99 protein-coding genes and 1 pseudogene (2 of these 100 running past the window's edge) are annotated in these 115343 nt (G+C 72.9%); 49 read left to right on the forward strand and 51 right to left on the reverse strand.

The features are described from left to right. A protein-coding gene (locus AC24FB_RS04255; protein ID WP_425714634.1) for a SufE family protein crosses the window boundary here: on the forward strand, positions 1 to 384 show its 3' portion. Its footprint begins 93 nt before the window's first position; the window shows 384 of its 477 coding nt (coding positions 94-477); its start codon lies off the left edge, out of view; the stop codon is at positions 382 to 384. A gap of 29 nt (positions 385 to 413) precedes the next feature. On the opposite strand, the gene AC24FB_RS04260 is transcribed toward AC24FB_RS04255, so the two are convergent. Continuing rightward, positions 414 to 2042 (reverse strand): nucleobase:cation symporter-2 family protein, encoded by a 1629-nt coding sequence (locus tag AC24FB_RS04260; RefSeq protein WP_425714635.1) that lies wholly within the window; start codon positions 2040 to 2042, stop codon positions 414 to 416. Between the two features lie 46 nt (positions 2043 to 2088). After that, a complete protein-coding gene (pucL, locus tag AC24FB_RS04265; protein WP_425714636.1) occupies positions 2089 to 3027 on the reverse strand; it encodes a factor-independent urate hydroxylase in 939 nt (312 codons plus the stop codon). A gap of 400 nt (positions 3028 to 3427) precedes the next feature. On the opposite strand from pucL, the gene AC24FB_RS04270 reads away from it, so the two are divergent. The 4 genes from AC24FB_RS04270 to AC24FB_RS04285 all read left to right on the forward strand — a co-directional run bounded on the left by AC24FB_RS04270 (position 3428) and on the right by AC24FB_RS04285 (position 8614). After that, positions 3428 to 3928, forward strand: coding sequence for a nucleoside deaminase (locus AC24FB_RS04270; RefSeq protein WP_425714637.1), 501 nt, complete (start codon positions 3428 to 3430; stop codon positions 3926 to 3928). 264 nt (positions 3929 to 4192) lie between these two features. Beyond that, a complete protein-coding gene (guaD, locus tag AC24FB_RS04275; protein ID WP_425714638.1) occupies positions 4193 to 5488 on the forward strand; it encodes a guanine deaminase in 1296 nt (431 codons plus the stop codon). Positions 5489 to 5563: 75 nt separating this feature from the next. After that, positions 5564 to 7147 (forward strand): NCS2 family permease, encoded by a 1584-nt coding sequence (locus AC24FB_RS04280; RefSeq protein WP_425714639.1) that lies wholly within the window; start codon positions 5564 to 5566, stop codon positions 7145 to 7147. Positions 7148 to 7261: 114 nt separating this feature from the next. Continuing rightward, positions 7262 to 8614 (forward strand): 8-oxoguanine deaminase, encoded by a 1353-nt coding sequence (locus AC24FB_RS04285; RefSeq protein ID WP_425714640.1) that lies wholly within the window; start codon positions 7262 to 7264, stop codon positions 8612 to 8614. Between the two features lie 268 nt (positions 8615 to 8882). On the opposite strand, the gene AC24FB_RS04290 is transcribed toward AC24FB_RS04285, so the two are convergent. The 6 genes from AC24FB_RS04290 to uraD form a co-directional block, all read right to left on the reverse strand. Further along, on the reverse strand, positions 8883 to 10574 hold the full coding sequence (locus tag AC24FB_RS04290) for an HNH endonuclease (protein ID WP_425714641.1): 1692 nt from the start codon (positions 10572 to 10574) through the stop codon (positions 8883 to 8885). Positions 10575 to 11700: 1126 nt separating this feature from the next. After that, positions 11701 to 12663, reverse strand: a complete 963-nt coding sequence (xdhC, locus tag AC24FB_RS04295; RefSeq protein WP_425714667.1) for a xanthine dehydrogenase accessory protein XdhC — start codon at positions 12661 to 12663, stop codon at positions 11701 to 11703. 13 nt (positions 12664 to 12676) lie between these two features. Then, positions 12677 to 15226 carry a xanthine dehydrogenase molybdopterin binding subunit gene (xdhB, locus tag AC24FB_RS04300; protein WP_425714642.1) on the reverse strand — a complete coding sequence of 850 codons (2550 nt, stop codon included), beginning with the start codon at positions 15224 to 15226 and terminating at the stop codon, positions 12677 to 12679. Then, entirely contained in the window at positions 15223 to 16842 is a 1620-nt protein-coding gene (locus AC24FB_RS04305) for a xanthine dehydrogenase small subunit (RefSeq protein ID WP_425714643.1), read from the reverse strand. The genes xdhB and AC24FB_RS04305 overlap by 4 nt, the downstream gene beginning before the upstream one ends. Before the next feature lie 201 nt (positions 16843 to 17043). Continuing rightward, positions 17044 to 17409 (reverse strand): hydroxyisourate hydrolase, encoded by a 366-nt coding sequence (gene uraH / locus AC24FB_RS04310; RefSeq protein ID WP_425714644.1) that lies wholly within the window; start codon positions 17407 to 17409, stop codon positions 17044 to 17046. Further along, on the reverse strand, positions 17406 to 17903 hold the full coding sequence (uraD, locus tag AC24FB_RS04315) for a 2-oxo-4-hydroxy-4-carboxy-5-ureidoimidazoline decarboxylase (protein ID WP_425714645.1): 498 nt from the start codon (positions 17901 to 17903) through the stop codon (positions 17406 to 17408). The genes uraH and uraD overlap by 4 nt, the downstream gene beginning before the upstream one ends. A gap of 222 nt (positions 17904 to 18125) precedes the next feature. On the opposite strand from uraD, the gene AC24FB_RS04320 reads away from it, so the two are divergent. Then, entirely contained in the window at positions 18126 to 18989 is an 864-nt protein-coding gene (locus AC24FB_RS04320) for a bifunctional allantoicase/(S)-ureidoglycine aminohydrolase (RefSeq protein ID WP_425714646.1), read from the forward strand. A gap of 66 nt (positions 18990 to 19055) precedes the next feature. Here the strand turns inward: AC24FB_RS04320 and allB are convergent, their stop codons facing one another. Then, positions 19056 to 20582 (reverse strand): allantoinase AllB, encoded by a 1527-nt coding sequence (gene allB / locus AC24FB_RS04325; RefSeq protein WP_425714647.1) that lies wholly within the window; start codon positions 20580 to 20582, stop codon positions 19056 to 19058. Positions 20583 to 20854: 272 nt separating this feature from the next. Between allB and AC24FB_RS04330 the strand changes: the two genes are divergently transcribed. Beyond that, a complete protein-coding gene (locus AC24FB_RS04330; protein ID WP_425714648.1) occupies positions 20855 to 21496 on the forward strand; it encodes a hypothetical protein in 642 nt (213 codons plus the stop codon). Positions 21497 to 21525: 29 nt separating this feature from the next. Here the strand turns inward: AC24FB_RS04330 and AC24FB_RS04335 are convergent, their stop codons facing one another. Further along, positions 21526 to 21924 carry a type II toxin-antitoxin system VapC family toxin gene (locus AC24FB_RS04335; protein WP_425714649.1) on the reverse strand — a complete coding sequence of 133 codons (399 nt, stop codon included), beginning with the start codon at positions 21922 to 21924 and terminating at the stop codon, positions 21526 to 21528. Then, on the reverse strand, positions 21915 to 22139 hold the full coding sequence (locus tag AC24FB_RS04340) for a type II toxin-antitoxin system Phd/YefM family antitoxin (protein WP_425714650.1): 225 nt from the start codon (positions 22137 to 22139) through the stop codon (positions 21915 to 21917). Before AC24FB_RS04340 ends, AC24FB_RS04335 begins: the two co-directional genes overlap by 10 nt. Positions 22140 to 22257: 118 nt before the next feature. Here AC24FB_RS04340 and AC24FB_RS04345 point away from each other — a divergent pair, with 118 nt between their 5' ends. Then, the gene (locus AC24FB_RS04345; RefSeq protein ID WP_487561053.1) at positions 22258 to 23475 is read left to right on the forward strand and encodes a hypothetical protein; all 1218 of its coding nucleotides are present in this window, start codon (positions 22258 to 22260) and stop codon (positions 23473 to 23475) included. A gap of 10 nt (positions 23476 to 23485) precedes the next feature. Here the strand turns inward: AC24FB_RS04345 and AC24FB_RS04350 are convergent, their stop codons facing one another. After that, positions 23486 to 24646 carry a glycosyltransferase family protein gene (locus AC24FB_RS04350; RefSeq protein WP_425714652.1) on the reverse strand — a complete coding sequence of 387 codons (1161 nt, stop codon included), beginning with the start codon at positions 24644 to 24646 and terminating at the stop codon, positions 23486 to 23488. A 49-nt stretch (positions 24647 to 24695) separates the two neighbouring features. On the opposite strand from AC24FB_RS04350, the gene AC24FB_RS04355 reads away from it, so the two are divergent. Beyond that, a complete protein-coding gene (locus AC24FB_RS04355; protein WP_425714653.1) occupies positions 24696 to 25880 on the forward strand; it encodes a glycosyltransferase in 1185 nt (394 codons plus the stop codon). Here the strand turns inward: AC24FB_RS04355 and AC24FB_RS04360 are convergent. From AC24FB_RS04360 to AC24FB_RS04370, 3 genes are read right to left on the reverse strand one after another with little or no spacing between them, the layout of a single operon-like run. Continuing rightward, positions 25877 to 27001 carry a glycosyltransferase family protein gene (locus tag AC24FB_RS04360; protein WP_425714654.1) on the reverse strand — a complete coding sequence of 375 codons (1125 nt, stop codon included), beginning with the start codon at positions 26999 to 27001 and terminating at the stop codon, positions 25877 to 25879. The two genes, AC24FB_RS04355 and AC24FB_RS04360, sit on opposite strands and share 4 nt — an antisense overlap. Continuing rightward, positions 26998 to 28122 carry a glycosyltransferase family protein gene (locus AC24FB_RS04365; protein WP_425714655.1) on the reverse strand — a complete coding sequence of 375 codons (1125 nt, stop codon included), beginning with the start codon at positions 28120 to 28122 and terminating at the stop codon, positions 26998 to 27000. Before AC24FB_RS04365 ends, AC24FB_RS04360 begins: the two co-directional genes overlap by 4 nt. 32 nt (positions 28123 to 28154) lie before the next feature. Continuing rightward, positions 28155 to 29930 carry an ABC transporter ATP-binding protein gene (locus AC24FB_RS04370; RefSeq protein WP_425714656.1) on the reverse strand — a complete coding sequence of 592 codons (1776 nt, stop codon included), beginning with the start codon at positions 29928 to 29930 and terminating at the stop codon, positions 28155 to 28157. A gap of 157 nt (positions 29931 to 30087) precedes the next feature. Here AC24FB_RS04370 and AC24FB_RS04375 point away from each other — a divergent pair, with 157 nt between their 5' ends. The 3 genes from AC24FB_RS04375 (at position 30088) to AC24FB_RS04385 (ending at position 34479) form a co-directional block, all read left to right on the forward strand. After that, positions 30088 to 32073, forward strand: a complete 1986-nt coding sequence (locus AC24FB_RS04375; RefSeq protein ID WP_425714657.1) for a glycosyltransferase — start codon at positions 30088 to 30090, stop codon at positions 32071 to 32073. Further along, positions 32070 to 33290, forward strand: coding sequence for an acyltransferase family protein (locus AC24FB_RS04380; protein WP_425714658.1), 1221 nt, complete (start codon positions 32070 to 32072; stop codon positions 33288 to 33290). The genes AC24FB_RS04375 and AC24FB_RS04380 overlap by 4 nt, the downstream gene beginning before the upstream one ends. 154 nt (positions 33291 to 33444) lie before the next feature. Next, positions 33445 to 34479, forward strand: coding sequence for a hypothetical protein (locus AC24FB_RS04385; RefSeq protein WP_425714659.1), 1035 nt, complete (start codon positions 33445 to 33447; stop codon positions 34477 to 34479). Between the two features lie 68 nt (positions 34480 to 34547). Here the strand turns inward: AC24FB_RS04385 and AC24FB_RS04390 are convergent, their stop codons facing one another. Continuing rightward, positions 34548 to 35516 carry a D-glucuronyl C5-epimerase family protein gene (locus tag AC24FB_RS04390; RefSeq protein ID WP_425714660.1) on the reverse strand — a complete coding sequence of 323 codons (969 nt, stop codon included), beginning with the start codon at positions 35514 to 35516 and terminating at the stop codon, positions 34548 to 34550. A gap of 218 nt (positions 35517 to 35734) precedes the next feature. Between AC24FB_RS04390 and AC24FB_RS04395 the strand changes: the two genes are divergently transcribed. Beyond that, a complete protein-coding gene (locus AC24FB_RS04395) occupies positions 35735 to 36100 on the forward strand; it encodes a hypothetical protein (RefSeq protein ID WP_425714661.1) in 366 nt (121 codons plus the stop codon). Here the strand turns inward: AC24FB_RS04395 and AC24FB_RS04400 are convergent. Next, positions 36079 to 37263: a glycosyltransferase gene (locus AC24FB_RS04400; protein WP_425714662.1), complete on the reverse strand. Its 1185-nt coding sequence runs from the start codon at positions 37261 to 37263 to the stop codon at positions 36079 to 36081. The genes AC24FB_RS04395 and AC24FB_RS04400 overlap by 22 nt on opposite strands. A 156-nt stretch (positions 37264 to 37419) precedes the next feature. On the opposite strand from AC24FB_RS04400, the gene AC24FB_RS04405 reads away from it, so the two are divergent. Together AC24FB_RS04405 and AC24FB_RS04410 are read left to right on the forward strand one after the other, a co-directional pair. Beyond that, positions 37420 to 37806, forward strand: a complete 387-nt coding sequence (locus AC24FB_RS04405; protein WP_425713778.1) for a hypothetical protein — start codon at positions 37420 to 37422, stop codon at positions 37804 to 37806. Positions 37807 to 37913: 107 nt separating this feature from the next. Continuing rightward, positions 37914 to 38873 carry an IS3 family transposase gene (locus AC24FB_RS04410; RefSeq protein ID WP_487560168.1) on the forward strand — a complete coding sequence of 320 codons (960 nt, stop codon included), beginning with the start codon at positions 37914 to 37916 and terminating at the stop codon, positions 38871 to 38873. A 178-nt stretch (positions 38874 to 39051) separates the two neighbouring features. Here AC24FB_RS04410 and AC24FB_RS04415 read toward each other — a convergent pair whose 3' ends face one another. The 3 genes from AC24FB_RS04415 to AC24FB_RS04425 are packed head-to-tail and all read right to left on the reverse strand — an operon-like array spanning position 39052 to position 41797. Continuing rightward, positions 39052 to 40071 (reverse strand): Gfo/Idh/MocA family protein, encoded by a 1020-nt coding sequence (locus AC24FB_RS04415; protein ID WP_487561060.1) that lies wholly within the window; start codon positions 40069 to 40071, stop codon positions 39052 to 39054. Positions 40072 to 40076: 5 nt separating this feature from the next. After that, positions 40077 to 41183 carry a DegT/DnrJ/EryC1/StrS family aminotransferase gene (locus tag AC24FB_RS04420; RefSeq protein ID WP_425715666.1) on the reverse strand — a complete coding sequence of 369 codons (1107 nt, stop codon included), beginning with the start codon at positions 41181 to 41183 and terminating at the stop codon, positions 40077 to 40079. Positions 41184 to 41197: 14 nt separating this feature from the next. Continuing rightward, complete coding sequence (locus tag AC24FB_RS04425) at positions 41198 to 41797, reverse strand: acyltransferase (protein ID WP_425715600.1); 600 nt, start codon at positions 41795 to 41797, stop codon at positions 41198 to 41200. 105 nt (positions 41798 to 41902) lie between these two features. On the opposite strand from AC24FB_RS04425, the gene AC24FB_RS04430 reads away from it, so the two are divergent. The 5 genes from AC24FB_RS04430 (at position 41903) to AC24FB_RS04450 (ending at position 47734) form a co-directional block, all read left to right on the forward strand. Next, positions 41903 to 42595 (forward strand): glycosyltransferase family 2 protein, encoded by a 693-nt coding sequence (locus tag AC24FB_RS04430; RefSeq protein WP_425715601.1) that lies wholly within the window; start codon positions 41903 to 41905, stop codon positions 42593 to 42595. Further along, positions 42595 to 43062, forward strand: coding sequence for a DUF2304 domain-containing protein (locus AC24FB_RS04435; RefSeq protein ID WP_425715602.1), 468 nt, complete (start codon positions 42595 to 42597; stop codon positions 43060 to 43062). Before AC24FB_RS04430 ends, AC24FB_RS04435 begins: the two co-directional genes overlap by 1 nt. A gap of 146 nt (positions 43063 to 43208) precedes the next feature. After that, complete coding sequence (locus AC24FB_RS04440) at positions 43209 to 44624, forward strand: LCP family protein (RefSeq protein ID WP_425715603.1); 1416 nt, start codon at positions 43209 to 43211, stop codon at positions 44622 to 44624. An 82-nt stretch (positions 44625 to 44706) separates the two neighbouring features. Continuing rightward, positions 44707 to 46266 carry an LCP family protein gene (locus tag AC24FB_RS04445; protein WP_425715604.1) on the forward strand — a complete coding sequence of 520 codons (1560 nt, stop codon included), beginning with the start codon at positions 44707 to 44709 and terminating at the stop codon, positions 46264 to 46266. A 46-nt stretch (positions 46267 to 46312) separates the two neighbouring features. Then, on the forward strand, positions 46313 to 47734 hold the full coding sequence (locus tag AC24FB_RS04450) for a hypothetical protein (RefSeq protein WP_425715605.1): 1422 nt from the start codon (positions 46313 to 46315) through the stop codon (positions 47732 to 47734). Positions 47735 to 47787: 53 nt separating this feature from the next. Here the strand turns inward: AC24FB_RS04450 and AC24FB_RS04455 are convergent, their stop codons facing one another. The 3 genes from AC24FB_RS04455 to AC24FB_RS04465 all read right to left on the reverse strand — a co-directional run bounded on the left by AC24FB_RS04455 (position 47788) and on the right by AC24FB_RS04465 (position 50814). Beyond that, positions 47788 to 49035: an amidohydrolase gene (locus AC24FB_RS04455; protein WP_425715606.1), complete on the reverse strand. Its 1248-nt coding sequence runs from the start codon at positions 49033 to 49035 to the stop codon at positions 47788 to 47790. 7 nt (positions 49036 to 49042) lie between these two features. Next, complete coding sequence (gene purE / locus AC24FB_RS04460; protein ID WP_425715667.1) at positions 49043 to 49543, reverse strand: 5-(carboxyamino)imidazole ribonucleotide mutase; 501 nt, start codon at positions 49541 to 49543, stop codon at positions 49043 to 49045. An 86-nt stretch (positions 49544 to 49629) separates the two neighbouring features. Continuing rightward, positions 49630 to 50814, reverse strand: a complete 1185-nt coding sequence (locus AC24FB_RS04465) for a 5-(carboxyamino)imidazole ribonucleotide synthase (RefSeq protein ID WP_425715607.1) — start codon at positions 50812 to 50814, stop codon at positions 49630 to 49632. A gap of 76 nt (positions 50815 to 50890) precedes the next feature. Between AC24FB_RS04465 and AC24FB_RS04470 the strand changes: the two genes are divergently transcribed. Further along, positions 50891 to 51514, forward strand: a complete 624-nt coding sequence (locus AC24FB_RS04470) for a GtrA family protein (protein ID WP_425715608.1) — start codon at positions 50891 to 50893, stop codon at positions 51512 to 51514. Positions 51515 to 51555: 41 nt separating this feature from the next. Here AC24FB_RS04470 and AC24FB_RS04475 read toward each other — a convergent pair whose 3' ends face one another. From AC24FB_RS04475 to AC24FB_RS04495, 5 genes are all read right to left on the reverse strand, one after another. Next, the gene (locus AC24FB_RS04475) at positions 51556 to 52200 is read right to left on the reverse strand and encodes a lysoplasmalogenase (RefSeq protein ID WP_425715609.1); all 645 of its coding nucleotides are present in this window, start codon (positions 52198 to 52200) and stop codon (positions 51556 to 51558) included. A gap of 89 nt (positions 52201 to 52289) precedes the next feature. After that, positions 52290 to 53612 (reverse strand): ATP-binding protein, encoded by a 1323-nt coding sequence (locus AC24FB_RS04480; protein WP_425715610.1) that lies wholly within the window; start codon positions 53610 to 53612, stop codon positions 52290 to 52292. Between the two features lies 1 nt (position 53613). Continuing rightward, positions 53614 to 54300: a response regulator transcription factor gene (locus tag AC24FB_RS04485; RefSeq protein WP_425715611.1), complete on the reverse strand. Its 687-nt coding sequence runs from the start codon at positions 54298 to 54300 to the stop codon at positions 53614 to 53616. Between the two features lie 140 nt (positions 54301 to 54440). After that, entirely contained in the window at positions 54441 to 55622 is a 1182-nt protein-coding gene (locus tag AC24FB_RS04490; protein WP_425715668.1) for an adenylate/guanylate cyclase domain-containing protein, read from the reverse strand. Positions 55623 to 55703: 81 nt separating this feature from the next. Further along, positions 55704 to 56564 carry a biotin--[acetyl-CoA-carboxylase] ligase gene (locus tag AC24FB_RS04495; RefSeq protein ID WP_425715612.1) on the reverse strand — a complete coding sequence of 287 codons (861 nt, stop codon included), beginning with the start codon at positions 56562 to 56564 and terminating at the stop codon, positions 55704 to 55706. A gap of 166 nt (positions 56565 to 56730) precedes the next feature. On the opposite strand from AC24FB_RS04495, the gene AC24FB_RS04500 reads away from it, so the two are divergent. Further along, the gene (locus AC24FB_RS04500; RefSeq protein ID WP_487561068.1) at positions 56731 to 58395 is read left to right on the forward strand and encodes an acyl-CoA carboxylase subunit beta; all 1665 of its coding nucleotides are present in this window, start codon (positions 56731 to 56733) and stop codon (positions 58393 to 58395) included. After that, the gene (locus AC24FB_RS04505; RefSeq protein ID WP_425715613.1) at positions 58392 to 58775 is read left to right on the forward strand and encodes an acyl-CoA carboxylase epsilon subunit; all 384 of its coding nucleotides are present in this window, start codon (positions 58392 to 58394) and stop codon (positions 58773 to 58775) included. Before AC24FB_RS04500 ends, AC24FB_RS04505 begins: the two co-directional genes overlap by 4 nt. On the opposite strand, the gene AC24FB_RS04510 is transcribed toward AC24FB_RS04505, so the two are convergent. The 3 genes from AC24FB_RS04510 to AC24FB_RS04520 all read right to left on the reverse strand — a co-directional run bounded on the left by AC24FB_RS04510 (position 58766) and on the right by AC24FB_RS04520 (position 61794). Continuing rightward, the gene (locus AC24FB_RS04510; protein ID WP_425715615.1) at positions 58766 to 59341 is read right to left on the reverse strand and encodes a hypothetical protein; all 576 of its coding nucleotides are present in this window, start codon (positions 59339 to 59341) and stop codon (positions 58766 to 58768) included. The two genes, AC24FB_RS04505 and AC24FB_RS04510, sit on opposite strands and share 10 nt — an antisense overlap. A gap of 244 nt (positions 59342 to 59585) precedes the next feature. Continuing rightward, positions 59586 to 60710 carry a hypothetical protein gene (locus tag AC24FB_RS04515; protein WP_425715616.1) on the reverse strand — a complete coding sequence of 375 codons (1125 nt, stop codon included), beginning with the start codon at positions 60708 to 60710 and terminating at the stop codon, positions 59586 to 59588. A 16-nt stretch (positions 60711 to 60726) separates the two neighbouring features. Next, on the reverse strand, positions 60727 to 61794 hold the full coding sequence (locus AC24FB_RS04520; protein WP_425715617.1) for a hypothetical protein: 1068 nt from the start codon (positions 61792 to 61794) through the stop codon (positions 60727 to 60729). A gap of 187 nt (positions 61795 to 61981) precedes the next feature. Between AC24FB_RS04520 and AC24FB_RS04525 the strand changes: the two genes are divergently transcribed. Further along, positions 61982 to 63445 (forward strand): CAP domain-containing protein, encoded by a 1464-nt coding sequence (locus tag AC24FB_RS04525; RefSeq protein ID WP_425715618.1) that lies wholly within the window; start codon positions 61982 to 61984, stop codon positions 63443 to 63445. 143 nt (positions 63446 to 63588) lie between these two features. Here AC24FB_RS04525 and AC24FB_RS04530 read toward each other — a convergent pair whose 3' ends face one another. Then, the gene (locus tag AC24FB_RS04530) at positions 63589 to 64188 is read right to left on the reverse strand and encodes a hypothetical protein (protein WP_425715620.1); all 600 of its coding nucleotides are present in this window, start codon (positions 64186 to 64188) and stop codon (positions 63589 to 63591) included. A 48-nt stretch (positions 64189 to 64236) separates the two neighbouring features. Here AC24FB_RS04530 and AC24FB_RS04535 point away from each other — a divergent pair, with 48 nt between their 5' ends. Then, complete coding sequence (locus tag AC24FB_RS04535) at positions 64237 to 64833, forward strand: helix-turn-helix domain-containing protein (RefSeq protein WP_425715622.1); 597 nt, start codon at positions 64237 to 64239, stop codon at positions 64831 to 64833. A gap of 20 nt (positions 64834 to 64853) precedes the next feature. Here AC24FB_RS04535 and AC24FB_RS04540 read toward each other — a convergent pair whose 3' ends face one another. Further along, the gene (locus AC24FB_RS04540) at positions 64854 to 65660 is read right to left on the reverse strand and encodes a DUF1028 domain-containing protein (protein WP_425715624.1); all 807 of its coding nucleotides are present in this window, start codon (positions 65658 to 65660) and stop codon (positions 64854 to 64856) included. A gap of 153 nt (positions 65661 to 65813) precedes the next feature. Here AC24FB_RS04540 and AC24FB_RS04545 point away from each other — a divergent pair, with 153 nt between their 5' ends. The 13 genes from AC24FB_RS04545 (at position 65814) to AC24FB_RS04605 (ending at position 81875) form a co-directional block, all read left to right on the forward strand. Continuing rightward, positions 65814 to 67382 carry an ABC transporter substrate-binding protein gene (locus AC24FB_RS04545; RefSeq protein WP_425715626.1) on the forward strand — a complete coding sequence of 523 codons (1569 nt, stop codon included), beginning with the start codon at positions 65814 to 65816 and terminating at the stop codon, positions 67380 to 67382. A 13-nt stretch (positions 67383 to 67395) separates the two neighbouring features. Beyond that, on the forward strand, positions 67396 to 68340 hold the full coding sequence (locus AC24FB_RS04550) for an ABC transporter permease (RefSeq protein WP_425715628.1): 945 nt from the start codon (positions 67396 to 67398) through the stop codon (positions 68338 to 68340). Further along, positions 68337 to 69305 (forward strand): ABC transporter permease, encoded by a 969-nt coding sequence (locus tag AC24FB_RS04555; protein ID WP_425715629.1) that lies wholly within the window; start codon positions 68337 to 68339, stop codon positions 69303 to 69305. The genes AC24FB_RS04550 and AC24FB_RS04555 overlap by 4 nt, the downstream gene beginning before the upstream one ends. Then, positions 69302 to 70354: an ABC transporter ATP-binding protein gene (locus AC24FB_RS04560; protein WP_425715630.1), complete on the forward strand. Its 1053-nt coding sequence runs from the start codon at positions 69302 to 69304 to the stop codon at positions 70352 to 70354. Before AC24FB_RS04555 ends, AC24FB_RS04560 begins: the two co-directional genes overlap by 4 nt. Continuing rightward, on the forward strand, positions 70351 to 71346 hold the full coding sequence (locus AC24FB_RS04565) for an ABC transporter ATP-binding protein (RefSeq protein ID WP_425715631.1): 996 nt from the start codon (positions 70351 to 70353) through the stop codon (positions 71344 to 71346). The genes AC24FB_RS04560 and AC24FB_RS04565 overlap by 4 nt, the downstream gene beginning before the upstream one ends. A 25-nt stretch (positions 71347 to 71371) precedes the next feature. Further along, positions 71372 to 73066, forward strand: coding sequence for a DUF885 domain-containing protein (locus tag AC24FB_RS04570; protein WP_425715632.1), 1695 nt, complete (start codon positions 71372 to 71374; stop codon positions 73064 to 73066). A gap of 140 nt (positions 73067 to 73206) precedes the next feature. Further along, positions 73207 to 73872, forward strand: coding sequence for a Maf family protein (locus AC24FB_RS04575; protein WP_425715633.1), 666 nt, complete (start codon positions 73207 to 73209; stop codon positions 73870 to 73872). Between the two features lie 284 nt (positions 73873 to 74156). Continuing rightward, complete coding sequence (locus AC24FB_RS04580) at positions 74157 to 76109, forward strand: acetyl/propionyl/methylcrotonyl-CoA carboxylase subunit alpha (protein WP_425715634.1); 1953 nt, start codon at positions 74157 to 74159, stop codon at positions 76107 to 76109. Between the two features lie 35 nt (positions 76110 to 76144). Further along, positions 76145 to 77128 (forward strand): NUDIX domain-containing protein, encoded by a 984-nt coding sequence (locus AC24FB_RS04585; RefSeq protein ID WP_425715635.1) that lies wholly within the window; start codon positions 76145 to 76147, stop codon positions 77126 to 77128. 16 nt (positions 77129 to 77144) lie between these two features. Next, entirely contained in the window at positions 77145 to 78413 is a 1269-nt protein-coding gene (locus AC24FB_RS04590) for an MFS transporter (RefSeq protein ID WP_425715637.1), read from the forward strand. 138 nt (positions 78414 to 78551) lie between these two features. Continuing rightward, complete coding sequence (gene dapD / locus AC24FB_RS04595; RefSeq protein WP_425715638.1) at positions 78552 to 79487, forward strand: 2,3,4,5-tetrahydropyridine-2,6-dicarboxylate N-succinyltransferase; 936 nt, start codon at positions 78552 to 78554, stop codon at positions 79485 to 79487. Positions 79488 to 79500: 13 nt separating this feature from the next. Next, the gene (locus AC24FB_RS04600; RefSeq protein ID WP_425715640.1) at positions 79501 to 80460 is read left to right on the forward strand and encodes a hypothetical protein; all 960 of its coding nucleotides are present in this window, start codon (positions 79501 to 79503) and stop codon (positions 80458 to 80460) included. A gap of 308 nt (positions 80461 to 80768) precedes the next feature. Beyond that, positions 80769 to 81875, forward strand: coding sequence for a fatty acid desaturase family protein (locus tag AC24FB_RS04605; protein WP_425715641.1), 1107 nt, complete (start codon positions 80769 to 80771; stop codon positions 81873 to 81875). 37 nt (positions 81876 to 81912) lie between these two features. Here the strand turns inward: AC24FB_RS04605 and AC24FB_RS04610 are convergent, their stop codons facing one another. From AC24FB_RS04610 to fdxA, 4 genes are all read right to left on the reverse strand, one after another. Continuing rightward, positions 81913 to 83091, reverse strand: coding sequence for an acyl-CoA dehydrogenase family protein (locus AC24FB_RS04610; protein WP_425715642.1), 1179 nt, complete (start codon positions 83089 to 83091; stop codon positions 81913 to 81915). 127 nt (positions 83092 to 83218) lie between these two features. Next, positions 83219 to 84505 carry a citrate synthase gene (locus AC24FB_RS04615; RefSeq protein ID WP_425715643.1) on the reverse strand — a complete coding sequence of 429 codons (1287 nt, stop codon included), beginning with the start codon at positions 84503 to 84505 and terminating at the stop codon, positions 83219 to 83221. A 188-nt stretch (positions 84506 to 84693) separates the two neighbouring features. After that, complete coding sequence (gene dapC, locus AC24FB_RS04620) at positions 84694 to 85821, reverse strand: succinyldiaminopimelate transaminase (protein ID WP_425715644.1); 1128 nt, start codon at positions 85819 to 85821, stop codon at positions 84694 to 84696. A gap of 1 nt (position 85822) precedes the next feature. Then, positions 85823 to 86164, reverse strand: coding sequence for a ferredoxin (gene fdxA, locus AC24FB_RS04625; protein ID WP_425715645.1), 342 nt, complete (start codon positions 86162 to 86164; stop codon positions 85823 to 85825). 124 nt (positions 86165 to 86288) lie between these two features. Between fdxA and AC24FB_RS04630 the strand changes: the two genes are divergently transcribed. Continuing rightward, entirely contained in the window at positions 86289 to 86618 is a 330-nt protein-coding gene (locus AC24FB_RS04630) for a hypothetical protein (protein WP_425715646.1), read from the forward strand. On the opposite strand, the gene AC24FB_RS04635 is transcribed toward AC24FB_RS04630, so the two are convergent. The 5 genes from AC24FB_RS04635 to AC24FB_RS04655 form a co-directional block, all read right to left on the reverse strand. Further along, entirely contained in the window at positions 86585 to 88312 is a 1728-nt protein-coding gene (locus AC24FB_RS04635; RefSeq protein ID WP_425715647.1) for a VanW family protein, read from the reverse strand. The two genes, AC24FB_RS04630 and AC24FB_RS04635, sit on opposite strands and share 34 nt — an antisense overlap. A gap of 105 nt (positions 88313 to 88417) precedes the next feature. Further along, positions 88418 to 88927, reverse strand: a complete 510-nt coding sequence (locus AC24FB_RS04640; RefSeq protein WP_425715648.1) for a flavin reductase family protein — start codon at positions 88925 to 88927, stop codon at positions 88418 to 88420. Continuing rightward, positions 88924 to 89571, reverse strand: a complete 648-nt coding sequence (locus AC24FB_RS04645) for a hypothetical protein (protein ID WP_425715649.1) — start codon at positions 89569 to 89571, stop codon at positions 88924 to 88926. The genes AC24FB_RS04640 and AC24FB_RS04645 overlap by 4 nt, the downstream gene beginning before the upstream one ends. Beyond that, on the reverse strand, positions 89571 to 91484 hold the full coding sequence (gene typA, locus AC24FB_RS04650; protein ID WP_425715650.1) for a translational GTPase TypA: 1914 nt from the start codon (positions 91482 to 91484) through the stop codon (positions 89571 to 89573). Before typA ends, AC24FB_RS04645 begins: the two co-directional genes overlap by 1 nt. Before the next feature lie 204 nt (positions 91485 to 91688). Then, positions 91689 to 93647, reverse strand: a complete 1959-nt coding sequence (locus AC24FB_RS04655; RefSeq protein ID WP_487561082.1) for an ABC transporter ATP-binding protein — start codon at positions 93645 to 93647, stop codon at positions 91689 to 91691. A gap of 71 nt (positions 93648 to 93718) precedes the next feature. Here AC24FB_RS04655 and AC24FB_RS04660 point away from each other — a divergent pair, with 71 nt between their 5' ends. Continuing rightward, on the forward strand, positions 93719 to 94330 hold the full coding sequence (locus AC24FB_RS04660) for a hypothetical protein (protein ID WP_425715652.1): 612 nt from the start codon (positions 93719 to 93721) through the stop codon (positions 94328 to 94330). Positions 94331 to 94347: 17 nt separating this feature from the next. Here AC24FB_RS04660 and AC24FB_RS04665 read toward each other — a convergent pair whose 3' ends face one another. From AC24FB_RS04665 to AC24FB_RS04680, 4 genes are all read right to left on the reverse strand, one after another. Further along, positions 94348 to 95538 carry an ABC transporter permease gene (locus AC24FB_RS04665; protein WP_425715653.1) on the reverse strand — a complete coding sequence of 397 codons (1191 nt, stop codon included), beginning with the start codon at positions 95536 to 95538 and terminating at the stop codon, positions 94348 to 94350. Then, positions 95538 to 97070 (reverse strand): ABC transporter permease, encoded by a 1533-nt coding sequence (locus AC24FB_RS04670; RefSeq protein ID WP_425715654.1) that lies wholly within the window; start codon positions 97068 to 97070, stop codon positions 95538 to 95540. The genes AC24FB_RS04665 and AC24FB_RS04670 overlap by 1 nt, the downstream gene beginning before the upstream one ends. A gap of 181 nt (positions 97071 to 97251) precedes the next feature. After that, on the reverse strand, positions 97252 to 99180 hold the full coding sequence (locus tag AC24FB_RS04675) for an ABC transporter substrate-binding protein (RefSeq protein WP_425715655.1): 1929 nt from the start codon (positions 99178 to 99180) through the stop codon (positions 97252 to 97254). 247 nt (positions 99181 to 99427) lie between these two features. Then, a complete protein-coding gene (locus tag AC24FB_RS04680) occupies positions 99428 to 99847 on the reverse strand; it encodes a DUF4870 domain-containing protein (RefSeq protein ID WP_425715656.1) in 420 nt (139 codons plus the stop codon). A 196-nt stretch (positions 99848 to 100043) separates the two neighbouring features. On the opposite strand from AC24FB_RS04680, the gene zupT reads away from it, so the two are divergent. After that, positions 100044 to 100844, forward strand: a complete 801-nt coding sequence (gene zupT / locus AC24FB_RS04685) for a zinc transporter ZupT (protein ID WP_425715657.1) — start codon at positions 100044 to 100046, stop codon at positions 100842 to 100844. 96 nt (positions 100845 to 100940) lie between these two features. Here the strand turns inward: zupT and AC24FB_RS04690 are convergent, their stop codons facing one another. Together AC24FB_RS04690 and AC24FB_RS04695 are read right to left on the reverse strand one after the other, a co-directional pair. Next, the gene (locus AC24FB_RS04690) at positions 100941 to 101588 is read right to left on the reverse strand and encodes a TetR/AcrR family transcriptional regulator (RefSeq protein WP_425715658.1); all 648 of its coding nucleotides are present in this window, start codon (positions 101586 to 101588) and stop codon (positions 100941 to 100943) included. A gap of 240 nt (positions 101589 to 101828) precedes the next feature. Continuing rightward, positions 101829 to 102272, reverse strand: a complete 444-nt coding sequence (locus AC24FB_RS04695) for a hypothetical protein (protein WP_425715659.1) — start codon at positions 102270 to 102272, stop codon at positions 101829 to 101831. Between the two features lie 235 nt (positions 102273 to 102507). Between AC24FB_RS04695 and AC24FB_RS04700 the strand changes: the two genes are divergently transcribed. Together AC24FB_RS04700 and AC24FB_RS04705 are read left to right on the forward strand one after the other, a co-directional pair. Then, a complete protein-coding gene (locus tag AC24FB_RS04700) occupies positions 102508 to 103044 on the forward strand; it encodes a CarD family transcriptional regulator (protein ID WP_425715660.1) in 537 nt (178 codons plus the stop codon). 186 nt (positions 103045 to 103230) lie between these two features. Further along, positions 103231 to 104142, forward strand: a complete 912-nt coding sequence (locus AC24FB_RS04705) for an SDR family oxidoreductase (protein ID WP_425715661.1) — start codon at positions 103231 to 103233, stop codon at positions 104140 to 104142. A gap of 31 nt (positions 104143 to 104173) precedes the next feature. Here AC24FB_RS04705 and AC24FB_RS04710 read toward each other — a convergent pair whose 3' ends face one another. Then, complete coding sequence (locus AC24FB_RS04710; RefSeq protein WP_425715662.1) at positions 104174 to 104629, reverse strand: SRPBCC family protein; 456 nt, start codon at positions 104627 to 104629, stop codon at positions 104174 to 104176. 221 nt (positions 104630 to 104850) lie between these two features. Here AC24FB_RS04710 and AC24FB_RS04715 point away from each other — a divergent pair, with 221 nt between their 5' ends. Continuing rightward, entirely contained in the window at positions 104851 to 105474 is a 624-nt protein-coding gene (locus AC24FB_RS04715; protein ID WP_425715663.1) for an HAD family hydrolase, read from the forward strand. Positions 105475 to 105562: 88 nt separating this feature from the next. Here the strand turns inward: AC24FB_RS04715 and AC24FB_RS04720 are convergent, their stop codons facing one another. Next, positions 105563 to 106816: a multidrug effflux MFS transporter gene (locus AC24FB_RS04720; RefSeq protein WP_425715664.1), complete on the reverse strand. Its 1254-nt coding sequence runs from the start codon at positions 106814 to 106816 to the stop codon at positions 105563 to 105565. A gap of 168 nt (positions 106817 to 106984) precedes the next feature. Further along, positions 106985 to 110599, reverse strand: a complete 3615-nt coding sequence (locus AC24FB_RS04725) for a metallophosphoesterase (RefSeq protein ID WP_487561089.1) — start codon at positions 110597 to 110599, stop codon at positions 106985 to 106987. Positions 110600 to 110793: 194 nt separating this feature from the next. On the opposite strand from AC24FB_RS04725, the gene AC24FB_RS04730 reads away from it, so the two are divergent. The 5 genes and pseudogenes from AC24FB_RS04730 to AC24FB_RS04750 all read left to right on the forward strand — a co-directional run. Next, positions 110794 to 111900 carry a serine hydrolase domain-containing protein gene (locus AC24FB_RS04730; RefSeq protein WP_425714846.1) on the forward strand — a complete coding sequence of 369 codons (1107 nt, stop codon included), beginning with the start codon at positions 110794 to 110796 and terminating at the stop codon, positions 111898 to 111900. Between the two features lie 166 nt (positions 111901 to 112066). After that, complete coding sequence (locus AC24FB_RS04735; RefSeq protein WP_425714845.1) at positions 112067 to 112828, forward strand: MerR family transcriptional regulator; 762 nt, start codon at positions 112067 to 112069, stop codon at positions 112826 to 112828. Between the two features lie 85 nt (positions 112829 to 112913). Further along, positions 112914 to 113231 carry an acylphosphatase gene (locus AC24FB_RS04740; RefSeq protein WP_425714844.1) on the forward strand — a complete coding sequence of 106 codons (318 nt, stop codon included), beginning with the start codon at positions 112914 to 112916 and terminating at the stop codon, positions 113229 to 113231. A gap of 145 nt (positions 113232 to 113376) precedes the next feature. Then, on the forward strand, positions 113377 to 114009 hold the full coding sequence (locus AC24FB_RS04745; protein ID WP_425714843.1) for an acyl-CoA-like ligand-binding transcription factor: 633 nt from the start codon (positions 113377 to 113379) through the stop codon (positions 114007 to 114009). Between the two features lie 205 nt (positions 114010 to 114214). Further along, positions 114215 to 115343, forward strand: a pseudogene (locus AC24FB_RS04750) (DHA2 family efflux MFS transporter permease subunit); its annotated part runs 218 nt beyond the window's last position; the annotation flags it as partial.

A 115343-nucleotide genomic window follows, 5' to 3' on the forward strand; every position in this document is an offset into this window, starting at 1 on the left:
CTCGTCGAGCTCGGTGACGAGCTGCCCGGGCTGCCGCAGCGGCTGGTCGACCACCCCGAGCTGCTCGAGGCGGTGCGGGAGTGCCAGGCCCCCGTGCACGTGCGGGCCGAGGTCGACGGGACGGGCGAGGACGCGCCGGTGACGGTCCACGTCTCGGCGGCCCCACAGGCGCCGGTCACGCGTGGCTTCGCGGGGATCGTCGTCGTCGGGCTGGCCGGGGCCACGGCGGGCGAGGTGCTCGCCGTCCCCGCGGACCTGCCCACCCGGCTCGGCCTCGAGGATGTCGTCAGCCCGCTCCGGCTGACCGGGATGGCCGGCCTCCTCGCCCGCGTGCAGCGGCAGGTCGCGGAGGCCGCCGAGCTGCACCGGTCGGCCGACGGCTGATCCCGCCCGCCCGACCGACCGGTGCCCGCTCATCGGTTGACGTCGTCCGCGCGCCTGGCCGGTCGCGCGGAGTCCTCGGCCCGGGTGAGGTGCGGCCAGGCGAGGTCGGCGTCGCTCGCGCGGTCGGCCGCACGGTCGAGCGAGGACGCGGAGCCGGACCGGCGCCCGTGCCCCAGCCTGCGCCGCGCGGAGCGCTCGGCCTGCTCGCGGGCCGCGTGCTCGGCGCGCCGACGACCGTCGAGCTGGGCGAAGTAGGCCGAGCGGCGCTCCTGCTCGTCCTCCGCGATGTTCGCGCGGGCCGTGGACCCGGCCGTGAAGACCGACGGGTCCTTCGACCGGCCCCAGCGGATCTCGTTGAACAGCAGGTTGAGGATGACGGAGACGATCGCCGCGGCGCTGATGCCCGAGTGGAAGATCATGCCGACCCACTCCGGGAACCCGGCGTAGAAGTCCGGCACCGCGATCGGGATGATGCCGAACGCCAGGGACACCGCGACGAGGGTGAGGTTGAGGTTCCCGTCGTACTTGACCTTCGACAGCGTCCGGATGCCCGAGACGGCGACGGAACCGAAGAGGACGATGCCGGCGCCGCCGAGGACCGGGTTGGGGATGGCGGCGACGACCCGGCCGAGCAGCGGCACGAGGCCGACGAGCACGAGCACGCCACCGCCCGCAGCCACCGCGAACCGGCTCTTGATGCCGGTGATCGCCACGAGCCCGACGTTCTGCGCGAAGGCCGTGATCGGGAACGTGTTGAACACGGGAGCGATGAGCGACGCACCCATGTCCGCACGCAGGCCGTCGCCGACCCGTCGGGCGTCGACCTTGGTCTCGACGATCTCACCGACGGCGAGGATGTCCGCCGTCGTCTCGGTCATCGCGATGAAGATGACGACCGTCATCGAGATGATCGCGCCGATCTCGAAGGTCGGTGCGCCGAAGTGGAACGGCGACGGGACGGCGACGACGTCGCCCTCCGGGATGCCCGAGAAGTCGGCCATCCCGACGGCGGCCGCGAAGGCCGTTCCGACGACGAGGCCGATGAGGATCGACAGCCGCGAGAACGTGCCGGTGGTGAACCGGCTGAGCACGAGGATGACGAGCAGCGTGAACATCGCGAGCCCGATGTTCTCCGGGGCACCCCAGCTCGGGCTCCCGTTGCCGCCCATCATCCAGCCGGCGGCCACCGGCAGCAGCGAGATCCCGATCGTCGCGATGATCGTGCCCGTGACGACGGGCGGGAAGAACCGCACCACCTGGGAGAAGAACGACGACACGACCAGACCGATCGCCGCCGCCACGAGGACGGCGCCGAAGATCGTCGTCACGCTGCCCCCGCCGACGACGATGGTGGTCATCGTCGAGACGGAGACGAACGAGACGCCCTGGACGAGCGGGAGCTGGGAGCCGAAGAACGGCAGGCCGATCGTCTGCACCACGGTGCCGAGCCCGCTGACGAACAGGGCGGCCGAGATGAGGATGCCCTGGTCGGTGGCGCTCATGCCGGCCGCCTGGCCGACGATGATCGGCGGCGCGATGACGCCACCGAGCATCGTCAGGACGTGCTGCAACCCGAAGAGGGTCGTCTTGCCGGCTCCGTACGTCTCGTCCTCGGGCCTCTTGCCCTTCTCGACGGCGTCGGCTGTGGTCGTACTCATGTCTCCCGGGCTCCTTCGCTCAGGTGGTGGCGGACGGAGGGGCGGGTCAGCAGAAGCCGGCGGAGGTCGCCCAGGCGCGCGGCTCGGGGGCGACGCCCTCGCGGCGCACCTCGCCCTCGATGAGCCCGTAGGGACGGTCGGCCGCGTAGAAGACCTCGCCCGGGTTGTCGAGCCCGAACGGCTCGAGGTCCACGAGGAAGTGGTGGAGGTTCGGCATGGAGAACTTGATCTCGCCGATCTCGGGGTGCGCCTCGAGCACGCGGCGGCCCATCTCGTACAGGGTCTGCTGCAGCGCGAGGCTGTGCACGTCGGCGAACGTCTCGAGCAGGATCCGGCGGACGTCGTCGTAGACGGCGTTGAAGTCGATCGACGTGTCGAGGTAGCGCCACTTGGCGGTCACCGACGTGGCGAGCACGCGGTCCGTGGTCTCGACCAGCGAGGTGAAGCGGTCGCGCGGGAACCCGTGGAACTCCGAGCCCGTCGACTTGAGGACGGCGAGGTCCTCGATGCCCGCCACCACGAAGGTGTCGGCGCCGTCGCGCTGGACGAGCGCGGTGCGGGTCTCGACGTCGGTGCGGACGAAGGAGTGGTTGTGCTCGCCGTCGGCCGAGTTGTTCGCGAGCGACGTGGGGATGTGCTCCCACGTGTGCTCCTTGACCTGCCAGCGACCGCCGGTGACCCAGTCGAACGAGCTGGTGAAGTGCTCCGCGAGGCGCAGGCCGAAGTCCTCCGGCGAGCCGATGCCGTCGCGCGCGAGGCCGAAGACCGTGTTCTTCTGCGTGTCGGTGGCCACGACCGGGCTGTTGTCGCCCTCGGTGTGCGCCACGGTGAAGTCGCCGCGGAGCTGCGAGGTCACCGAGAGGTCGGTGATGCAGTGCCGCGCCTCCTGGCGGTCGACCTTGACGAGGCGGACCTCCGCCTTGCCGTACTGGTTCTCGCCGAGGACGATGCCGCCGGTCCCGTTCGTGGTGGTGCTCTCGCTCATGCCCAGCTCCCTCGTTGGTCCTGTGCCGTCCGGATGCCGTGTCCTCGCTGCCGGTCCGCGCCTCGCGGGCCTGCGCCGCAGGGGGTGCGGCCATCCACTCTGACGTCCTTGTCGTTTTCATGAGGTGGAATAACTAATCCACCATGCGGCATCAAGTTACGACCGGGCACGGGTCGTGTCAAGAGACGCGTCACGAGGTGCGGGGCGGTGTCGGCGCGCAGAACCCCGTCGCTCACGCTACCCGCGCCGGACGGGCCACGGAGAGGTCGTGGGGTGGCCACGGAGAGGTCGCGGGGTGGCCACGGAGAGGTCGTGGGGTGGCCACGGAGAGGTCGTGGACGATTAGCGTGGCGCGCGGGCATCCTTCGACCCGGCCGCACTCTCGAGCAGGAGCACCACCATGACGACCTCCTCCGTCACACCCCTCCCCGACGACGACGAGCGCCGGCTCCGTGACGTCATCGCCCGCTCGGCGGCGGCGCGGGAGCAGGGACGGCACCCGTTCGCCGCGATCGTCGTCGGGGCCGACGGGACGGTGCTCGGTGAGGCGGTCAACAACTCGTCCGGCCCCGGCGGCGACCCGACGCAGCACGCCGAGCTCCTCGCCGCGGCCGCCGCCGCCCGGTCCGCCGGCCCCGACGGGATGCGCGGCAGCACGCTCTACACGAGCGCTGAGCCGTGCGCGATGTGCGCGGGGGCCGCGTACTGGACCGGGGTCGGTCGCGTCGTCTACGCGCTGAGCGAGTCGCGCCTGCTGACGATCACGGGCTCGCACCCCGAGAACCCGACGCTCGACCTGCCCTGCCGCGAGGTCTTCGCCCGCGGCCAGCGCGAGGTCACGGTCTCGGGCCCGCACCTCGAGGACGAGGCCGCGCAGGCGCACGAGGGGTTCTGGGTGTAGCACCACCCGCCCACCACCTCCCCACTTTCACGGATCGGAACTTCTCTTCCAGAATCTATTGCGCAACTGAGCGAGTCCCGCTAACGTCCCTGCCACCGACGCGTCGTTGTTCACGGCATGGATAACCATCGACGCGCTGCGAGTCCTCAACCGTGCCGAAGCTGCAGCCTCCGCCCTGTGCGATGCCGGCTGCGTCGAGGAGCGTGTGGCGATGACGCCGAGGCCCATCACACCTGTGCGCCGGGACGATGTCCCGGTGCTGTCATGACCATCTACCGCGCCCGGGTGCTCGACACCCCGGGGGACGCCACGAGCATCGGTCGGCCGGTCGATCTGCGGTCGGACGAGGACTGCGCGCTCGTCGTCGTCGGAGGGACGATCGTCGCCCGGACCGACTACGCGACGGCCCGCGCGGACCATCCGGACGACGACGTGGTCGACCTGCGCGACGGCATCCTCCTGCCGGGCATGGTCGACACCCACGTCCACTACCCCCAGGTTCGGGCCATCGGCGGCCTCGGCATGCCGCTGCTCGACTGGCTCGACACCTGCGCCCTGCCCGAGGAGGCCCGCCTCGCCGACCCCGCGTACGCGCAGGAGGTCGCCCGCGACTTCGTCGGTGGCCTCGTCGGTGCCGGCACCACGACCGCGCTCGTCTTCGGCTCCCACTTCGAGGGCGCGGTCGACGCTCTCTTCACGGAGGCCGAGAGCTCGGGGCTGCGCGTGACGTCGGGGCTCGTCGTCTCGGACCGCACGCTGCCCGGCGAGCTGCTGGCGGGCCCCGCCGACAGCCTCGAGGCGGGCCGTCGGCTCGCCGAGCGGTGGCACGGCAAGGGGCGGCTCCGGTACGCGGTCACCCCGCGGTTCGCCCTCTCGACCACCGACGAGATGCTCGCCGCGTGCGGGGAGCTGCTCGACGACGACCTGTGGTTCACCACCCACGTCAACGAGAACGTGCAGGAGATCGCCGACGTCCGTGAGCTGTTCCCGGACGCCCGGCACTACGTCGACACCTACGACCGGCACGGGCTCATCAACGAGCGGTCGGTGTTCGCCCACAACGTGCACCCGACCGAGCACGGGCTCGAGGTGCTCGGCGCCGCGGGGGCCGCCGTCGCGCACTGCCCCACCTCCAACGCGGCCCTCGGCAGCGGCCTCTTCCCCCTGCGCGACCACCTCGACGCCGGGGTGACCGTGGCGCTGGGTTCCGACGTCGGGGCCGGGACGGGTTTCAGCCTGCTCAAGGAGGGGCTGCAGGCCTACTTCGCGCAGCAGCTGCGCCCCGACGGCGTGCCGCTCGGCGCGCCCGACCTCCTCCACCTCGCCACGCGATCGGGCGCCACGGCGCTCGGGCTCGACGAGACGGTGGGCGACCTCTCGGTCGGCAAGCAGTTCGACGCCGTGCTGCTGCGCCCCGGCCCGCGCGGGTCGCTGCGCACCTCCCTGCGGCACGCGGCCGACCCTGCCGACGCGCTCGCCACGATCTTCGCCCTCGGCACTCCCGCCGACATCGACACCGTGTGGATCGGCGGCGACGTCGCCGCCCTCCCCCACGACTGAGCGAGGGACAGGCCCTCGCACAACCACCGCACGTCCGCAGTCCTCAGCGCGACACGAACGCCCATGGAGGCCGGCATGACCAGCAAGGACGACAAGCACGACCGCAGGACCCGCAGCGCCACCGGCACGCACCCGGAGTCACCGACGACGACGGACGCGAGCCCCGACGACGTTGAAGGCACGGCCCACGCCGCGAGACCGGCCGACGGCGCGGCCCACGCCGCGAGACCGGCCGACGACGCGGGCACGGCGACCGAGGCCGGCGCCACCGCCCGCCCCGCGGATACGGACAGCGCCACCCCCGCACCCAAGAACTGGTTCGACAAGTGGTTCGGGATCACCGCGGCGGGGTCCTCGATCCCCCGGGAGCTCCGCGCGGGTCTCGTCACGTTCCTCACGATGAGCTACATCCTCTTCGTCAACCCCGAGGTGCTCGGCGCGGCGATCGACGTGCCGAACGGCCAGGTCCAGCTCCTCATGACGACCGCGATGGCGGCCGCCATCGGCTGTCTCCTCATGGGCGTCATCGCCCGGTACCCGTTCGCCCAGGCACCGGGCATGGGGCTCAACGCCTTCTTCTCCTTCACCGTGGTGCTGGGCATGGGGGTCGAGTGGCAGACCGCCCTCGGGGCCGTGTTCATCTCCGGCATCCTCTTCGTCGTCCTCAGCGTCATCGGTGCCCGCAAGGCGATCGTCATGGCGATCCCCATGAGCATCAAGCTGGCGATCATGGCCGGCATCGGCTGCTTCCTCGCCTTCCTCGGCCTGCGCAACGCCGGGCTCGTGGTCACGGACGAGGCCACGCTCGTCACTCTCGGCGACCTCACGGCACCGGACGCGTGGATCGCCGTCGTCGGGCTCCTCGTCACGGCCGTGCTGCTGCAGCTGCGGATCAAGGGCGCGCTCCTGTGGGGCATCATCGCCTCCGCGATCATCGCCATCGTCAGCCGCGCCGAGGTCTACACCGGAGCCGACGGCAGCCCCGCGGCGTTCGGCGGCTTCTCCGACGGCATCATCGCCGCACCGGTGTGGCCCTCCGACCTCGTGGGACAGCTCGACATCGCCGGCGCCATCGGGATCGGCCTGTTCAGCGTCGTGTTCACGTTCTTCTTCGTCGACTTCTTCGACGCGACCGGGACCCTCACCGGCCTCGCGCAGAAGTCCGGGCACCTCTCGGAGAGCGGCGACATGCCGCGGGCCAAGACGGCCTTCTCGATGGACGGACTGGCCACGATGGTCGGCGCCACGCTCGGCACCTCGACCGTCAGCGCCTACGTCGAGAGCGCGTCCGGCATCCAGGACGGCGGGCGCACCGGCGTCAGCTCGTCGTTCACAGGAATCCTGTTCGCCGTCTCGATGGTGCTGTGGCCCGTCATGGGCGCCGTCCCCGGCGCCGCGACGGCACCGATCCTCATCCTCGTCGGCGCGATGATGATGGACGGGATCCGGCACATCGACTGGGACGAGATCGCCGAGGGCGTGCCCTCGTTCCTCACGATCATCGTCATGCCGCTGACCTTCTCGATCGCCAACGGCGTGAGCATCGGCGTCATCAGCTACTGCGCGATCCAGATGTTCACGGGCGGGATCCGCAAGGTCCACCCCGTGCTCTACATCGTCGCCATCCTGCTCGCCGTCAGATACATCTTCTTCGTGTAAGCGCCGGTGCCCCGGCAGGAGCACCGCGCTCCGGCCGGCGCACCGTTGACCAGCCCTGCCGCCCTCGGACCCTCACCGTCGCTGCCACTGCCACTACTTCACCCCGGAGTCACCATGACCGTCTGGCTCAAGAACCCGCTCGCCATCCACACCGGCACGTCCGACGACACCGGGGGCGGCCTCGTCATCGACCCGGAGGCCGGGACCGTCGTCGAGCTGGTCCCCACCGGAGGTTCGCCGTCGTCGGCACCGGGAACTGTGGTGGATGCCGGGTCGCACGTCGTGGTGCCGGGTCTCGTCAACACCCATCACCACTTCTACCAGACCCTCACGAGGGCCTGGGCGCCGGTCGCCGACGTCCCGCTGTTCCCGTGGCTCGTCAACCTCTACCCCGTGTGGGCGCGGCTGCACCCGCGTGCCCTCGAGCTCGCGACGACGGTGGCGATGGCCGAGCTCCTGCGCTCCGGGTGCACGACGGCGGCCGACCACCACTACATCTTCCCGGGCGGGCTCGAGGACGCGGTCGACATCCAGGTCGGCGTCACGCGCCGGCTCGGCATGCGCGCCACGCTCACGCGTGGGTCGATGACGCTCGGGAAGGAGGACGGCGGGCTGCCTCCGCAGTCCGTCGTCGAGGATCCCGACACGATCCTCGCGGACTCCCAGCGGCTCATCGACACCCACCACGAGCGCGGGGACGGCGCCCAGGTGCAGATCGCGCTCGCGCCCTGCTCCCCGTTCTCGGTGACGACGTCGATCATGCGGGACAGCGCCGAGCTCGCCGAGCGCAACGACGTCCGCCTGCACACCCACCTGGCCGAGACCGACGACGAGCAGGACTTCTGCCTCGAGCGGTTCGGCATGCGCACCGTGGACTACCTCGAGTCGGTCGGGTGGCTGACGGATCGGACGTGGCTCGCGCACGGGATCCACTTCGACGACGACGAGATCGCCCGGCTCGGCGGCGCCGGGACCGCCGTGGCGCACTGCCCGTCGTCGAACATGCGGCTCGCGTCCGGGGTCTGCCGCGGCGTCGAGCTCGAGGACGCCGGCGTCCCGCTCGGGGTCGGGGTCGACGGGTCGGCGTCCAACGACGGGTCCAACATGATCACCGAGGTCCGCCAGGCCATGTATCTGCAGCGGTTGCAGTACGGGGCCGAGAAGGTGACGGTGCGCCGGGCCATCGACTGGGCCACGCAGGGGTCGGCCCGCGCGCTCGGGCGCACCGACATCGGTGTGCTCGCGCCCGGCAAGCAGGCGGATCTCGCCATGTTCCGGCAGGACGACCTCCAGTTCTCCGGGAGCCACGACCCGCTGTCCGCACTCCTGCTGTGCGGGACCGAGCGGGCCGACCGGGTGATGGTCGGTGGACAGTGGCGCGTCGAGGACGGTCAGGTGCTCGGGCTCGACGTCGCCGAGCTGGTCGCCGAGCACTCCGCTGTTGCGAAGAAGCTGGTCGCGGGCTGAGTAGCGCACAGGCTGAGGAACGCACAGGTTGTCCAGCAGCGGAACAGCGAGGCATCGGGGCAGCCGCCCTCCACCACCAGACCACCGGGCTCGACCGCCACCACCACCGCCGGCTGCCCCGCACGCGTCGCTGCCACAGCTCGAACGGTGAGATCTGTGCCCAGGATTCTTCGAGCTCGGCCTCGGGCGCGAGTAATCAGTAGTCAGTAGTCAGAAGTCAGCCCGTCGGAATGGGGCCACGTTCGTCGTGGGGCGCGAGCAGTCATCCCTATGCGTAGGGATCGTCGAGCTCGTCGCAGGGGTCGGCATCTGGTGGCGGATCGCCGCCCTCCGCCGCGGACCCTCGCCGCGTTCTCGGCCGCCTGTCGTTCCCGGCGCCGTTCCTGTTGAGCGATACGCCTTCGGGAGGTGGCCCGGGATCTGCCAGGTGTGTCGGGGCGGCGACGTACGTGTGGCCCGTCGGGGTCGTGACCGTCAGGGACGTCGCGTCAGCCTGATGGGTCCAGCCCGCCTGCTCCTTGATGAGATTGCATCTCTTGCACAGCCCTGACGCGTTCTCGAACCTCGTCTGCCCACCGTCGGCCCACCGCATCGCGTGGTCGATGTCGCGGATCGGTGCCCCGCACCACGGGTTGCGACAGTCGTCGTCCCGAAGCAGAACCATCCGTCGCAACCTGTTGCTGAAGGTGCGAGACCGGGCATCCATCTTCGTGATCAGCCCGGTGGTCGGCTCGGTCCAGATCCGCCGGAGCTCGACGTCGTTGGCCTGCGTCTCGTTGAGCATGCCGCGAGCCACGAACGCGGGGATCGGCCCCTGGCCAGGCACCCACGCCGGGTCGTCCCCGCCGAGCAGGGTCTCGTCCGTCATCACCAGCGTGAGGTCGACATCCCGGGGTTCGGAGAGCCCGACGCCCGTCACGCGTTCGACGAACAGGTCCGCCACCAGCTGCGAACGCGACCTGCCATCCGCGCCGACCGGCCGACCGACCGACGCGAGGTCAGCGGCAGGCCCAGAGCCAGAGGGGCCGCCGGGACCGGAGGCAGAACCAGAAACGTCGGGAGGCGCGGATGCTGAGGAAGAAGAGAGCACGGCGCCTGGCTCGATGTGGCCAAGCGTCGTGATCTCCCCCGTGGTCAGGTTGATCGAGGCGCTCGGCTCAACCTTGGCCGCATCCGTCGGGAACGTCTCGACGGCGGAACCATCACCGTTGCCGTTGCCGTTGCCGTTGCCGTTGCCGTTGCCGTTGCCGTTGCCGTTGCCGATCATCCCGGCGCTCGCTGCATTCCCTGTGAGAATCCGGTCGGCCTCGTCCATGAGCGAGTCGTAGACGCGCCGCGCCTGGGAGACCGGGAGATGGGCGGTGAGGAAGCACATCCCCGGCTCGGTCGCAGGCCGAATCGTCACCCGCCGCGTCTTCTCGGCCTCCGTGGCACGGCGCGTCGCGGCCTCCGCGTCGAGCCGCTGGGCGATCCGCTTGGCCCGGTGGGAGACCTGCCGATCGCTCAGTCCGCCCAGGACCGGCGCGAGCTCCTCGTCCACCGTCCGGCGATCGGCCTGACCGAGCTCACGCACCTCGTTGACGAGGAGGTGAGCCCGCGACTCCGACAGCTCGCCGGACTCCATGAGGTCCAGGGCGTAGGGCATGTCGCGCACGACGACCTGAGCCGCGGACAGCCGACGCTGGCCCGACGACGCGGACTCGCGCCGGGCAAGCGCGATCTCGTCCGCGACACCGATCCCCTGGCGGGCCTTCGGCACCCCGTTGATGCCTTCGCGGGTGCATCGCAGGACGTCGAACATGGCCGTCGCTCGCATCTGGGCCGCTGCTGCCGCGGACTTGAGGCCTTCGGCTGCGGCGATGATGTCGATCGCGTCCGGTTCGGCCGTGACCTGGATGTCCGCCAGAGCCTCGGTCACGAAGCGCATGCCTTCGGCCGTCTTCAGGACGTGCCTGATCATGTCTCGCTCCACGTCCGCCCAGAACCTGGTCTCCACCGTCTTCACCCCCGCCCGCCACATCGCGGCCACTCGCATCGAACTGTTGTTCGATTGGCTCTCAGTTTATCGCGACGGATGGTGATCAAACAAGACCAATCGACATATCTGTGGACGCACAGGCATCAGATGTACCTGTGGACCCGGGTCGATGCGGACGGCGTCACGGACACGGGCGACTCAGCAGGGCTTCCGCTCGGGGCCCGGCTCGGTCGCCGGACGACTCTGTGACCTGGTGACGCGCTGACTCGGTGACGCACAGCGTCACTGAGGGGTGACTCGGCGACTCGGTGACTCGGTAACTCGCAGCGTCGTTGGGGGGGTGACTCGGCGCCCCGGTCACCCGGTGACCCGGTCACCCGGTCACCCGGTCACCCGGTGACCCGGTGAGCCTGTGAGCCTGTGAGCCTGTGAGCCGGTGACGCGCAACGCCGGTGGGCGTGGCAGGGCGGTCGGCGACCGCGCGGAACGGCGCTCCTGCCGGGCGCGCGGTCCATATGGGCGTGCGGCCCAGACGGACGGTAGCGCCGGCAGTAGGCAGCACCTGCGCAAGTGGTCGAGCAGCGCCTGCACGAGCAGAGGGCAGCACCGGCGGGAGGACGCACACGTCGACGAGCGCGACGAGCCCGACGAGGGACGAGGAGGGACGACGAGGGACGAGGAGGGACGACGAGCGCGACGAGCGCGACGAGCCCGACGAGGGACGAGGAGGGACGACGAGGGACGAGGAGGGACGACGAGCGCGACGAGCGCGACGAGCGCGACGAGCGCGACGAGCGCGATCGCACCACAGCTCACCGAGGCAGCCACGAGCCGGGACGAGCCCGTCGGGTCCGATCGGGACCGCAGATCTCGGCCTGTCCGCGTCGCTGACGGCCACCGCTCAACGGCGCACGCGGAACTGCGTGGAGCACGACCGGCACCGTCGGACGACAGGCGGGTGCCGGGCGGGGCGCGGCGCCGGTGTTCAGGGTGCGGTGTGCGTCGTGCCGCGCGCGGCGGCCGGGCGCGGGGGCAGTGCCCCAAGCGCACCGCCGCGAGGCAGCCTGACCGAGCAGTCGGTGCGAGCTCCCCGGACCAGGTGCGAAAGTCAGCGCGCCGGTTCGGCACCCACCACGCGGCCGACACGAGCGCCGGCAGCACCAGCACCAGCACCGGCACCAGCACCAGCACCAGCACCAGCACCAGCACCAGCCTGCGCCCCGGCCGACGACCACTCGGACGGCACGACCGTCCCACTCCCCCAGCCGCGCGCGATCTCGGCGCCCTCGAGGATCTGCACGAGCGACGCGGCAGCACTGATCGCGATCACCTCGGGAGTCTTCCCTGTGATCCCGGGAATCCCGACGGGGCTGTGGATCGACTCGATGGCCTCACCGGAATGCCCGGCGTCGGCGAGGCGCTTGCGGAACCGCAGCCACTTGGCGCGCGACCCGATGAGGCCCACGCTCCCGAGGTCGCCGCGAGTGATCGCGGCGTCGCAGAGGAACAGGTCCTCGGAGTGGTCGTGGCTCATGATCATCACGTGGGTGCGGGCGGGCAGCCCGCGCAGGACCACCTCGGGCGCGGGCGCGTGGTGCCGGTGCACGGTGGCGTTCCCGACGACGTCGGCGAGCCGCTCGGCGTCGACCATCTCCGCCCGGCTGTCCACCAGGTGGAGCGAGATCGGCAGCCGCGCGAGGATCCGACCCAGCTCGAGCCCGACGTGCCCGAGCCCGAACACGGCGATCGACGGCCGCGCACCGAACGGTTCGAGCAGCACCGTGACGTCGCCGCCGCAGCACTGCGTGCCGTGCGTGTTGTCGGCGTGCTCGTTGAGCCCGAACGACATCTGCTCCGGCGACGTCCCACCCTCGACGATCACCGCGCGCGCACGCTCGACGACGCTCGCCTCGAGGTTCCCCCCACCGACGCTCCCCCACGTCTCGTCGGCGCCGACCACCATCTTCGCCCCGGCCTCCCGCGGCGCGTGGCCGCGCACGGTGAGGACGGTGGCGAGCACGCCCGGACGCGACTCCTCACGGAGGCGCTGCAGGGCGGCGAGCCAGTCCATCACGCCACCACCGTCAGGTCCCGGAGACGGGCACCGGCGACGAGGGCCGGTGTTCGGCGTCGGAGGGGCTGGTCGCAGCACCGTTCGACGCCGATCCGTTCACGACGTCGCCGCCGTGGTGCACGCCGGCCGTGGCGGGCGAGTCGGGAATGCCCACGACGTCGGACACCCCGCCGTCGGACCCGGTCTCCGCCCCCTCGGCACCAGCACCCTCAGCACGAGCATCGGCATCCCCCGGCGACCGCACGGACTCGATCGCCCAGTACACCGCCTCCGGCGTGGCCGGGCTCGCCAGCTTGACCTCGGTGCCCGGCTCGCCGAACGCCGCGACGGCGGTGCGCAGCGCCTCGCGCACCGCGAAGGCGAGCAGCAGCGGCGGCTCGCCGACGGCCTTCGAGCCGTAGACGACGCCGGTCTCCTCCGCCCGCTCGAGGAAGTGGACGTTGAGCTCCTCCGGCATCTCCGAGAAGCTCGGCAGCTTGTAGGTGCTCGCCGCCTGGGTGGCGAGGCGCCCGCGCCGCTCGGTGTCGGACTGGTCCCAGACGAGCTCCTCCTGGGTCAGCCAGCCGACACCCTGGACGTACCCGCCCTCGACCTGCCCGACGTCGACGAGCGGCGAGAGGCTGTCCCCGACGTCGTGGACGATGTCGGTGCGCAGGAACCGGTAGGCACCCGTGAAGCCGTCGACCTCGACCTCGGACACCGCGACGCCGTAGGCGAAGTAGCGGAACGGCTCGCCCTGGAACGTCTTGGCGTTCCAGTGCAGCCCGGGCGTGCGGAAGTACCCGGCGGCGAACAGCGGCACCCGCTGGAAGTAGGCCTTGTGCGCGAGCTGAGCGAACGTCAGCTCGGCGTCCGCGCGCCCGAGCGCGGTCACGGTGCCCCCGGAGAACCTCACGTCCTCGGGGTGGCAGTTGAACTCCCGCGCCGCCACGTCGGCCATGTTGCCGCGGATCTGGTCGCAGGCGTTCTTCACGGCGCCGCCGTTGAGGTCGGCGCCGGTGCTGGCCGCCGTCGCGGACGTGTTGGGCACCTTGTCGGTCCGGGTGGGCGCGAGCCGCACGTCCGCGAGCTCGACCCCGAGGGCCGTGGCCGCGACCTGCCGCATCTTCGTGTGCAGGCCCTGCCCCATCTCCGTGCCGCCGTGGTTGATGAGGACGGACCCGTCCTTGTACACGTGCACGAGCGCGCCGGCCTGGTTGAACGCCGTGAGGTTGAACGAGATGCCGAACTTCACGGGCGTCATCGCGATCGCCCGCTTCGTGTGCCGGTGGCTCGCGTTGAACTCCTCGACCCGGCGCGTGCGCTCGGCGTGGTCCGACGAGTCGAGCGCCTGCTGCCACAGCGCCTCGAGCCGCTCCGCGTGCCGCACGGGCATGAGGTACGGCGTCGAGTCGCCCGGCCGGTAGAAGTTCCGCCGGCGCAGCTCACCCGGCTCGATGCCGAGCAGGGGTGCGCACCGCCCGAGGATGTCCTCCATCACGAGTGCGCCCTGCGGGCCGCCGAACCCGCGGAAGGCCGTGTTCGACGTCTTGTGCGTCTGGGCGATCCGGCCGCGGATCCGCGCGTCGGGGATGAAGTACGCGTTGTCGATGTGGCACAGCGCGCGGGCGAGGACGGGCTCGGACAGGTCGAGCGACCAGCCGCCGTCGGCCGTCAGGGTGGCGTCGAGACCGACGATCCGTCCGTCGTCGTCGAACCCGATCTCCCACGAGGCGTGGAAGCCGTGCCGCTTGCCGGTCATCGTCAGGTCCTGGGTGCGGTTGTAGCGCACGCGGACCGGCCGACCCGTGAGGACGGCACCGAGGGCGGCGACCGCGGCCGGCCCGTTCGCCTGCGCCTCCTTGCCGCCGAACCCGCCGCCCATCCGCAGGCTCTGCACGGTCACCGCGTGGTTGTGGAGCCCGAGGACGTGGGCGATGATCTCCTGCGTCTCAGAGGGGTGCTGGGTCGAGGACTGGACGAAGACCTGTCCGCCCTCGTCGACCGTGGCCAGCGCCGCCTGGGTCTCGAGGTAGAAGTGCTCCTGGCCGGCGAACTCGAACTCGCCGGAGAACCGGTGGGTGGCGCCCGCGAGCGCGGAGGAGGCGTCGCCCCGGTCGATCATCGGCTGCGAGCCCTGGAAGGACTCCTGCTCGATGGCCTCCGTGAGGGTGAGGATCGACGGCAGCGGCTCGTACTCGACCTCGACGGCCTCGGCACCGAGCCGGGCGGCCTCGAGGCTCTCGCCGAGCACCCACGCCACCGCGTGGCCGTACTGCATGACCTCCGGCGGGAACAGCGGCTCGTCGGCCTTGGTCCCGGCGTCGTTGACGCCGGGGACGTCCGCGGAGGTGAGCACGCGGACGACGCCCTCCACGTCGTACGCCGGCTCCGGCCGCAGCGACACGATGCGCGCGTGGGCGTGCGGCGCCTGGACCGGCCAGGCGTGGAGGACCCCCAGGGTCCGCACCGTGAGGTCGTCGGTGTACAGGGCGGTGCCCGTGACGTGCAGGCCGGCGCTCTCGTGCGGGACGCTGCGTCCGACGATCGGGTTGACGGGACGCTCGGACAGGGCGCTCATCGGGCCACCTCCAGGACCTCGGACGGGCTGTTCTCCACGTAGAAGCGGCACAGGGCCTGACCGAGCATCGCGCTGCGGTAGCGCGAGCTCGCCCGGTGGTCGTCCATCGGGGTGCCCTCGCCGGACATGACCTCGGCGGCCGCGGACACGGTCTCCTCGGTCCACGGGCGGCCGCGCAGGGCCTCCTCGGTGGCGAGCGCGCGCACCGGCGTGGCGGCGATCCCGCCGACGCCGATGCGGATGTCGGCCACGACCCCGTCCTCGATCCGGGCGGCGATCGCGACGGCCACGCTCGAGATGTCGTCGAACCGGCGCTTGGCGATCTTGTAGAACGCGGTGGTCGGGGCGAGCGGCAGCGGGATCCGCACCGCCCTGATGATCTCGCCGGGCTCGCGCACCGTCTGGCGGTAGCCCGTGAAGTACCCCGCGAGGTCGACCTCCCGCTCGCCGTCGCGCGAGGCGAGGACGAGGGAGGCGCCGAGCGCGAGCAGCGCCGGCGGTGCGTCGCCGATGGGCGAGCCTGTGCCGAGGTTGCCGCCGAACGTGGCGCCGTTGCGGATCAGGCGCGAGGCGAACTGCGGGAACAGCTCGGCGAGCAGGGGGATCTCGCCGTCGAGCGTGCGCTCGATCTCCGAGAGCGTGAGCGCGGCGCCGATCTCGACGTGGTCCTCGGCGCGCGTGAGGGTGCGCAGCTCGGGCAGGCGGTCGATCGCCAGCAGCACCGGCGGACGCGTGTGCCGGATGTTGAGCTCGACACCGAGGTCGGTCGCACCAGCGACGATCTGCGCGTCGGGCTGCTCGGCGAGGCGGTCGAGGAGCTCCGCGAGGGTGGCGGGGCGGACGAACTCCGCCTCGCCGTGCGCGTAGGAGGTGGGGCGGGCGTCCGGACCGGCGGACTCGGCGCGACGTGCCAGCGGGTCCTCGGGGGCCGGGGAGCCCAGCGCGTACGCGGCGTCCCGGATCGGGCGGTAGCCGGTGCAACGACAGAGGTTGCCGGACAGGGAGTGGAGGTCGAAGCCGTTCGGGCCGACCTCGTGCGCGTGGGCGTCGCTCGCGTCGACGTCGAGGACCGAGGTGTCGACCACCGTGGAGGCACCCTCAGGCGTCGCGTCGGTGACGGTGCCGTCCGGGCTGGCGGTGCCGTCCGGGCTCGCGGTGCCGTCCGGGCTGGCGGTGCCGTCCGGGACGACGGCCCCCGACGACGACACCCCCGCCCGCTCGGGCCGGTAGTACTCCGCCGCCATCGAGCAGATGAAGCCGGGCGTGCAGTAGCCGCACTGGGAACCGCCGCGGTCGGCCATCTCGCGCTGGACGGGGTGGAGGTCCTCCACCGCGCAGGCCCCGGGCGCCGTGCCGAAGCCCTCGCTCGTGACGATCTCCTGGCCGTCGAAGGCGAGGGCCGGGGGCAGGCAGGCGTTGACGGAGGTCCACCGCGACCGCCCCTCGCCGTCGGGCCGTGCCACGAGGACCGCGCAGGCGCCGCACTCACCCTCGGCGCAGCCCTCCTTGGCGCCGGTCAGCCCGAGCGAGCGCAACCAGTCGAGGAGGTTCGTGTGGACGGGGGCACCGGAGATCTCCCGGTCCTCACCGTTGACGTTCACCGTGATGCGGGCCATTGCTCACTTCCCTGTCGAGCTCGACGTGCAGTCGTGGGGCGGTTCGCGCGTCCCCGACCCCTTGGGTCGATGCGTCCACCGTCCGGGCCCCCACGGCAACCCCGGCGTGTGCGGACATTCTACGCGGAGACTCCGCGGTCGGGCAATATTTCGGAAGAGTTCTCTCGCATCGTGAAGTTCACGACGACGACAGCCGGTTGCTCAGCTCCCGCGATAGGTCGAGTAGGCGAACGGGCTGAGCAGGCACGGCACGTGATAGTGGTCGCGCCCCTCATCGACGAAGAAGTCGATCGTCACCGACGGGTAGAAGGTCTCGACGCCCTGGGCGCGGAAGTACTCGCCGGTGGCGAAGGTGATCCGGTAGGTGCCGGGGTCGATCACCTCGGGGCCGAGGTCGCGGATGCGGCCGTCGGAGTTCGTGGTGCCGGCGGCGACCTCGGTCGCGGTCTCGGCCCCGGCGGCACCCGAGGCGCCGTCGCCCTCGATGCGCGAGAGACGGACGGCGATGCCGGCGGCGGGGATGCCGGTGACGGCGTCGAGGACGTGGGTGGTGACGTGCGAGGTCATGCGAGCTCTCCCTTGAGACGAAGGACGGCGATCTCCCGCAGCTGCTCGGCGCAGACGCGGCGTTCGGTGGCGGGGTCGTTGGTCAGGCGCTGCTCGAGGGCGGCGAGGATCTCCTCGGCGTCCCGGCCGGCGGCGCGGATGAGGAAGACGTGGCCGAACCGCTCCTCGTAGGCGAGGTTGCCGGCGCGCAGGCGCTCGGCCACCGAGGCGTCGGAGCCGTCGACGCCCGCCTGCTCGCGGGCCGAGTGCGCGGCGTCCGGGTCGTCGCCCGTGGCGCGCTCCCCGATGCGCGGGTGGCGGGCGAGGGCGCCGTCCACCTCCTCGTCGGTCCACGGGTCGGCGGCGGTCTCCGCGGCGCGGACGACGTCCTCGACGCCGGCGTAGGGGCGGCCGGCGACGATCTCGTCGGCCCAGCGCGGCACCCGCACGGCGGCGAGCAGGATCTCGCGCGCGGCGTCCGCGTCCTCGTTGAATCGCGTGAGTGCGGTGGTCATGCGGCACCTTCTGATAGTTTCGGATCGCGGAACAGAACTTCCAGATGACGAACGTAGAAGGCGCGCTCGCCGCCTGTCAACATCCTCCCCGACGGGGCGATCGGGCGCAGGGCGATCGGGCGCGAGGTGCACGTGCCGAGGCCACGCTGCCACGCACCCGCACTGCCGCGCACCCGACCATGGAAGCATCGAGACCGAGCCCGACGACGGAAGGACCCGACGATGACCGACCAGACCCGCAGGCCCGCCCCCACCTACTGGGCGACGCACGGCGGCCACCCGCCGCAGACCGACCTGCTCACCGACCGCGCGATGTTCCGCGAGGCGTACGCGGTCATCCCGCGCGGCACGCAGATGGACATCGTCACCTCGAACCTGCCGCACTGGCGCGGCACCCGGCTGTGGGTGCTCGCGCGGCCGCTCACCGGTTTCGCGGAGACGTTCTCCCAGTACCTCGTCGAGGTCTCCCCCGGCGGCGGCTCGGACCGCCCCGAGGACGACCCGGGCGCCGAGGCCGTCCTCTTCGTCATGGAGGGCGAGCTGGAGCTGACGCTGGGCGAGGACGCGACTCCGCACCACCTCACGGCCGGCTCCTACGTCTTCCTCGCCCCCGGCGAGACCTGGACCCTGGCCAACGACGGCGACGAGCCGGCCCGCTTCATGTGGATCCGCAAGGCCTACCAGCGGGTCGACGGGATCGAGCCGCCCGCCTCGTTCGTGACGAACGAGCGCGACGTCGACCCCACCCCGATGCCGGACACCGAGGGCCGCTGGGCCACCACGCGGTTCGTCGACCCGACCGACGTCCGCCACGACATGCACGTGACGATCGTGACGTTCCAGCCGGGCGGGATCATTCCGTTCGCGGAGACCCACGTGATGGAGCACGGGCTCTACGTCCTCGAGGGTCAGGCCGTCTACCGGCTCAACGAGGACTGGGTCGAGGTCCAGGCCGGCGACTTCATGTGGCTGCGCGCCTTCTGCCCGCAGGCCTGCTACGCCGGCGGCCCCGCCCCGTTCCGCTACCTGCTCTACAAGGACGTCAACCGGCACGCGCCGCTCTTCCTGGGCGGGATGCACCGGTAGGTCGCCGGCGTCCGGGAGGCGCCGGGCGGTCGCCGGCGACCACCTGTCGCCGGCGCGACCTCGAGGTCAGGCGTCGCCCCGCCGGAGCAGTCGACCGTGCGGGGTGTCGCCGACCTCGTCGCCGCGCAGGAAGGTGCGGCGGACGACGCCGGTGAGCTCGCGGCCGTCGTAGGCGGAGATCGGGTTGCGGTGGCGCAGCTCCTTGGCGACCACGGTGAAGGAGTCGTCCGGCGCGAGGACGGCCAGGTCGGCGTCGTACCCGACGCCGATGCGCCCCTTCCGGGCCAGGCCCACCCGCGCGGCGGGCCGGGCCGACATCCACTCGACGACCCGCTCGAGCGGGATCCCGCGGCGGCGCGCCTCGGTCCACACGATCGGCAGCTCGAGCTGCACGGAGGAGATCCCGCCCCACGCGACGGCGAAGTCGCCGTGCTCGAGGTCCTTGAGCTCGACCGTCGAGGGCGAGTGGTCGCTCGCGACGTAGTCGATCGTCCCGTCGAGGAGGCCCTCCCACAGCAGGTCGCGGTTGGCATCCTCCCGGATCGGCGGGCAGCACTTGAACGCGGTGGCGCCGTCGGCGATGTCCTCCGCGTTGAGCGCGAGGTAGTGGGGGCAGGTCTCGGCGGAGATGTCGACCCCGTCCGCCTTGGCGCTGCGCAGCATCGGCAGGGCGTCCGAGGAGGACAGGTGGAGGACGTGGCTGCGTGCGCCGGCCCAGCGGGTGCGCTCGATGAGCTGCGCGATCGCGAGGTTCTCGGCCCCGCGAGGCCGCGAGTCGAGGAACTTCTTGTACGTGGCGCCCTCGGCCTGGGGCGCGCGGCCGATCGAGCGGTCGTCCTCGGCGTGGACGATCATCATCCCGCCGAACGAGGCGAGCTCGCCCAGGTAGTCCTCGAGCTCGTCGGCCTCGAGGTGGGGGAACTCGTCCACCCCGGAGCCGGACAGGAAGCACTTGAAGCCGAACACGCCGTCCTCGTGCAGCTCGCGCAGGTCGGCCCGGTTGCCGGGGACCGCGCCGCCCCAGAGCCCGACGTCGACGAACGCCTGCGGCTCCGCGACCAACCGCTTGTACTCCAGCGCCGGCCGGTTGACGGTCGAGGGGATCGAGTTGAGCGGCATGTCGACGATCGTCGTCACGCCGCCGGCCGCGGCCGCGCGGGTCGCGCTGGCGAAGCCCTCCCACTCGGTGCGGCCGGGCTCGTTGACGTGCACGTGGGCGTCGACGAGGCCGCTGATCAGCACCTCGTCCTCGGCGAGCTCGACCACGCGGTCGCCGGTCAGGCCGGCTCCGAGGGGCTCGACGGCGACGATCGACCCGTCGCGCACGCCGATCTCCCGCGGGGCGAACCCGTCCTCGCCGAGGACCCGGCCGCCGCGCAGCACGAGGTCGAACGCGCCGTCCTCGCGGGTACGCACAGCGTCACCGGCAGGCGCAGCGTCACCGGCACCCGCGGGCACGGGCCGTTCGTCGTCGTCGGGCAGGCCGTGCTCCGTGCGGAAGGCGCGGATCTGCTCCCGGATGCGCGCGGGGTCGTTGACGTCGGCCACGACGGCGCCGGGGCCGTGGGTCGGGACGTCGCTCTGCTCGCTCATCGGATCTCCTTCGATCGGTGGGGGCAGCCGCCCTCCGGCCGTTCCGCGACCCGTTGCCGCGTCGCCGCCACTCCCTCGCCACGATTCCACTTGGCGAGAGACAGATTCTGCACACCGGAAGCCTACGGCGGTGGTCGAGTAACGGTCAACGACTCACGACACCTCGCGCGACTACCCTCGGCCTGCTGCCTGAGACACGGTCGCACAGTCGACGCACCGCCACGCAGCCTTACCGTCACACAGCCACACCGCCACGCAGCCCGAGGAGAACCATGACGAACGACGCCGGCACGGCGAGCCACGGCGGCCAGGGCAGCGGCGGCCAGCTTGCGCGGTTCGTCGTCGACCCGGCCGAGCACCGGTCGAAGGTGCGCAAGCAGTGGCTGGCGCTGCTCGGCTTCTCGGTGCTCGCCGTCATCTGCATCGGCGGGCTGCTGTCCGGCGAGGTCACGCGACGGCTGTTCATGATCGTCCTGCTGGGGATCGTCGGCGTGCTCGGCGCCGGCGGCGCGATCTGGCGGCTGATCAGGCTCCGCGCCGAGCGGCGCACGGGCGACGACGCGATCGACCTCGTCGTCACCGAGAACGAGCTCGTCGGGCCGGGCGGGCTCGCGATCCCCTGGTACGAGGTGGCGGGCGTCGAGATGTCGGCGTCGACCCCGGTGACCGCGCAGGGGACGCGGGACGCCGAGCGGTCCGCCGCGCTCGTGCGGATCCTGCTCACCGACCCACGATCCACCCTCGAGCGCACCACCACTCCCCTGCAGGCCGCCGCCGTCCGCACGAGCGAGGGGGCGCCGCACGTGCGGGTCGAGCTGGGCGAGCGGTCGGCCGCCGACGTCGCGCTCCTGCGCGCGGTCCTCGACGCCGAGCTGGCCCCGCGCGGCCAGCGGGTGACCGAGGTCAGGGGCTGAGCAGAATCAGCTGCTGAGCGCTGGGGGCACTACCAGGTCAGCGTCCGCAGCCCAGGGAAACCGGTGACGGCGCGGTCCACGGACACCAGCACGAGATTCTCCGTCATCGCCTGAGCGACGAGGAGGCGGTCGAACGGGTCGCGATGGGCCCAGTCGAGACGGCCCGCAAGGAGCGCGGCATCGGTCTCGAGCGGGAGCTCGGTCGCCCCGATCTCGGCGACACGCGGTGACCAGCCGGCGAGGAGACCCTCCGCCTCCGTGAGTCGCCCGAGCCGATGCTTCGTCGACACCTCCATGGCCGACACCGCCGAGACGACGAGCCCCGATCCTCGATCGGCCAGCGCGTCGCGCACGTGTTCAGGCACACGGTGCGGTGCCGCGAGGAGCCACAGCAGGACGTGCGTGTCGAGGAGATGGTTCACTCCCACGCGGCCAGCTCACTCTCCGGGAGCGGCTCGTCGACGTCGTCCGGTACGTCGAAGGACATCGTGCCGAAGGTGCGAGGCGGCGCCCCGTCGACGGCGACCAACCGGGCCACGGGCACGCCGGCCCGGGCGATGACGACATCCTCACCCCGGCTCGCTCGCACCAGGAGCTCGGAGAGTCGGGTCTTCGCCTCCTGCACGTTCGCCATCTCGGTCATGACGCCATGATACTCCTGGTCTGGTCAACCTGACCAGACCAGAGGAGCCGCGGCCGGACATGACGGGCAGAACGGCCCGCCGCGAGCCGGATGACGACGTCGGACGATCCCTAGGGTCGTGGGTATGCAGCCGCTCGTGCCCACGTCCCGTCCGCTGTCCCCCGCCGAGCTCGTCGACTGGATCGACCACCGCGACCAGATCCACACCGAGCAGCTCGGCCAGGAGTACGCCCTGGCGACGACGTCGGGCACGCTCCTCGTCACCGGCACCGCTCCCGAGCACGGGCCCCTCGTCGTCCGGGCCGACCGGAGCGGCGTCAGCGTCGGCGACCACCGGTGGGCGGCCGCGGACATCCGGGCGGCCCTCGTCCACGCGCCGGGCCTGCTGAGCGCGGACGAGGAGCGGGCCGCGCGCGAGGAGCTGGTCGCACGGACCCCGTACGCGAGCCACCCGATGGTCGCGAAGGCGATGCTCGCCCGGACCGACGCCACACGGGAGGTCGGCGCCCGCATCCTGCTCGACGTCGCTCCCGGCCCCGTCGTCATCGAGCTCGAGGGCGTCCTCGCCTTCCAGGTGGCGCGCCTCCACGGGGCGTTGTGGCTGGCCCGCGGTGCGGACGCGGAGGCGGACATCGCGTGGGGGCCGTCTGACGTCGACACCGACCCGTGGCCCGAGCCGCTGCAGGAGTTCCTCGCCGCGGGCGGGGACCTCGCCGCGGTCGACCCTCCCGCACGTCCCCGGACGGAGGCGCCACTCCGTCTGCCGGTCGTCGGCGAGCCCGACGCGCTGCGCCCCGAGGAGTCGGCGGGCTACGCGCGCTACCGCCTCGGCCTCCTCGGGACTCCGCCCACCACCGATCTCCTGCGCGTGACGGAGACGATCGAGGAGGCACCGCCCAAGGGCCGTCGCGGACTACGCGGACTGTTCGGATCCTCCAGCCGGCAGGTCGAGAAGGAGCGGACCTTGCGCGCCGGTCCGGACGGGGTCGAGATCGACGGCGAGCACCACGGGTGGGACGCGGTCTCCCGGCTCATGGTCCGCATCGGCGAGCTCCGGCTCGCCGACACCTGGACCGGATTCCTCCGCGAGCTACGCCATCTGCTGCCCGACGCGAGCAACCAGTACCTCTCCGAGGTGCTCCTCCTGTCCGGTGGGTCGCACCACCTGGTCGACGGCGAGATCGAGCTCGACGCCGGGGGCGGGCCTCGGACCCTGACGCTGGCCGGTGAGCGGGTGTTCCAGCTCGCGTCCTGGCTGCCGGTGGTGCGCGCGGCCGCGCGGGACCACGGGGTCGACGCCGACTGGGAGCTGCCGGCCTGGTACGTGCGGGACTAGAGGCGATCCACTACGCCCGCCCGGCGCGGGCCGCCAGCGCCCCGACCGCCTCGCCCCACGCGGTGATCTGCTGCTCGGCGGACAGCTCCCGCGCCGCGGCGTCTGAGCCTGCCTTCCACCGCGCCACCTCGGCCGGGTCGAGCCGATCGAGGAGCGCGACGAGGTCGGTCTCCTCGTAGCCGGCCGTCACGGCGCCGAGCCTGTGCTCGCGGACGAGGCCCGCCATCTCGGGGTTGGGGCCGACGACGATCCCGAGGCGCGCCTGGACGAAGTCGAAGAACTTGTTCGGCAGCGTCCACTCGAGGTTGAAGGTCACGGGCGGCACGAGGAAGAGGCCGACGTCGTAGCCGGCGAGTGTCTCGACAAGCTCGTCGGCGGGCACGGCGTCGTGCAGCGTGACCTTCTCGGAGGCGTCGGCGAGCGCCGCGATCTCCGCGAGGTAGGTGGGGTCGGACGGCATGAGGTAGAGGTCGAGCGTGGCCCCCGACGTCGAGGCCTCGACGGCCCGCACCATCACCTCGAGCGCGCGCACGCGCGTCGCTCCCCCGGAATGGACGAGGCGCACGGGCTCGCCGACCGGCGTCGGGCTCGCGTCCCGGAACGGGGCGGCGTTGACGACCACCCCCGCCCGCACCCCGTACTCACGCTCGTACTCGCGCGCCAACCCCGCACCCACCGTCGTCACGGAGTCGCACAGCGGCAGGAAGGTCCGGACGAGCCACCGGTAGTAGGGCGCGACGAAGAGCCGCCACCGCGGCGAGGCCTCGTGCTGGCGCGGCGCGTACTCGTGGAGGTCGGCGTGCACGCCGCCGCGCGGGTGCAGCCCGAGGGCCAGGGGCACGGTGTCGGCGTCGTTGGCGACGACGACGTCGAACTGCCCCACCGGCAGCACCTCCCGCAGGTACGCGTTGACGGCGTTGTCCCGGTAGACCGCGGCGAACCGGCGCTGCATGAGCAGGAGCCGGTCCTTGTGCCAGGCGACGAGCTCGTCGGGGATCTGCACGTGCTCGACCACGCCGTCGGGAGCCGGCCCGTAGCCGACCGAGGTGACGTCGTGGTCGCGCGCGAGGAGCCGGATCTGGCGCAGCAGCCGGGCGTCCGAGGTGAGGATCGAGTACGAGATGACGAGCACCGAGGGGCGGGAGGTCGGTGCGTCGGCGGCGTGCGTCATGGCGCCCATGCTCCCACCCGCGGCCCCCGTCGCCCGGCACACTGTCCGTATGAGCCCCAGCCTGCGCGACGTCATGGCCGCCGGCGTGCGGCGCCTGCCCGACGAGCGGCGGGAAGCCGTCGAACGGCGGCTGTTCGCCCGCGAGCTTCGTGCGGCCGGCGAGCTCGTGCCCTACCTGCCGGACGACCGCACCGCGGGACTGCTCGTCGGCCCGACGAACACGGCGGGCCAGGGCTACCTGTGGGCGCGGGCCGTCGAGGAGCACCTGGGCGGCGTGGCCGCGCGCTCGGTCACCCTCGAGCGTCCCGGCGGCGTCGACCGCTTCTCCTACCCGACCGATGTCGCCCTGCCGCTCGCCCTGCGCCCGGGCCGGGCGGCGTGGCGCGACGGGGTGCTCGCGCGGTTCAGCCACGCCCTGTTCGAGACGGGCTACTCCCCGACGACGATGACCACGGCGGTGGCGGACCGTGACGAGATCGAGCGGTACCGGGCGGCGGGCGTGACACCGGGCGTCGTGTTCCACGGCTCCGAGATCCGCGACCCCGACCGGCACGCCGAGCTCTACCCGACGAGCCCCTACCGGGACGCCGTGCGAGTCGACGACGCCGCGCGCGAGCGGATCCGGGCCGCCCAGCGGCTCCTCGAGGTCGAGGGCCTGCCGGCGTTCGTCACGACCCCCGACCAGCTCGACCTCGCGCCGGGGGCCACGCTGCTGCCGATCGTCGTCGACGTCGAGGGGTTCGCAGCGCCCCACACGGTGCCGGCGCTCGGGCACGAGCGGCCGATCGTCCTGCACGCGCCGTCGAACCCGGCGCTCAAGGGGACGGCCGTCATCGAGCCGGTGCTCGAGGCGCTCGACGCCGAGGGGCGGATCACCTACCGGCGGCTCGAGGACGTCCCGCACGAGCGGATGACGGAGTTCGTCGCCGGCGCAGACGTCGTCGTCGACCAGATCCTGCTCGGCGCCGTCGGTGTGCTGGCGGCGGAGGCCATGGCAGCGGGGCGTCTCGTCGTCGGGCACGTGCACGAGCGGGTACGCGCGCGGCTCGACGGCGACCTGCCCGTCGTCGACGCGACCCCGGAGACGTTCGCGCACGTGATGGACGAGATCCTCACCGACCGCGACCGGTTCGCCGAGATTGCGGTTCGTGGGCCGGACTGGGCGCGCACGCACCACGACGGGCGGGCCTCGGCGGCGGCTCTGGCGCCGTTCCTCGGGGTCGCGGAGATCTAGCTCGTCAGCAGCTTCTCGATCGCGTCGCCCCACTTCTCGACCTCGGCCTCGGCGGCGAGCTCGCGGGCTGCGGCGTGGCTCGCGGACTTCCATCCGGCCACCGTCTCCTTGTCCAGCGTGGCGAGCGTGGCCTCGATGTCGTCGACCTCGAAGCCGCCGGTGACCGCGCCCAGCCCGTTCTCCCGCACGACCGACGCCATCTCCGGGCTCGGGCCCGTGACGATGCCCAGGCGCGCCTGGACGTAGTCGAAGATCTTGTTCGGCAGCGTCCACTCGAGGTTGAACGTCACGGGCGGCACCACGAAGATGCCGACGTCATTGCGGTGCAGGACGCCGACGAGCTCCTCGTACGGCACGGGCTCGTGCACGCGGACGTTCTCGGTGGCCGCGGCCTGCGCCTGCAGGTCGGCGAAGTAGTCCTTGTAGACCGGTACCACGTAGAGGTCGAGCTCGACGCTCCCGGGCAGGCGCCCCGCCGCCTCGATCGTGCGTTCGAGGTACCGCCGGGGCATGGCAGCGCCGGAGTGGACGATCCTGATGCGCTCGCCGACCTCACCGGGCTCGAGCTCGTGGAACGGGGTCGCGTTGGCGACGACGCCGACCGGGACATCGACGATCGTCCCGTACTCGCGGGCGAGGCCTCCGGACACGGTCGTCACCGAGCGGGCGCGCGTCAGGTACCGGCGGCACAGCCAGAGGTAGTACGGGCCGATCCTGCGCCGCCAGGCCTCGTCCTCCTCGTGCCACCGGGGGAAGTACTCGTGCATGTCCGCGTGGATGCCGAACCGCGGCTTGAGCGACACCGCGACAGGCAGGGCGTCGGCGTCGTTGGCCAGGACGGCGTCGAAGGTGCGGCCCTTGAGCTGCCGGCGAGCGCCGCGCATGGCGGGCTGCTGCCAGTAGGCCAGCCGGTAGATGCGGGTCGTGATGATCCGCCCGTCGAGCTTGCGCGGGAGCGAGCCGTCGAGCTCGATGTGCTCGACCACGCCGTCGGGCGTGGGCCCGTACCCACAGGTCGTCACGTCGTACCGGTCCGCGAAGTACCGCACCTGCTTGATCACCCGCGGGTCGGTGGCGATCTTCGAGAAGGACAGGATGAGCAGCGAGCGGCGGTCGGTCATGCGCCGACCATATGGGCGATCGGCCGTCCCCAGCCTTCCAGTGCCCGCTCCGCGGCGAGCTCGGTCGCGGCCGTGTGCGCGGCCGACTTCCACCGTTCGACCCGCTCGGCCTCGAGGGCACGGAGCGTGGCGGCGACGTCGTCGACCTCGAAGGTGTCCGTGACGTCCCCGAGCTCATGCTCCCGCACGACCTGCGCCATCTCGGGCGACGGCCCGACGACGATCCCGAGCCGCGCCTGGACGTAGTCGAAGATCTTGTTCGGCAGCGCGTGCTCGTGGTTGAAGCCGGTGGCAGGCAGGACGTAGAGACCGACGTCGTAGCCGTTGAGCGTGTCGATGAGGCTCTCGTAGGGCACCGGGTCGAGCACGCGGACGTTCGACGTCGTCGCCGCGAGGGCCTGGAGCTCGTCGAAGCATGCCGGGTCGTGCTTGACGAGGTAGAGGTCGAGCGTGACGGCGTCGGCGGCCTTGCCCGCAGCCTCGATCATCCGGTCGAGGTGCCGGCGCCGGATCGAGGCGCCCGAGTGGACGACCCGGATCGGGGTGGCCACGGGCGTCGGTGAGAGGTCGTGGAACGGGGTCGCGTTGGTGACGACGCCGACGTCGGCACCGGTCAGTTCCGTGTACGCGCGGGCGATGCCGCCGGACACGGTCGTCACCGCGGCCGCGCGCGGCAGGTACCGCCGGCAGAGGTAGCGGTAGTAGGGACCGATGCGCTTCCGCCACAGCGGGTCGTCCTCGCGCCACCGCGGGAAGAACTCGTGCATGTCCGCGTGCACGCCACCCCGGGGTTTCAGCCCGAGCGCGACCGGCACGGCCTCGATGTCGTTCGCGAGCACCGCGTCGAACTCGCGACCGGACAGCAGCGAGCGCGCGGTCCGCATCCCGTTCTGCCGCCAGAGCGCGGCCCGGTAGGCGCGCAGCGTGATGAGCCGCCCGTCGAGCTTGTTCGTCCGGCCGGCCGGGAGCTCGACGTGGTCGGCGACGCCCTCGGGCGCCGGGCCGTACCCGCAGGTCGTCACCTCGTAGCGGTCGGTGAGGTACCGGACCTGCTTGAGGACGCGGGGATCGGTGGCGATCGAGGAGAACGAGAGGATGAGCAGCCGGGCCGCCTGAGTCATGGGCGGGATTCTTCCATCCGGCGGCCGCTGCCCTACGCCAGCCCGGCGAGGTTGGCCTGGTGCGCGAACTCGGGGTGCGCAGCGACGACCTCCTCGAACGTGCCGCGCGCGGCGATCGTGCCGCCGCTCATGAAGCACACCTCGTCGGCGTGGCGGATCGTCGAGAGGCGGTGGGCGACGGTGACGACGGTGACCTCGCCGTGCAGCTCGCGCAGCGCGTGCGTGACGGCCTCCTCGGTCGCCGTGTCGAGCGCCGAGGTGGCCTCGTCCATGACGAGGACGAGCGGGTCGGTGTAGAGGGCCCGGGCGATGCCGAGCCGCTGCCGCTGACCGCCCGAGAAGGCGAGGCCGCGCTCGCCGACGAGGGTGTCGAGCCCGCCGCGCTCGTCGACGGCGTCGAGCAGCTGGGCGCGCCGCAGGCAGTCGCGCACCCGGTCCTCGTCGATCGTCGAGCCCCAGGCGAGCGCGACGTTCTGCGCGATCGACCCGTTGAACAGCGAGACGTCCTGGGGGACGTAGCCCACGCGGGAGCGCCAGTCGGCCAGGACGTCGTCGAGGTCCTGGTCCCCGATCCGCATGATGCCGTCCTGCGGGACGAGCAGCCCGAGGAGGATGTCGACGAGCGTGGACTTCCCGGCGCCCGACGAGCCGGCGAGCGCCACGTGGGTGCCCATGCGGACGGTGAGGTCGATGTCGTGGACGGCGGGCGTCTGCGAGGTGGGGTAGGTGAAGCCGACTCCCTCGAGCACGAGCTCCGTCGGCTCCCCGACGATCGGCTCGCGGCCCACGGTCTCGGCGTCGCGGATGAACTTCTCGGAGGCACGGATGTCGTAGATGACCCGCTTCGCGTGCGGGAGCGTGGTCGAGGTCTGCGTGAGGATCGCCTGCATGCGCGTGATCGCGGGGATCATCCGGAACCCCGCGACGCCGAACATCGCCACCGCGGCGAACGCCTCGGTCGCCCCGCCCTGCCAGTAGCCCACGCCTCCGACGAGCACGAACCCGCCGATGAGCGCCACCTCGAGCACGTACTTCGGCGCCTGTCCGAGGAACTGGCTGTTGGAGCGCGCGCGGACGGCGTGCTTGCGGTTGTCCCACACGACGTCGGCGACCTCGGAGGTCTTGTCCCGCAGGACGATCTCCTTGAGCGTGGCCACCATCTCGGTCATCAGGCGGGCGGTCTTGAGCGAGTAGTCCCGGTTGACGCGGCCGGCCACGAGGGCCTTCGGGTTGACCACGAGGTAGAGGAGCGCGGCGAGCGCCCCGAGGTAGACGACCGTGATCGCAGCGATCATCGGCTCGGCGACGACGAGGACGAGCAGCACCGCGAGCGTCGTGGCGATCTCGGTCGGCAGGCTCGCGACCGGCAGCAGCAGGCCGGAGGTGGTGTTGGCGATCCCGACGTCGGCCATGCGGACGAGCTCGGCGGAGTTGCGCGAGAGTCGGTCGGTCCACGGCGAGTGGAGGTAGGCGCGGAAGAGCCGGTCCCCGATCTCCATCTCGTACTCGGCGAACTTCCGGGTGGCCACCCAGCGCATGGCGAGCGAGGCGATCGACTTCGTGCAGATGAGCGCGCACACCGCGAGGAGGACCCAGATGTACTGGTCGATGCTGATCTCGCCGATGAGCGGGAGGCTGACGGGCTGGCCGGACACCATCGGGGCCATGACCAGCGCGAGGATGCCGAGGGCCACGACGTCGAGGAGCGCGAGCAGCGCCGTCACCGTCGAGTACACGAGGAGGTAGCGGCGGGCGCCGTCGGGGAGCATCGGCAGCAGCGTCCGCGTCGTCCTCAGAAGGTCCTTCACCCGTGCTCCTGCTGCTCGTCGTCCGGGCGCCGGGGCGTCCGTGGGGCGCGCCGACCGGCGCGTGCCGTTCATCGTGCCACGCGGCCCCACACCCGGGACGGCCGCACGCCGGTGGGGTCGCACACCCGTTTCCGGGCGCTCTCCCTATCCTTGCCGGGTGCGTCCACACCTCCTCTACGTCGCCTGGGGCTTCCCGCCGTGCCGGGGTTCCGGCGTCTACCGGGCCCTCGCGACCGCCAACGCCTTCGCCGAGGCCGGGTGGGACGTCACCGTCCTCACCGCGCCGCGGGAGCTGTTCACCGAGCTGTTCGGGGCCGACCTCTCGCTCGAGCGGCGCGTGCACCCGGCGATCGAGGTGCTGCGGGTCAAGCAGGAGCTCGCGCACATCGAGACCGACCTCGCCGGGTACTCGCGGGCGCGCGTGGCCTCCGAGCCGGGCTGGTTCTCGGCGTTCATGCGGTCGAGCGAGCTGAGCTTCCCCGAGCGCGTCTACGGCGGGTGGGCCGCGAACCTGCGCGCCGCCGCCGAGCAGGTCCACGAGCGCCACCCGGTCGACCTCGTGCTCGGCACGTCGAACCCGCACGTCGACTTCGTCCCCGGGCAGCACCTCGCCCGGCGCGCCGACGTGCCCTACGTCCTCGACTACCGCGACGGCTGGGCCCTCGACGTGACGACGGGCCGGCGCGTGTCCGGCGAGCGCTCGCGCGCGTGGCGCACCGAGCGGGAGCTCCTGCTCGGCGCCGAGGAGGCGTGGTTCGTCAACGCCCCGATCCGCGACTGGTACGACGAGACCCTGCCGGAGGTCGCCGACCGCACGCACGTCGTGGCCAACGGGTACGACGGCGACCTCGGCGAGGCGATCGACTCCCTGCGCCCGACCTCCGCCCCCGACGACGACGCCCCCCTCACCTTCGGCTACCTCGGCACCCTGTACGGGTCGGTGCCGGTGCGCGAGCTCCTCGAGGGCTGGCGGGCGGCGCGGGCGCGGAGCGCGGACCTCGCGCGGGCGCGGCTCGTGCTGCGCGGCCACGTGGGCCACCAGGGCGCGCCCGAGGAGCGGACCCTCGCCATGCTCGCCGAGTTCGCCGGCGACGGCGTGGAGCACGGCGGTCCCGTCCCGCGCGCCGAGGTGGCGTCGGTGTACGCGGGCTTCGACGTCCTCGCGCTCCCGCTCATCCCGGGGCGGTACGTCACGAGCGGCAAGGTCTTCGAGTACGCCGCGACCGGCCTGCCGGTGGTGTCGGTGCACGGGCCGGAGTCGGCGGCGTCCTCCGTGCTCGACGGGCATCCCGCGTGGGTGCTGACGGAGTCGATGTCCGCCGACGACGTCGCGGACGCGCTCGTGGCGGGCGCTGCGCTCGCGCGCTCGGCGACCGCGGGCTCCGTGGCCGAGACCCGCGAGTGGGCCCGGCGGTACGCGCGCGAGGAGCAGCTGGCCCCTCGGGTGGCCGAGCTCGGTGAGTTCGTCGCGCGGCGGGCGGCAGAGCTCGGCCTTCCGGTGCCGGAGGTGCGGGCGCACGAGCACCCGCACGACGACGAACCCCCTGCTGCGGAGCCCGCCGGTTCTGTGCCGGCCCTCGGTGGCGGTGCCGATACCAGTGCCGGCGACGACGCACCCCGACGGTTCGTCCTCGTCGTCGGGTCCGAGGATCCGGCGGACGAGGTGCTCGCGCGGTCCGCGGGGGCCGGGGACCTGGCCGAGCGGCTGGGGAGCCCGGGGGCGCCGGCGCACGTCACGCTCGTGTGCCGCACGGCGCCGGTCGCACCGGTGGCGGGTGTCGACGTCGTGCACGTGATCGCCGAGGACCACGGGCCGCTCGCGAGGATCGCGGGCTCCGGGAGGTACCGGTCGTTCGACGCGGCCACGAGGCGCTCGGTGCCCGGGCGGCTGCTCGCCACCCTCAGCCCGGTCGACGACACCCGCACCGTGTGGCGGGCCGCCCGTGCCGACGCGACCGCGGAGTCGCTGGCCGGGCAGGCGGACGTGGCCGTCGCCGTCGACCTGCCCGCCGTGCGCACGGCGTGGGAGTGGCTGCGGCGCGGCGTCGTCGGTCGTGCGGTGCACGGCGTGGCCGCGGCCGAGAGGCTGGCGAGGCGCGAGGAGTCCGCGGCGGGCGCAGGGTCGTCGGGGTCGCGCGGGTGAGCGCGGCCCGCGGGGAGGGCGGGGAGCGCGGGGAGGGCGGGGAGCGCGCGGCGAGTCGGACGGACCAGGTGTCCCGCGGCCCGTGGACCACGCCGGGCACCCCCGGCACGCTGCCCCGGCTCGACTCGCTCACCGCCCTGCGCTGGTGGGCCGCGCTGGCGGTGTTCGCCCACCACATGACGAACTTCGCGCCGCTGCCGATCTCCGGACCGCTGCGGCTCGGGGCGCAAGGCGTCGCGTTCTTCTTCGTCCTGTCGGGCTTCGTCCTCACGTGGTCGGCCCGGCCCGGCACCCCGGTCTCGACGTTCTACTGGCGGCGGTTCGCCCGGATCTGGCCGGCGCACATGGTGGCGCTGCTGCTGGCGGTGGCGGTGTTCGTCGGGCCGCCCGCGGACGTCGAGGAGAGCTGGGTACGGCCGCTGTCCCTCGTCCTCCTGCTGTCCGTGGTGCTGCTGCACGGGTGGTCGAGCAACAACGAGGTCGTGTTCTCGGGCAACCCGGCGTCGTGGACGCTCTCGCTCGAGGCGTTCTTCTACGCGACGCACCCGTGGCTCGACCGCGTGCTCGGCCGCACCGGACGCAGGGCCGCTCTCGCGGTGCTGTTCGCGATCCCGCTCACGGCGGCGGTGCTCTACCTCGCGCGGTCCGAGATCGACGCCCTCGCCCACCTGCCGCGGCCGGTCCTCCGGCTGTGGGAGTTCTGCCTGGGCATGGCGCTCGCGCACGCCGTCCGGCTGGGGTGGCGGCCGCGGCTGCCCGTGCCCGTGGCGCTCGGGCTGCTGCTCGCCGTGTGCGCAGGGGTGTTCCTCGGGCCGCTGCGCGCCGCGGACGCGTGGGAGGCGCTCCGGCTCGGCCCGCTCACCCCGGTCGCGATCCCCGCGGTGTGCGGGGTGGTCATCCTCGCCTACGCGGTGCGGGAGCTGCGCGGTCGCGCGGACGGGTCGGGGCGCGGGGCGCCGGCCGGCTGGCTCGTGCGGCTCGGCGAGTGGAGCTTCGCCTTCTACCTCCTGCACGCCACCCTCATCTACGCCTGCCGCACGTGGTTCGGCCTCCAGCCCATGGGGTGGGCCAACCTGCTGATCTACGCGGCCGTCCTCGTGCCGTCGATCGTGGCGGCGTGGGCGCTGCACGCGTTCGTCGAGCGGCCGATCGAGAGACGGATGCGGCGGTGGAAGGACCGGCGGGACAAGGCGCGGTTGGAACAGCAGGAGCGGTAGGAGCAGGCGCGGTTCGATCAGGCGCGGTTGGAGCAGGCGAGCACGGGCTCGTCACGGTTCGCTCTCGATGCGCACCCGCCCCCCGTGCTCTCCACGTGAGGCCCGTACAGTCATCCATGACACCGATCTCCGGCCCGACAGGACGGCACGCGCGATGAGGCGACCCGGACCACGACTCGCGGCGGCGCTGCTCGCGGTCGGCGCCGCCACCGCGGTGCTGACGAGCTCGGCGGCCGCCATCCCCGACCGGCCCGACGGGATCTCGGACGCCGCCTGGGAGGACCTCCAGGCCCAGATCGCCCGCGGCGAGATCGAGCCCGGTGAGCTCGAGGACCGCATCGCAATGCAGGAGCGTGCCGCGCCGATCGTCACGGACATCGCGACCCGCCACGCGGATACGTTCGCCGTCTCCGAGCTCCGGGACGACGCCACCGCCCACCTGTACTTCACCGGCGACGTCCCCGCCGACGTCGTCGACGAGCTGGCGGCCGAGCCCGGGATCGTCGCCCACGGCGGCGCGGCGTACGACGCCGGGACCGCCGAGTCGATCGGCGTCGCCGTGCACATGGCGCTGGTCGAGCACCTCGGTGCGGGCGCCTCGACGGTGACGGACCCGGTCTCGGGCGAGATCAACGTCGAGGTGGCGTCCCAGGCGGAGGCGGACGCGATCGAGGAGCACCTGGCCTCCGGCGCGCTCGACCTCGACGGGTCCAGTCCCACTCCCCTCGACGTCGACGAGGCCGCGGTCATCGACTCGATCGTCGTCCAGGTCAGCGCGGCGGGTCGTGGGGACGACCTCGTCCTCCAGCCAGCCACCGTGGACGCCGTCGCCGGCGAGTTCTCGATCGCGACGCTGCCGGAGACCGTGCGACTGTCGTCCACGGGGACCGACGACATGTTCTACGGCCGGCTCGAGGTCGAGGACGGCTGCCTCGTCGTCGTCAGCACAGTCGGCCAGGGCCTCACGCGCCTGGCGGCGCTCCCCGAGGGCGCGGCACCCGTCACCGACGACGACGGGAACCTCGCCGTCCTGTTTCCCGACGGCGCGATTGCCGACCTGGGCACCGAGTACTCGGTGGACAAGGGCCAGATCGGAACGATCCCGGCCCTGTACGGCGCCACGACCCCGGCATTTACAGGGGGCCAGACCGAGGCAATGTTCATCAACGGCGTCGAGCTGCCCGACTGACCGGCGCACCGGCACAGTGGGGCACGTGGAGGAGGCGACTGCTCGTCGGCAGTCCTCGTCCGACCGCCCTATCCGTCCGCGCCCGACGCGGCGTAGTCGCTGCGGAACGTCCGGGCCATCTCGACGAACCGTCCGTCGCCGGTCATGAGTGCCAACGAGTCGAACTGGTTTGCTACCCCTCGGTGGTAGCTGTCCGGCTGCCAGCTCTCGTCCCGGCAGTACTGGGCCGCGCAGTAGTAGGAGATGCCGTCGGGCACGCGGTAGCGGTCGAATGTCTCGATCATGGTTGCCGCGCCGCCGTCGAACAGCTGCGCCGCGTGCGGGTCGTCCGTCGCGACGGCGTAGTCGTACAGTCCGAACATCGCGTACATGTGGCCGTTGACGACCTGGGTCGTCTCGATGCTGTCGGCCACGAACTCCTCAAACCAGATGTGGCCGTCGATGACGTGAGAGAACCACGGACCGTCGCCGGGGCGGGCAAGGAAGGTCTCGAAGGTCTCGTCCGCCGCGTCCATCCAGCGATCGTCACCGGTCTCCTCGTGCAGACGGACGAAGAGTGACAACGACTGGCCCTGCGCCATCCCGGAGTACCAGGGGGCGAGCAGCACCATTCCCTCCTCGTCACTGTTGAGGGAGTGGTCGAAGGGGTAGGGGAACCACCGGGCGCCGTCGCTCTCGACGGACCCGTCGAGCAGGTACTCGGCGTTCGCGACGGCCCGGTCGAGGTACACCTGCTCTCCGGTCGCGCGATACGACTCGAGCAGGCCGAGGCCGTAGCGTGCCAGGTCGACGGGGTGGTACCAGCGCGTGCCACGTTCCCAGGGGATCTCCCAATGGGCGACACCGTCCGCGTCGACCGGCCGATCCGGGTCGTCGAGATCGATGACCGACTCGGTGGTCCGTTCGTACGGCTCGGGACGGATCAGGCGCGGCTCGGTGCCGTTGACCTCGTAGTCCGGTTCGGGGGGGGCGCCTGCTCCACAGGCACTCAGTGCCAGCAGGCAGAGTGCGAGGATGCCGAGAAGTCCACGTCTCACCTCCTGAGGGTACGAGCCGACGACCTGGTTAGGGCGCCGTTCGGCGGCAGCCGCCTCGAGCCACCGTGGTGCGGGACATACGCCCTGCCGCGCGTGCGCCTCGGGGTCTTCCCCGCGAGGTGGATAACGCAGACACTGTCTCCACCATGAGGCCACGCTCCGCACTCACGTTCTTGGCGAGCACGAGCCTTCTCGCGGGGTGCGGCTCCGAATCGTCCGTGACATCGGCGGACGACTTCGACGTCGCCACGATCGATGCCGGCGAGGACATGTCGTTCGCAGCAGAAGACGTCCAGCTGCACAGCACGTTCGAGATCGAGGACGGCTGCGTCGTCATCGAGGGCGTCTACAACCACACTGGAGATCTGCTCGTCATCTTCCCCGAGGGTGCCGAGGCCGCGGTCGACGACGACGGAGAACCGGTCGTCCGCCTTCCCGACGACAGCCTCATCGAGATGGGCACCGAGTACCCCCTGAGGAGCGGCTGGCGAGGCAGCGTCGCCGAGCTCTACGACGATGCGCAGCCGGAATGCACGGCGGGCAACAACGACGGCATCTACGTCTACGGCGTCATCGCGGACTGAGCTCGGATCGCCCCCAGCGCGACGTCGGCCGCCGCGCGACCCGCCGCCGACGACGACGCGTTCTCGGCGACCCAGCCCGCGAGGCGTGCGGCGTCACCCGGCCCGCGCTCGCCGGTCAGGGCGGCGACCATCGCCCGTGCGACGTCGTCGGCGTCGTGCTCGACCGCCCAGCCCAACCGGCTCTCGGCGATGTCCGCGCGCGCCGGCCCCGGGCCCGCGTAGATGACCGGGACGCCGGACGCCCACGCCGCGTACGCCTTCGTGGGGTACGCGAGGTCGTAGCCGATGCCGGGGCGGATCGAGACGAGCGCCGCCCGCGCGCCCCGCTGCCACCGTGCGGCCTCGGCCTGACCGACCAGGCCGCGCAGCTCGACCGCCCCGCTCGGCAGTCGCGCGGCGAGGCGCTCGAGCTCGGGCCACGCGCTGCCCTGGCCGAGCACGACGACGCGCGCGTCCGGCACCTGCTCGAGCACCCGCGGGAGCGCACGCAGGAAGACGTCCGCGCCCTGCCACTCCGAGGCCGTGCCGGCGTAGAGGAGGTAGGGGCGGGGATCGTCGTCGTCGGGCATGGGCCCGGCCGGCGTGAACGTCTCGGTGTCCGCTCCCCCGCGCACGACGACGACGCCCCGCGCGCCCAGCTCCTCCGCCCGGGCGGCGACGTCGTCCGACACCGCGATCGTCGCCGCCGCGCCGGCCAGGACCGCCGACTCGGCGCGCCGCAGCACCTCGACGACGGCGCCGGGCGCTCCGGTGGAGGTCGCGGCGTCGGACCAGATGTCCGGGACGTAGGCGACGTACGGGCGACGCCGGATCGCCGCGACCGCGCGCACGACGAGGCCGGTGGTGGGCGGCGGCTCGACCACGTACACGTCCGGGGCGGGGTCGCGGAGGAGTCGGGCGGACAGCGGGACGTCGAACGAGAGGTAGGGGACGTAGCCGCGGAGGTAGCCGTCGGCGTCGCGCAGGACGGGGGCGCGGGAGACGCGGGTGCCCGGGTGGTCGTCGATCGTGGCGTCGGCGGGCGGGCGCGCGGTGAGGACGCGGGTGGCGGCTCCGGCCTCACGCAGGCCGCGGGCGAGGGCGGCGAGGCGGAACGACGCGGCCGCGGGCTCCGGGGACCAGATGCGGGAGGCGATGGTCACGCGCGGGCGTCGGGAGGTCACGAGGCCATTGTGACGGAGGTGGGTGGGGCGGAGGTGCGCCGAAGGGACGGTCAAGGCGCCGAACAGTCGGTCGAGGTGCCGAACAGTCGGTCGAGGTGCCGAGTGGACCCCCGCCCCCTGTGTGTCAGCCTGGGTGTGAGTCGATCGAGGAGGTCGATGTTGGCACGTCTGCGCACTCCGCAGGAGAAGGCTGAGTTCGTGGCCGAGTACCTGGTTGTCGAGCACGGTCAGAAGTTGGCATGGCTCGCAGAGAGGGGGATCGACTCGCGAACGATGAGTCGTTGGCGTAAGGCGTTCTTCTTTGGCGATCTGGATGCCGAGCTGATTCCCAGGGACACTTCCTTGATGGATGTCGCTGGTGGAGCCAAGTTCAAACAGCTCGAGGTCCAGCTCGCGGCGGAGAAGGCTGCGCGGGAGGCCGATCGGCGGGAACACGCCGCTGAGATCGAGCGACTCCAGGAGGTCAACGATGCGCTGGGAAAAGCTATCGGGCTCTTGCACGACCGCGCCGGCGAGCAGCAGGAGCCCAAGGACGAGAGCTGAACCCAACCACCGGCTCGGGTACGGCGACGGGCGGTTCGGACTTCATCGCGTTCGAGAACGAGCTGGTCGCTGAGATCAAGAGCTATGGGACCAGTCAGCGCGCCACCTTGGAACTGCTCGGGATCAGTCGCGCGACGTGGCACTACCGCCGCCATCCCCGCGACCGGGTGCCCGGTCCGGTTCCGCAGGCACGGCGGGACTATCCCAACCGGGTCACCGACGCCGAGCGGGAGCAGATCCTGGGACTGATCGCCCAGGGGTTCGCCGTCGGTCGCGGCGTGTACTCGTCGTGGCACGACGCGTTGGACGCGGGCGATCCGATCGCCTCGCTCAGGACGTGGCACCGGCTCGCCGCTGCTCATCTGGGGCCGCAACGGCCCAGCCGGCCCCGGCGCCGGCGGCGGGCCAGCGCGATGCCGCAGTTCCGAGCCACCGCGCCCAACCAGGTCTGGTGCTGGGACATCACCAAGCTCGCGGGCAAGTACCACGGGCAGTGGCTCAGTCTCTATCTCGTCATCGACGTCTTCTCGCGCCTGGTCGTGGGCTGGCGGGTTGAACAGGGCGAGGACGATGACCTGGCCCGAGCGATGTTCGAGACCGCGTTCGACGCGCAGGGCACGCACCCGCAGATCGTGCACTCCGATGGCGGCCCGTCGATGATGTCCGACACCCTGTCCGACCTCTACCGCGAGCTGGGCATTACCCGCTCACGTAACCGGCCCCGGGTCTCCAACGACAATCCGTACGCCGAATCATGGTTCAAGACAGCGAAGTACCAGTCCCGCTATCCCGGCTGGTTCCACGACATGGCCCATGCTCGTCGCTGGGCCACGACCGTGATCACCGACTACAACACCACTCACCGGCACACGTCGCTCGAGGGCCACACACCGCAGAGCGTCCATGACGGCAGCTGGCGCACTGTCCATCACCAGCGACAGTCCACTCTCGAAGACCTGGCCGCCCGCCACCCCGAGCGCTACCCCCGCACCCCCCGAATCAGAGCACCGTTAGCGAACGTCACTCTCAACACCGAACAATCAACCCAACGACTCCAAACAGGTTGACACCTTCCGGCCGTGAGTACTCTCGGCGCACAACCCGACTCCTCGGCGGGAGACCGTCCTTTCGGCGAGAAGTTGTGTGGTCGCCGAGCAGGTTGCCGGTCGGCACGCGCGGGCGAACGGCACGAGGGGCCGACCGGTGACGGTCGGCCCCTCGTGGTGCTGCGTCAGCGATCAGCGGCTACAGCTGGACGGCCACACCGTCGCCGGCGGCGGAGAGGATCGCCTCGACGACCTCGAGCGTGTGCACACCCTCGGCCATCGACACGACCTCGTCGCCCTCCCCGCGCACGGCGTCGCGGAACCGCTCCTGCTCGACCCGCAGCGGCTCGCGCTTGGGGATCGCGTAGGTCGTGATGTCGCCCTCGGACACGCCGCGGAAGGCGGCCACGGCGTCCCACTCGGTGGGGATCGTGCCGTTGGCGTAGAAGGTGAGGTCGATGTTGAGGGTGTCGGCCACGAGGGCCCCGCGCTCACCGGTCACGACGGTCCGGCGCTCCTTGAAGGGCGAGAGCCAGTTGACGGTGTGCCCCACCATCGTCCCGTCGGCGAGCTGTCCGGTGGCCAGCACCATGTCCTCGAACTCGCGACCCGAGCGGTGCGTGGTCCGCGCCCAGATCGAGCTGTACGGCGAGCCGGCGACGAACGCGGCGAGGTCGACGTCGTGGGTCGCGAGGTCCTTGACCACGCCGACGTCGGAGATCCGCGCCGGGAACGGGCCCTGCCGGAAGGTCTGGATCTGGTAGATCTCGCCGAGGAACCCCTCGGCCAGCTTGTCCCGCAGCGCGACGATCGCCGGGTTGCACCGCTCGACGTACCCGACGGCGCCGGTGAGCCCGGCCTCCTCGAAGGCGCCTGCGACGCGGCGACCTGCGGCGACGTCGTGCGCGATGGGCTTCTCGACCATCGTGTGGATGCCGGCCTCGGCGAGCTTGAGGGCGACCTCCTCGTGGTAGATCGTCGGCACGGCGACCATGGCCGCCTCGATGCCGGCGTCGATGAGCGACTCGACGTCGCTGCCCACCGTCAGCGACCCGGCGACGCCGAAGCGGTCGCCACCCGGGTCGGCCACGGCCACGAGGTCCATGCCCTCGGTCTCCCGGATGACCCGGGCGTGGTGGCGCCCCATCGAGCCCAGCCCGATGAGCCCCACGCGCAGCGGGGCATCGGTCGCAGTCGTTCCAGCCACGTTGTCTCCCATCGCGATCAGGCCCCCGCCCCGGTCACGGCCTCGACCGCGGCCGCGATGCGGTCGAGGTCGCCCTGCTCGAGGGAGGGGTGCACGGGCAGCGAGATGACCTGCTGCGCGGCGCGCTCGGTCTCGGGCAGCTCGAGGCCCGGCGAGAAGACGGCGAGGGACTCGAGGCGGTGGTTGGGGATCGGGTAGTACACGCCGCAGCCCACCTTGTGCTCCGCGCGCAGCGCGGCGACGATGCGGTCGCGCTCGGCGCCGCCGTCGCCCTCGACGGGCACGCGGACCGTGTACTGGTGGTAGACGTGCTCGGCGCCCTCGGCGACCGGGGGCACCACCACGCCGCGCAGGTTGGCGTCGAGGAACGCGGCGTTGGCCCGGCGCCGCTCGGTCCAGCCGAGGACCTTGCCGAGCTGGACGCGGCCGATCGCGGCGTGCACGTCGGTCATCCGCGTGTTGTAGCCGACGACCTCGTTCTCGTACTGCTTCTCCATGCCCTGGTTGCGCAGGAGGCGCACCCGGCGGGCCAGCTTCTCGTCGCCCGTGGTGACCATGCCGCCCTCGGCGGAGGTCATGTTCTTCGTCGGGTAGAGGGAGAACGCGGCGAAGGCGCCGAACGTGCCGACCTGGCGGCCGCGGTAGGTGGCGGCGTGGGCCTGGGCGGCGTCCTCGAAGATCTGCAGGTCGTGCTCGTCGGCGATCGCCTGGAGCGCGTCCATGTTCGCCGGGTGCCCGTACAGGTGGACGGGCATGATGCCGCGCGTGCGCTCGGTGACCGCGGCACGCACCGACTCGGGGTCGAGGCAGAAGTGCTCGGGCTCGATGTCCGCGAACACCGGCGTCGCGCCGGTCAGCGCCACCGAGTTGCCGGTCGCCGCGAACGTGAAGGACGGGACGATGACCTCGTCGCCCTCACCGATGCCGGCGGCGACCAGGCCCATGTGCAGGGCGGACGTGCCGGAGTTGACGGCCACGGCGGTGCGGCCGGCGGCCAGGACCGAGGCGAACTCCTCCTCGAAGGCCTTGACCTCGGGCCCCTGGGCGATCATGCCGGTCCGCATCACGCGGTCGACCGCCGCGCGTTCCTCGTCGCCGATGACCGGCTTCGCCGCGGGGATCATGGGCAGCTCGTCGTTCACGCGTTCTCCTCCGTCTCGGTCAGCACGCCGTTCGTCTCGACGTACCGCTGCCCGGTCAGCGGGCACCGCCATTGTTCCCCGTCCTGGACGAGTCGGGCGCCCGAACGTCCTACCCATCCGATCTGCTTCGCGGGTACGCCGGCCACGAGGGCGTACGGGGTGACGTCCTTGGTCACCACGGCGCCGGCAGCCACGGTCGCCCAGGCGCCCACCGTCACGGGCGCGACGCACACGGCGCGGGCGCCGATCGCGGCGCCCTCCTCGATGGTCACGCCGACCGCGTCCCAGTCGGAGGCGGACTTGAGCGAGCCGTCCGGGTTGATCGCACGGGGATAGGTGTCGTTCGTCAGCACGGCCGCGGGCCCGATGAACACGCCGTCGCCGAGCCGCGCGGGCTCGTACACGAGCGCGTAGTTCTGGACCTTGCAGTGCCGCCCCATCTGCACGCCGGTGCCGATGTAGGCGCCGCGCCCCACGACGCAGCCCTCCCCCATCTCGACGTCCTCCCGCACCTGCGCGAGGTGCCAGACGGAGCTGCCGTCGCCGATGCGAGCGGTCTCCGCCACGTCGGCGGAGTCCACGATCCGTGCGGTCATGCGCTGCCCTTCGTGTCGAGGCCGACGCCCCGCCCCGGGCGAGCCGCTCACGCGACCGGCCCGCGCACGGCACGCTGCCCTGCTGTCGTCCACGAGCCTGCGACAATGCGGCCCATGCCCATGGTGCCACCCGTGGACGACGCCTGGCTCGTCATCCCCGTCTTCAACGAGGCGTCCGTCATCGGTCGCGTCGTGTCGGAGGCGCGCGAGACGTTCCCGCACATCGTCTGCGTCGACGACTCGTCGACCGATGCCTCGGGGGCCGCGGCCGCCGCGGCGGGCGCCGTCGTCGTCACGCACCCGTTCAACCTCGGGCAGGGGGCGGCGCTGCAGACCGGCATCGAGTACGTCCTCACGCGCACCGACGCCCGCTACCTCGTCACCTTCGACGCCGACGGGCAGCACCGGGTGGTCGACGCGGTCGACATGGTGGAGAGGGCCCGCACCGAGGACCTCGCCGTGGTCTTCGGCTCCCGCTTCCTCGACGACCGCACGAAGCCGGGCCTGCTCAAGCGGCTCGTCCTCAAGACGGCCGTGTGGGTGACCAACCAGTCCACCGGCATGCGTCTGACCGACGCCCACAACGGTCTGCGGGTCATCCGACGCGACGCCGCCCGGCACGTCGACCTGCGGCAGAACCGCATGGCGCACGCCACCGAGATCGTGCTCCAGCTCGGCCGCACGTCGCTGCCGTGGTCGGAGCACCCGATCGAGATCGTCTACACCGACTACTCCAAGGCCAAGGGCCAGTCGCTGCTCAACTCCGTCAACATCCTGTGGGAGCTGGTGATCCGCTGATGCCCGTCTCCGGAGACACGCGGATCATCCAGATCCTCCTCCTCGTCGCCGTCGTCGCCTTCACCGTCCTGCTCACCCGGTCGACGGCGGGCTCCCGCCACCAGGCGATCCGCCGGCTCGGGCTCCTCGGCTTCATGGCGCTCGCCGCGATCTCGGTGCTGTTCCCCTCGTGGGTCTCGTCGGTGGCCCGGTTCGTCGGCGTCGGGCGTGGCACGGACCTCGTGCTCTACATCCTCGTCGTCGTGTTCTTCGGCTACGTGGTCGTCACGGCCCGGGGGCACGCACGGCGCGACCGGCAGACGACGATCCTCGCCCGGCGGCTCGCCATCCGGGAGGCCGACGGCGAGGTCCGGCGCGCACCGTCGGGGACCCCGCACACCCCCGACGACGACACCCGCCACGCGCCCGACGACGAACCCCTGCGTGACGCGGACGACCCCGTCGAGGACCGCCGGGCCGACGGCTAGCACCCGCACCACCGACCCACCGGCCCCACCTGGGACGAGACGCCTCCCACATCGCGGGCCGAGGACCAGCGCGGGGGCAGAACTCCCCGCCGCCATGCCGTCGACGGACGTCCACCTTTCGGCCACCCGGCCGTATCGTGAGAGTCATGCCGCCCGACGCCGAGGACGGCGCGGCCGAGCCGGAGACGCCGCGCGAGGAGCCCTACCAGCCCCGGCACCGCAAGCCTGCCCCGGCGCAGCGGCGGCGGCGCCGCGGACCGATCATCGCGGGGGCCGCCACGGCGGTCGTCGCCGTCGGGATCGGTGCGGTCGCCGCGATGTACAACGACCTCCAGGGCAACATCACCACCGAGGACGTCACGCACCTCCTCGACGAGGACGAGCGCCCCACCGTCGTCGAGGACCCGGACGACCCGAACGCCGGGCAGGCGATGAACATCCTCGTCATGGGCTCCGACACCCGCGAGGGCGCGAACAGCGCCCAGGGCGGTCAGGAGGACGTCGAGGGCATGCGCTCCGACACCACGATGATCGTCCACATCTCTTCGGACCGGGAGCGGGTCGACATCGTCTCGATCCCCCGGGACACGCTCGTGCCGATCCCCTCCTGCACGCTCGAGGACGGTTCCGAGACCGAGCCCGTCGAGGCCGGGATGTTCAACTCCGCCTTCCACACGGGCGGTCAGCACGGCGACGTGAGCGCGGCCGCCGCCTGCACGATCGCCACCGTCGAGGGCATGTCCGACGTCCGGATCGACGACTACATGGTGGTCGACTTCGCGGGGTTCATCGGCGTCGTCGAGGCCCTGGACGGGGTCCCGATGTACGTGGACGAGGACATCGACGACCCGGGTGCCGGGCTCGAGCTCGACGAGGGCTGCCAGATCCTCGACGGCGAGGAGGCGCTCGGCTACGCGCGCGCCCGCCAGACGCTCGGCGACGGCTCGGACATCTCCCGGATCGGCCGGCAGCAGCAGCTCGTCAGCGCCATCGCCCGCGACGTGCTCTCCAGCCGCGTCCTGTTCGACCTGCCGCGCCTGTACTCGGTGCTCGACGCCGGCACGCAGACCCTGACGACCTCGCCCGAGTTCGGCAGCATCCGCAACCTCGCCGGCCTCGCGGTCTCGCTGCGCGGCCTCGAGGGCGAGAACATCGGGTTCCTCACGATGCCCTGGGAGCCCGCGGGCTACCGCGTCACCCCGACCGAGGAGGCCGACGACGTGTGGGCCGCCCTGCGCGAGGACGAGCCGATCCCGGGGACGACCGCGGCGGCGGACCCCGAGCTCGGCGGCGGGACCCCGACCGACGAGTCGAACTCCGCGGGGACGGGCGAGAGCGCGTCCGAGGGGGCGTCGGAGGGTGCGTCGGACGGCGCGGCCCCGGAGGAGACCGGCACGGCGATCGGCACGGGCGGCGACCTGGCCCAGGAGGCACGGGACGCGGTCGCGGCGGAGGAGACCCCCACCGACGAGGCCGACAGCCACGGCACGCCCGACGACGCTGCCCCGCCCGCCCCGACGGCCGAGCCGGAGGCCGCCCCCCTCCCGCCGTGCACCCGGTGACCACTCCACGGGGTGGTGCCACCCGGTCGGTCGGGATCGCGGATAGCCTGCGGATCGCTGGACGACGACCCGGGGGGACACGATGAACGACGACGAGCTTCCGCCGTCGTACGCACCCCGCCGGGGGCGCCGGTCCGACGGTGCGCCGCAGCGACCGCCGCGGTCCGAGCGTCCCGCGGGCTCCGGGGCCGACGGTGCGCGTGACGGCGCCGGTGCCGCCACCGGCGCGACCCGGGTGAACCCGCGCCGCTCGTCCGCCGCGCCGCCTCCTCCGCCGAACGACCAGGGCAACGCCACCGTGCGGCGGTCGATCCGTCAGAGCCCGGCCGCCTCCCCGCGCCGCGCGGCCGCCGACCGCAGCGGCATCCCCACGCGCGCCGACGCAGGTGGCGCCCCCGTCGGTGGGCCCCGCGACGCCGGGGCCGCCCGCGCCGGTGGGCACGGCGACGCCGGGGCCACCCGCGCGATGCCCGCCGCCGTGGCGGACGGCTGGAACGACGGCCACGCGCAGGCCGCACAGCCCCCGCCGTCGTACGCACCGCCGTCGTCCTCGCGGGCCGGCCGGTCCGCCGGGCCGCAGTACCCGGACCAGCCGCAGCACGCCCCCGGCCCGCAGCACCCCGGTGGTCCGCGGTATCCCGACGACCCCGGCCACCGCCCGCCACCGCCGCCGGGTCGGCCCCCGCGGCAGCGGCGTCGTCGTCGGCCGGGACGAGTGATCGCCCTCGTGCTCGTCACCCTCCTCGTGCTCGTCGTCGCGTGGCCCGTGGGCCTCGCGATCTGGGCCGACGGCCGGATCGCACACACCACCGCGCTCTCGGGCGCCGAGGACACGACCGGCACCACCTACGTCCTCGCGGGCACCGACACCCGCGGCGGCGCCATCGAGGACGGGGTCGAGGGCTCGCGCTCGGACTCGATCCTCGTGCTGCACGACCCGGAGTCCGGCACTCCCTCGCTCATCTCGCTGCCGCGCGACACCCTCGTCGAGATCCCCGGGCACGGCGACAACAAGCTCAACGCCGCCTACTCGCTCGGCGGGCCCGAGCTGCTCGTCCAGACCGTCGAGGAGCTCATGGGGCTCACCGTCGACCACTACGTGGAGATCGGCATGGGCGGACTCTCGGACATCGTCGACGCGGTCGGCGGGGTCGAGCTCTGCCTCGACTACGACGTGGAGGACGAGTTCTCCGGACTCAGCTGGCAGGCCGGGTGCCACGTCTCCGACGGCGAGACCGCCCTCGCGTTCGCCCGGATGCGCTACTCCGACCCCACCGGTGACATCGGCCGCGGGCTGCGCCAGCGCCAGGTCATCGGCGCGATCGCCGACTCCGTGGCAACGCCCGGCACCCTGCTCGACCCGCGACGCCACGTCTCGCTCGCCCGGACCGGCACCGACGTCCTCATCACCGACGAGGAGACCGGCATCGTCGACCTCGGCCGGCTCGCCCTCGCGTTCCGGGGCGCCTCGAACGGCGGGTTCGTCGGCGCACCGCCCGTGGCCGACCCCGCCTACCGGGCCGGCGGCCTCGGCGTGACCGTCCTGCTCGACGCCGACGCGATGCCCGCGTGGCTCGAGTCCGTCCGCGACGGGACGATCGCCCCGTCCTCGGAGGAGCCGACGACCCCCGCGGGCGGCTAGCGTCGGGGGTGTGCGCGGCGCACCGGTCGCGCGAGGAAGGACTTCGATGAACACCGACGCCCACGAGGGGTTCGCCCCGCGGCGCCCCACGCCCGAGGACGACGCCCGGCTCGGCGCCGAGGTCGACCGCGCCGGGCACCTGCTCGACGCCGGGGACCACGCCGCGGCCGTCACCGCCCTCGGCGACGTCCTCGGTTGGTCCGAGTCCCTCTACGGCCCCGCCGACGCCGACGTCCTGCTCGTGCGCGGGGAGCTCGGCAAGGCCCTCGGGCTGCTCGGTCGCCACTACGAGGCCGTCGACGTCCTCGGCCCCGGGGTGGTTCTTGCCCGCGAGCTCGGCCCGGAGGACGCCGAGACCCGCACCGGTCTCATCTCCGCGCTCATCGACGCGCTGCGCGCCTCGGGTCGGGGCGAGGAGACGCCGTCGCTCGAGCGTGAGCTCGAGGAGGCCGGTGGCGGGTCGTCCGCCGGTGGCGGGTCGTACGCCGCCGCGCACGGGCGCGAGGCGGGCAACGGAGCCGGCGGCGTCGGTGGCGGTGACGGGGCGCCCGGTGGGGCGAACGTCGACGGCCTCGGCGAGGGCGGCCCGCACCAGGCCGATGCGCACGCGGACGGTGGGGCGCACGCGGCCGGCGCGGCACACGCGGCCGCGGACGAGGTGCCCGACCACGACCGGTTCGCCGGGCCGGACGGCTCGGACGACCTCGACGACACCGGCGCGCCCGTGACGACCGGCTCGCACGCGAGCACCGGGGCGATGTCCGGGGTGGGCTCGGCGTCGGGCGGCTCGTCGCTCGCCGACGACCTCCGTGCGGCCGCGACCACCGGCGTCGAGCCGGAGCGGGCCCAGGAGCTCGTCGACCGCGCGGACTCCCCCGCCGACCGCCAGCTCCTCCCCGACGCGCTGCTCCTGCTCGCCGAGGCCCGCACGCGCGCGGAGGACCCGGACGGCGCGGTCGAGGCCTACGCCCGCCGCGCGGAGGCCGTCTCCTCGCTCGACGGCCCGACCTCGGGGACCGCCCTGCGCGCCGGCGCCCGCCACGTCACCGCCCTGGTCGAGGCCGGGCAGCTCGACGAGGCCCTCGACGCCAACATGTTCCTCGGCCGTGACGCGCGCCGGTACCGCCCCGAGGACCTCGAGCTCGCCGACATCGCGACGGCCCGCAGCGCAGACCTGCTCGCCGCCAAGGGGCGGTTCGAGGAGGCGCGCCAGGTGTTCGCCGAGCTGGTCGCGCTGCGGTCGAACCGGCCCGGCGTCGGTCCCGAGCACCTCTCCACGCTCGACGCCCGCCACCGCGAGGCGTGGGCGACCCTCGAGGTCGACCCGGGCCGGGCGCTGGCCCAGTTCGAGGAGCTGAGCGGCGACCTCGAGCGCCTGCTCCCGCCGGACCACCCGCTGATCGAGCAGGCCGCGAACGGAGCCGAGGAGGCGCGCTCGGACCTCGCCGGCGGGCCGGCGCAGGGCTGAGCGGGGGCTGAGCGAGGGCGGACCAGGGGCTCAGCGAGGGCCGACCGAGCCTCCTACGCCCCCGCGTCGTCCGCCCCGGCGCCGAGGTGCGCCCGCGCGGCCGCGACCTGCGCACGAACCGCAACCTCGAGCGTGGGGTCGATGACGGGCGCGAACATCGGCGAGTGGTTGGCCGGGATCTCGGTCGCCACGGCGTCGCGACCGGCGGCGTCGTCGTAGGTGTCCGCGTCGACGCACCCGACGAACCAGTACGCGTACGGCGCACCGAACGCGTCGCCGATCCGGGCGAAGTCCTCCGAGGCCGTCATCGGGGTCGCCTCGAGCACCGCCTCGGCGCCGAGGTCGGCGCGCAGGCCCTCGGCGGTGCGCGCCACCACGGCCTCGTCGTTGTCGGTGAGCGGGAACTGGTCGTAGTACGCGAACTCGGGCTCGCGCGGCGTCCCCGCCGCCTCGCACTCGCCGTGCACGATGCGCTCGACCGCCTCGATCACCTGCTCGCGCACGACCGGGTCGTAGTTGCGCAGGTTGAGCAGGAGCTCGGCGCGGTCGGGGATGATGTTGGCCGACGTCCCGGCCCGCACCGCGCCGACCGTGACCACCGCGAACGTCCCCGGCTCGATCTCCCGGGCCACGACGCCCTGGAGTCGCTGGACGACGTCGGCGGCGAGCACGACCGGGTCGACCGCCGTGTGCGGCATCGACCCGTGCGCGCCGCGGCCGTGCAGGGTGATCCGCACCGAGTCCCCCATCGACAGCACGGGCCCCGGGGCGATCGCCACCGTGCCCGCCGCGATCGGCATGACGTGCTGGCCGAGGACGACGTCCGGCGTCGGGACCTTGTCCGTCAGGCCGTCGTCGATCATCGCCTGCGCGCCGGCGGCGTCCTCCTCCGAGGGCTGGAAGAGGGCGACGTACGTGCCCGACCAGTCCGCCCGCCGCTCGGCGAGCACGCCGAGTGCGCCGACCAGGGCGGCGGTGTGCATGTCGTGCCCGCACGCGTGCATGACGCCCTCGACCTCGGACGCGTAGGCGAGGCCGGTCGCCTCGGTGACGGCGAGCGCGTCCATGTCCGCGCGGGCGAGCACGGTCGGCCCGTCCCCGTTCTCCAGCACGACGACGACGCCGGTGCCGCCGATGCGCACGGGCGTCAGCCCGAGGGCCGTGACCTCCGCCTCGACCCGTTCGGCCGTCCGGTGCTCCGCCAGGCCGAGCTCGGGCGTGCGGTGGAGGTCGGTGTAGAGGGCGCGCAGGTGTGCGAGGCGGCCGTCAGCCTCGAGACCGGCACCGACCTCGAGGGGCACCGCCACCTCAGTCGTCCCGGTGGTCGTCGGCGAGCGAGGCGCGCAGCCGGGCACCGCGGGCGCGGGCGGAGTCGGCAAGGTCGGACTGGAAGTCGATCATCCGGTCGCGCAGCTCCTCGGCCCGCGCGCCCTCGCCGGCGCCGAGGATCCGGGCGGCGAGGAGGCCGGCGTTGCGGGCCCCGCCGATCGAGACCGTCGCGACGGGCACGCCCGCGGGCATCTGGACGATCGAGAGGAGGGAGTCCATGCCGTCGAGGTGCGCGAGCGGCACCGGCACGCCGATCACCGGGAGCGGGGTGACGGCGGCGAGCATGCCGGGCAGGTGGGCGGCCCCGCCGGCGCCGGCCACGATGACGCGCAGCCCGCGGCGGGCGGCGGCGCGCCCGTACTCGAGCATCTCGTCCGGCATCCGGTGGGCGGAGACCACGTCGACCTCGTGGCTCACGCCGAGCTCGTCGAGCGCGAGCGCGACGGCGGACATCACCCGCCAGTCCGAGTCCGACCCCATGACGATCCCGACCTCGACCACGACGTCCCCTCCGGCTCCGGCGGCACGCGCGTCCGCCCGTGCCTCATCCTGGCATCCCTGCGGGCTCAGGCGCGGTGCAGCAGCTCCACGGCCGCCCGCGCGGAGGCGAGCAGCCCCCCGTGGTCCTCCCCCACCTCGGTCACGTGGCCGAGCTTGCGGCCCGGCCGCACCTCCTTGCCGTAGAGGTGGACCTTCGCGCGCGGGTGCCCGGCGAGGACCGCGGGGTACGCGGCGGACGGCTCGGGCCGCTCGGCGCCGAGGAGGTTGACCATGACCGCGGCGGGGGCGAGCGGGGCGGTGTCCCCGAGCGGGAGGTCGAGAACGGCCCGCAGGTGCTGCTCGAACTGGCTGGTCACGGCGCCGTCGATCGTCCAGTGCCCCGAGTTGTGCGGCCGCATGGCGAGCTCGTTGACGAGGAGCCGTTCGCCGTCGTCGCCCGGGGCGAGGAACATCTCGACGGCGAGGACACCCGTGACGCCGAGCCCCGTCGCGACCTGTTCGGCGATCGCGCGCGCCTGCTCGGCGAGCTCATCGGTCAGGCCGGGCGCCGGCGCGAGCACCTCGGCGCACACCCCGCCGACCTGCCGCGTCTCGACGACCGGCCAGCTGCGGACCTCGCCCGTGGCGCCGTCCGGGCCCGCTGCGTCAGGTCCCGAGCCACCCGGCCGGCGCGCCGTCAGGGCCGCGAGCTCGCGCGTGAAGGGCACCTTCTCCTCGACGAGGAGCCGCGCGCCCGGGGCGAGGTCGGCGAGCCAGTCCGCCACGTCGCCCGGGGCGGAGACCACCCGCACGCCCTTGCCGTCGTAGCCGCCGCGGGCGGTCTTGACGACGACCGGACCGCCGGCCTCGGCGAGGGCGGCGGCGAGCTCGTCGGCGCTCGCCACGGTGGTCCACCAAGGGCACGGGACGCCGAGCGCGCCGAGGCGCTCGCGCATGACGATCTTGTCCTGCGCGTGCGTGAGCGCGTCCGGACCGGGGCGGACCGGTACGCCGGTGGCGGCGACGGCGGCCAGGACCTCGGCGGGGACGTGCTCGTGCTCGAAGGTGAGGACGTCGGCGCCCTCGGTGAGCCGGAGCACGGCGTCGCGGTCGTCGGCCCGTCCCACCACGGCGTCGGGGACCACCTGCGCGGTCGGCGCGTCCGCGGACTCGACGAGGACCCGCAGGTGCACGTCGAGAGCGAGCGCCGCCGGCGCCATCATGCGGGCGAGCTGCCCACCACCGATCACGGCCACGGTCCGTCGAGTCACGGGGAGACAGCCTAGACGGTGCGAACTCCCCCGCACCGGCCCCGTCCGCGCGGCCCCGCCCGCCTACAGTTGTCCGGTGCGACGCCTCATCGATCTCCTCCTGCGCGGCCAGACCTGGCGGGAGTGGTGGATCGAGTTCCTGCGGTTCTGCACGGTGGGGCTCTCGGCGTTCGTCGTCGACATCGGCCTGTTCAACCTCCTGCGCTTCGGCCCCGGCGAGCTCCTCATCGACAAGCCGTTGACGGCGAAGGTCATCTCGGTCGCCGTCTCGATCGTCGTGGCCTGGACCGGGAACCGGCTGTGGACCTTCCGGGAGAAACGGCGCTCGGCCGCCCACCGCGAGGCGCTGATGTTCCTGCTCGTCAACATCGGCGGCATGCTCGTGGCCGTCGGCTGCCTCGCGTTCTCGCACTACGTCCTCCGCCTCACCTCGCCGCTGGCGGACAACATCTCCGCCAACGGCGTGGGGCTCGTGCTCGGCACCGCGTTCCGGTACGTCTGCTACCGGTACGTCGTGTTCACCGAGGACCACTCGTCCGGCGGCGGCGCGGACGGGCAGACCCCCACGCCCGACGACGATCCCGCCGCGCCCGGTGCGCCCGCCGGCGGCGGGTCCGACCCGCAGAGTTCCGACCCGGTGGGCTCCGATCCGGTCGTGCACGGGTCGGTGTCCAGCGACAGCGCCACCGCTGACCGCTGACCGGCGACTACTGACCGGCAGCGAGCGGCGATGTGCGTGCGTCAGCCGCGCGCCCGCTCGCGGCCCTGGACCCGCACGACGCCCGCGGCGAGCAGCACCTGCGCGGCGACGTAGGTGAGCATCACCCACATCCCGTTCCCGGGCAGCTCGAGGCCGGCGAACGTGCGCAGGGCGATGAGCGAGTCCGAGACGATGAAGACGAGCGCGCCGACGGCGGCGGCCGTGCCGAGCGCCGGCGCCAGCATCGCGGTCGCGAGGATCGCCACGGCGTAGGCCACGACGGCCGGCAGAAGCGTGCCCGCGCCCTGCGCACACAGCATGACGAGCACGATCCCGTAGCCGAGGAACGGGAGCACGAGCACGGGCGCGCGCCACACGGGGGTGCCCCGACGGCGCGGCCACAGCGCGATCACCCAGCTCACGTGGGCGAGCAGGAACAGCGCGAGCATCGCCTCGAACCCACCCGTGTCGAGGAAGCGCGGCACGAGGTCGCCCCCCCAGGACAGGGCGAGCGCGGCGAGCGCCCAGGAGGTCGTGTGCGAGCGGGGCGCCGGGGTCAGGGCGAGGACCGCGACCATGAGCGGCGGCAGGAGGAGCGGCTGCGAGACCTCCCGCAGCCAGCCGGGCCCGGTGAGCTGGGCGACCAGGTGGGTGAGCGTGACGACGGCGAGGACCACCACGGACACGAGGGCGACGGAGACCTCGGTGCGGCCGGGCCCGCGGCGCGGACCGGGGCGTGCCTCACCCCGGGGCCCGTCGCGACGCCCGCCCCCGGTCACCGGCGCCCGCGCCTGCGGCCCACGGACACGAGGGCGCCCTGCGGGAGGACGGCCTCGGGGGTCAGCTCGCGCGGGACCGCGTGGACGAACACCCGGAAGATCGGGGGCCGCCGCTGCGTGAGCTCGAGCCGGCCGCCGTCGGCCGTCACCAGCTCGCGCGCGAGCGCCAGGCCCAGGCCCGTCCCGGACTTGCCGGACACGTGCTTGGTGAAGATCTCGGGCGCCAGCTCGTCGGAGACGCCGTCGCCCTCGTCGGCCACGTCGATGAACACGCCCTTGGCGCCGGAGGCCGAGCGGGTCGTCACGGTGGTGCTGCCGGCGCCGTACTTCAGCGAGTTCTCGATGAGGGTCGCCAGCACCTGGGACAGGGAGCCGGGCGTGACGAGGACGGGCATGTCGGCGTCGTCGGTGAAGGAGAGGTCGCGGTCCGCGGCGAGGAAGGTCTGCTGCCACTCCTCGTCCTGCTGGGCGAAGATCTCGTCGAGGTTGACGACCTCGGTCGAGCCGCCGCCCGCGGAGCGCGACGTCTTGAGCAGGTCGTCGACCACGCCGGTCAGGCGCTCGACCTGCTCGAGCGAGCGGCGCGCCTCGTCGCGCACCTCCTCCTGCTCGCTCGTCATCTCGATCTCCTCCAGGCGCATCGAGAGCGCGGCGAGCGGGGTGCGCAGCTGGTGGGACGCGTCCGCGGCGAACTGGCGCTCGGCGGCGAGCCGGCCGGCCATGCGGTCGGAGGTCCGCACGAGCTCATCGGCGACGAGGTCGATCTCCTCGATGCCGGAGACCTGCATGCGCGGCCGCACCTGGCCGGACCCGATCTGCTCGGCGGAGGCGGCGAGGTAGATGAGCGGGGCGGACAGGCGCCGCGCGAGCCGCGAGCCGATGGCCACCGCGATGCCGAGGGCCATCATCGAGGTGACGGCGATGATGCCGACCACCTGCATGACCCGGAACCACACCTGGGAGATCGGGATCTCCATGATCACCTCGGCGCCGGACGGGGTGCGGCTCACCGAGCGCATGACGTCGCCCTCGATGGCCGGTCCGCCGTTGAACACCTCGCCCTCGGGGCTGCGGACGACGATGTTGGCCTCGATGTTGTTCTGCCCGCCGACCCACGCGACGAGCATGTCGTCGTCGAGCTCCTCGTTCGTCGCGATGCGGCGCTCGACCGACCGGGACAGCGAGGAGTTGCGCAGGTCGAGGGTGGCGCGCTGGTCGCCCCAGATCATCGCCCCGCCGAACACCGCGAGCGGTGCGCCGACGACGAGGACCGCCACCGTCACCGCCACGACGATCATGCGGATCGCGCGGCGGCGCACATCACCCTCCGGAGGTCTCGAACCGGAAGCCGATCGCGCGGACGGTCGTGATGTAGCGCGGCTGGTCCGCGGAGTCGCCGAGCTTGCGACGCAGCCAGGACACGTGCATGTCGAGGGTCTTGGTGGATCCCGTGGGATCGGTCCCCCACACCTCCTGCATGATCGCCTCGCGCGTGACGACCGAGCCCGCGTCCCGCACGAGCACGCGCAGGAGCTCGAACTCCTTCGCGGTCAGGTGCATCTCGCGGGTGCCGCGGAAGGCGCGGTGGGCGGCGACGTCGACGCGGACGTCCTGCGCCACCAGCTCGTCCTCCTCGGTGATGTCCCCACCGGCGCGGCGCAGGAGCGCCCGGACGCGGGCGAGGAGCTCGGCCAGTCGGAAGGGCTTGGTGACGTAGTCGTCCGCCCCGGCGTCGAGCCCGACGACGAGGTCCACCTCGTCCGCCCGGGCCGTCAGCACGAGGATCGGCACGGTCAGGCCGCGTGAACGGATCGCACGGGCCACGTCCAGGCCGTCCATGTCCGGCAGCCCGAGGTCGAGGACCACGAGGTCGGCGCCACGGGCGACGTCCTCGAGGGCGGCACCTCCGGTGGTGTGGGAGCGCACCTCGTAACCCTCACGGCCGAGGGCGCGGGCGAGCGGTTCGGCGATCGCAGGGTCGTCCTCGACGAGCAGCACGTCAGTCACATCTGCATCGTAGGCGCAATCGTCAACGATTGGTCAAGTCGACGGGTCGTGGACGTGCCGGGGCGGTCGCGTCGGGGGCTCGGCGGATCGCGACGCGGGCTCAGCCGGTCGCGTGGCGGCACAGCCGGTGGCGTGGGGGCTCAGCCGGTCGCGCGCACGAGCTCGACCGGCGAAACCTGGCCGATCCCCTCGAGGCCGGCGGCCGGCAGCGGGACCATCCGGAACTCACCCACCCGGTCGCGGGCGGAGAGCTCGTCCGCGGTGGCGGAGTCCATGAGGACGGACCCGGCCGGGGCGACGTCGACGAGCCGCGAGGCGAGGTTGACGCTGGGGCCGAAGATGTCGCCGAACCGGGAGACCACCTCGCCCCAGACGAGGGAGGCGCGCACCGGCAGCATGCGCTCCTTCGCCGTGAGCGCGGCGATGAGGTCGACGCACACCTCGGCGGCGAGCACGAGGTCGTCGGCGACGTAGAGGACGGCGTCGCCGATCGTCTTGACGATGCGGGCGCCGGCCGAGGTGATGACGTCGCGCGAGGTGTACTCGAAGGTCTGGACGAGGTCGGCGAGCGCCGCGGAGCCGAGCTCGGTCGACCGGCGCGTGTAGGCGACCATGTCGACGAACCCGAGCGCGCGGGTGAGCGGGTAGCGCTCCGCCGAGCCGGCCGATCCCGGCGCCGTCGCGGGCTCGCGGCTCGCGACCTCCGCCTCCGTGCGGCGCAGGAGCGCGGCGAGCTGGCGCCGCCAGGCGTAGCTCAGCTGCTTCTCGAGCACGTCGGTGTGGTCGCCGACCTTGTCGAGGAACAGGCGCCGGGCGGACGTGTCGTCGATCCCGCGCTGGCGCGAGATCCCCTCGACGAGCGCCTCGGTCTGCCAGAGCACGAGCCGGTCGGTCGTGTGCGACTGCGCGCGCAGCAGCGAGATCGCGGTCGACATGTCGATCCTGCCGTCGTCGAGCTGCGTGGCCATCGAGCGCAGCGCCGCGACGTCCGAGTCGGTGAAGACGACGCTCGTCTCGCCGACGTTGGGGAAGCCCATCGCCCGCCAGAACGTGTGGGCGAGCTCGAGGGAGGTCCCGGCCTGCTCGGCCAGCTCGCGGATCGTGTACACGGCGTCGGAACCGATGAGGGCGCGCACCCGGTCGTCGACCGTGCCGGGGCCGATCGCTGCCTCCGCCGGTACCTGAGCCGCACTCTCGACACTGTCGGAGGTGGCCGCCGGCGCCTGAGCCGCACTCTCGGCAAGTTCAGGGGCGCCGGGGTCGACGCGGGCCCCACCGTCGGACGGGCCGACGGCAGGTCGGCCCTCCGGCGTGCGCTGCATCACAGGGCGATCGTAGTGGGTGCCCGCCGGTCGTGGGTGGGCCCTCCGACCTGTGGCCGGTCGGCGGCGTTCAGGCCGGGATCAGGGCGCGACCTCGTCGTCGTGCAGGACGGTCCCGTCCCCCGCCGTCCCGTCCCCGGCGGGGAGCGCCGGGTCGACCTGGACGAACCTCACGTGCGTGACGTCGCCGGTGACGAGGACGTGCTCCTCGCCGGAGTCGTCGACCACGACGAGCGCGCCGGTCGGGTCGAGCCGTTCCGCCCGGCCGGTGATCTCGGAGCCGTCGGGCAGCGTGACGCGCACGGACTTCCCGATCGTGATCGACCCCTGGGCCACCTCGTCGGCCAGCCCCGCCTCCTCCGCGTCGCCGCCCGCCGCCACGAGCCGGTCGAGCAGGCCCGGCAGGTGCGTGCCGATCGCCTCGAGCACCTGCGCGGGCGTGGCGACGACGCCGACGTCGCCGAGGCTCGCCCCCCACTCGACCGGCACGCTGCCGGGGGCGAGGTTGACGCCGATTCCGACGACGAGCGCGCGCGTGCGTGGGCTGACCTCGACGAGGATGCCGGCCACCTTGCGGGCCCGCCCCCAGCCGTCGACCGGATCGGTACCGGCGCCGAGGAGGACCACGTCGTTGGGCCACTTCGTGGCGGCGGGCACGCCGAGGTCGGTGAGCGCCCGGCGCACGGCGAGCGCCACGACGACCGGCACCCAGGTGGTGCGCACCGGCGGCAGGTCGACCCGCAGGACGATCGACGCGGTGAGGGCCGAGCCCTCCGCGGTGACCCACTCGCGCCCGGCGCGGCCCCGTCCGTCGGTCTGGTGGTGCGCCGCGAGCACGGACAGGTGCGGCCAGGCTTCGGGGTCGGTGTCCGCGAGTGCGAGCGCGTCGGCGTTCGTCGAACCGGTCGAGTCGACCTCGACCACGCGGCTGAAGGTGCTCATGGTCAGAGCCAACCACGCGTCGTGGCCCCGCGCGCCCGCCGAGCGTGCGACACGTGGGGGATCTGTGTCGAGATGCGTGGAGACGCGGTCCGGGTGGCATCGATTCCCGGTCCTCGCCCCGCGTCCCGGCGTCGGGGTGGCCGGTCGAGCATCTAGGCTGCCACGGGTGAGCGACGCAGCACCCCACCCCACCGGCACGACCGGAGCCGACCCTGCGACAGGACCCGACGAGGCGAGCGGCCCCGACGGCGTGAGCGGGACCCGGTCGAAGATCGACGACCTCGCCCGCCGGCGCGAGAGCGAGATCGACGCCGTGACCGAGGCCGGCGCGGCCAAGCAGGCCAAGCGGGGCAAGCGCAGCGCGCGCGAGCGGATCGAGGCGCTCCTCGACGTCGGGAGCTTCACCGAGCTCGACGCCTTCGCCACGCTGCGCTCGACCGCGTTCGGCCTGGACAAGAAGCGCGTCTCGGGCGACGGCGTCATCACCGGCCACGGCACGATCGACGGCCGGCAGGTCTGTGTCTACAGCCAGGACTTCACGGTGCTCGGCGGCTCGCTCGGCGAGGTGCACGGCCAGAAGATCGCCAAGGTGATGGACCTCGCCCTGCGCACCGGGGTGCCGATCATCGGGATCTCCGACGGCGGCGGTGCCCGCATCCAGGAGGGCGTCGCGGCCCTCACCCAGTTCGCGGAGATCTTCCGCCGCAACGTGGCTGCCTCCGGCGTCATCCCGCAGATCTCGCTCATCCTCGGGCCGAGCGCCGGCGGTGCCGTGTACTCCCCCGCGCTGACGGACTTCATCGTCATGGCCGAGGGAACGTCGAACATGTTCATCACCGGCCCGGACGTCATCCGGTCGGTCACGGGCGAGGACGTCGGGTTCGAGGAGCTCGGCGGGGCCTCGACGCACTCGACCCGCTCCGGGGTGGCGCACTACGCCGCGTCCGACGAGGACGACGCGATCGACTACGTCCGCGCGCTGCTCTCGTTCCTGCCGAGCAACAACCTCTCCGAGCCGCCGAGCTGGCCGCCGGCGGACGCCGAGGACTCCGCGGAGATCGTGGCCGTGGACCACGAGCTCGACGACCTCGTGCCGGACTCGGACAACCAGCCCTACGACATGCACACGGTCATCGAGCACATCGTCGACTACGGCGAGGCGCTCGAGGTCTCCGCGGCGTTCGCGCCGAACATCATCACCGCGTTCGGGCACGTCGAGGGCCGCCCGGTGGGCATCGTGGCGAACCAGCCGAGCTCGATGGCCGGGACGCTCGACATCGACGCCGCCGAGAAGGCCGCCCGGTTCGTCCGCACGTGCGACGCGTTCAACGTCCCCGTCCTCACGCTCGTCGACGTCCCCGGCTTCCTCCCGGGCACGGACCAGGAGTGGCAGGGCATCATCCGCCGAGGCGCCAAGCTCATCTACGCCTACGCCGAGGCCACCGTCCCGCTCGTCACCGTCATCACGCGCAAGGCGTACGGCGGCGCCTACATCGTCATGGGGTCCAAGCAGCTCGGGGCCGACATCAACCTCGCCTGGCCGACGGCGCAGATCGCGGTGATGGGCGCCGGCGGTGCGGTCAACATCCTCCACCGCGGTGCGCTGAAGAAGGTCGGCGAGGAGGGCGGCGACGTCGAGGCCGAGCGCGCCCGTCTGACCGGCGAGTACGAGGACGCGCTCATCAACCCGTGGGAGGCGGCCCGCCGCGGCGACGTCGACGCGGTGATCGCCCCCCACGAGACGCGCTCCCAGGTGGTCCGGGCGCTGCGGGCGCTGCGCACCAAGCGCGCCACCCTGCCCGAGAAGAAGCACGGGAACATCCCGCTGTGACCGAGGGGGACGCGCGGGACTGGTCCGGGCCCGAGGGCGACGACGAGCTCGTCGCCGACGCGCGCCGCGACCTGGGCAACGGCCCGTCCACCGAGGACGTCGCGGCGCTCGCCGCGCTCACGGTGGTCTCCGGGACCCCCGACGAGGACGAGCTCGCGGCCCTGCTCGCCGGCCTCGCGACGGCGCGGGCGCTCGCGCGCACCGACGACGCGGACGGCGGCGGGACGGGCGAGGCGGGACGGCCCCGGGGCGGCGTGACGGCCGGCGCGGCGGGGTCCGGCGGTGCCGGTCGGGCGACGTCGGCCTGGGGCGACCACGCCCACCGGCTCGGCGTTCGACGCGCGGGCGCGGGCGCCTGGCGCTGGTCCGCTCAGCGGTAGCCGGGGAGCGAGGTCGGGCCCGGTGGCGAGACCGGGCCCGGTGGCGAGACCGGGCGAGGGGACGGGAACGGCTCCGGGACGGCCCACCCGTACTGCTTCGCGAATGCGGTCGTCAGCTGCGCGAGGCTCGGGGCGCGCACCGCGACGGCGATCTCGTGCAGGAGCCGCGCGTCGGACTCGGGCATCGTCGGGGCGACCATCCGCATCCGGAAGGGTCGGGCGGCCTGCGTGCCGGACCGGAGCGTCACGTAGATCATGGTGTCGCCCGCCGGGTAGCCCTGCGCCGGCGGCAGCGCCCGCGGGTCGGGCCGCTCGCCCTTGCGCTTGAAGTAGGGCAGGAAGCCGACGTCGGCGAGGTCGTCGAGCGAGGTGCGCTCGCCGCGCACCGTGACGGTCCGGGCGCCGAGGTCGACGACGATCCGCCCGCGGAGCCGCGCCCCGACGAACCCGAGCACGGCGAGAATGACGAGCACGGTGCCGACGGCGGCGACCAGCGCCTCCTCGGGCGTGGCCTGGTCCCGGTGACCCCAGCCACCCTCGACCTGGAGGAGGAAGTACCCGATCACCCCGCACGGCACGGCGTAGAGGAGGGCGCGCCAGAGAGTTCCCCAGAGGGACGGGCGTGGAATCGTGACCGGACCGCGCACCGGTGTCCCGTGACCCGGCAGCCCGTGGCCCGGCCCTGGGGCGCCATGCCCCGGCGGCGGGGCGCCATGCCCAGACGACGGCGTCCCGCTCGTGGGCGACCACGGCGGCTGGTGTCCGGTCACGCGGGTCAGGGTATCCGGGCCCGCGGGCCGCACCCGCCTCTCAGGACGGGTGGCCCGTGCCGGCTCCGAACAGCTCCCACATCCCCCGGAGGCGCGCCGAGATCCGGAGCATGACGGCGCGACCCACCGGTCCGGAGCGCCGGAGCCACTCGACGACCTCCCCCGTGGCCGAGGGGCTGAGCAGCATGCCCAGCTCGGCGAGGTACCGGGGGCCGTCCTGCGCGGCGACGGCCGTGACGTCGCGCGAACCGGTCAGGACGGCGAGCGCCCGGACCACCTCGACATCGAGTACAGGGGTCGAGACCTCGCCGAGGACGACCCTCCCCGACTCCGGCTCGAGCGGCTCGAGGATCTCCCCGCCCCCGCGCGAGGCCGCGCCGAGCCGGCCGGCGTCGACCCCGGACGCGACGAGCGCCGCCACCACGGCGCGCGCCGCACCGGGGTCGCCGAGCATGACGAGGCGGACGGCATCCGGGTCGACGCCGAGGCTCCGGGAGACCGCGCGCGTGCCGGCAGGCTCGGGTCGGTCGACGACGGCCCCGCGGAGGACGGACCGGACCGTGGCCTCGGGCGTGCCGTCCGCGGGCGGCTCGAGCCAGCCCGGCGGGTCGAGCAGCCCGCGCTCGACCATGGCGCGCACGACCGGGGCGGTCGCCCCACCCGCGCGCCCGAGGACGTCGGCGACCCGCTCGACGTGGCGCCGCGGCAGCCGCCGCACGAGCGGCACACCCATGAGGAGGATGCGGGCGACGACGACACCGCCCGCGCTCAGCTCCAGCTCCTGGGGCGCGGACGTCGGGGTCGGCGCCCACCAGGTGGCGCCGGGCCGGGAGCCGGCGCGGAAGCTGTCGAGGTCCGCGAGGGGCGTGGCCGTACCGCCGGAGTGGATCGTGCCAGTGTCGAGATCCGCGGTGACCGGCGGGTACCGCCGGGCGACCTGCCGCAGGAGGAGCAGCGCGAGGACCGCCCCCGTCAGCGCTCCGGCCGCGCCGCCCACGACGACCTCCCCGCTGCGCACCTCCGCGATCTCACCGCGGAGGTCGGCCAGGCCGACCCCGACCATGGCGCCGGCGAGCCCGAGCAGCGCGACACCGATCACCACGACGTGGAGGTTGTGCCGGTAGAGGTTCGGGGTGAGCCGGACCAGCTCCTCGGGCCCGCTCACGCCGCGGGTCCGCGGCTCACGTGGCCGAGACCTCGTGGCCGTAGCGCGCCCACACCTTGCGCAGGCCGGCGTCGGAGTCGAGCTGCTTGTCCCGTGCCGCGGGCCGGGCGGAGGCGAGCTGCTCGAGCATCTGTCGGGCGCCGGCGGGATTGACGAGGCGCACGTACTCGAAGACCGCGGCCGTCGAGTCCTCACCGGTGATGCCCGTGAGGTCGCGCGGCCCCTCGGTGAGCACGGTGACGGCGCGGGCCCGCTCGGCGAGCACGGCGGCATCGACGCCGGGCCCGTCGCTCGTGCCCGCCCCGCCGGAGGCGGCGTCGTCGGCGGGTCCCTGGAGGCGCTCGACCTGGATGCCGGCCCGGGCGAGCGCCCGTGCGACCTCCCGGGAGGCGCGCACGCTGCCACCGATGGTCGCGGACAGGGCCTCGACGGGGAGGGAGAGGTTCGCGGCGACGCGGGCGAGGCCGGCCGGGTCGGGACGCCCGGTGAGCGGGCCCACGAGGAGGTAGCGGACCATGCCCTCGGGCCGGTCGGGGTCGGGCACCTCGTGCCAGGCGGGCCGCTCGATCATGCCGCTGACGACGAGCGCCTCGACGGCGTCGGCCGCGGGCGCCGCCGAGGTGCGGTGGATGGCCTCGGCGAGCAGCTGGGCCTGCGGCCCGGGGAGGCGCCGGAGCGGGGCGCCCCGGAGGTAGACGGGCGCGACGACGTCGGTGCCGCGCCCGAACGCCATGTGGACGCCCGGCTTCCCGAAGGTGCCGAAGCTCGCCGGCCCGATGTGCAGCTGGTCGATCTCGGCGAGCGGCACGGTGCGGCCCTTGGCGGCGATCGTCGCGGCGCCGAGGTCCGCGTCGACGCGCACGTAGGGGCGCAGGGTGAGCCACAGGATGCCGACCATGAGCACGAGACCGATGCCGAACCCGCCGATCGTCCATGCCGTGGTGCCCCCACCGGCGGCGAACCCGGCGAACGCGCCGACGAGCGAGACGCCCACCGTGATGAGGAGGAGGACAGGGGCGTTGTCGACGATCGCGCCCCGGGTGATCGGCTGCGGTCCGGGCGGCGTCGGTGCTGGTGAGGTCACGCGGCCGAGGCTACCGGGGGCGTGCGGGCGTCCTGCGGGTGCTCGCGGCCGGCCGGGGTGCGGTCGGCGAGCAGCCGATGAGCGGTCGATGAGCGACCGGTGAGACATGACACAACTCCTCGACCCGATCGAAGGTCACGGTTTAGCGTCGCCCGGTAACTTTCCGATAACGAGGAGAACCCCCGACGTGTTCGCACCCCCGCGCGGCCGCCACGCACGGCACCGCACCCTTGCCCCCCGGGTCGCCACCGCACTGCTGACCGTCGCCGCGGCGACGTCGGTCGCGACGAGCGCCCAGGCCGCCGAGGCCCCGGCCGGCGTCCGCACCGTGACCCCTTCGATCCGCACCGACGCCGGCTGGCAGAACCAGGTCGCCAACGCGATCGCGGCGCAGACCAACGCCTACCGCGCAGCCAACGGCCTCTCGCAGCTCACCCGCACCGGCTCGATCGACTCCGTCGCCCAGTCCTGGTCCAACCACCAGGCGAGCATCGGCGCCATGGTCCACCGCGGCGACTACGGCCGCTCCGCCGTGCCCGCCGGCTCCTCGGGGACCTCCGAGATCCTGTCCTGGGGCATCTACCCGGACCACCAGGCCGACTACTTCATGAGCCAGTGGCGCAACTCCCCGGTGCACAACAACATCCTGCTCACCGGGTCCTACACGCACTTCGGCGTCGGCGTGGCCGTCTCGGCCGACGGGCGCGTGTTCGCCACGCAGAACTTCGCCACCTACGCCGGTGGCGGCCCCTCCGGCTCCACCCCCACGGCCGATGCGCCCGCCGAGACCGCCCCCGAGGTCGAGGCCGAGCCCCAGGCCGAGGCGGAGCCGCAGGCCGAGCCCGAGATCGAGCAGGAGCCCACGACGGACGCCGAGGCCGCCCGCGAGGCCGACGCCGCGACCCGCGACACCGCCCGCACCGAGCCGGAGCCGGCCCCCGAGCCCGAGCCGGTGCCCGGCACGCCGCGCTTCCTCCTGTCCGACGAGCTCGCCGGCAACGCCGTGCACAGCTTCCTCTACGGGGTCGAGGGCGACGAGATCTTCGTCGGCGACTGGGACGGCGACGGCAGCGACACGATCGCGGTACGCCGTGGCAGCGAGCTGCACATCACGAACACGCTGGGCACCGGCCCTGCGGAGCACGTCGTCGAGCTCGGCGACGCGGGCGACGAGCTCGTCCAGGGCGACTTCGACGGCGACGGCACCGACACCTTCGCGATCCGCGACGGCAACGTCATGGAGATCGTCAACGACCTCGACAACCCGGGCGAGATCGAGTTGGCGGCCTTCGGCGCCGACGGCGACACGCTGCTCGTCGGCGACTGGGACGGCGACGGGACCGACACGTTCGGCATCCGCCGCGGCGCCGACGTCATCTGGACGAACGACCCGGCCGGCGCGTCCGTCGACGGCGAGCTCTCCCTCGGCCGCGACTCCGACCTCGTCCTCGTGGGCGACTGGGACGGCGACGGCGCGGACAGCGTCGCCCTCCAGCGCGGCGCGGACTTCTTCGTGACGAACGAGAACTCCTCCGACGCCGAGATCACCGAGACCCGCTACGGGCGCGACGGCGACACCGCCGCGTTCGGCGACTGGGACGGCGACGGCTCCGACAGCCTCGGGGTCGTCCGCATCGAGCAGACCCGCTGACGCGTGGCGGGCCGTCCTCTACCGGCCCGCCACGCCCCGGCGCCTGCACGCCACGACGGGGTCGTCGGTCCACCCGGACCGGTGGCCCCGTCGTCGTGCGTGGGGGCCGCGGCCGCGTCGATGCGTCGTCGGCCGGCCGTCGGTCAGCGCGGCGGCGGCCAGCCGTATGCCTCGTGGATCAGGCGCCGCGAGAGGTCGGAGTCGGGGGCGCCGCTCACGCGGGCGAGCTCGGCGAGCAACCAGGCGTCCCGCTCGCGGAGCCGGCCACCGAGCGGCCCCGAGAGCGCCCTCGAGGCCCGAACCCCCGACGCCAGGCACACCCAGATCGCCGCGCCCTCCTTCGCGGACGCCCGCACACCACTGCCGAAGGCACCGCGCCGGGCGGCGTCCGCGTGGGGCGTGATCCCGGCGATCGCCTCGAACCCGACCGTCTCGTCCCGGACCCGCACGCGCCGGCCGACGAGGTCGACCTCCAGCGGGCGACCATGCTGCCGCAGGACGAGCACGAGGATGGCGAGGACCACGACCGTCGAGAGGGCAAGGACGACGACGTGGAGGCCCCAGGGGATCGGAGCGTCCGTCCCGTTGCGCCACCAGTGCTCGACCACGAGGACCACGGCGCCCAGCGCCAGCACGGGCGCGAGCCAGAGCACCACGCGCCGGAGGTTGTCCCGGAGCCGGTGCGGCCTGACAGTCTCGAGACCGGCGGCAGGGACGAGGTCGGGGTAGTCGGACCGGCGCACGGAGCCACGATAGGCGGGCGACGAACGCCCCTGGTTAGGGTCGACGCCATGACACCGCGCGCCGCGAGCGACGACGACGTCCCCGGCGGCCCCGCCGCCGACCTGGCCGAGACCGCCCGGGCCCAGCGGCTGCGCCTCGGCCTGCGGGTCGGGGACGTCGCCGCCCGTGCGGGCCTGTCCGTCGGCCTGGTCTCCCAGCTCGAGCGCGGCCAGGGCAACCCCGCGCTCAGCACGCTCCGCTCGCTGGCCGACGCGCTCGGGATGGGCGTCACCGACCTCCTCGAGCCGCGCCGCGAGAGCCAGTCAGCCCTCGTCCGTGCCGGCGAGGGGCGACGCCTGCGGACCCCCGACGAGAGCCCCGGACTCGAGCGCGAGCTCCTCACCCCGAGCCTCGACGCCCCGCTGCAGGTCATCCGCACCGTCGTCCCCGTCGGCCTGACGAACGAGTCCCGCCCCTACCGGCACCTCGGCACCGAGGCGGTCCACGTCCTCTCCGGCGAGCTCGACGTCACCGTCGACGGACGGACGAGCCGGCTGCGCGCCGGGGACACCCTGACCTACGACTGCTCGACCGGCCACTGGTGGGCGAACCCCGGCCCCGACGAGGCCGTCGTCCTCGGCGTCACCGTGCCGCTGAGCCGCTGAGCCGCCGGAGGGCTCGCCCACTACCCGTCGCTGCGCTCGACCTCCGCGGCCTCCCCCTCGGCGGTGGCCAGCGCGAGCAGCCGACCCAGCTCGACGACCGGGTCGCGGTGGTCGTCGACCCGGAGGTCGAGCGCCGTCCGCGGCGGGGCCACGTCGTCCTCGTCCACGGCGGCGACGACGAGGGCCGCGGACTGCCGCCCGCGCACGTCTCCCCCGGCCGCCTCGCCCGCCGCCAGGGCAGCCACGAGTCGCCGTCCGAGGTCCCCCGCCCCGCCCGGCCGGGAGTGCGGCTCAGTCCGTCGTCGAGATTGCGGTTCGTCGTCGTCGAGATTGCGGTTCGTCGTCGTCGAGATTGCGGTTCGTCGTCGGGAGTGCGGCTCGGCGACTGATCGAGACTGCGGCTCAGCAGACGACCACGCCCCGCAGTCCCGGTAGGCCGCCAGCATCGCGTCGAGCACGCCCGGCCCCGCGAGGCAGTTGCCGACCACCACGACACGGTCACCTTCGAGGCCCCCCGCCCACGGCGTGCACCCGCTCCCCGTGCGGCTCGCGACCCGCCCGCGGGCGTCGACGAGGGCCACCTGGCGCCGCTCGATCCCCTCGTCCTCGGCTGCGAGGACGTCGACGACATCGGCCGGCGCGAGCCCGGACCGGAGCAGCTCGAGGCCGCGCGGACGGAAGGTCACGTTCGTCCACGCCTGGGTGACGAGCGCTCCGACCCGGGGGGCGAGCGCCGGCACCATCCCGCCGAGCGCGAGCGACGCCGACGCGGTCGCCACGCCGAGGGATGCGCCGTCGTCGGACAGCGCGACGATCGAGTAGGTCACGCCCCCTCCTACCTCCGGCGTCGACGCCGGTCTCGTCCGCGTCACGATGTGACGCCGATCATCATTCGGGCTTGCATCGCCCGCCAACGCCAAGCATAGTGAACTCACGTTCATTACGACGACGTCGTCGTCCCGCACCGGAGGAGATCCCCCATGCGCCTCACAGCCCGCGTCCTGCGCCCGACGGCCGTGGCGGCAGCCGCCCTGCTCGTCCTCGCCGCCTGCGGGGGCGGTGGCGAGTCGGTCGACGTCGACGGCGAGTCCGGATCCGACGGGTCCGGCGGGTCCGGCTCCTCCGGCGAGGTCCTCGTGGCCGCGATCGCCGGCGAGCCCGACCAGCTCGACCCGCACTCGACGACCTCGTACTTCTCGTTCCAGATCCTCGAGAACGTCTTCGACACCCTGGTCGAGCCGGACGAGAACCTCGAGATGCAGCCCGCCCTGGCGGAGTCGTGGGAGACCTCGGAGGACCAGCTCACCTGGACGTTCCAGCTGCGCGAGGGCGTGACCTGGCACGACGGCTCGGAGTTCACGGCCGACGACGTGGCGTACTCGTTCAACCGGATCATCGACGAGGAGCTTGCCGCCTCGTGGCGGTTCGCCGCGGTCGAGTCGGTGACCGCGACCGACGACCTCACGGTCGAGATCCAGGTCAGCGCCCCCTCCCCCAACCTGCTCGCGAGCATCGGCGGGTACAAGGGCGTCGCGATCGTCCAGGAGGAGAACGCCTCCTCCGGCGACATCGCGACCGACCCGATCGGCACCGGACCGTTCTCGTTCGAGACCTACTCCTCCGGGCAGGCCGTCGAGCTTGCCGCCAACCCCGACTACTTCGGCGGGGAGCCGGCGATCGGCGGCGTCGAGTTCCAGTTCATCGCGGAGGCGTCGACGGCGCTGGCCGCGCTGCGCTCCGGTGAGATCCACTGGACGGACAACGTGCCGCCCCAGCAGGTCGAGACGCTCTCCGGCGAGGACGCCCTCGAGATCGGCCAGGTCGGGTCGAACGACTACTGGTACCTCGCCCTCAACCAGGGCAACGAGCCGTGGGACCAGGTCGAGGCGCGGCAGGCGATCGCCTACGCGATCGACCGGGAGGCGATCACGGAGGCCACGATGTTCGGGGCCGCCACCGTCAACCAGACCGCCATCCCCGAGTCCTCGTCCTGGTTCACCGAGTACACGACCTACAGCCACGACCCGGACCGCGCGCTCGAGCTCTTCGACGAGATCGGGGTCGACCCGGCCTCGCTGACGATCGACCTCATGGTCACCTCCGAGTACCCGGAGACCGTCACCGCCGCGCAGATCATCTCGAGCCAGCTCGAGGAGGTCGGGATCACGACGACGATCAACACCCTCGACTTCGGCACCTGGCTGTCCGAGCAGACCGAGGGCAACTTCGACATGCTCATGCTCGGCTGGCTCGGCAACATCGACCCCGACGACTTCTACTACAGCCAGCACCACTCCGAGGGGTCGAACAACCACCAGGGCAACGCGGACCCCGAGCTCGACGAGCTGCTCGACGCCGGCCGCACGGAGACCGACGAGGCCGCCCGCGAGGAGATCTACGACGAGGTGGCCACCCGCGTGGCGGACACCGCGAGCTACATCTACCTCTACAACCCCGACGTCGTGCAGGCCTGGTCGACCGACCTCTCCGGCTACACCGCGCTGCCGGACCGGGCGATCCGGTTCCGCGACGCGGAGATCGCCGACTGAGGCGGGACCTCCCGTGCGCTTCGTCCTCACCCGGATCGGTCACTCGCTGATCGTCCTGCTCGGGGTGACGGTCGTGGTCTTCGCGATCGTCCACCTCGTGCCGGGCGACCCGGTGCGGATCGCCATGGGCACCCGGTTCGACCCGGACACCTACGACGCGCTGCGCGAGCGGGCGGGCCTCGACCGGCCGCTCGTCGAGCAGTACTTCTCCTACGTCGGCCGGGCGGTGACGGGCGACCTCGGCGTCAGCTTCCGCTCCGGCCAGCCGGTCACGCAGATCCTCGCCGAGCGGCTGCCGGCCACGGTGTCGCTGGCTGGCGTCGGCATCGTCATCGCCCTGCTCGTCTCGATCCCGCTCGGCGTCTGGACGGCCACGCACCACGGTTCGGTGTCCGACTCGATCACCCGGGCGGTCAGCCAGCTCGGGGTGTCCCTGCCGAACTTCTTCCTCGCCACCCTGCTCATCCTGCTCTTCTCCACGCAGCTGGGGTGGTTGCCGCCGTCGGGGTACACCTCGATCACCGAGGACCCGGTGGACTGGCTGAGCCACGTCATCATGCCGGCGGTCACGGTCGGGGTCGTCGCGGGCGCGATCCTCACGCGGTACGTGCGCTCGTCCGTCCTCGAGGTCCTCGCGATGGACCACGTGCGCACGGCCGAGTCGAAGGGGCTGCGCCGCTCGACGATCCTGTCCTGGCACGTCCTGCGCAACGCGATGGTCCCGGTCGTCACGATCGTCGGCACCCAGGTGGCGGCGATCCTCGGCGGGGTCATCGTCGTCGAGTTCGTCTTCGCCTGGCCCGGGCTCGGGTACCTCGTCTACGACGCCGTCGAGGCCCGCGACTACCCGGTCGTCCAGGGCGCGGTCCTCCTCATCGCCACGTTCTTCCTCGTCGTCAACCTGCTCGTCGACCTCGCCTACGCGGCGATCGACCCGAGGATCGCGGAGGGCGCATGACCACCGACGACCACGACCCGGCCTCCGGGGCCCCGTCCCCGGCGGGGGAGACACCCACGGGCCCGACGACGAACGGCGCGGGCGCTGCCGCCACCACCGCCGTGGCCGCGCCGCCGCTCGAGCGTCGGCACCCGGTCCGCCGGCTGCTCCGCCGGCCCGTCGCCGTGATCTCGCTCGGCTTCCTCCTGCTCGTCGTCCTCCTCGCGATCTTCGGCGACCTCGTGGCGCCGCAGGGCATCAACGAGGTCGACACGTCCGCCATGCTGCAGGCGCCGAGCCTCGCCCACCCCTTCGGCACGGACGAGGTGGGACGCGACATCCTCTCCCGCGTCATCCTCGCCGCGCAGATCTCGGTGCAGGTCTCGCTCGTGTCCGTCTCGATCGCGCTCGTCGCGGGCGTGACGCTCGGCCTCGTGTCCGGGTTCTTCCGGGGCATCCTCGACACGGTGATCATGCGGATCACCGACGTGATGTTCGCCTTCCCCGAGATGCTGCTGGCCATGGCCGTGGTGGCGATCATGGGCAAGGGCACGACGAGCGTGACGATCGCGATCGCCGTGGTCTACACGCCGATCTTCGCGCGCGTCACCCGGGCCTCCGCCCTGTCGGTGCGCACCGAGACCTACGTCAGCGCGTCCCGCTCGCTCGGCGCAGGACCCGCGCGGCTCATGCTCGGGCACGTGCTCCCGAACTCGGTGGCGCCGATCATCGTCCAGACCTCGCTGTCCCTCGCGTTCGCCATCCTGTCCGAGGCCGCGCTCAGCTTCCTCGGCCTCGGCGTCCAGCAGCCCACCCCCAGCTGGGGCGGCATGCTCAACGTCGCGCGCGAGTTCCCGCAGCAGTGGTGGATGGCCGTCTTCCCCGGGATGGCCGTGTTCCTCACCGTGCTGTCCTTCAACCTGCTGGGCGACGCCCTGCGCGACGTCCTCGACGTGCGCGGCACCGCCGGAGAGGAGCGCCGATGACCGCCGCACCGGCCCTCGAGGTCCAGGGTCTGCACGTGTCCATCCGCGACGCCCGCATCGTCCGCGACGTCTCCTGGTCCGTCGAGCGGGGGCAGACGCTCGGGATCGTCGGCGAGTCCGGGTCGGGCAAGTCGATGTCCGTCCTCGCGGCGTCGGGCCTCATGGGGTCGGACCGGGCCCGGGTCACGGGCCGGTCCCTGCTCGGACCTGCCGCGGACGACGACGACGCCGGGCCGGTCGACCTGCTGACGATGTCCGCCGAGCAGCGGCGGCGCGTGCGGGGGCGGCGCATCGGGTTCGTCTTCCAGGACCCGGCCACCTCGCTCAACCCCCTGCTCGACGTCGAACGGCAGCTGACCGAGGGGACGATCGAGCACCTCGGACTCACGCGCCGAGCGGCCCGCACCCGGGCCCTCGAGCTGCTCGAGCTCGTCGGCATCCCGGACCCCGAGCGGCGCCTGGGCGCCTACCCCCACCAGCTCTCCGGCGGGATGCGCCAGCGCGTGATGATCGCGATCGCGCTCGCGTGCGACCCGGACCTGCTCATCGCCGACGAGGCGACGACCGCCCTCGACGTCACCATCCAGGCGCAGATCCTCGACGCCGTGCGGGACCTGCGGGAGCGGCTCGGCACGGCGGTCGTGTGGATCAGCCACGACCTCGCCGTCGTCGGGTCGATCGCCGACGAGGTCGTCGTCATGTACGGCGGGGAGATCGTCGAGCAGTCCGAGACCGTCGAGCTCTTCCGGTCGACGGCGCACCCCTACACGCGCGGCCTGTTCGAGTCCCGCCCGCGTGCCGGCGGGGACGGCTCGCCGCTGACGACGATCCCCGGGGCGCCGCCGGACCCGCGCGCCGTGCCGCCCGGCTGCGTGTTCTGGGACCGCTGCTCGGTCCGCGGCGATGCCCGGTGCGAGAGCGAGCACCCCGAGCTGCGGGAGGTCTCCCCCGGTCACCTCGCCCGGTCGTGGTACCGGGCGGACATGGGGCCGATCGACGGTGGTGGTACGGCTCGCGCGGAGTCGGATCTCGTGGAGGAGGACGCATGAGCGACCAGCCGCTGCTCGAGGTCGAGGACCTCGTCGTGCGCTTCCCCGTGCGCGGGTCCCGCACGGCGCGCGTGCACGCCGTCGAGGACGTCTCGCTGACGATCCGGGCCGGGCAGACGCTCGGGCTCGTCGGGGAGTCCGGCTCGGGAAAGTCCACCGTGGGCAACGCGATCATGCGCCTCGTGCCGGCTACCTCGGGGACGGTGCGGCTCGAGGGGCGCGACGTGCTCGCCGCGCGGGGCGCCGAGCTCAAGGCGCTGCGCCGCGACGTCGCGATGGTCTTCCAGGACCCCCGGGCGGCGCTCGACCCGCGCTGCACGGTGGCCACGTCGGTGAGCGAGCCCCTGCGGATCCACGGGATCGGCGAGCGGGCGGGGAGACGGCGGCGCGTGAGCGAGCTCCTCGACCTCGTGGGGCTGCCCGAGCGGTTCGCGGACCGGTACCCGCACGAGATCTCCGGCGGTCAGCGCCAGCGGGTGTGCATCGCCCGCGCGCTCGCCTCGGGGCCGAAGCTGCTCATCCTCGACGAGGCGACCGCCTCCCTCGACGTCTCCGTCCAGGCACAGGTGATGAACCTGCTCAAGGAGCTGCAGACCGAGCTCGGGCTCGGGTACCTGTTCATCAGCCACGACCTCGCCTCGGTCGAGCACATGTCCGACGACGTGCTCGTCATGTACCTCGGACGGGCGATGGAGTCCGCCCCGGCGTCCTCCCTCTACGGCACGGCCGGGCACCCGTATACGCAGGCCCTCATGTCCGCGATCCCGCTCGAGGACCCGGTCGCCGAGCGGGAGCGGCGGCGGATCATCCTCGCCGGCGACGTCCCCTCGCCCATCGACCCGCCGTCGGGCTGCGTGTTCCGGACCCGCTGCCCGCTCGCGATCGATGCGTGCGCGCAGGAGCAGCCGGCCCCGGTCGACCTCGGGACCGGCCACTCCTCGTGGTGCGTACGCGCCGGCGAGCAGGTGGTCGACAAAGCGCTCGCCGGGTGAGTCGGAGCACCCCTAGCCTGGGCCGGTGACCACGACGACGCCCGAGCCCGCCCCGCGCACCGCCACCGCGATCGACGAGCTGGCCGAGCGCCACCTCGCCGCCGCCGCGGCCCTCGACCCGACCGAGGCGACCGACATGGGGCTGCCCGGGCACGAGCACGAGTGGCCGGACCTCTCCCCCGCCGGCGTGGCCGCCCGGGCGGACCAGCGCCGCGGCACGCTCGCCGAGCTCGCGGGGATCGAGCCGGCCGACGACGTCGACGCCGTGACCGCCGACGTCCTGCGCGAGCGCCTCGGCGCCGAGATCGCGCTGCACGAGGCGGGCGAGGACCTCGCCCCGATCAACAACCTCTCCTCACCGATCCAGTTCCTTCGCGACACGTTCGACCTCATGGCGACCGAGACCGCCGAGCACTGGTCGTGGATCTCCGAGCGCCTCCGCACTCTCCCGGACGCGCTGGCGGGCTACACGGAGTCGCTGCGGGCCCAGGCCGCCCGCGGGAGGTACCCGTCGAAGCGCCAGGTGCGGATCGGCGTCGAGCAGGCGCGTGAGCTCGCCGGCGAGGACTCCTTCTTCACGTCGTTCGCGGCCGGGGCCCGGGTCGACGGCGCCGAGCCGTCCGCCGAGCTGGCCGCCGACCTGACGCGGGGCGCCGAGGCGGCGCGGGCGGCCTACGGCGCTCTCGCCGAGGTGATCGGGACGGAGCTGGCGCCGCACGCGGAGGCGGGCGACGCCGTCGGGGCCGAGCGCTACGCACTGCACTCGCGCTACTTCCTCGGTGCGGACGTCGATCTCGAGGAGACGTACACGTGGGGGCTCGAGGAGGTCGCGCGGCTCACGGCCGAGCAGGAGGCCGTCGCGGCGGAGCTGTACGGGCCCCGCACCACGGTCGCCGAGGCGATGGCGCGGCTCGACGCGGACCCGGCGCGGAAGCTCCACGGCACCGACGCGCTGCAGGCGTGGATGCAGGAGACCTCCGACCGGGCGGTCGCCGAGCTGGCCGAGTCCTCGTTCGACATCCCCGGGCCGGTGCGCCGGCTCGAGTGCCGCATCGCCCCGACCCAGACCGGCGGCATCTACTACACCGCGCCGAGCATGGACTTCTCGCGGCCAGGCCGGATGTGGTGGTCCGTGCCGAAGGGCGTGACCGAGTTCGGCACCTGGCGCGAGCTGACGACCGTCTACCACGAGGGCGTGCCCGGCCATCACCTGCAGACCGGACAGACGGCCTACCGCTCGTCGCTGCTCAACACCTACCGGCGGGTCGGCGTGTGGGTCTCCGGCCACGGCGAGGGGTGGGCGTTGTACGCCGAGCGGCTGATGGAGCAGCTGGGCTACCTCGACGACCCGGGCGACCGCATGGGCATGCTCGACGGCCAGCGGATGCGCGCGGCCCGCGTCGTCCTCGACATCGGCGTGCACCTGGGGCTGCCCCGCCCCGCCGACCTCGGCACGGGGCCCTGGGACGCCGAGGTCGCGTGGCCCTACCTCCAGGAGAACGCGAACTCCGACGACGCCTTCCTCGCCTTCGAGCTCGACCGCTACATGACCTGGCCCGGCCAGGCGCCGAGCTACAAGGTGGGCCAGCGGATCTGGGAGCAGATCCGGGACGAGACCGCCGAGCGCGAGGGCGCCGACTTCGACCTCAGGCGGTTCCACCGGCGGGCGCTCGACGTCGGCTCGGTCGGCCTCGACACCCTCCGCCGCGCCCTCGCCTGACCCTCGCCCCCGTTTCGTCGAGATTGCGGTTGGTGCACGTCGAAATTGCGGTTGGTGCACGCCGAAACTGCGGTTGGGAGACCGCCTGCGCGTCGAGAGTGCGGTTGGGAGCCGTCCGTACCGCCGATAGCCTGCCGCTCGTGCTTCGCCTCCTGCTCGCCTCCGCCTCGCCCGCCCGCACCGCCACGCTGACCGCGGCGGAGATCGTGCACGACGTCCAGGTCTCCGACGTCGACGAGCCCGCCGTGCTCGAGGCGCAGGCGCGCGCGGCGGCGGAGGCGGGCGCTCCCCCACTCTCGCCCGCCGACCAGGTCCTCGCGCTCGCCCGCTCCAAGGCGGAGGACGTCGCAGGCCACCTGGCACCGGCGCCCGGCGAGCGGGTCCTCGTGCTCGGGTGCGACTCCATGCTCGAGGCCGACCTCGGCGCCGGGGTCGAGGTGGTGGGCAAGCCCGGCGACCCCGAGACGGCGACCCGGCGGTGGCGCGCGATGCGCGGCGGCACGGGCGTGCTGCACACCGGGCACTGGCTCGTCGACGCCGGGGCCGGCCGGGACGGCGGGGTCGGCGTCGGGGGCGTGTCCTCGGCCGTCATCCTCTTCGCCGACCTCTCCGACGACGAGATCGACGCCTACGTGGCGACCGGCGAGCCGCTGAAGGTGGCCGGCGGATTCACGGTGGACGGGATCGGGGGGCCGTTCGTCGCGGGGATCGAGGGGGACTTCCACGGGGTCGTCGGGGTCTCGCTGCCGCTGCTGCGCGACCTGCTCGGGCAGCACGGTGTCTCGGTGACCGAGCTCTGGGCCTGACGACGAACCGCACCCTCGACGACGTCGAACCACGACCTCGGTGCAGGTCGCACTGACCCGCACTCTCGACCGACGCGGGGCGACCAACCGCAATCTCGGCGTGCACGAACCGCAATCTCGACGACTGCGGGGGCCTTGACCCGCACTCTCGACCACGGCGGGAATCGGGCGGGCCGCGCAGAACGTCACACCACCCCTGATTGGGCCTCGACGCACCCTCGGCTAACGTAGCGGGGCACGCGCGCACGCAGGCGTCCGCGCACCCACCGGCAGCGAGGAGAGGCATGGCGAACGACGGGACGTACCCGCTGCCCCGCAAGGTGCTCGTGGCCAACCGCGGCGAGATCGCCGTCCGGGTGGTGCGCGCCTGCCGCGACGCCGGGATCGCCACCGTCGCCGTCTACGCCGACCAGGACCGCGAGGCGCAGCACGTGCTGCTCGCCGACGAGGCCTACGCCCTGTCCGGGACCCGCGCCGCCGAGACGTACCTCGACGCCGGCAAGGTCCTCGACGCCGCCCGACGCTCCGGCGCCGACGCGCTGCACCCGGGCTACGGCTTCCTGTCCGAGGACGCCGAGTTCGCGAGCGCCGTCACCGACGCCGGGATCCTGTGGATCGGCCCGCCGCCGGCCGCGATCGAGTCGCTCGGCGACAAGGTGACCGCCCGCCGGATCGCCCAGTCCGTCGGAGCCCCGCTCGTGCCCGGCACGAAGGACCCGGTCGCCGGCGCGGCCGAGATCGAGGCGTTCGGCGCCGAGCACGGCTACCCGCTCGCCATCAAGGCGGCCTTCGGCGGCGGCGGCCGCGGCCTGCGCGTGGCCCGCAGCGCCGAGGAGGTCACCGCCCAGTACGACTCCGCGGTCCGCGAGGCCACGGCGGCGTTCGGGCGCGGCGAGTGCTTCGTCGAGCGGTTCCTCGACCGCCCCCGGCACCTCGAGACCCAGTGCCTCGCCGACACCCACGGCAACGTGGTCGTGGTCTCCACCCGCGACTGCTCGCTGCAGCGCCGGCACCAGAAGCTCGTCGAGGAGGCGCCCGCGCCGTTCCTCACGGACGAGCAGAACGCGCGTCTCGTCGAGTCGTCGAAGGCGATCCTCTCGGCGGCCGGCTACGTCGGCGCCGGCACGTGCGAGTTCCTCCTCGGGGTGGACGGCACGATCTCCTTCCTCGAGGTCAACACCCGCCTCCAGGTCGAGCACCCGGTGACCGAGGAGGTCAGCGGGATCGACCTCGTGCGCGAGCAGCTGCGCCTCGCGGCCGGCGAGCCCCTCGGCTACGACGAGGTCCCGCTGCGCGGCCACTCGATCGAGCTGCGGATCAACGGCGAGGACCCCGCGTCCGGCTTCATGCCCGCGCCCGGCACCGTCTCCGAGCTCGCGTGGCCCGCGGGCCCGGGCATCCGCGTGGACTCCGGCGTGGTCGCGGGCGACGAGATCTCCGGCGCGTTCGACTCGATGCTCGCCAAGATCATCGTCACCGGCGCCACCCGCACCCAGGCGATCGAGCGCGCGCGCCGCGCCCTGCGCGAGACCCGCGTGGCCGGCGTCCCCACGGTCCTGCCGTTCCACGCCTCGGTGCTCGACCACCCCGACTACGTCGCCGCCGACGGCCCCGAGGCCTTCCGCGTCCACACCACGTGGATCGAGAACGACTACGCCGAGGAGCTCAGCGGCCTGCCGAGCACCCGCCCCGAGACCCCGCCGGCCGACGAGCCCGCGCCGGAGCCGGCCCCGACCGAGAGGGTCGTCGTCGAGGTCGGCGGCAAGCGCCTCGAGGTCGTCATCCCCGCGGGCCTGGGGATCTCCCAGAACCGCTTCGGCCGCGGCCCGGTCCGCCGGCCCCTGCGCCGCTCCGGTGCCGCCCGCGGTACCGGAGGTGCCGGCGGTTCGGGCGGCGACGCGCTCAAGGCCCCCATGCAGGGCACGATCGTCACGTTCGCCGTGGCCGAGGGCGACCTCGTCGAGGCCGGCCAGACGGTCGTGGTCCTCGAGGCCATGAAGATGGAGCAGCCGCTCGCCGCGCATCGCGCCGGCCGCGTGACCGGGCTGTCCGGCACCGCCGGCGCCACCGTCTCGGCGGGGACCGTCATCTGCTCGATCGTCGACGCCGGGTCCGACGCCACGCCCGACGCCGCAGGGTCGCCCCCCGCGGGGGACGGCGCCCCGGGCGGGGACGCCCCGGGAACGGACACCCCCGAGACGACGCCGTCGCCGGTCCCGCTGCCGCCCGCCCCGTGACCGCCCCCGGCCCTCCCCCGTCCGCGCGACGCCCGATGCGCATGCCGGGGGACGGCTGGGTCGAGTGCGCCTGCGGCGCCCGGCACTGGGGCCTCAACGGCGCGGCCGGTCTCCTCGCGTGGCGGCCGGTGTCGGGGCACGACGACGGCGCCACCCCCGGTGCGACCGCCGTCGAGGACGCGAGCAGGGCCGTGGACGCAGCCGGGCCCACGGACGCGGCCGGCGTCGAGCTCGCCCTCCAGCACCGTGCCGCGTGGTCCCACCACGGCGGGACGTGGGGCATCCCGGGCGGCGCCATCGCCGACGGCGAGACAGCGCTGACCGGGGCCATGCGCGAGGCCGCCGAGGAGTCCGGGATCGAGGAGCGCCACCTGCGGGTCCTCGCCACCCGCGTCCTCACCCACCCGGACTGGTCGTACACGACCGTCGTCGCCCGGGCCGCCCCGTCCGCCCGCGTGGCGGCGACCGACGCCGAGTCGCTCGAGGTCCGCTGGGTCGGCGCCCCAGAGCTCCGATCCGGGGACCTACCCCTCCTGCCCGCCTTCGCCGACTCCCTCGACGAGCTCGCCGGGATGCTCGGGCGCGTGGTGCTCGTCGTCGACTCGGCGAACGTCGTCGGCTCCGTGCCGGACGGCTGGTGGCGCGACCGACGCGCCGCCACGGTGCGCCTGCGGGACTCCCTCACCGACCTCGCCGCGAACGGGCTGCCCGCCGACGCCGTCGGCCTGCCCGGGACGCGCTGGTTCCCCGAGATCCACCTCGTCACCGAGGGCGCCGCGCGCGGGGTCGGCTCGACCGCGGACGTCACGGTCCACGAGGCCCCCGGCGAGGGCGACGACGAGATCGTCCGGGTCGCCGCCGCGCTCGCGGCAAACTCCCCCGCCCCGCCGGAGCCGGGCTTCGTGCGGGTCGTCGTGGCGACGGCCGACCGCGCGCTCGCCGAGCGGTGCCGGGCGGTGGGCGCCGTCGTCGTCGGCCCCTCTCTCGTGAGGCGCTCACAGTCCCGTCCGCGCGCGTGAGACGCGGCGGACGCGCGTGAGCTCCACCGACGCCGGCACCGGCCCGTCGTGTCCCGTCGAACCGCTGCGCCGGCAAGGCTTCCGCGGGCTATGGCTCTCCACCTCGGTCGGGCAGGTCGGGGCGGCCGTCTCGGTGGTTGCGGTCGACGTCCTCGTCATCGACGTCCTGCACGCCTCGGAGGCCGAGGTCGGGGCGGTCCGGGCGGCGCAGTTCCTGCCCTACCTGCTCGTCGGGCTGATCGCGGGCGCCTACGTCGACCGCTGGCGGCGCCGTCCCACCCTCGTCATCACCAACATCGTCCAGGCCCTCCTGCTCACGGCCATCCCCCTTCTCCACCTGGCGGGCGCGCTCACCGTGGGGCTGACGGCCCTCGTGCTGGTCGCCGTCGGCACATGTGGCGTCGTCATCGCCGCCGCGGAGCAGACCTACCTCCCCGACCTCGTCCCCCGCGGATCGCTCGTGGCGGCGAACGCGCGGATCGGCCAGGCCTCGACGGTCGCGCAGACGTCCGGGCCCGCGCTGGGCGGCGCCGTCGTCGCGCTCGTCACCGCCCCGTTCGCCCTCGTCGTCACGGCGATCTCCCGGCTCGCGTCCGCCCTGCTCGTGGCGGGGATCCGCGAGGAGGAGCCCCCGCCGCACCCCGACCGGCCCCGCCTGTGGCGCGGGATCGCCGAGGGGCTCGGCTTCGTCTACCGGCACCGCACGCTCGCGCCGCTGGCGATCTCCACGCACGTGTGGTTCCTCGCCAACAGCGCGGTGACGACGGCTCTCGGGCTGTTCGTGCTGCGCGAGCTCGAGCTCTCCGCCGCCGCGTACGGTCTCGTCCTCGCGCTGGGCGGGGTCGGCGCCCTGGTCGGCACGCTCACCTCGACCACCGTCGCGGCCCGGCTCGGCGCCGGGCGCACGGTCGTCCTCGGGCGCGCCCTCATGGTGCCCGCCTGGGTGGCCGGCGCCCTCACCCCCGCCGACGCCGACGTCTGGCTGCTCGTCGTCTGGCTCGCCGGGGTGCAGCTCGTCCACGGCTTCGGGATGGGCGTCGAGGACGCCCCGGAGATGGGCTGGTGGCAGCTGCGGACCCCGCGGGCGATGCTCGGCCGGGTCAACGCGGGCAGGCGGTCGGCCAACCGGACCGTGGCCCTCGTCGGGGCGCTGGCCGGCGGCGTGCTCGTCGGTGCGATCGGGTACCGGTGGACGTTCGTCGCCGTCGCGGCGGTGTTCGCCGTCGCGACCCTCGTGGTGACGCTCTCCCCGATGCGGGACGCCCGGATCAAGGCGGAGGGCTGACCGCTCCGGACGCCGACCGCGCCGACCGCGCCGGTCGTGCTCGCGGCAGCGCGCCGGCACCGCCACGACCGCGGCCAGGGACCGGTCTCACGCCGGACGGGCCGCCGCTGCCCCGCGGCCGCGACCTATCCTGGCTCCATGACCTCCCGCAGCGCCTGGGGCCACGGCCTGGCCACCCGCACCGAGTCCGGCGAGACGCTCGACGTCTGGTACCCGCACCCCGCACTGGGCGCCCCGCCCGCCGCGCACGACGCGGAGGCGCTCGCGCAGATCGCCACGGGCGCTCGCACGGACGCCGTCCGCGGCGTCGTCGTCGAGGTCGTCACCACGACGATCGACCTCGACACCGCCCCGGCCGACGTCGCCGACGCGTACCTGCGCCTCCAGCTGCTCTCGCACCGCCTCGTCGCGCCACGCACGGTCAACCTCGACGGCATCTTCGGCGTCCTCCCGATCGTCGCCTTCACGTCCCTCGGCCCGGTCGCCCCCGCCGACCTCCCGGCCGCGCGCCTGCGCGCCGCCGACGCCGGGCACCACCTCGTGGTCCAGCTCCTCGACAAGTTCCCGCGGATGATCGACTACGTCGTCCCGTCCGGCGTGCGGATCGGCGACGCCGACCGCGTCCGCCTCGGCGCGCACCTCGCCGAGGGCACGACCGTCATGCACGAGGGCTTCGTCAACTACAACGCCGGGACCCTCGGCCGCTCGATGGTCGAGGGCCGCATCTCGCAGGGCGTCGTCGTCGGCGACGGCTCCGACGTGGGCGGCGGCGCCTCGATCATGGGCACGCTCTCCGGCGGCGGCACCGAGCAGGTGACGATCGGTGAGCGCTGCCTGCTCGGCGCGAACGCCGGCGTGGGCATCTCGCTCGGCGACGACTGCGTGGTCGAGGCCGGCCTCTACGTCACGGCCGGCACCAAGGTCACCGTCCTGCCCGAGGAGACGGTCGTCTCGGCGCGCGAGCTGTCCGGCGTGAGCGGCCTGCTGTTCCGCCGCCACTCGGTCACCGGCGCGGTCCAGGTCCTCGCCCGCGAGGGGCACGGCGTCGCGCTCAACGACGCCCTGCACGCCTGACCCGACCCCGCGCGTGAGCGACGAGCCCGGCACCCGCTCCGGCCTGTCCTGCCTCGGCGGGCTCGCCGTGGTCGCGCTCGTCCTCGCCGTCGCCGTCGGTGGAGTGGTCGCGATCCTCACCTACGTGGTGCGCTCCCCCGCGTCCGGGACGTGCCGCGCCGAGGCCGGCGGCGACCTCTCCGCCACCCTCGACGGCGACCAGGCCGCGAACGCCGCCCTCATGGTCGGCCTCGCCCAGCAGCGCGACCTGCCGATCCGCGCGACCACCGTGGCGATCTCGACCGCCATGCAGGAGTCGAAGCTGCGGAACATCGACTACGGCGACCGCGACTCCGTCGGCCTCTTCCAGCAGCGCGAGTCGCAGGGCTGGGGCTCGGTCGAGGAGATCATGGACCCCGTCTACTCGACCGGCCGGTTCTACGACGAGCTCGTGACGATTGACGGCTGGGAGGAGATGTCGATCAACGACGCCGCCCAGGCCGTCCAGCGCTCCGGCTACCCCGAGGCGTACGCCCAGCACGAGCCCATGGCCCGCGCGTTCGCGGCCAACCTCGTCGGCCAGGTCGAGGGCGGACTCACGTGCCGCCTGTCCATGCCCGACGACGCCGAGAACGCCACCGACTCCCTCGCCACCGCCACGGTCACCGACCTCGCCCTGCGCGACCTGGGGCTCACGCCCGAGGAGCGCGACGCGGGCGTGCTCGTCCTCGACTCCGCCGGGCTGCCGGACGGGGCCGCCTCCGACGACTCCGGCGCGGCCGCCGGCTGGGGGGTCGCCCACTGGGGCGTGGCGACGGCCACCGAGACGGATGCCCTGGCCGTCGCCACCGACGGGCGCGTGTGGCTGCGCTCCGAGGGCGACGACGCCGGGTGGACCGCGCTCGACGAGGTCGGCTCCGGTCTCTCACCCGTGGAGCAGTCGGTCGTCGACGCCGCCGCCGGCCTCGAACCGGGCCAGGTCGCGATCGGCTGACCCGCAGCCCGTCGAGATTGCGGTTCGTCGTCGTCGAGATTGCGGTTCGTCGTCGTCGAGATTGCGGTTCGTCGTCGGTGTCGAGGGTGCGGCTCACGCCCACCGACATTGCGGTTCGTCGTCCTCGAGGTTGCGGGTGGTCGACGTCGAGGTTGCGGTTCGTCGTCGGGGGCGTCGTTCGTCGTCGTCGGGCGAGAGATGCGCGATCCCGCGGCTGGACCGACCCACGGGCCGGGCCCCGACGCAGTACGGTCGAGGGAGTTCGGGGCGACCTGCTTCGTTCGAGCTCCCCCGGAAGAAGGCCCACCGTGTCGGTGACCGACCTCGCCCCCGCCCCGCCGTCCCGCCCCGAGCGCCCCATGCGCGGCGCCGGCGAGCGCTACGTCAGCTCCTTCACCACGCTGACGAAGTCTGTGAAGGACGCCGGACTCATGCGCCGGGCGTACGCGTACTACTGGACGAAGTTCGCGATCCTCATGGTCATCGGGGCGGGCCTCGTCGTGGCGTTCCTCTTCATCGGGAACTCGTGGTGGCAGATGGGGATCGCGGCGGCGCTCGGCCTGCTCATGACGCAGACCGCGTTCATGGGCCACGACGCCGCGCACCGCCAGATCTTCAACTCGGGCCGGTGGAACACGTGGGCCGGCCTCGTGCTCATCAACCTCGTCACCGGCATGGGCCACGGCTGGTGGAACAAGAAGCACAACAAGCACCACTCGGCGCCCAACCAGCTCGGCAAGGACCCGGACATCGAGCCCGGACCGGTCATCTGGACCAACGAGGCGCTGCAGACGCGCCGGAGCCGCGTGGGCCGGTTCTTCGCGCGGATCCAGGCCTACACGTTCTACCCGCTGCTCGCGTTCGAGGGGCTCAGCCTGCACGTCCAGGGCATCGCCCGCCTGTTCTCCCGCACCAAGCTCGAGCACCGCTGGGTCGAGGCCGCGTTCATCGCGTTCCGCCTCGGCACATACGTGGCGCTCGTGTTCCTCGTCCTGTCGCCGGGCAAGGCCCTCGCCTTCATCGCCATCCAGATGGGGCTGTTCGGCGCCTACCTGGGCCTGTCGTTCGCCCCGAACCACGTGGGGATGCCGATCGTCGCACGCGGGCTCAAGGTCGACTTCCTCCAGCGGCAGGTCCTCATGAGCCGCAACATCACCGGCGGCAGGTGGGTCGACACGTTCATGGGCGGGCTCAACTTCCAGGTCGAGCACCACCTCTTCCCGTCGATGGCCCGCCCGAACCTGCGCAAGGTCGCCCCGATGGTGCGGGAGCACTGCCGGGCGATCGGCGTGCGGTACACCGAGACCACGCTGTTCCAGTCCTACAAGGCCGTCACCGCGCACGTCCACAAGGTCGGGCGCGGCGGCGCCGACATCTGGGCGTGCCCGCTGGCCGGTCAGATGCGCACGGCCTGACGACCCCGCCCGACGGCGAACCGCCCGCCCTCGCGCCCTACCGCGTGAAGGCGGACAGCCCCGTGATCGCCCGGCCCACGACGAGTGCGTTGATGTCGTCGGTCCCCTCGTACGTGTAGATCGCCTCGGCGTCGGCGTGGAACCGCGCGACGTCCGAGTCGAGCGTGATCCCGTTCCCGCCGCACACCTCGCGGGCGAGCGCCACCGTCTCGCGCATGTGCCGGCAGGTCTCGCGCTTGGCCAGGGACGACTCGACCTCGTCGAACACGCCCTCGTCCTGGCGCTGCGAGAGCCGCACGACGATCCCGAGCGTGCTCGTGAGGTTGCCGAGCATCCGGGCGAGCTTGTCCTGGACGAGCTGGAACCCGCCGATGGGGCGGCCGAACTGCTCGCGCGCGCGGGCGTACCGGCGCGCGGCCTCGAACGCCCCCGCCTGCACCCCGGCGGCGTGCCACGCCACGGTCATCCGCATGCGCCGCAGCATGGCCCCGACGTCGGCGAAGGACTCGACGTTCGCCAGCCGCAGCTCGTCGGGCACCCGCACGGAGTCGAGCTCGATGACCGAGTTCGTCACCATCCGGACCGAGGTCTTCCGCTCGATGGTGGTGAGTCGCACGCCGTCGGCGTCCGCCGGCACGACGAGGATCCGCACCGGCCCGCGGTCGGGCTCGCGGGCGACCACGCAGAGGTGGTCGGCGTAGGCGGCCGAGCCGATCCAGCGCTTGGTGCCGTCGAGGACCCAGTCCCCGCCGGACCGCCGGACGGTGGTCTCGAGGCCCCCGGCGACGTCGGACCCGTGGTCCGGCTCCGTCATCGCGAAGACCCCGCGCGCCGAGAAGTCGACCACCGAGGGCCGCCACCGCGCGACCTGTTCCGGCGACCCGCCGACCTCGATGTTCGTGAGGAACAGCGAGGCCTGCCCGTTGTACCAGGTGGCGACGGACGCGTCGTGGCGGGCGAGCTCGAAGGAGCGGAAGCCCTGGAACAGCCACCGGACGGGTGACCCGCCGAGGGCCTCCGGCTCGATGAAGCCGCCGGCCGCGAGGGGCTCGACCGCGTCGGCCGGGAATGCGGCCCGGTCCCAGTGGTCGGCCAGCACCTCGGACGGGAGGTGCTCGGCCAGGACCGCGCGCAGCCGGAGGATCTCGGCCCGCTCGACCCCGGTGAGCAGGTCCGCGTACCGGTAGAGGTCACTGTCCGGGTAGAGGGTCTCCATCGACCCGCCTCTCTGCTCGGCCGCGGCCGGCGACGAACCGCGACGGCCACGCGTGCGAACCGCACTCTCGACGAGTACGGGGGGACCGGGGGCGGGGCGGCGGACCGCCTGCGCCCCCGGTACCGGCTCAGCGCTTCTCGATCGGGACGTAGTCCCGCTCGGTGGCGCCGGTGTAGACCTGCCGGGGGCGGCCGATCTTCGTGTTCTTGTCCTCGATCATCTCGCGGTACTGGGCGATCCAGCCGGGCAGGCGCCCGAGCGCGAACAGCGGGGTGAACATCTGGGTGGGGAAGCCCATCGCCTTGTAGATGAGCCCCGTGTAGAAGTCGACGTTCGGGTAGAGCTTGCGCTCGACGAAGTAGTCGTCGTTCAGCGCGATCTCCTCGAGGTTCATCGCGATGTCGAGCAGCTCGTCGTCGGTCCCGAGGCGCTCGAGGACGTCGTGCGCCACGTTCTTGACGATCGCGGCGCGCGGGTCGTAGTTCTTGTACACGCGGTGCCCGAAGCCCATGAGCCGGACGTTGTCGTTCTTGTCCTTCGCGCGCTTCATGAACGTCTCGACCGAGTCGTCGCTGCCCTGGATGCGCGAGAGCATCTCGAGGACGGCCTCGTTCGCACCGCCGTGCTTCGGGCCGGACAGCGCGCCCACGCCGGCGGAGATCGAGGCGTAGATGCTCGCGTCGGACGAGCCGACCATCCGGACCGTCGACGTCGAGCAGTTCTGCTCGTGGTCCGCGTGGAGGATGAGCAGCAGGTCGAGCGCCCGGATGATCTCGGGGTCGACGTCGCGGTGCTGGTAGGGCAGGTCGAACGTCATCCGCATGAAGTCCGCCGTGTAGCTGTAGGACTGGTCCGGGTACAGCAGCGGCAGGCCCGACGCCCGCTTGGCGATGTACGCGATCATCGTCGGCAGCTTCGCCATGAGGAGCACCGTGGAGAGCTCCTTCTGGTACTCGTCGTGCGGGTCGAGCGTGTGCGGGTAGTACGTGCCGAGCCCCGCGATACCGGCCTGGAGCATCGACATCGGGTGGCCGTTGGGCGGGAACGCGGTGAAGAAGCCCTTGAAGTCCTCGTGGAGCACGCGGTGGCGCTTGATGCGGCGCGTGACGGCCTCGAGCGTCTCGGCGTCGGGGAGCTCGCCGTAGATGAGCAGGTAGGCCGTCTCGAGGAAGGTCGACTGCTTCGCGAGCTGCTCGATCGGGTACCCGCGGTAACGGAGGATGCCCGCGTCCCCGTCGATGTACGTGATGGCCGACTCGGTCGACGCGGTGTTCGTGAACCCGTAGTCCAGCGTGACGGTGCCGGTCTCGCCGAGGAGCTTGCCGATGGTCAGACCGTCGCTGCCCTCGGACGCCTTCACCCTCGGCAGCGAGAGCGTCTTGTCGTCGACGGTGAGCGTGGCGTCTTCGGTCATGCTGGTCCCCTTCGTGGATGGTGAGCGCCTCGTGGGCGCACGAGGGGCGGAGCACCGCCCCCGTCGGAGGTCGTCCACCGTCCAAGATACCGCCGGTCGGAGGTCACGGGCGCCCACGGGTCACACCCGCCGACGACGACGAACCCCGCCCGCGTGGTGCTCGACCGTGCCGTCGAGCACCGCCCGGCTCACTCGCCGTCGGTGAGGCGGGCGACCGCGGCGTCGACGCGCTCGTCGCTCGCCGTCAGCGCCATGCGCACCCGGCCCTCGCCGAGCGAGCCGTAGAACTCGCCGGGGGCCACGAGGACGCCGAGCGCGGCGAGCTCGTCGACGAGCTCGCGCCCCTGCGCGCCTTCCCGGCCGAGCCAGAGGTAGAGACCGGCCACCGAGTCCGGGTCGGGCGCGAGGCCGTACGCGCTGACGGCGCCGAGCAGCCGCTCGCGCCGAGCGCCGTAGCGGGCCCGCTGCGCGTCGACGTGGGCGTCGTCCGCCAAGGCCGCGGCCATCGCCGCCTGGACCGGGGCGGGCACCATCATCCCGGCGTGCTTGCGGATCTCCCGCAGGCGACCGATGAGCGCCTCGTCGCCCCCGAGCAGGGCCGCGCGGTAGCCGGCCATCGAGGACTGCTTGGACAGCGAGTACGCGACGAGCAGGCCGGTGTGGTCGCCGCCGGTCACCCGCGGGTCGAGCAGGCTGGGCACGCCGGAGCTCGCCCACGGCTCCTCCCAGGCCAGCTCGGCATAGCACTCGTCGGCGACGACAACCGCGCCGACCTCCCGCGCCCACGCCACCGCGGCGGCGAGCTGGTCGACCCCGAGCACGTGCCCGTGCGGGTTCGCCGGGGAGTTGAGCCAGACGAGCCGCACGCCGTCCCGCGGCCAGTCCTGCGGCCGCGCGGGGTCGACGGCGACCGGCTCGGCACCGGCGAGCCGGGCCCCGACGTCGTAGGTGGGGTACGCGACGGCCGGGTGCAGGACCCGGTCCCCCGCGCCGATCCCGAGCATCGCGGGAACGAGCGCCACGGCCTCCTTCGAACCGACCGTCGGCAGCACGCCGCGCTCGGTCAGGGGAACGCCGCGCCGCCGCCCGAACCAGTCGACCATCGCGGCGCGCAGCTCGTCGGTGCCGATCGTCGTCGGGTAGCCAGGCCGGTCCGCGGCCGCCCGGAGCGCGTCCTGGACCACCGCCGGCGTCGGGTCCACGGGGGTCCCGACGGACAGGTCGACGATCCCGCCCGGATGGGCGGTCGCCACCTCGCGCGCGCCGGCGAGCGAGTCCCAGGGGAAGTCCGGCAGCGCGTCGCCGTGCAGGGTCACGTCAGGCCTGGGGCGGGAGCCCGGCCACCACCGGGTGGTCGAACCCGAGCCGCCCGGTGCGGGCCGCGCCGCCGGGGGAACCCACCGGCTCGGACTGGCCGGGCATCACGTCGGAGAAGAAGTTGACGTTGACGTCGTAGTACTGGGACCACGCGGCCGGGGTGTCGTCCTCGTAGTAGATGGCCTCGACGGGGCACACCGGCTCGCAGGCGCCGCAGTCGACGCACTCGTCGGGGTGGATGTACAGCATGCGGTCGCCCTCGTAGATGCAGTCGACCGGACACTCGTCGACGCATGCGCGGTCGAGCACGTCCACACAGGGCTGGGCGATCACGTACGTCATGCCCCCATCGTCCCACGAGACTCGCGTGGCGCGCGGCCCAGGCTCGCTCGCGAGACACCCGTTCCGGCGCAGGACCGGTCGTTCCGGACGAACCGGCCGGAGCAGGTGTGCGACGCTGAGGCGCATGGCCCACACCTTCGACGGCTACCCCGGGCCGGGCGGCGTCGCCTGGCGCACGTGGTCCCTCGGCGACCGGGTCGTGGTCCGGTTCCGGGACGGCGACCACGCCCGGGACGCGCTCGGCGACCTGGTCGCATCCGGCGAGGACGGCCTCACGGTCGAGACCGGGCGGGGCCGCGTCGTCGTGCCCGTGGCGGCGATCCTGTCCGGGCACCGGGTGCCCCCGCGGCCGGCCCGAGGCGGAGGTCCGAGCGGCCCGCGCCCCGCCGGACGCCCTGACGCCCTGACGAGCAGGCTCGGTCAGCCGCAGGTGACCCGGTTGTGCGGGGAGTAGGTCCACTCGTACTCCTCGCGCGGCAGCGTCTCGTCCTCGTGGCTGCGCTCGCGGGAGACCGTCACCGAGAACCCGTTGACGCCGCCGTACTCCGGGACGCAGGAGGGCGAGTCGTTGACGACGTCCTGCGGCGCGGTGATGTTGTACGGGCCCTGGATCTCGGTGGTCACGTCCCAGTACGGGGTGGACCACAGGCGGGTGTGGACCTCGCCGTCGGCGACCCATGCCTCGACGAGCACGCCGTAGGGCGTGTTGTTCTCCCAGATCATGTTGATCGAGTTCTCCGGGTTGTCCTCGTCGACCCAGAGGGTGGCCTCCTGGCCCATCGGGTACCGGTCGAAGTACTTGCTGTGCGGACGGTGCTCGATGTCGTCGAGCCCGGCCTCCCAGCCGACGTTGAACATGTTCGTCGAGAGCTGGGAGACGCCGCCGCCGAGCGCCGTGGCGTTGAAGCCGTTCTCGACGACGCCGGAGCTGACGAACCCGTTCTCCTCCGTGATCGGGCCGAGCTCGGCCGCGAGGTCGAACTGCTCGTCGGGCAGGACCAGGGTGCCGGTGACGAGCGCGGTGCCGTTGACGAGGTTCTGCGTGCGGACGTCGTCCGAGGTGAGCGGCGTGCTGATCTCGGAGACGACCTCGAGGACGCCGAGCTCCTGGGCGTCCTCCGTGGTGAACTCCGGCTCCTCCTCGACGACGTCGGCCACCGCGACGCGGTCCTCGGTCGAGGTCGCCGCGGCCGCGACGGTCGCCCCCAGGCCCTCGGGGTCGAGGGTCGCGCCCGTCTCGCTGCCGACGATGTAGGGCCCTCCGTTGCGGAGGGTGATCTGCGCGTCCTGGGGCTCGGTGCCGATGTCGGGACCGGACTCGAGGACGGCGTCGGCGAGCTGGTCGCCGTCCATGGTCAGGGTGAGCGCCCCGTCGACGGGCTCGATGGTCGCGGCGGCCGTCAGCTGGTCGACCCCGAGGTCCACCTCGGAGTCGCCGACCTGGACGGTGACCGGGCCGGAGGTGAGCGGGGCGACGATCGACTCCTGCGCGGCCGCGATCTCCTCCTCGCCGATCTCGGGCTGGACCTCGGTCGCGACGGCCTCGATGGGCGTGGTCGAGACGAGCCACTCCTCGACGACGATCTCGCCGGTGGCCTCCGCGTCGATCTGCTGACCGACGACCGGGTCGGTGACGCTCGGGGTGGACCCGTTGAACTCGATGGCTCCGTCCACGGGCTCGGTGGCGAGCTCCTCCTCGGCCGCCTCGATCGCGGCGAGCAGCGCGGGCTCGTCGACGCTGCGGACCGGGTCGTAGGCGCCGAGGCCGGTGAAGTGGCCGAGCAGCACGCGCGGGTCGAGGGCGAAGCCGGTGAGGCCGTCGACCGTGCTCTGCGCGTCGAAGGTGAGGCCGGCCTCGGCGGAGCTGATCTCCGCCTCGTTGCCGTCGAGCGTGAGCCGGACGGGGGCCTCGACCTCGTCGGACAGGCCGGTGCGCAGCTCCTCGACGGCCTCCTCGGCCTCGAGCCCGCCGATCTGGACGCCGGCGACGACGGTGCCGGTCGGCACCTTGTCCCCCATGAACCACGCGACGCCGAAGTACGCACCGGCGAGCACGAGGACCGTGACGCCGAGCCCGATCAGCCAGCCGCGACCGCGGCGCCGCCTCCGGCCGTCGGCTGGGCCTGCGTCGCGGGCGTGGCGGGTCATGCGTTCCTCGTTCCGTGGTGTGTGGCCGTCATCGCTGCGGCCCGGTCCATCGTAGGGAATCTCATCGCACGTGGAGGGCGGCGCGCGGACGCCGTGATGGGGACGTCAGCCCTGTCCAGGAGGCGACCACGGCCGCGCGCGCCCGAGGGCGTGGACGTGGGCGCCGGGCCGGCCCGTGGCCCGCGCCTCGAGGACGTCCGCGGCGACGACGACGTGGTCGCCCGCGAGCCGCGTCCACGACGTGCGGAGCACGAGGTGCGCGCTCGCCGCCTCGAGGAGGACCGCGTCCCCGGCACGCTCGACCAGCTCGATGCCCACGGCCTGGCCGACGAGCGGCCGGCCGGGCTCCGCGACGCGGGCGAGCGCGGCACCGGCCTCGGTGGAGCCGTCCAGGACGGACAGCCCCCACTCCGGTGCGTCCTCGAGCGCCTCGGCGGCGCGCGAGTCGGCGTAGACCGAGACGGTGACCATCGGCGGACGCAGCGACGCCGACGCGACGTCGGTCACCGGCACGAGAAGGGGATGACCTCCGGCGCGGACGCCGAGCACGGCGATCCCCGCGGGCCGGCGTGCGAGCGCCGCCCGGAAGCCCTCCTCGAGCGCGTCGCCCCTCACCGCTGCGTCCCGGCGCCCTCGTCGGAGACGGCGGGGGTGCCGGCGGACGCGTCGGTGCCGGTGCCGGCGGACGCATCCGTGCCCACCTGCACCTCTCCGTGGGGGCGCGTGTCCCGGCCGGCGCCCCCGTCGACATGAGCGGGCGCATCGCGTCGTTCGTCGTCGTGCCCGGTGGTGCCTGCGGCACGCCGGTGGCCGAACCGCACGCTCGACGACGAGAACCAGGCGCGCGGGGCGGCCCACCCGATCGCCGCGGCGAGCGGCATCGTGAGGATCCACAGCATGGCGCGCGGGGTGGAGGTGACGAGGACGTCCTCGCCCGGTCCCCAGTAGGTCATGAGGAGCACGACGCCGATCCCCAGCGCGCCGTACGCGAGCAGGGCCGTGGTGCCGCAGACCGCGCGCACGAGCACGGCGCCGGACAGTGCGAGCGCGATCCCCAGGGTGATCCCGAGCGGCAGGCCGCCCGACTCCATCCGGTGGACGACCGTTCCCGCGACGGCCACGAGGACCGTGAGGAGCACGGTGACGACGGCCTCGAGGACCCACTCCCCCACGCCGCGGCGCGGTGCCGCGTGACCGGTGGGTGCCTCGCCGCCGACCTGCGGCCCCCCGGCGTGGCCCGGTCCCGCGGCCGCCGTCATCAGGCGCCCTGCCTCTTGGACCGCGCGGCGGCCCGCGCGCGCTCGGTGCCGTCGAGGATGACCTTGCGGATGCGGATGATCTCGGGGGTGACCTCGACGCACTCGTCGTCGGCGGCGAACTCGAGGGACTCCTCGAGGGTGAGCTTGCGCGGCGGGACGAGGCTCTCGAACGAGTCCGCCGTGGCGGACCGCATGTTCGTCAGCTTCTTCTCCTTGGTGATGTTGACGTCCATGTCCTCGTTGCGCGAGTTCTCGCCGACGATCTGGCCCTCGTAGACCTCGGCGGTGGGCTCGACGAAGAACGAGCCGCGCTCCTGGAGGTTGATCATCGCGAACGGCGTGACGGCTCCCGGGCGGTCGGCCACGAGCGATCCGGTCGAACGGTGCTCGATCGGGCCGTGCCACGGCTCGTGCCCCTCGGCGATCGAGTAGGCGATGCCGGTGCCGCGGGTCTCGGTCATGAACCGGGTGCGGAAGCCGATGAGGCCGCGGGACGGGACGAGGAACTCCATCCGGACCCAGCCCGTGCCGTGGTTGACCATCGAGTCCATCCGCCCCTTGCGGGCGGCGAGCAGCTGCGTGACCGCGCCGAGGTACTCCTCGGGGACGTCGATCGTCATCCGGTCCATCGGCTCGTGCCGCTTGCCGTCGACCTCCTTGGTGACGACCTGGGGCTTGCCGACGGTCAGCTCGAAGCCCTCGCGGCGCATCTGCTCGACGAGGATCGCGAGCGCGAGCTCGCCGCGCCCCTGGACCTCCCAGGCGTCCGGCCGCTCGGTGGGGAGCACCTTGAGGGAGACGTTGCCGATGAGCTCGCGGTCGAGGCGGTCCTTGACGAGGCGGGCGGTGAGCTTGTGGCCCTTGACGCGGCCGGCGAGCGGCGAGGTGTTGATGCCGATCGTCATCGAGATCGCCGGGTCGTCGACCGTGATGAGCGGCAGGGGGCGCGGGTCGTCGGCGTCGACGAGGGACTCGCCGATCGTGATGTCCGGGAACCCGGCGACGGCGACGATGTCACCGGCGGTCGCCGACTCGGTGGGCACCCGCGAGAGCGCCTCCGTGCGCAGGAGCTCGGAGATGCGGACGTTGGCCACGGTGCCGTCCTGCCGCGCCCAGCCCACGGTCTGGCCCTTGCGGATCGTCCCGTTGTGGATGCGGAGCAGCGCGAGGCGGCCGAGGAACGGGGAGGCGTCGAGGTTGGTGACGTGCGCCTGGAGCGGAGCGTCCTCCTCGTAGCGGGGCCCGGGGATCGTCTGCAGGATCGTGGCGAACAGCGGCTCGAGGTCCTCGGAGTCCGGCATCTCGCCGTCCCCGGGACGCGTGAGCGAGGCGCGGCGCGCACGCGCGGAGGCGTAGACGACGGGCACGTCGAGGACGGCGTCGAGGTCGAGGTCCGGCACCTCGTCCGCGAGGTCGGAGGCCAGGCCGAGGAGCAGGTCCGTGGCCTCCTCGACGACCTCGGCGATGCGGGCGTCGCCGCGGTCGACCTTGTTGACGACGAGGATGACCGGCAGCTTCGCCGCGAGCGCCTTGCGCAGGACGAACCGGGTCTGCGGGAGCGGGCCCTCGGAGGAGTCGACGAGCAGGACGACGCCGTCGACCATCGACAGGCCGCGCTCGACCTCGCCGCCGAAGTCGGCGTGCCCCGGGGTGTCGATGACGTTGATCGTCACGCCGTCCGGCGCGCCCGCGGCGGCGGCCGCCGGTCCCTTGTAGTTGACCGTCGTGTTCTTCGCGAGGATCGTGATGCCCTTCTCGCGCTCGAGGTCGCCCGAGTCCATCGCCCGTTCGTCGACGTGGTCGTGCTCCCCGAACGCCCCGGACTGCCACAGCATGGCGTCCACGAGGGTGGTCTTGCCGTGGTCGACGTGGGCGACGATCGCGACGTTGCGCAGGTCCTGGCGCTGGGGCATGGCAGTGCTTCCTTCGGGTCCGGTGGCTACCTCCGGCGTCCACGCGCTGGTGCGCACCGATCGGCAGGGGCGTCGGCTCGCCGGTCGCGGCACGTGCCCCGAACCGCGATCCTACGCGCGCGGGCGCGCCCCCGTCCTGCCCCGCGGCCGTGATTCCCCCGACCCGGGCCTGCGAGCGGGCCCGAACGGGCGCAGCTCGGCGTGTCAGTGCTTGCGCTCGGACGAGCCCGGGTCCTGGGCGTCGTGGCCCTCGTTGTCGAGCCGGTCGAGGGCCTCCACGCTGTCGCGCTCCTCCGCGCGGCGCACCGTGTCGTCCCGGTCGGTCGGCGAGTCCACGACGACCTCCCCGTCCTCGCCCGCCTTGGCGTATGCCTCGAGGACGGCGTCGCGCGTGCGACGGCGCTTCGCCTGCTCGTCGGGGTCCGGCACCGGCACGGCCGCGATGAGCCGCTGCGTGTAGGGGTGCTGCGGGTCGTTGACGACCTGGCCGGAGTGACCGGTCTCGACGAGGTGCCCCTTGTGCATGACGGCGATGCGGGAGGACAGCATCTCGACGACGGCGAGGTCGTGGCTGATGAAGAGGCAGGCGAACCCGGTCTCCCGCTGGAGCTCGCTGAACAGCTCGAGCACGCGTGCCTGGACGGAGACGTCGAGCGCCGAGGTCGGCTCGTCGGCCACGAGGTTCGTCGGCTCGAGCGCGAGGGCGCGGGCGATGCCGACGCGCTGGCGCTGGCCGCCGGAGAGCTCGTGCGGGTAGCGGTTGCGCATGACGCGCGGCAGCTCGACCTTGTCGAGCAGGTCCTCGACCCGGGTGTTGCGCTCCGCCTTCGACAGCTCCGTGTGGAGCAGCAGCGGCTCGCCGATCGACTCGCCGATCGGCAGGCGCGGGTTGAGGGACGAGCCCGGGTCCTGGAAGACCATGCCGACCCGGCTGCGCAGGGGCTTGAGCGCGGACCGGTTCGCCCCGCGCATCTCGATGCCGTCGACGACCAGCGACCCGGACTTCACCGGGAGCAGGCCGACGATGGCGCGGCCGATCGTCGTCTTGCCGGAGCCCGACTCCCCCACCAGACCGACGACCTCGCCGGGGTTGATGTGGAGGTTGATGTCCTCGGCCGCGACGAAGGCCTTCTGCCGGCCGCGCTTGGGGTACTCGAGGACGACGTCCTCGGCCCGCATGACCGGGGTGACCTCGGCGGTGCCCGCGGTGGCACCGGACGGGGACGGCGCGGCGGCGCGGTCGCTGACCTCGAGGCGGTCGGTCCGGGGCCGCGCCCCGCCGGTGCCGTCCTCCGCCTCCGGGGCGAACGACTCGTCCGCGGAGGTGTGGGAGCCCAGGTGGGGCACCGAGGACAGCAGCTGGCGGGTGTACGGGTGCTGCGGCCGGTGGAAGATCTCGTCGGCGACGCCGCGCTCGACGATCTGCCCGTCCTTCATCACGAGGATCGTGTCCGCCATGTCGGCGACGACACCCATGTCGTGGGTGATGAGGATGATGCCCGCGTCGATCCGCTCGCGCAGGTCCCGCATGAGCTTGAGGATCTCCGCCTGGACGGTGACGTCGAGCGCGGTCGTCGGCTCGTCGGCGATGAGCAGCCGGGGGTTGCAGGCGAGCGCCTGGGCGATCATCGCCCGCTGTCGCTGGCCGCCGGAGAGCTGGTGCGGGTAGGAGTCGAAGCGACGCGCGGGCTCGGGGATCTCGACGAGCGTGAGGAGCTCGATCGCCCGCTTCTTCGCCGCCGCCGGCAGCAACGACTGGTGCGTGCGCAGCGTCTCGACGATCTGGAAGCCGACCGTGTAGACGGGGTTGAGCGCCGTCATCGGCTCCTGGAAGATCACCGCGATCTCGTCGCCACGGACGTTGCGCAGTCGCTGGCCCCGCAGGCCCACGAGCTCGGTCTCCCCGAGCCGCGCCGAGCCGGTTGTCCGGCCGTTGGGCGGCAGGAGGCCGACCAGCGACATCGAGGACTGGGTCTTGCCGGACCCGGACTCGCCGACGATCGCGAGGACCTCGCCGGGGTGGACGTCGTAGCTGAGGTCCTCGGCGGCGGTGAACCACTCGTCGTCGACGAGGAACTCGATCGTCAGGTCACGCACCCGCAGGATGGGGTCCTGGTCCGCGAACCGGCTCGCGGAGGGCGTGGTCTCGATGGTCTCAGTCACGTGGTCATCCTCGGGGTCGTGCCGGCGAGCGGGGCACGGGCTGTGCCGCTCGCAGGTGGGAGGATCGACGAATGCGACCCACCCTGGTCTTCCGTACGCGCGCGGCCCGGCCGATCGCCGTCGCCGGTTGGGTCGTCTGCGCCCTGGCGGCCGTCATGGTCCTGGTCGACGGCGTCGGGCCGGGAGCGCTGGCCTGGATCGCCTGCGCCGCACTCGTCCTGCACGTCGTGTGGTGGCGCCCCGCGGTCGAGGTCTCCGACGGCGGGATCGGTGTGCTCGATCTGCTCCGGGACGTCCACGTGCCCTGGCCGGCCCTGCGGGACGTCGAGTCGCGCTGGTCGCTGACCGTCGTGACCGACGAGGGGCGCTTCGGCTCCTGGGCAGTGCCGGCGTCGTCGGCCTCGGCACGCCGCCTGCGGCGTGGTCGCGGCAGCGAGCCGGAGGTCGAGGACCGGTCCGGCGGTGACGAGACGCCGGTCCGCGAGCCGGGGGCCGCCCCCGTCGAGCGGCACGACGGCACCGCCGAGGTCGTCGCGTCGGCGATCACCGCGCGACGCGACGCCCTGCGCCGCGACGGCCACCTGGACGCGGACGCACCGGTGCCGCCGGTGTCGACGAGCTGGAACGTGCTCCCGCTCGGCGCCCTGGCCGCACTCGTGGTGCTGGCGCTGCTGCTGGGCTGAGCCCGGGACGGCGACCGTCATCGCCGGTCGTCCGTGTCGTCGACCGTGCCGGCCGCGGAGCCGGCGCTCGTCGCGGCGGCCACCTGCTCGGCCTTGCGGTCGGCGGCCCCGCGCTCGGCGCGGCGGAGCGCACGGGCCGAGGGCTTGCGGCGCTGCCGCGGGTCGAACGCGTCCCGCAGGCCGTCGCCGATGAAGTTGATCGACAGGGCGATCGAGATGATGAAGAAGCCGGGCCACCAGAAGGCCCAGGGGCGGGTCGCGAACGCCCCCTGGTACTCGGAGATGATCCAGCCCAGCGAGTAGTCGGGCGGCAGGATGCCGAAGCCGAGGTAGGCCAGCGACGTCTCGAGCAGCACGGCGGACGCCATGAGCAGGGTCGCGTTGACGATGACCACGCCGATGGCGTTGGGGAGGATGTGCTTGAAGATGATCCGCGAGTTCGAGGCACCCGCCACCCGCGCGGCGTCGACGAACTCACGCTCGCGCAGGGCGAGGAAGTCGCCGCGCACGAGTCGCGCCATGCCGGTCCACAGGACGAGGCCGAGCACGATCGCGAAGAGCACGGGGAAGGACATCCACCCGAGCACGGTCCCGAACAGCGGGATGCTGTAGATCCGGTCCATCGTGTGCGGGTTGCCCAGCAGCGTGCCGAGCACCGCGCCGAGCACGACGGTCGGCACCGTGATGACGAGGTCGGTCATCCGCATGAGCAGGTTGTCGATCCAGCCGCGGAAGAAGCCCGAGAGCGCGCCGACGAGCACGCCGATCGCCGCGGCGATGACGCCGATGATCGCCATGACGAGCAGCGAGGTCTGGATCCCGTACATCACCTGCGCGAACAGGTCCTGGGCGATCTCGTTCTGCCCGAAGGGGTGCGTGCCGATCGAGATGAGGCCGCCGCCGTCGGGGAACAGCTCGAGCGTCGGGGCACCGAGCTCGTTGACGTTGCCGGCCGGGTCGCGGTCGCGCGCGCCCCACTGCCACCAGCCGTCGATCCCGAGGAAGCCGACGGAGGTGAAGGCGAGGATGGTGATGAGTCCGAGGTAGACGAGCGAGACCATGGCGCCGGCGTGGCGGAAGAACCGGCGCCGGACGATCTGGCCCTGCGTGAGGCCGGCGACGTCGCGGAGCTCGAGCTCGTTCTCCTCGCGGCTGGACCGCGACTCGTCCGCCCCGGTGGGCGTCTCGGGCGTGTGGGGAGTAGTCATCAGCTGAGCCTGATCCGTGGGTCGAGGGCGGCGTAGAGCATGTCGGCCACGATGTTCGCCAGCACGGCGAGAGCCGCCGTGAGCACGATGTAGGCCATGAGCGGATCCATCTCGGCGCCGTTGAGGGAGTCGACGAAGAGTCGTCCCATCCCGGGACGGCCGAAGATCTGCTCGGTGATGATGGCGCCGCCGAAGAGGGTGATGACGTCGACCGGGGCGATCGTCGCGAGCGGGATGAGGGTGTTGCGGAATCCGTGCCGCATGATCACGGTCCGCTCGTTGAGGCCCTTCGCGCGTGCCGTGCGCATGTAGTCCTGGCCGAGGACCTCGAGCATCGAGCCGCGCGCGTAGCGCGTGTACTGGGCGAACGAGATGAGCATGAGCACGAGGGTCGGCAGGATCAGGTGGGTGTACATGTCGATCGCCTGGATCCAGAAGTTGCCACCGAGGTTCGGCGTGTCCGAGCCCATCGTGGCGATCGGCCGGCCGCTGATCGCGTTGGCGTTGAAGTAGGCCGGCCAGGCGCGCATGCAGCGGTCGATGACGATGAACACCATGACGATGCCGCCGGTCATCCCGCCGACGCGCATCGACTGCACCCAGTCCGGCCCGCGGAAGGCCGCGCCGACCGCCATGCCGACGACGACGGCGCCGAGCACGAACAAGCCGATGATGCCCCAGGTCATCGAGTCGGTGAGGTCGACGAACAGCCCGTGGCTGATCCACCGGTGGAGCGCCAGGAAGACGACGACGACGGCGACGCCGGTGAGCAGCGCGCGGCGGTTCGACAGGCCCGTGGTCAGCAGGGTGATGACGAGAGCCGTGGCGAGCGACAGGAGGAGGAAGAGGACGCCGGAGATGTGCGGCTCGCTCCACCACCCGCTCTCCTGCAGGTAGGCGAACACGGCGATCGACGCGGCGGCCGCGATGCCGCCGACCGTCAGGCGGCGGCGGACGTCGCCGCCCACGGCGAGCGACCAGAAGAGTCCGGTGAGCACCCCGATGACGATGATCGTCGTGTAGCTGAGGGTCGGGTCGGCGAGGAAGGTGTTGAACCAGATCGCGCCACCCTGCTTGAGCAGCACCGCCACCCAGAACGAGGGGAGCGAGAACAGGACGAACGAGACCAGCGTGATGACGTAGTCGAAGGTCGAGTACTGCCGCAGCGCCGAGGCGATACCGATCGCGACGCCGAGGAAGATCGCGAGGAACGTCGCCGCGGTGACCAGCTGAAGCGTGTCGATGAGGGCGTCGCCCATGACGGACTCGACCTCACGCCCGCTGCGCCACGCCACGCCGAGGTCGCCGGTGACCACGCCCGTCAGCCAGTCCCAGAACCGCGCGATCCACGGCCGGTCGAGCTCGAGGTCCTGGATCCGCTGGGCGATGAGCTGCGCCTTGTTCGGGGCGGTCGACTCCTCGAGGTCCTGCAGCGGGTTGATCGAGACCGACAGCATGCCGTACATGAGGAAGCTCGAGACGAGCAGGACGACGAGCCCGGTGGCTGTTCGCCGAACCAGGAACCGAATCATGTGGTGAGACCTTCTCGCTGGGGCACGTGGCTTGGGAGCCTACACGCGGCTCTGTGATGACGAACGACGTTCGTCGGGGTGTCCTGAGGCACGCGCGCTGGGGTGTCCTCCGGGCACGCGAGAGGCGCCGGAACCGGGGTCCCGGCGCCTCTCGTCGATCCGTCAGGCGTGACGGCTTGGGTCAGCTTGCCGTGGCGGCGCCGCCCGGGGTCCACTCGTAGTAGTTCCAGAAGATCGTCGGCGCCATGGTGATCGGCGTGATCTCCTCGACCACGTCGCTGTTCCACGCCGTCAGACCCGGGTGCTGGTAGAGCACCAGGCCGAACGCGTCGTTGACGAGGTGGGCCTCCATCTCACCGAGGAGCGGAGCCTGGTCCTCCGGCTCGACGGTCGTGGCGATCTCGTCCCACAGCGCGTCGACCTCGGGGTTCGAGTAGCCGTAGAAGTTGTTGATGCCCTCGGTGTAGAAGCTGGCCTGGGAGTTGGTCGCACCCGTCGAGGTGGACTGCCAGCCGAACAGCGCCGCGTCGTAGACGGTGGTGTCCGCGAGGAGCGAGCCCCAGTCGGTCGAGCCCGCGTCGACGAGCGTGAACAGGCCGGACTCCTCGTAGGCCGAGGCGAGCAGCTGGTAGGTGTTCGACCGGCGGCTGTTCGCCGTGTCGTACATGAACCGGACCTCGATCGGCGTCTCGACGCCGGCCTCCTCGAGGAGCGCCGTGGCCGCCTCGACGTCGGGCTCGTCGTAGGACGTCATCCCGTTGGCCTCGACGATCTCGTCGTAGCTCGGCGAGCCCGGGACCTGCGTCTGGCTGTTGCGGATCTCGGCCTCGGGGTTGAGCGGGATGACGAGCTGGTCGAGGATCTCCTGACGCGGGATGACGCGGAGGAAGGCCTCGCGGACGTTGCGCGCGGTCTCCGCGTCGCCGCCGTAGGTGGCCGGGTCGAACGGGCCCTCGTTGTTCTGGGCGAGGTCGATGTGCTCGTAGGTCGCCGTGTCCTCCTGCGTGAAGGAGTACGGCTCGCCGAGGCCCTCGACGCGCGTGAGGAGGTCGGAGGTCGCCTGCGGGGAGACCACCGCGATCTCCTGGTTCTCCATGGCGTCGACGAGCGCGTTCGGGTCACCGTTGAACCGCACGGTCACCGTCTCGAAGGTGGCGGCCTGCGAACCGGTGTAGTCCGGGTTGGCGGTGAGCACGACGTACTCCTCGCCGCTGATCTCCGTCAGGAGGTAGGCGCCGTTGGAGAGGTAGAGCAGCTCGTCGTCCGGCAGCGCGCCGTCGAACTGGAAGCCCTCGTTCCAGAACTGGGACACGGGCGAGAGCACCTCGGTGTCGTTGGTCTGGATCGCCTCGACGAGCGTGTCGAGCGCCTCCTGCGGGTCGTCGATGTCGAGGGCCCGCATGGCGACCACGTGGGCCGGGACGAAGCCGGACGCGAGCTGGAACTGCCAGTCGGCGAAGGGCTCGCTCAGCGTCGCGGTGAGCGTCGTGTAGTCGTCGGAGATCTCCGGGGTGGGCTGGAAGTAGGCCACCGTCGGCGAGGTGCCGTTGAAGTAGACGCCGGCGTCGAGCTCGTCCTGGTTGGTGACCTCGCCCTCCTCGTCCGTCTCCGCCTCGACGGTGTTGAGGTGGCCGGACGTGGCGGCCCACTGCAGGAGCACGTCGACCGCGCTCACCGGCGTGCCGTCGGACCACGTGACGCCGTCGGCGATCGTGTAGGTCGCCGTCACACCGTCGTCGGCGAGCTCCATCGTGCCGAACTCCTCGTTCGGCACGAACTCCAGCTCCTCGTTGAAGTACGCGAAGCCGTTGTTCATCAGGTGGAGGATGTTGTTGTTCGAGGCCGCGTTGCCGGTCTCCGTGTTGCCGTTGTACTCGTAGAAGTGCTGGTTCCAGCCGAGGCTGATCTGCGTCGACTCGTTGAGACCCTCGGCGTCGCCGCCGGGAGCGTCGGGGTCGTCGTCGGGCGAGTCGCCGCCCGCGCCGTCCGTCTGCGAGGTGTCGTCGTCGTCGCCGCCGTTGTCGTCGTCGGACGATCCTCCGCAGGCTGCCAGGACCAGGGCGGTGGCGGCGGAAGCCGCGACGAGCCCGGTGAAGCGCCGGATCTTCAATGTTCCTCCTCAGGATGGTGGTCACGGCCACGGGGGTGGCCTGACCAGCCGTCTGTCCGCGCGAACGGGTCGTTGTCCGTCACGGTTGAGGCGCACTGTAACCATGCTCGCGAAGCGGCGCGCGCATCCCGGGAACATCTGAGTTTCTTTCGTTATGTTCTCGTAACGCCCCTGACTTGCGAGAACACCGGGAACCGGGGTCGTCGAGCCGCCCCCGAGCGACCGATGACGCCCGGCGCGGCGCCGGTCAGCCGAGGATCCGCACCTGGAACGGGTAGCGGTAGAGCTCGCCCCGGGAGGCCGCCATCGCGCCGCGGATCGAGCACCACACCTGGGCGACGAACGCGACGATCCACAGGATGATCGCCACCGGGATGAGGATGAGCGTGAAGAAGCAGATCCAGGCGACGATGCCGAGGATCGTGATCCCGATCGCGAAGTTGAAGGCTCCGGCAGAGGCCGCGCGCACCAGCGGGCCCCGCTCACGCAGGACGAGCCACACGATGAGCGGGCCGAGGAAGGTGAGCCAGCCGGCCGAGAGCAAGATGGCGGCGAGCGCCGAGAGGTGCGCGATGACTGCGAAGGTGCGCTCGTCGGAGCCGGGTGCGCCGTCCCCCCGGCCGTGCTCGGGGCCGCCGGACGTCGCGTACGGGTTGTCGTAGGACATGACGCTGCTCCTCGTCGGTCGGGTGTGCCGCCTCGAGCCTATCGGCGGGCGACGACGGGGGGGCGCCGCCGTCCGTCGCACCCCGCTCCCCCACCTACCCTGACCGGGGCGACCGGTGGGCGGTCGTCCGCGCCGGGGCCGAGCGGCTCCCGGGACCCGACGGCGGCACGGCCGCAGGACGACGAGGAGGTGGGCGGTGCCCGAGGGTGCGGTGCTCGCGTTCCTGCTCACGCTGGGGGCGGGCCTGGCCACGACGGTCGGCGCCCTGGTCGCCCTGTCCCGGCACGCGATGTCCGACCGGTTCCTCTCGGCGGCGCTCGGCTTCTCCGCGGGCGTGATGATCTACGTCTCGTTCGTCGAGATCCTGCCCGGGTCCCTGGCCGAGCTCGGCGGCGCGCTGGGAGACGGTCCGGGGGCGTGGGCGACCACGGCCGGGTTCTTCGGGGGCATCGCCGTCATCGCGATCATCGACCGCCTCGTCCCGGGCGCCGCGAACCCGCACGAGGTACCGCCCGTCGAACGGACCGCGGCGGAGCGGGAGGCGGCCGCGCTGCTGCGCATGGGCACGTTCACCGCCGTGGCGATCGGCCTGCACAACTTCCCCGAGGGCTTCGCCACGTTCATCACCGCCCTGGAGAACCCGGAGATCGGGATCCCGGTGGCGGTGGCGATCGCCATCCACAACGTGCCCGAGGGGATCGCGGTTGCGGTGCCCATCCGACGGGCGACGGGCTCGCGCGGGACCGCGCTCCGGTGGGCGTTCCTCGCCGGCCTCGCGGAGCCGGCGGGCGCCCTCATCGGGTTCGGCCTGCTCGCGCCGTTCCTCACGCCGACCGTGACGGGCCTCGCGCTGGCCGCCGTCGCCGGGGTGATGGTGTTCATCTCGCTCGACGAGCTGCTCCCGACCGCCGAGGCGTACGGGCACCACCACTGGTCGGTCTACGGACTGCTCGCCGGCATGGCCGTCATGGCGCTCAGCCTGCTCATGCTGGCCTGACCCGCGCCGGGGCTCCTGCCCCGGCCCGCCCGGGCCCGGGCGACGAGCCCGACTGCGCTCGACGCCGGACGTCGACGACCGACGTCGGCGCGTTCGTCAGACCCCGCGGCCGATCTCGTCGAGGTCGACGACCGGCTTCCCGTCGGCGTCGGTGGCCACCCAGGGCGCGATGAGCGCGTGGAGGTACTCGACGAGGTCGTACCCGTCCGGGACCTGGCCGTCGAGCAGTCGGTTGACCTCGACGTATCCGTGCACGCCGGCCCACAGGTAGGTGCTGACGAGCACCGGGTCGGCCGCGGTGAGCACGCCCTCGGCCATCAGCCGACTCACGGTGCGCACGATCGGCGCGCCGTCCTCGGAGGCGCCGTGCTCGATGTGCGGCGCCCACGGCGGCGGGTCGAGCCGGGCGCCCGCACGGTCGGTGAGGATGACGTACATCGTGGGGTACTCGACCGCCCACATGACGTATGCCTTGCCGATGGCGTACAGGTCGAGGAGGTCGGCCCCCTCGCCCGCGGCCACCCGGTGGGCCTCGACGAACGACTCGTCAGCCTTGGCCACGACCTCGGCCACCAGCGAGCCACGGCTGCCGAAGAACGTGTAGATCGCGTTGGTCGTGGTCCCGGCGCGCATGGCGACGTCGCGGACCGAGAGCGCCTGCACCCCGTGGTCGGCGATCACCTGGGCCGCCTCGTCGATCAGGCGGTCCCTCAGGGTGTCGTCGTACGTCCGCTGTCTAGCCATGCCACACACTGTAAGTACATGCAGCGCTGTTCGATGCATCGCCGGGCCGGGCGGTCGGTCGCAGGTCACCGTTATCGGCGCGTCGTCGCCCGTTCGACGCCCTGATCGTTGCGTCGCTCACACGGCGTCGCACCGACCGGTTGCCGCCGTCGTGCGGGAGGCGACGGCGGCGCACACCCCCGGGGCGCCGTCGGAGGTCCCGCATCGTCGCGCCCGCCTCCCATCCCTCGACGACGACGCTCACCCGGCCCTGCCGGCCTGTCCGGCCGGGCCGTGCAGGATCTCCAGCGCCCGGGACTCGTCGCCGGCGTTCGTGTGCGGGAGCTCGGTCCAGGTGATGGCCACCGCGGGCTCGGCCACGGTCGCCAACCGGTGGACCCACGCGGCGAACCTGGCGATCTCGTCGAACGCCGCCTCGCCGCGCGCGCGGAGCAGGACGACGATCCGTGGCCCGGCACGCTCCGGACGTGGGACGACGCACCCACCCTCGTGCGCGGTGGGCGCGTCGTCGTCGGTCCTCTCGAGCGAGTCGGACCACCACCCCTCGATCGCCGACCACACCGTGTCGCCGTCCTCGGACGAGACCAGGTCCGCCCGCAGGGTGACGATCGACGACTCGTCCCACGGCTCCGGTCCCGCCTCGGCCCACCGGTAGTTGACGATGTACATCTCCGCGTCCGCCATGGCCCCAGCCTGCCAGTGAGTGTGCCGCGAACCTCGTCACCGGTTAGCGGACGACATCACACTGGCATTTTCGGCGGCACTGTGCCATAATTGTTCGGCAGGTCCGTAGGTTTCGGACGGTTCACCGAGCCGTCTGTGCCCATGTCCGCACGAGCGCCGCGAGCGATCCGCCGCCGTCCGGACGACCGCCGCGCCAGCGGGCGGCCGGACCGGTCGTCCCGAGCAGAGGAGATCCATGCCCGTCGTTCCCGGTCAGACCGTCGTCCACCCCCACCACGGACCGAGCACCGTCGACTCGGTGTTCAGCAGGACGGTCAAGGGACGAAAGATCTCCTACGCGCGGCTCGAGGTCCTCGGCCAGGACCTCACGGTCGCGGTCCCGGTCGACATGCTCGACGAGGTCGGGGTCCGGGACGTCATGGACACCACGCGCATCGAGGCGATCTTCGACGTCCTCGTCGCCGACTCGCTGCCGTTCGAGAAGGTGTGGTCCCGCCGCATGAAGTCGGCGCAGGACCGCGTCGCGTCCGGCGACCTCGTCAAGGTGGCCGAGGTCGTCCGCGACCTGCGCCGCCGCGAGGAGGAGTCCGGCATCTCCTTCGGCGAGCGCACGCTCATGCGCGACGCCCTCGTGCCGCTGGTGAGCGAGCTCGCCATCGGGCTGGAGATCGAGGAGAGCGCCGCGGACACGGCCGTCGAGCGCGCGATCCTCGAGCAGGTCGCCCCGGACCTCGCGGCCGACGACCAGAAGTCGCTGGCCCCCGCGAGCTGATCCGCCCCCGATCGCCCCGGCCCGCCCACGGGCCGGCCATGCGGCCCCGACGCAGATGCGTCGGGGCCGCGGTGCGTCCGGTTCAGCTCGGCGGATCCATCCACGCCTCCGTTCGCCCGACCGACGACCCGGTGAACCGACCCGCCTCCACTCGCGCGACCGACGCCCCGGTGCGAGGCTGGAGACATGAGCGAGAACGACCTCCACCGAGTGGGCACCGACGCCGCACGGCTGGCCGGCGAGGACGGCGGGTTCCCCGCCCAGGAGCAGGAACCGCCCGGTCTCACCGCCGCCATGGAGCCCCGACCCGACCACGGGGAGGAGTCCTACCGCGGGAACGGCCGGCTCGCCGGGCTCCGTGCGCTCATCACCGGTGGCGACTCCGGCATCGGTCGCGCCGTGGCGATCGCCTACGCCCGTGAGGGCGCCGACGTGGCGCTGTCCTACCTTCCCGACGAGCAGGCCGACGCCGAGGACACCGCGGCGTGGGTGGAACGGGCGGGACGACGCGCCGTTCTCGTCCCGGGCGACATCCGGGACGAGGAGACGGCCCGGACGGTGGTGCGCGACGCCGTCGCGGGGCTCGGCGGTCTCGACGTGCTCGTCAACAACGCCGGGGCGCAGTGGGCACGTCGCGAGAACGGGATCGCGGACGTCACCACCGAGCAGATGGACGCGATCGTCAAGGTCAACCTCTACGCGCTGTTCTGGATCACCCAGGAGGCCCTCCCGCATCTCGGCCGCGGATCCTCGATCATCAACTGCGCCTCGATCCAGGCATACGACCCGTCGGTGAGCCTCATCGACTACGCGTCGACGAAGGCGGCGATCACCAACATCACGGTCAACCTGGCGCAGGAGCTGGGCGAACGCGGGATCCGCGTCAACGCGGTGGCTCCCGGCCCCATCTGGACGCCGCTCCAACCCGCCACCAAGGGCGCGGACTCGATGCCGGCGTTCGGTGGTGACACCCCGCTGGGACGGGCGGGCCAGCCGTCGGAGGTGGCGGGCGCCTTCGTGTTCCTCGCCTCGCCGGAGGAGGCGAGCTACGTCTCCGCCGCCGTCCTCGGCGTCACCGGCGGCAAGCCGGTGTTCTGAGCCGGACGGTCGCGCAGCGCCGGCTCGCGGGTCAGCTCTCCGCGAGCGCCTTGAGCCGTTCGATCGAGGCGAGGAGGTTGGCGCTCGTGGTCGAGCGTGCGCGCTCGTGGCGGCGTTCGTCGTGCAGCTGCGTCCAGTCGTAGGTGTGGGTGACGAGCGTGCGGCCCTCGCCGATCTCCTCGAGCTCCCAGCGCCACACGTGCCCGGCGGGCTCCTCGCCGACCCCGCCGGGCATCCAGGCGATGAGCCGGTCCTGCTCGAGCTCGGAGATCGTGTTGGCGCGCACCTTGCCGCTCGTGTTGAGCATCTCGAAGACCTCGCCGACCTCGCGGACCTGCTCGGACCGGGACGACCGCACGAGGTTGTCGTTGCCGTCCCAGCGCGGCTGGTTGGCGGGCACGGCGATGAGCTCGAAGATCTCGGCGGCCGGCGCCGCGACCTCCGCGCTGGCGTGCACGATCCGCGACTCGCCCGAGGGTGTGTCCATGCGGTCATCCAACCACCGCACCGGCCGTCTGCCCAGGGTCGCCGGCGGGTCGCCGGGCGCGCAGCGGCACGGATCCGTGCGGCCGCCGGCAGGGTGCCGGGCCCGGCAGAGCGTACCGGGACCCGGCAGGGCGTGCCGAGGGCGCCGGTACGGGCGGTCGGGCCGGTCGCGCGGGTCGTGCCCGACCACCGGGCAACCGTCCGCACGTGCAGACTGGGCGCATGCGGCGACACATCGTCTGGGACATGGGCGGGACCCTGGTCGACACCTACCCCGCGGTCGACGCCGCGATGGTCGAGGTCGTCCGGCGCCACGGGGGTGAGGTGACTCCGGACGAGGTCGCGGCACTGACGAGGCGTTCGACCGGGGTCGCCGTCGAGGAGCTGGCACGGCGCTACGACATCGACGCCGCCGAGCTCGAGGAGTCGCAGTCCGAGCTCAAGGCCGGCTGGGTGCGCACTCCCCCGCCCGTGATGGACGGCGCGCGCGAGGCGATGGCCGCGGCCCGTGCGCTCGGCGGCCTCAACCTCGTGGTCACGCACCGCGACCGGGCGAGCGCCACGAGCCTCCTGACGAGCCTCGGGCTCGAGGTCGACGACCTCCTGTGCGCGCCGGACGGGTTCCCGCGCAAGCCGGACCCCACGATGTACTCCGAGGTGCTGGGCCGGCACCGGCTGGACCCGGCGGGCTGCCTCGCCGTCGGTGACCGCCCGATCGACGCCGAGGCCGCCCGTGGGGCGGGCGTCGACAGCGCCGCGGTCGTCACGCCGGGACTCGATCTCGACGACGGCGGGGCGCGCTGGCGGATCAGCTCGCTGCACGAGCTGCCCGGCCTCCTGGGCTGAGCCCCGCGCACGACGGCCGCGCCCCGACCCCCCGCGCGGACGGGGGCGCATCCACGTCCGCCCGCGGGCACCGGGCGATCGGGAGCGGTCAGGCGAGGTTCGTCGTCGTGCGGTCCGACCCGGCAGGCTCGCGGCGCAGCGCGAGGTAGGAGACCCAGGCGAGGGCCGATCCGACGACGAGGACGAGCCCCATCGGCACGGCGTCGTCCTCTCCGTTGATACCGACGATCGGCGAGATGAGTCCTGCGAGGAGGAACTGGGCTGCGCCGAGGACCGCCGAACCGGTCCCGGCCGAGGAGGTCAGGGCCTGCATCGCGATCGCGGACGAGTTGCCCATGAACAGCCCGATCGAGGCGGCGACGACGAACATCGCGACGAGCGTCGGGACGAGGGTGGGGCCGACGAGCGCGAGCACGAGGAGCGCGACGGCGCCGGCCGCGAGCAGGGCGAGCCCCACGCCGACGACGGACAGGATCGGCACCCGACCCGCGAGCCTCATCGCCAGGCCGCCCGTGGCCATGATGCCGAGGGAGTTGACGCCGAACACGACCGCGTACTGCAGCTCGCCCAGGCCGAGGATGTTCTGCAGGACGAACGGCGAGGCCGAGATGTAGCCGAAGAACGCCGCGAAGCCGAGGGTGAAGACGCCGGTGGCGAAGAGGTAGGTGCGGTTGCGCAGGACCTCGCCGGCACCGACCACCAGTCGGCGCAGGCCCCCGGACCCGCGCCGCCCGGCGGGCAGGGACTCGGGCACCACGACGACGACGAGCACCACCATCACGCCGACGAGCGCGCACACCACGAGGAAGATCGTGCGCCAGTCCCCGACCGCGAGGATGCCGCCGCCGATGCTCGGGGCGAGCGCGGGCATGAGGCCGCCGAGCACCATCATCAGGCTCATGAGCCGGGCGGTGCGTGCCCCGCGGGTCATGTCCGTGATGACCGCGCGGGACAGGACGATCCCGGCCGCGCCGCTCATGCCCTGGACGAAGCGCATGACGACGAGAACCGTGACGTTCGGGGCGAGCACGCAGGCGATGCTCGCCGCCAGGCAGACGATCGTGCCGATCAGCAGCGGCCCGCGCCGACCGAGCGCGTCGGAGAGAGGGCCGATGACGAGCTGACCGAGCGCGAGCCCCACCATGAACGCGGTGAGGGTGAGCTGGACGGAGGCCGCCGTGGTCCCGAGGTCGTCCTGCATCTGAGGGAAGGCGGGCAGGTACATGTCGGTCGCCAGCGGGGAGACCGCGGAGAGCAGCGCGAGCGTGGCGACGAGCCAGATGGTGGGGCCCGCGGGTGCCGTGCTCGCGGCGGTCGTGCCCGCGGCGGTCGTGTCGTTCACTGGCGTTCCTCACGGTGCGGGGGCCGGGTGGTCCCGTGATCCACGACGGAGGCCCGGAACCCCTGATGGGGTCCCGGGCCTCCGTGCCTGTCCTGGGCCGCCGACAGACGTGTCGGTCAGCGGCGAACGGTCAGACTATCCGCCTCACGTTCCGGCGGGTGAGGTGGGTCAGCGGCGGATGCCGACGGTGTCGGTGCCGTTGCCGTCCCAGTCGCCGACGAAGACCTCGTCACCGGAGCGGCCGTAGTCCTGCTCGATCTCGGCGACCGTGGACGTCAGCGAGTTCGAGACGAAGAACGTGATCCCACGCCGCACCGCGAACGTGTCGACCGCGTCACCGTCCCAGTCACCGACGTACACCTCGTCCGTGGCCCGGCCGTAGGCGAGCTCGGAGTCCGCGTTCCCACCGGTGAGCGAGTTGGCGATGAAGTACCGGTTCCCCCGACGCACCGTGAACGTGTCGATCGCGTCGCCGTCGTAGTCACCCACGAGGACGGCGTCGGGGGCGCGGCCGTAGTCCAGCTCGGTCTCCGCGTCCCCGGACTCCAGGGTGTTGGACACGAAGTAGCTGTTCCCCCGGCGCACGGCGAAGGTGTCCACGCCGTCACCGTCCCAGTCACCCACGAGCACCGTGTCGCTCGCCCGGCCGTAGTCGAGCTCGACGTCCGCGTTCCCGCCGTACAGCGAGTTGGACAGGAAGTAGCTGTTCCCGCGACGGACCGCGAGCGAGTCGCTCCCGTCACCGTCCCAGTCACCCACGAGCACCTCGTCACCGACCCGGCCGAAGGAGAACTCGTGCTCCGCGACCGCGTCCCAGCCGTCGTTGAGGTAGAACCCACGCCCCGGAGTCGGCGGCACCGGCTCCGGCCCAGGCTCCGGCTCCGGGTCGGGGCCGGGCTCCTCGCCGCCGTCGGACGTCGTCGTGAAGGTCGCGACCGGCGAGACGGCCTCTCCGCCCGTGGCGTTCTGCGCGACGACGTACCAGCCGTAGGTCGTGGCCGGCTCGAGGCCGGACCACTCGACGGTCGCGGTCTCGCCGGACGCGACGGTGTCGGTGCCGATCTCCTCGTCGGAGTAGGCGGTGACGAGCACCGAGTCGGTGGCGATCGAGGTGGTGCGCGTCGTGAGGTCGATCGGCACGGTGAAGTCGTCCTCGGTGCCGTCGTAGTCACGGTTGGTGGCCGAGTCGAACTCGTTCGCCCCGAAGTTGTCGAGGCGGGCGGAGTAGGTGTCCACCGTCAGCTCCGAGCGGTCCACGTCGAACTGCAGCAGGCGCATGAAGCCGGCGGTCTTCTCGTCGTCGACCAGGTACTCCTGGTAGTCGGCGAGCAGCTCGACCACGTGGTGACCGGGCTCCGCGACGTCGTGCCGGACGTTGGTCCCCACGCCGTGGACGTGGCCCGAGAGCACGAGGACGATGTTCGGGTTCTGCGTGACGACGTCGTTCCAGAGGTTCTGGCCCCAGTGCGCGGTGTGCGTCGCCCCGCGCGCGTCCGGCGCCGTCGAGGCGTTGATGTACTCGTGCGAGGCGAGGATCGCGTTGCGGTCCGGGTACTGCGCGAGGATCTCGTTCGCCCAGGCCAGCTCCTCGGCCGTGGCGAGGTAGCCGAGGTGCACGACGACGAAGTCCAGCCCGCCGGCGGAGAACAGGTCGTAGTGGTTCTGGTTGTCGCCCTCGCGCCACGGGCCGCCGTACTCCGCGTTCTCCCAGTTCTCGGACAGGGCCTCGTACCGCTCCGGACCGAAGTACTCGTTGTAGAGCGAGTTGTCGTTGCCGTACCGGTTGTCGTGGTTGCCGGGCAGGACACCGTTGGGGATGCCGGCATCGTCGAGGATCGACTGCGCCTCGTCGGCGACGTCGTACTGCGCCCGGGCGTGGGCGATCCAGTCCGGGTCGTCGGTCACGACGGTGTCGTCGTTGACCAGGTCACCGGTGTGCAGGGCGTAGGCGATGTTCCGCTCGTCGGCGTTGTCCGCGATCCACTGCGTGGTGTCGACGTAGGCGTCCCGGAAGCGGTCCGCGGCGGCGCCCTCCTGGTCGACGGCGCCCTCGGACAGGTACTGGGTGTCCGTGTTGTGCGCGATCGCGAAGTCGTAGGTCTCCGGGTCGCGGAACGAGTCGGCGACGGGGTCCTCGATGTCGTCGGCGAAGGGGTCGTAGCCCTCGACGAGCAGGTGGACGGTGCCGTCGTCGACGTGCTGGGCGTCGGCGGTCCCGCCGAGCTCGGTCGCGCCGTCGGCGGTGCCGCGGGCGTCCTGCAGGAGGTCCCAGGCCAGCTCGACGCCGTCCCACACGTAGAGGCGGGCGCCGCGGGCCGGGTCGACCTCGCCGGACCAGGAGACGATCTGCTCGCCGTCGCTCTCGACCGGGACGTCGAACCGCTGGTACGTCACGCCCTCGGCCGCAGGACTGCGCAGCACCTCGTCGTCGCCCGGGGCGAGCGGCGCGGCGTCGGCCTCCTCCTGGCCGGTGAGGTCGAGCTGGCCGAGCGGGAGCTCCTCGGTCGTGCCCTGGTAGGCGGCCGACGGCAGCTCGGGCTCGGCCACGTAGAAGGTCGCGTCGACGTCGTCGCCGTGCGGGTCCGTCACCGTTGCCGCGAGCGGCGCGTCGAGCCCGACGCCGGCGGTCCCGGTCGCGGGCGACAGGTCCGCGATTCCCGGGGTGTTCGGGGCGGAGGTGAACTCGACGACGTGGCGCGAGGTGGTGCCGAGCGCGTCGGTCGACTCGACGACGAGCTCGTGGGCGCCCTCGCTCAGGGTGTCGGACGAGATCGTGGTGCCGGCCGCGATCGGGGTGCCGTCGAGGGTGAGCGCGACGTCGCCGGTCACGCCGGCCTCGTCCGCGACCTCGGCGGTGACGACCGCGTCGCCGAGGAGGTGGTCACCGTCGGTGGGCGTGGAGGAGACGAGCGCGGGGCCGGTGTTGTCGACGACGATCGTGCGCTCGGTGGTCGCGCCCGCGTCGGTCGTCACGGTCAGGGTGTGCTCGCCGTCCTCGAGCGCGGTGGTGTCGAGCTCGAGGAGCAGGCCGGAGTGCTCGTTCGGCTCGGCGTCGACCGTGAACTCCGTGGTGAGGAAGCGGGGCTTGCTGCTCGATCCGCAGTTGCCGTCACCGATGTTGTACAGCCCGTCCGCGCCCGGGGCGGGGCCGGTGGTGGGGTTGGCCGGGTTGCTGAACTGCTCGCCGCCGGGGATCTGGAGGCGGAAGTTGCCGATGACGACGTCGTCGTGGTTGATGCCGCAGGTCGAGGCGCGGGTCCCGGTGTGGAACTCGATCTCGTTGTGCCCGAGCGTGACGAGGTCGGCGGGGAGGTTGATCGGGTGGTCGTTGACGTTGGCGATCTGCTCGAGGATCCCCACCCGCTCGCCGTTGACCATGAGGTAGTTGCTGTAGGCGATCTCGACCGCGGCGGTGACGTCGAGGACGAACGCGGCATCGGTCTCGGCAAGCGCCTCGGCGCCGAGGGTGACCCGCGCGTCCTCGTCGGCGACCCCGTCGATCTCGATGTTCGCGGGGTTCTCGCCGGCCACGCTCGGGGTGGTGACGACGGTGTGCACACCGCTCACGCGCTCGCCCTCGTCGACGTTGACGGTCGGCTCACCCGCGGCGACCTGGCCCGGGTCCGGCTCGACCGGACCGTAGTCGGGCTGCGCGGCGCCGGGGGCCGCCGGGAGGGGGATCGCCCCGCCGTCGTCGGGGGTGGCAGCGGCGGGGACCGTGGCGGTCACCACCGCGAGCGCCGCGGCCGAGGCGAGCAGCCCCGAGGTCCAAGATCTACGCATCGTTGACATCTCTCCAGACGGGTACGGCCGGCCCGAGGGAGCCGGAGGGGGAGCCGTGTGACGGGCAACCCGGACGATGTCATCCGAAGGTGAACCGGACGGGCCCGTTCGGTGAACTCCCGCCCCGGGACGGACGCCCGGACCGCGGCCGCCCTCCCGTTCCGCCCGCCGGGCTCCGGCGGTAGGTTGGCGATATGCCCGCGACGACGAGGTCCGCGCTCACCCGCCACGTCGACGAGGGCACCGTCCCCGGGGTGGTTGCGACACTCGGCCGGGACCTCGATCCGGTCGCGGTCGGCCACCTCACCGTCGGCGGACCCGCCGCGTCCCCGGACGCGATCGTGCGCATCCAGTCGATGACGAAGGTCGTCACCGCCGTGGCGGCGCTGCGGCTCGTCGCGCGCGGCGACCTCGACCTCGACGCACCGGTCGACCACTGGGTGCCCGAGCTCGCCGATCGGCGTGTCCTCGTCCACCCGGCGGCGGGATTGGACGAGACCGTGCCCGCGCGCCGACCGATCACGCTGCGCCACCTCCTCACCAACATGTCCGGCTACGGCGCCCTCGCTCCCGGCTCCCCGCTCGCCGACGCGATGGCGGCGAACGGGACCGAGGCCGACGAGGCCCCGCCGCGCCTCGGCCAGGACGACTGGCTCGCCGCGCTGGCCACGCTGCCCCTCGCAGTCCAGCCGGGCGAGGGCTGGCGGTACCACCACTCGTTCGGGATCCTCGGGATCCTGCTGGGCCGGGTCGCCGGCACCTCGACCGCCGTCGTCCTGGCCGACGAGCTGTTCGGCCCGCTCGGCATGACGGACACGGGCTTCGTCGTCCCGGCGAGCCGGGCCCACCGGCTCCCCGCCGCCTACCGCCGCGGGGCCGACGGGTTCGAGGAGATCGAGCCGGCCGGCGGGGGCTTCTACGTCGCCCCGCCCTTCGAGGTGGGGCACGCCGAGCTCGTCTCCACGCTCACCGACCTCCACGCGTTCCTGCGGGCGCTCGCGGCGGGAGAGCTGATCCCCGCGGAGCTGCTCACCGCGCTCCGCACGGACCAGGTCCCGGAGACCGCCAAGACGCCGGAGAGCTTCTTCCCCGGCTTCTGGGACTCCACCGGGTGGGGGTACGGCGTCTCGGTCACGACGTCCGGGCCGTCCGCCGGCCGGTGGGGGTGGTCGGGCGGGCTGGGCACGGACTTCTTCGTCGCCCCCGACGGCAGCATCGGCATCCTCCTCGCCCAGGTCGCGATGGACGAGCGGGTCCTCGGGATGCTCACGGAGTTCGGCGCGCTGCCCACGGACGGCTGAGCGCCCGGGACAGGCCGGCGCTGACCGACGCCGGACGAATGACCACCGAGCACCGGCTGGTGGCCGTGAGCGGGACCACACGACGGCGATGCCACCGCCCCTTGCGATTGACGCGGCGTCAAGCGGAACGGTGGTGCGTGCACCGATCGCGACGAACGGAGGAGCCATGCCGGACCAGGAATGGTCGATGCAGGAGATCGTCCGGCTCACGGGTACGACGAGCCGGACGCTGCGGCACTACCAGGCCGTCGGCCTGCTCGTGCCGGCGCGCACCGGCCACGGGGGCGTGCGGTTCTACGACCGGGCGGGCCTGCTGCGGCTGCAGCAGATACTCGTCCTGCGCGAGCTCGGGCTGGGTCTGCCGCGGATCGGCGAGGTCCTCGAGGAGGACGTGCCGGTCACCGAGGCGCTGCGGGCGCACGCGGAGCGGCTCGACCTCGAGAGCGAGCGGCTCCGCGTCGTCGCCGGATCGGTGCGGTCCACCATCACCATGATCGACGAAGGAGGAGAGCTCGTGGCACGCGACATGTTCGACGGGTTCGACCACACACAGCACAAGGACGAGGTCGAGGAGCGGTGGGGCCACCAGGCCTACACCGACTCCGACGCCTGGTGGCGCTCGCTGACCGATGCCGACAAGGCGGCCTTCCAGCGCGAGATCCAGGACGTCGCCGAGGGCTTCGGCGACGCCTCCGCGCGGGGCCTCGACGTCCGCAGCGACGAGGTCCAGGCGCTGGCCCGCCGCCAGTACGACTGGATCGGATCCGGGTGGGGCGGCACGTCCCCGAGCAGGGAAGCGTTCATCGGCCTCGGCCAGATGTACGTCGACGACCCGCGCTTCGGCGCGACATACTCGGACGAGGGCCGCAGCTACGCGGCCTACGTCCGGGACGCGATGACGGTCTTCGCCGAGGACAACCTCGCGTAACCGTCCGGGCCGGCGGGAGCCGGCCCGTGCGGGGCGGTGTCCCGGACCTGGCACCGCCCCGCGGACGGTGAGGGGGACACGAGCGATGGCCACCGTGCGAGTGATCGTCAGCGGCCGGGTCCAGGGCGTCGGCTTCCGGGCGGCGTGCCGGGAGGCAGCGCGCTCACGGTCGGTGTCGGGTTGGGTCCGAAACACGGGCGACGGCCGGGTGGAGGCCCTCCTGACGGGTGCGCGCCGCGACGTCGACGCGGTGCTCGAGTGGTGCCGCTCAGGTCCGCCGGCGGCGCGCGTGGACGCGGTCGACGTCCGGCCCGTCGACGCCCGAACAGCCCCCGGCGGTGCCGTCGCCCGCCGCACTGCGGGCGACGACGACGCACGACAGCCTGACTTCGAGATCCGCTGAACGGCACGCACGACACCGGCGACATGGGCGACCTCCTGATCCTGCCCGGGCCGGGTGCCCTGCGCGGCCGCGCCGGACGACGACGCCTCCTCGCCACATCGCTGAACTTGCAGAGTCTGCATGTTCGGACCTGGCGTCGTCGTCGATGACCGACCCGAGCACCGCACCGGCCCCCCTCGGCAGGCGGGAGCAGCGCAAGCAGGAGACGCACCGGACCATCCGAAGCACCGCCCTCGACCTGGCGCTCGAGCACGGCATGGAGTCCCTCACCGTCGACGCGATCAGCGCGGCCTCCGGTGTGTCCGCCCGCACGTTCTTCAACTACTTCTCCTGCAAGGAGGACGCCATCGTCCCGGAGACCTCCGAGTCGGCGGACGTCTTCTGTCGATCGATCCTCGCCCGGCCGCCCGACGAGCCGCCGTTGCGAGCGATCCGGGTCGGCATCGTCAGCAGCTACCGGCTCGGTGAGGTCCGGCCGGACCGGGAGCGCCTGCAGTCACGGCAACGCCTGGTCCACGCGCACCTGCCCCTGCTCACGCGCCAGCTGGCGCAGTACGTGCGCCTCGAGCAGAGCCTGGCCGAGGCTCTCGCCGAGCGCCTCGGCACCGGGCCCGACGACCTGCGGCCCACCCTCCTCGCGGCCGTGGGCGTCCTGCGGGTCTCGATCCGCCGGTGGACGACGGGCGACGAGGCCTCGCTCGCCGACCTTGTCGACGCCGCGTTCGCCGAGCTCGAGCACGAGGGCATCGCCGAGCCCGACGTGCGGCTCACGGGCTGACCCGGCCGCGCACGAGACCCGACCGACACTTCCGACGACGACAGTCCCCCGCGAGCCGCGGGCGGACGGACCGAGAGGCTGCACCCTGACCAGCGACGACACTCTACCGGAGCACGAGCGCGGCTCCTCGTCCGACGACGGCGCCGCCCGCGACGGCACCGCCCGCGACGGCACCCGCTCCCCCGCGCCCGTCAACCGCAACGTCCTGCTGACGGTGCTCATCTCGGGCGCCTTCGTCATCATCCTCAACCAGACGCTGCTCAACACGGCGCTGCCGGCCTTCATGGCGGACTTCGGGATCTCGGCCAGCCAGGTCCAGTGGGTGACGACGATCTTCATGCTGGTCAACGGCATCATGATCCCGGTCACGGCCTACCTCATCCGCCGGTTCACCACCCGCGCCCTGTTCCTCACCGCGACGGGCCTGTTCACGGTGGGGACGGTGGTCTGCGCGGTGGCACCGGTGTACCCCGTGCTGCTCGTCGGTCGCGTGATCCAGGCTGCCGGCGGCGGGATCATCATGCCGCTGGCCCAGACGATCCTCTTCGCGGTTTTCCCGCTCGAGAAGCGCGGCACGGCCATGGGGACGTTCGGGCTCGTCATCGCGTTCGCCCCGGCGATCGGCCCGAGCCTGTCCGGCTGGATCATCGACCACCTGCCGTGGCAGTCGCTGTTCGTCATGATGCTGCCGATCGCGGTGATCGACATGATCGTCGCCTACGTCATCCTGCGGAACGTCACCGAGCGGTCGGACCCCCGTCTCGACGTCGCCTCGATCGTCCTGTCGACCCTCGCTTTCGGCGGCCTGCTGTTCGGGTTCGGCGCCGCCGGGGACGCGGGCTGGGCGAGCGCCCAGGTGATCGTGCCCCTCGTCGTCGGGGCCCTCACGCTGGTGGCGTTCGTCCACCGGCAGCTGACCATCGAGGACCCGATCCTCGAGCTGCGCGTGCTGCGCCACCCGATGTTCGCCCTCAACACCGCGCTCGGGATGTGCGTGTTCATGGCGATGGTCGGCGGGATGCTCGTCCTCCCGCTCTACATGCAGGAGATGCGCGACTACTCGGGCATGGAGTCCGGGCTGGCGCTCCTCCCGGGCGCGGCCGTCATGGGCCTCATGTCGCCGGTCACGGGCCGCATCTTCGACCGGTTCGGCGCGAAGGCGCTGAGCATCGTCGGGTTCGTCCTGCTGACGGCGACCACGTTCATGCTGGCGCGGCTGTCGACCGACACCACCTTCGCCTACATCGCAACGGTCAACGCCGTGCGGATGCTCGGCACGGCCATGGTGATGATGCCGGTGACGACGGCGGCGCTCAACGTGCTGCCGCCGAGCC

Source organism: Georgenia sp. Z1344 (assembly GCF_057652375.1).

Coding starts and splice junctions, on each gene's coding strand:
- AC24FB_RS04305 (WP_425714643.1), bottom strand. CDS start 16,842: ATGGCCCGCATCACGGTGAACGTCAACGGTGAGGACCGGGAGATCTCC.
- AC24FB_RS04405 (WP_425713778.1), top strand. CDS start 37,420: ATGTTGGCACGTCTGCGCACTCCGCAGGAGAAGGCTGAGTTCGTGGCC.
- dapD (WP_425715638.1), top strand. CDS start 78,552: ATGACCTCCCGCAGCGCCTGGGGCCACGGCCTGGCCACCCGCACCGAG.
- AC24FB_RS04645 (WP_425715649.1), bottom strand. CDS start 89,571: ATGACGGCGGCCGCGGGACCGGGCCACGCCGGGGGGCCGCAGGTCGGC.
- AC24FB_RS04330 (WP_425714648.1), top strand. CDS start 20,855: ATGACGAACGACGCCGGCACGGCGAGCCACGGCGGCCAGGGCAGCGGC.
- AC24FB_RS04490 (WP_425715668.1), bottom strand. CDS start 55,622: ATGCAGCGCACGCCGGAGGGCCGACCTGCCGTCGGCCCGTCCGACGGT.
- AC24FB_RS04385 (WP_425714659.1), top strand. CDS start 33,445: ATGAGGCGACCCGGACCACGACTCGCGGCGGCGCTGCTCGCGGTCGGC.
- AC24FB_RS04350 (WP_425714652.1), bottom strand. CDS start 24,646: ATGACGCACGCCGCCGACGCACCGACCTCCCGCCCCTCGGTGCTCGTC.
- uraH (WP_425714644.1), bottom strand. CDS start 17,409: ATGACCTCGCACGTCACCACCCACGTCCTCGACGCCGTCACCGGCATC.
- AC24FB_RS04270 (WP_425714637.1), top strand. CDS start 3,428: ATGACGACCTCCTCCGTCACACCCCTCCCCGACGACGACGAGCGCCGG.
- AC24FB_RS04680 (WP_425715656.1), bottom strand. CDS start 99,847: ATGTCCTACGACAACCCGTACGCGACGTCCGGCGGCCCCGAGCACGGC.
- AC24FB_RS04545 (WP_425715626.1), top strand. CDS start 65,814: ATGCGCCTCACAGCCCGCGTCCTGCGCCCGACGGCCGTGGCGGCAGCC.
- AC24FB_RS04730 (WP_425714846.1), top strand. CDS start 110,794: ATGCCCGCGACGACGAGGTCCGCGCTCACCCGCCACGTCGACGAGGGC.
- AC24FB_RS04535 (WP_425715622.1), top strand. CDS start 64,237: ATGACACCGCGCGCCGCGAGCGACGACGACGTCCCCGGCGGCCCCGCC.
- AC24FB_RS04365 (WP_425714655.1), bottom strand. CDS start 28,122: ATGACTCAGGCGGCCCGGCTGCTCATCCTCTCGTTCTCCTCGATCGCC.
- xdhC (WP_425714667.1), bottom strand. CDS start 12,663: ATGGACTGGCTCGCCGCCCTGCAGCGCCTCCGTGAGGAGTCGCGTCCG.
- AC24FB_RS04260 (WP_425714635.1), bottom strand. CDS start 2,042: ATGAGTACGACCACAGCCGACGCCGTCGAGAAGGGCAAGAGGCCCGAG.
- AC24FB_RS04285 (WP_425714640.1), top strand. CDS start 7,262: ATGACCGTCTGGCTCAAGAACCCGCTCGCCATCCACACCGGCACGTCC.
- guaD (WP_425714638.1), top strand. CDS start 4,193: ATGACCATCTACCGCGCCCGGGTGCTCGACACCCCGGGGGACGCCACG.
- AC24FB_RS04360 (WP_425714654.1), bottom strand. CDS start 27,001: ATGACCGACCGCCGCTCGCTGCTCATCCTGTCCTTCTCGAAGATCGCC.
- pucL (WP_425714636.1), bottom strand. CDS start 3,027: ATGAGCGAGAGCACCACCACGAACGGGACCGGCGGCATCGTCCTCGGC.
- AC24FB_RS04710 (WP_425715662.1), bottom strand. CDS start 104,629: ATGGACACACCCTCGGGCGAGTCGCGGATCGTGCACGCCAGCGCGGAG.
- typA (WP_425715650.1), bottom strand. CDS start 91,484: ATGCCCCAGCGCCAGGACCTGCGCAACGTCGCGATCGTCGCCCACGTC.
- AC24FB_RS04290 (WP_425714641.1), bottom strand. CDS start 10,574: ATGATCAGGCACGTCCTGAAGACGGCCGAAGGCATGCGCTTCGTGACC.
- AC24FB_RS04280 (WP_425714639.1), top strand. CDS start 5,564: ATGACCAGCAAGGACGACAAGCACGACCGCAGGACCCGCAGCGCCACC.
- AC24FB_RS04340 (WP_425714650.1), bottom strand. CDS start 22,139: ATGACCGAGATGGCGAACGTGCAGGAGGCGAAGACCCGACTCTCCGAG.
- AC24FB_RS04320 (WP_425714646.1), top strand. CDS start 18,126: ATGACCGACCAGACCCGCAGGCCCGCCCCCACCTACTGGGCGACGCAC.
- AC24FB_RS04705 (WP_425715661.1), top strand. CDS start 103,231: ATGAGCGAGAACGACCTCCACCGAGTGGGCACCGACGCCGCACGGCTG.
- AC24FB_RS04430 (WP_425715601.1), top strand. CDS start 41,903: ATGCGGCCCATGCCCATGGTGCCACCCGTGGACGACGCCTGGCTCGTC.
- AC24FB_RS04580 (WP_425715634.1), top strand. CDS start 74,157: ATGGCGAACGACGGGACGTACCCGCTGCCCCGCAAGGTGCTCGTGGCC.
- AC24FB_RS04725 (WP_487561089.1), bottom strand. CDS start 110,599: ATGCGTAGATCTTGGACCTCGGGGCTGCTCGCCTCGGCCGCGGCGCTC.
- AC24FB_RS04555 (WP_425715629.1), top strand. CDS start 68,337: ATGACCACCGACGACCACGACCCGGCCTCCGGGGCCCCGTCCCCGGCG.
- AC24FB_RS04700 (WP_425715660.1), top strand. CDS start 102,508: ATGCCCGTCGTTCCCGGTCAGACCGTCGTCCACCCCCACCACGGACCG.
- AC24FB_RS04665 (WP_425715653.1), bottom strand. CDS start 95,538: ATGACTACTCCCCACACGCCCGAGACGCCCACCGGGGCGGACGAGTCG.
- AC24FB_RS04415 (WP_487561060.1), bottom strand. CDS start 40,071: ATGGGAGACAACGTGGCTGGAACGACTGCGACCGATGCCCCGCTGCGC.
- AC24FB_RS04695 (WP_425715659.1), bottom strand. CDS start 102,272: ATGGCGGACGCGGAGATGTACATCGTCAACTACCGGTGGGCCGAGGCG.
- AC24FB_RS04450 (WP_425715605.1), top strand. CDS start 46,313: ATGAACACCGACGCCCACGAGGGGTTCGCCCCGCGGCGCCCCACGCCC.
- AC24FB_RS04735 (WP_425714845.1), top strand. CDS start 112,067: ATGCCGGACCAGGAATGGTCGATGCAGGAGATCGTCCGGCTCACGGGT.
- xdhB (WP_425714642.1), bottom strand. CDS start 15,226: ATGAGCGCCCTGTCCGAGCGTCCCGTCAACCCGATCGTCGGACGCAGC.
- AC24FB_RS04435 (WP_425715602.1), top strand. CDS start 42,595: ATGCCCGTCTCCGGAGACACGCGGATCATCCAGATCCTCCTCCTCGTC.
- AC24FB_RS04745 (WP_425714843.1), top strand. CDS start 113,377: ATGACCGACCCGAGCACCGCACCGGCCCCCCTCGGCAGGCGGGAGCAG.
- purE (WP_425715667.1), bottom strand. CDS start 49,543: ATGGGGTCGGACTCGGACTGGCGGGTGATGTCCGCCGTCGCGCTCGCG.
- AC24FB_RS04610 (WP_425715642.1), bottom strand. CDS start 83,091: ATGGAGACCCTCTACCCGGACAGTGACCTCTACCGGTACGCGGACCTG.
- AC24FB_RS04630 (WP_425715646.1), top strand. CDS start 86,289: ATGGCCCACACCTTCGACGGCTACCCCGGGCCGGGCGGCGTCGCCTGG.
- uraD (WP_425714645.1), bottom strand. CDS start 17,903: ATGACCACCGCACTCACGCGATTCAACGAGGACGCGGACGCCGCGCGC.
- AC24FB_RS04715 (WP_425715663.1), top strand. CDS start 104,851: ATGCGGCGACACATCGTCTGGGACATGGGCGGGACCCTGGTCGACACC.
- AC24FB_RS04420 (WP_425715666.1), bottom strand. CDS start 41,183: ATGATCCCCGCGGCGAAGCCGGTCATCGGCGACGAGGAACGCGCGGCG.
- AC24FB_RS04660 (WP_425715652.1), top strand. CDS start 93,719: ATGCGACCCACCCTGGTCTTCCGTACGCGCGCGGCCCGGCCGATCGCC.
- AC24FB_RS04690 (WP_425715658.1), bottom strand. CDS start 101,588: ATGGCTAGACAGCGGACGTACGACGACACCCTGAGGGACCGCCTGATC.
- AC24FB_RS04615 (WP_425715643.1), bottom strand. CDS start 84,505: ATGACCGAAGACGCCACGCTCACCGTCGACGACAAGACGCTCTCGCTG.
- AC24FB_RS04355 (WP_425714653.1), top strand. CDS start 24,696: ATGAGCCCCAGCCTGCGCGACGTCATGGCCGCCGGCGTGCGGCGCCTG.
- AC24FB_RS04495 (WP_425715612.1), bottom strand. CDS start 56,564: ATGAGCACCTTCAGCCGCGTGGTCGAGGTCGACTCGACCGGTTCGACG.
- AC24FB_RS04425 (WP_425715600.1), bottom strand. CDS start 41,797: ATGACCGCACGGATCGTGGACTCCGCCGACGTGGCGGAGACCGCTCGC.
- AC24FB_RS04445 (WP_425715604.1), top strand. CDS start 44,707: ATGAACGACGACGAGCTTCCGCCGTCGTACGCACCCCGCCGGGGGCGC.
- AC24FB_RS04560 (WP_425715630.1), top strand. CDS start 69,302: ATGACCGCCGCACCGGCCCTCGAGGTCCAGGGTCTGCACGTGTCCATC.
- allB (WP_425714647.1), bottom strand. CDS start 20,582: ATGAGCGAGCAGAGCGACGTCCCGACCCACGGCCCCGGCGCCGTCGTG.
- AC24FB_RS04635 (WP_425715647.1), bottom strand. CDS start 88,312: ATGACCCGCCACGCCCGCGACGCAGGCCCAGCCGACGGCCGGAGGCGG.
- fdxA (WP_425715645.1), bottom strand. CDS start 86,164: ATGACGTACGTGATCGCCCAGCCCTGTGTGGACGTGCTCGACCGCGCA.
- AC24FB_RS04740 (WP_425714844.1), top strand. CDS start 112,914: ATGGCCACCGTGCGAGTGATCGTCAGCGGCCGGGTCCAGGGCGTCGGC.
- AC24FB_RS04440 (WP_425715603.1), top strand. CDS start 43,209: ATGCCGCCCGACGCCGAGGACGGCGCGGCCGAGCCGGAGACGCCGCGC.
- AC24FB_RS04565 (WP_425715631.1), top strand. CDS start 70,351: ATGAGCGACCAGCCGCTGCTCGAGGTCGAGGACCTCGTCGTGCGCTTC.
- AC24FB_RS04670 (WP_425715654.1), bottom strand. CDS start 97,070: ATGATTCGGTTCCTGGTTCGGCGAACAGCCACCGGGCTCGTCGTCCTG.
- AC24FB_RS04585 (WP_425715635.1), top strand. CDS start 76,145: ATGCGCATGCCGGGGGACGGCTGGGTCGAGTGCGCCTGCGGCGCCCGG.